This window comes from Bradyrhizobium sp. BTAi1 (assembly GCF_000015165.1).
Taxonomy (GTDB): Bacteria; Pseudomonadota; Alphaproteobacteria; order Rhizobiales; family Xanthobacteraceae; genus Bradyrhizobium; species Bradyrhizobium denitrificans.
Genome location: NC_009485.1, coordinates 6,152,210 through 6,265,357, shown reverse-complemented (window position 1 = coordinate 6,265,357; position 113,148 = coordinate 6,152,210). Strand labels below are relative to the sequence as shown.

Genomic DNA, 113,148 nt, shown 5'->3' with positions numbered 1-113,148 from the left:
CATCGCCGGCACCCGCGGCCCGCAGCGCGCCACCATGAAGCTCGATGTCGACGGCGTGACCAAGATCGAGGAGAGCGAGGGCAACGGTCCGGTCGATGCCGTGTTCAACTGCATCAAGTCGCTGGTGCCGCACGAGGCCAAGCTGGAGCTGTATCAGGTCCATGCCGTGACCGAGGGCACCGACGCGCAGGCTGAGGTCTCGGTGCGCCTGTCGCAGGACGGCCGCTCGATGACGGCGCGCGCGGCCGATCCGGATACGCTGGTGGCGTCCGCCAAGGCCTATCTCGGCGCGCTGAACAAGCTGGTGATGAAGCGCCAGCGCGATGTGGCGCAGGGCGCGGCGGCCGCGGCTGCAAGCTGATGTGACCAGGTCATTCGGGGCACCGCAAAGCGGCTGCCCCGAAATGGCGAAGCGGCCGGGACGAAGAAGCGGGGGACAATCATTGTTGCGCTGCAGCGTGGGGAATCCCGTGTCTGCGGCTAACGGTCAATGGTAATCCGTCCCGCGAGCCGCTAACAATGCCCGTGGCATACAAAGCGGGGGCGTCATTGCAATGCCCCCCGAAACGTCGGGAGGACACCTTGCAGCAGTTCAAATTCCGCCAGCTCAGCTTGAGCCATGTGATCGCAACCGCCGCCTCGCTGGCGGTGCTCGCGCTGACCGGTCCGGCCATGGCGGCCGACAATCCGATCGTGATCAAGTTCAGCCATGTGGTGGCGGCGAACACGCCGAAGGGGCTCGCGGCCGACAAGTTCAAGGAACTGGCCGAGAAGTACACCGACGGCAAGGTCAAGGTCGAAGTCTATCCGAATTCCCAGCTCTACAAGGACAAGGAAGAGCTCGAGGCGCTGCAGCTCGGCGCGGTGCAGATGCTGGCGCCGTCGAACTCCAAGTTCGGTCCGATCGGCATCAAGGAATTCGAGGTGTTCGATCTGCCCTACATCCTGCCGGACCTCGCCACCTTGCGGAAGGTGACCGACGGGCCGCTCGGCGCCAAGCTCTTGAAGCTGCTCGAGCCGAAGGGGATGATCGGGCTGGCCTATTGGGACAACGGCTTCAAGCAGATGACCGCCAACAAGAAGCTCGTCGATCCCGCTGACTACAAGGGCATGAAGTTCCGCATCCAGTCCTCGAAGGTGCTGGACGCCCAGTTCCGCACCCTCGGTGCGATTCCGCAGGTGATGGCGTTCTCGGAAGTGTACCAGGCGCTGCAGACCGGCGTCGTCGACGGCCAGGAAAACACGCCCTCGAACATATACACGCAGAAGATGCACGAGGTGCAGAAATACATCACGCTCACCAATCACGGCTATATCGGCTACGTCGTGGTCGTGAACAAGAAGTTCTGGGACAGCCTGCCGCCGGACATCCGCGCCGCCTGCGACAAGGCGATGAAGGAGGCGACCGAATACGGTAACGGCCAGTCAGCCAAGGAGAATGACGACGCGCTGGAAGAGATCCGCAAGTCCGGCAAGTCCGAGTTCGTCAAGCTGACCCCCGCGCAGGACGAGGCGATGCGCAAGGCGATGATGCCGGTCTACAAGGACGTCGCCGGACGCGTCGGCCAGCCGCTGATCGACGAGTTCCTGAAGGAGACGCGCGGCACGACGAACTGATGGTGTGAGGCGCGGATGCGCGGGCGGGTGGCCCGCGCATCGTGAGGTGGCGGCGTCTGGCTGAGACGCCGAGATCACCCGACGGCGCGCAAAGCGCGCGGGCGTCGGATGGCTTTGGGGGTAGGGGACTTGGGTCTGCTGTTGCGCATCCTCGATCGGCTCGAGGAGATTCTGATCGCATTCCTGATCGCGGCCGCGACCTCGATCATTTTCGTAGCCGTGCTGCACCGCTACCTCGTCGGTGTGCCCTTCCTCTATCCCCTGCTGTTCCCGATCGATTTGTCCTGGGCGCAGGAGCTGTGCATCTACATGTTCGTGTGGATGGCGAAGTTCGGCGCCGCCTATGGCGTGCGCACCGGCATCCATGTCGGCGTGGACGTCGTGGTGAACATGCTCCGGCCCTCGCTGCGCAAGGTGACGATCCTGTTCGGCTTGATGTGCGGGGCGCTGTTCACCGCGATCATCGGCACCATGGGCGCCAAGTTCGTCTATGGTCTGTCGCAGACCGACCAGGTCACGCCGGACATGGAGCTGCCGAGCTGGCTGGTCTATCTCTGCATCCCGCTCGGCTCCTACCTGATGTGCTTCCGCTTCCTGCAGGTCGCCTGGCACTATCTCCGCCATGACGAACTGCCGCACCACGATCACGCCTATGTCGAAGGCGTCGAGGCGACCGGCACGGAGGCCGTGCGATGAGCAGCCTCCTGATCTTCAGCCTGCTCATCTTCCTGATGCTGACGGGCATGCCGATCTCGATCGCGCTCGGCCTCACCGTGCTGTCCTTCGTCTTCTTCATGACGAACGTGCCGACCGAGTCGGTCGCGTTGAAGCTGTTCACGGGCATCGACAATTTCGAGATCATGGCGATCCCGTTCTTCATTCTCGCCGGCAATTTCCTGACCCATGGCGGCGTCGCCCGGCGCATGATCAATTTCGCGACCTCGATGGTCGGGCATTGGTATGGCGGCCTGGGGCTGGCCGGCGTCATGGCCTGCGCGTTGTTCGCCGCCGTGTCGGGCTCGTCGCCCGCGACCGTGATCGCGATCGGCTCGATCATGCTGCCGGCGATGGTCAAGCAGGGCTTCCCGAAGCGCTTCGGCGCCGGCGTGATCACCACCTCCGGCGCGCTCGGTATTCTGATCCCGCCTTCGATCGTGATGGTCGTCTATGCGGTCGCGACCGGCGGCAGCATCGCGCTCGATCCGGCCGGCCATCGCGTGTCCTCGGCCTCGGTCGGCCAGCTGTTCATCGCCGGCGTCATTCCCGGAATCATGCTGGCGACCCTGCTCGGCTTCACCACCTTCTATCGCGCCTGGAAGAACGACTACCCGCGGCTGCCGCGCGCCAGCTGGGCGGAGCGCTTCATTGCGTTCCGAAAGTGCATCTGGGGTCTTTTGCTGATCGTCATCGTGCTCGGCGGCATCTACACCGGCAAGTTCACGCCGACCGAGGCGGCTGCCGTCAGCGCCGTCTACGCCTTCATCATCGCCGTGTTCGTCTATCGCGACATGTCGCTGAAGGACGTGCCGAAGGTGCTGCTCGGCTCGGCCAATATGAGTGCGATGATCCTCTACATCATCACCAATGCGGTGCTGTTCTCGTTCCTGATGGCCAATGAGAACATCCCGCAGCAGATCGCCAATTGGATGGCGGCGGCCGGCGTCAACTGGGCGGTGTTCCTGCTGGTCGTCAACATCCTGCTGCTGCTCGCCGGCAATGTGATGGAGGCGACCTCGATCGTGCTGATCATGGCGCCGATCCTGTTTCCGGTGGCGGTCAAGCTCGGCATCCATCCGGTGCATCTCGGCATCCTGATGGTGGTCAACATGGAGGTCGGCATGTGCCATCCGCCGGTCGGCCTCAACCTCTATGTCGCCTCCGGCATCGCCAAGATGGGCATCACCGAACTGACCATCGCCGTGATGCCGTGGCTGCTGACCATGCTCGGCTTCCTGGCCCTCGTGACCTACGTGCCGGAAATCTCGCTCTGGTTGCCGCGCATGCTCGGGATGCTTTGAGGCGCAGCAACGAAATGAAACCGAATTGCAAAAACAGAAAGGTATTTGAAGCAATTACATCTTCGTAACGTCGTACACTCTGTCCAAACTGTAAGTTGAAGGCCCGACACGGCAGGCTCATGTTGGTCCGGCTTTCCAAGGAGGTTGGCATGAGAAAGTTTACTATCGCTGCCGTCGCCGTGCTGGCCATCGCCGGTTCGACCGCGGTCTACGCCCAGCGCGGCTGGCTTCATGATCACATGCACCACGCGCGGATGAATCCGGAAGACCGCGCCGCGATGCTCGATGCACGCATTGCTTCGGTCCATGCCGGCCTGAAGCTGTCGGCCGACCAGGAGAAGCTGTGGCCGCCGGTCGAGAGCGCGGTGCGCGATCTCGTGAAGCTGCGCTTCGACCGCGCCAATGCGCGGATGAAGGCGGCCGATGACGCGCCGGACAAGGACGTCGATCCCGTGGCGCGGCTGCGTGAGCATGCCGACACCATGGCGGCGACGGCCGACGCCATGAAGAAGGTCGCCGATGCCGCCGACCCGCTCTACAAGACGCTCGATGACGGCCAGAAGCGCCGGCTGTCGATGTTGACCCGGCCGATGGGGCGGATGATGGGACCGGACGGTCCGCGTCACCACCGCTGGATGGAGCGCGGCGAGGGCGGCCCGGACGGGCCGCGCTTCGGCGAGAATCGCTTCGGCCCCGGACCGATGGGCCACCCGCCGATGGATCGCATGGGCTGGTCCGACGAGGGACCCGACTCCGGACGGCTCTGAGGGCTGGTTAACGCCCCTCTGAATCCGCTCAAGATCTCACCTGGGGAAAACCGCCGCAAGCCGGCGGTTTTTCTGCATCGAAACTGCCGAAAAATCGTCAGTGATCGCTGGACATCCCGGAATCGCTTTGCTAAACGACCGGCTCTTGCAAAGGCTTACTCCGGATGCAAGATCCGGGCGCATAGCTCAGTTGGTAGAGCAGCTGACTCTTAATCAGCGGGTCCTAGGTTCGAGCCCTAGTGCGCCCACCAAGCCTTTCAAGGATTTTTGGCAGATTGTACGAAGCCATTCCGTGAAGCGATTAGCGGCTATTCCGACAAACCGGCTGCTTTTGTTCGCTCCTCCCGGCGCTTTTCTGACCCCGAGAACAACTGTTTTCGGGTCCGCTTCGCATAGGTCGGCAGTTGTCGACTTGACCTGTGGCGGCCTGCGGCACGCAGCTCAGCGTCTGTCAGGTCGCTGTCTGCCCCTTCCGCGAAGCCGCCGTGGCGAAGTGAAGTGAAGGACAATTCGCTTCGCAAAGACGCGGTTCTTATGACCTTTTTGACCGCGGCCCGGAGATACCGCAGATCTCGCCGCTGGGTGATCCAGGGCACGAGCGCGCTCCCTCGGCGACTTTGGTGATCGCGCCAAAACATCACGCCCGCCACCATTCGCGATTTGATCTCATCGAGCTCGGCCATCAACGCGGGGAACAGCGTCTCGCTTGCGTCGTGGAACAGAGGCCACCAAGCCTCCTCCCCATTCTCGGGGTGGACGACCTTGACACTGTTCGGATGCTCCTTTGGCCGGTAGTGGGAAATCTCGAACGCGCCGAAGACGTGCTCCTCGCGTTGCAGTCACTCCCAGCTGAGGAGAGCGGCGGTCGCAACCGAACGATAACCCATCTCGTTCGCCTTTCGACAGAAGGCGACGAGTTCCACCCATGTGGCGGTTGGCGTCTCTCGTGCTGCTCGGTTTGGCGCACGAGCTTTCAAGCCCATGCGAGAGAACGGATTGATGGCTGGGACATTCTTCTCCCTAGCGCGGTGGCCGACGAACCAGGCTCGCCGACAGGCGACCACGGCGGCGTTCGCAAAACGTGGACGTTCGCGATGAATGATATTGCCGTTCTTGTCTCTTTCTTCAACAATGAGCAGCTTTGCATAGACGGCGTCGACGAAGCCTTTCGTGAATTGACCGATTTGCCTTGAGCCCGCGCGAGTCCCGTTCCCTGAGACAAGGGCAGGCGGACCAAGATCGGTCAGTCCTCGCGAGCGCCAGCTGTCGAATCCTGGAAGGAGGACCGTTTCGGCTCGCTCTACTGCAGCCGTGTCATCCTCGCCTAAGGCCTCAGCGTTGATCTCGCAGCCCTGTTTGCGTGACCAGGTCGGTGGCTCGAAAAAGTAAGCCCATCGTTGAAGTCGCCGCGCGACTGCCGGTGCAAGCCGTTGAAGAATGGGCGCCGGGACTGTCAAAAGCGGATGACGTTCGCGACAGGCGAGTTCATCCGCTGCTTCCTCATCCACGTGCTGCCGAAGGGCCTCCACCGCATCCGCCATTACGGCCTGCTGGCGCGGGGCGCCTGCGCCGACAACGTCGCACGCGCGCGCGAGCTGCTCGCCGTCAGGGAGCGTGAGGATGAACCGACAGCAACCAGCGTCGACACCGCCAAGCTGCCATGTCCATGTTGCGGCGGCGCATGATCGAAGACATGACGATCCGCAAGTTCGCGCCCAAGACCCAACATGACGATGTGCAGAGGATCAAGGACTTCGCTGCCTTCCTCGGACGATCGCCGGATACGGCCGGCTTCGAGGATGTACGTCGCTATCAGCTCCATCTGGTATTGCGCGGCGTCGGTGTGCCGACCATCAATCAGATGGTCTCGACCTTGCGGTTCTTCTTCAAGGTCACGCTGCGACGTCACGAGATCGTCGAGCGCACCCACTTCATCCACGAGCCGCGCAAGCTGCCGGTGGTGCTGAGCGTGGAGGAAGTGGCGCGGCTGCTCGATGCGGCACCCGGGATCAAATACAAGGCGGCGCTCTGCGTGGCCTACGGCGCCGGCCTGCGAGCCAACGAGGTCGTCTCGCTCAAGATTTCCGATATCGACAGCAAGCGCATGGCTGAATCTGAGGATCGCGAGTGGACCGCAGCGACGTAGCCCGGCGAGACTTCCGCTGTTGCTCAAGTGAGTCTGTGTGCTCGCAGACGTGTCTGTCGTTGTCGCATGGCGATCTGCAAGCTCACGTCGCGCTCAAACCAAGGGCAATCATTGCTAAGGGAATTAGCAATGCGCCGGTCGCGTAGGCAGAAACTGTGTTCAGCCGAACGCTGATCTGTTTTTCGCGGCCGCAACGCATGTCGGTGTTTGACAATTTTGATCAACTGGTCAAATCTTCCAGGGCAAGATCGTTCTCGGACGGGTCGCTTAGCGACCGAGACTGCAGGAGGACCAGGTTGAGCAACGAACTGGCTGCCGGCCTCGCGGGCCACAGAATCTCTGCCGAGCTATGCCGCGAGAATTTCAAGGATCTGGTCGCGCCACTCCATCCCAACGAGGCGCGGGTCGCTGCTGAGCGCTGCCTGTTCTGCTACGATGCGCCCTGCGTCGCGGCGTGTCCGACCGAAATCGACATTCCGCTGTTCATCCGCCAGATCGCGAACGGGCTGCCGGTCGCGGCCGCCAAGACCATCCTTGATGCCAACATCATGGGCGCGATGTGCGCGCGCGTGTGTCCGACGGAAAACCTCTGCGAGGGGGCATGCGTGCGCGAGTCCTCGGAGGCGCGGGCGGTGGAGATCGGACGGTTGCAGCGCCATGCGACCGACGCGCTTCTCGCGAGCGGACGCCAGCTCTATCGCGCCGGTTCACCGACAGGCAAGCGCATCGCCGTGGTCGGCGCCGGTCCGGCCGGGCTGAGCTGCGCCCACGCGCTGGCGCGGGCTGGCCATCAGGTGACGATCTACGAGGCGCGTCCCAAAGGTGGCGGCCTCAACGAATACGGCATCGCCGCCTACAAAGTCACCGGCGACATTGCGCAGGCGGAACTCGCCTATATTCTGGCCGTCGGCGGCATCACGATCGAATATGGCAAGGCGCTCGGCCGCGACATCAGCCTGGCCGGCCTGAGAGCCGATTATGACGCGGTGTTTCTCGGCCTCGGCCTCGGCGGCACCAATGGTCTCGGTCTCGGCGATGTGCCGGCGGGCGTCAGTGATGCGGTGGCATTCATCGCCGCGTTGCGTCAGGCGCCGGACAAGACCGTGCTGCCGATCGGGCGCAACGTCATCGTCATCGGCGGCGGCATGACGGCGATCGATGCGGCGACCCAGGTCAAGCTGCTCGGCGCCGAATGCGTCACCATCGCCTACCGCCGCTCGAAATCGGAGATGCCGGCCTCGCTTTATGAGCAGGAGGTCGCGCAGGTGCGCGGCGTGCTGATCCGCGAGCATCTCGTGCCGGTCGCATTTGAGCAGGCCGGTGGGGTCGTCAGCGGCGTCACTTTCGCACGTACGCGCCGCGAGGAGGGGCGACTGATCCCGACTGGCGAGCGCATGACGCTCGCGGCCGACCAGGTGCTGATCGCGATCGGTCAGACGCTGCTCGCGAGTGACCTCGCCGACGGCGGCCTCAGCTTCGAGAGCGGCCGCATCGCGGTCGATGCCGCGTGCCGCACCAGCCTTCCCGGCGTGTGGGCCGGAGGCGATTGCGTCGCCGGAGGCAGCGATCTCACCGTGGCCGCCGTCGCCGATGGCAAGGCGGCTGCGGCCTCCATCATCGCGGCGCTGCAAGGCGCTGCTGTGCCCCATCACGCAGGAGCTTGAGTCGTGGCCGACCTCCGCACCAGCTTCGCCGGCATCACATCGCCCAATCCATTCTGGCTCGCCTCGGCGCCGCCGACCGACAAGGCCTACAACGTCGTCCGCGCCTTCAAGGCGGGCTGGGGCGGCGTGGTCTGGAAGACGCTCGGCGAGGATCCGCCCATCGTCAATGTCAGCGGCCCGCGCTATGGCGCCATCCATGGCAGCGACCGGCGCGTCATCGGCTTCAACAACATCGAGCTGATCACCGACCGTCCGCTCGAGGTCAACCTGCAGGAAATCACGCAGGTCAAGCGCGACTGGCCGGACCGCGCCGTCGTGGTCTCACTGATGGTGCCCTGCCAAGAGCCGAACTGGACCGCGATCATCAAGCGGGTCGAGCAGACCGGCGCCGACGGCGTCGAGCTGAATTTCGGCTGTCCGCACGGCATGAGCGAGCGTGGCATGGGCGCTGCGGTCGGCCAGGTGCCCGAATACATCGAGATGGTCACGCGCTGGTGCAAGGCGGCGACGCGGATGCCGGTCATCGTCAAGCTGACGCCGAACGTCGCCAGCATCCTGCCGCCGGCGGAAGCAGCGAAACGCGGCGGTGCGGACGCGGTGTCGCTGATCAACACCGTGAACGCGCTGATGGGCGTCGACATCGACCAGATGGCGCCGTGGCCGCATATCGACGGCTACGGCACCCATGGCGGCATGTGCGGTTCGGTCGTCAAGCCGATCGCACTCAACATGGTTTCCGCGATCGCGCGCCACCCGGCGACGCAGGGACTGCCGATCTCGGGCATCGGCGGCATCGAGAAATGGCGCGACGCCGCTGAGTTCATGGCGCTGGGCGCGGTGAACGTCCAGGTCTGCACGGCGGCCATGGTCTACGGCTTCAAGATCGTCGAGGAGATGATCGCCGGCCTGTCGGAGTGGATGGACCAGAAGGGCTATGCGCGACCGGAGGATTTCGTCGGCCGCGCCGTGCCGCGCAAGACCGAGTGGCAGCATCTCAATCTCGATTATGTGGTGAAGGCCCACATCGACCAGGACCTCTGCATCAAATGCGGCCGCTGCCATATCGGCTGCGAGGATACCTCGCATCAGGCGATCAGCAGCCTCAAGGACGGCCAGCGCCATTTCGAGGTGATCGAGGAGGAATGCGTCGGCTGCAATCTGTGCGCCGTGGTCTGCCCGATCGAGAACTGCATCACCATGGTGCCGCTGAGGGAAGGCGAGGTCGATCGCCGCACCGGCCTGAGGGTCGGCGGGCACCGCACCTGGCTGGAGCATCCGAACAATCCGATGGCGACCAACCCGAGGCCCGCCAAACATGCCGCGGAGTAGTTCGCCTCAGTCCTGCTCCGGCCCGAGCACGGCGTCGAGGATCGACTGCCGTGCCGCGGTGAAGAAGGCGGGATGCTGAAGTGTGCGGCCGGTGATGGCCTCGACCTGCGTGGAGAAATCGGCGTAATGCTGCGTCGTCGCCCAGATCATGAAGATGAGATGATGCGGATCCCGGCGCGGCAGCTTGCCCTGGGTCATCCAGCGCCGCAGCAAGGTGACCTTGCCGTCGACCTGCTGCTTCAGGTCGTCCTGCAGCACCTTGCCGAGCACCGGCGCGCCGCGCATCACCTCGATCGCGAACAGCCGCGATGCCTTGGGATGGTCGCGGGCGTATTCCAGCTTCGTGGTGATGTAGTCGGTCAGCGCCGTGCGCGGATCGCTCTGCGGCTCGATCCTGGCCAGCGGCACCAGCCACATGTCCAGCGTCCGCTTGAGCACGGCGAGGTAGAGATCCTGCTTGGTGCGGAAGTAATACAACAGGTTCGGCTTCGACAAGCCCGCCAGATCGGCGATCGCGTCGATGCGAGCGCCGGCGAAGCCGTCCATGGCGAACACCGAGAGCGCGGCGTCGAGGATGCGCTCCACATTGGCCTCGCCGCCGCGCGTCTTGGCCCGGGTCTCCGTATCAGGCGTCGCCGCCTTGCGAGCCTTGCGTTTCGTGGTCGTGCGCGCCGCCATCAGACAGTCCGTTGCAGATCGATGAGATCAGGTCGATTGGTCCGCCGGCACAATGCAATGAATCTGATCAAATGGTCAAATCTTACGCAGGCGGCTTGGAAGCCTTCTCGATTAAGGCCTGTAACTTCAGGGAGCAGTGCATGGCATACCGCTTGCTTCGATGCGACCCGACGAACCGCGCCGGGGAAGGGTGATCTGTGAGGGCGCCGACGGCCATCGACATTCGCAATCTGTCGCTGACGTTCCAGACCGGCGACGGTCCGGTCTACGCGCTCGCCGATGCCAATCTGACCATCGCCAAAGGCGAGTTCGTGTCCTTCATCGGCCCGTCGGGGTGCGGCAAGACCACGCTCTTGCGCGTGATCGCCGATCTCGAGCAGCCGACATCCGGCAGCATCACCGTCAATGGCCTCGCGCCTCGCGACGCGCGTCTGAAGCGCCAATATGGCTACGTGTTCCAGGCGCCGGCGCTGTATCCGTGGCGTACGGTGGAAGCCAATGTGATGCTGCCGCTCGAAGTGTTCGGCCTGCCGAAAGCCGAGCGCCGCGAGAGGGCGCGCAAGCATCTCGACTTGGTCAGGCTGTCGGGTTTTGCCAACAAATATCCGTGGCAGCTGTCCGGCGGCATGCAGCAGCGCGTCTCGATCGCGCGTGCGCTGTCGTTCGAGCCTGAGCTGTTGCTGATGGACGAGCCGTTCGGCGCGCTGGACGAGATCGTGCGCGACCAGCTTAACGAGCAGCTTGTGAAGCTCTGGAGCCAGACGCGCAAGACGATCGTGTTCGTCACGCATTCGATTCCCGAAGCCGTGTTCCTGTCGTCGCGCATTGTGGTGATGTCGCCGCGGCCGGGGCGCATCATCGACGTGATCGACTGCGACTTCGGAGCCGAACGCACGCTCGACATCCGCGAGAGCCCGGAGTTTCTGAAAGTCGCCCACCGCGTCAGGGAGGGGCTGCGCGCCGGCCATAGCTACGATGAGTAGCGTCGCACTGGGGGCACCGCGCGAAGCTTCGGCGTCCCACCGGATGTGGGACCGCCTGCGGCGCGGTGGATTGGTCCCGGTGCTGACGCTGACGGCGATCATCCTGGCGATGTGGTATCTCGCCTGTCTGCCGATGAACCGCGACCTGCCGCAGCTCGCACGTGTCGAGGGACTCGCCAATCGCTACGAGGTGGCCTGGGGCCTGGAGCGGCCGGTGCTGCCGGCGCCGCATCAGATCATCGGCGAGCTCTATGCCTCGACCATCGGGACGCGGCTGTTGCGGGAATCCGCCGATGGGCTCGTGCTCAACCCGCGCAATCTGCTCACCCATGCCTGGGTGACAATCTCGGCGACGCTCGCGGGCTTCGTCATCGGTGTGCTGCTCGGAATCGCGCTGGCGGTCGCGATCGTGCACGTCAATGCGCTACGCCGCAGCCTGATGCCGTGGATCGTGGCGAGCCAGAGCATTCCGATCCTGGCGATCGCGCCGATCATCATCGTCGCGCTCGGCTCGGTCGGCATCGTCGGCCTGCTGCCGAAGGCGGTGATCTCGGCCTATCTCTCGTTCTTCCCGGTCACCATCGGCATGGTCAAGGGCCTGACCTCGCCGGACGCGATGCTGCTCGACCTGATGCGCACCTACAACGCATCGAGAACGCAGACCTTCGCCAAGCTGCGCTGGCCGGCCGCGGTGCCGCTGCTGTTCGCCAGCCTGAAAGTGTCGATCTCGATCAGCCTGGTCGGCGCCATCGTCGGCGAGCTGCCGACCGGCGCGCAGGCCGGCATCGGCGCGCGGCTGCTGTCGGGCTCCTATTACGGCCAGACCGTGCAGATCTGGTCGGCGCTGGTGATGGTGGCGCTGCTCGCTGCGCTGCTCGTGGCGCTGATCACGCTCGCCGAGAAGCTGACTCTGAAGGCGATGGGAGCGCGGCCATGAGCGTCATCGCTTCCTCCCCAACCGAGCGCAAGGCGACGCTGTCTCTAACGGGATCTCTCGCGGCTGGAGTCGGGTTCGCGATCCTGGCGCTAATGCTGGCCCATCGCGGCGCATCGACTCCGATCGTGATCACGCTCGCACTCGCGGCCTGGGCCATTGCGTGGTTTGCCAACGTCATCTGGAGTCGCGCGGAAGGCCTGCCGCCGGTGCTGACGCGGTTGGCGCCGGCCGCCGTGCCGCTGCTGTTCGGATTGACGCTGGTGTTCCTGTGGGAAGTGATCTGCGTTGGCTTGAAGGTGCCGACCGTGCTTTTGCCCGCGCCGTCGCTGATCATGGCGCGGCTGTTCGCGTCGCTGCCTGTACTCGGCGCCGACTTCGCGCAGACTTTCGTACGCGCGGCTGTGCCGGGCTGGCTGATCGGATCGGCGGCCGGCTTCCTGGTCGCGCTCGCCTGCGACCGCTCGGACTTTCTGCGCCGCGGGCTGATCCCGATCGGCAACTTCATCTCGGCGCTACCGATCATCGGCATCGCGCCAATCCTGGTGATGTGGTTCGGCTTCGACTGGCAGTCGAAGGCCGCCATGGTCGTCGTCATGACCTTCTTCCCGATGCTGGTGAACGCGGTCGCGGGCCTTGCGGCGGCCGGCCGGCTCGAGCGCGACCTCATGTATAGTTACGGCGCCTCCTGGCTGCAGACCCTGCTGGCGCTCCGGCTGCCGGCCGCAATGCCGTTCCTGTTCAATGCGCTGAAGATCAACGCGTCGCTGGCGCTGATCGGCGCGATCGTCGCCGAGTTCTTCGGCACGCCGACGCTCGGCATGGGGTTTCGCATCTCGACCGAGGTCGGCCGCATGTCGCTCGACATGGTGTGGGCGACGATTGTGATCGCCGCCATCGCCGGCTCCGCCTGCTTCGGCGCGCTGGTGCTGCTCGAGAAGCGGGTGACGTTCTGGCACCCGTCGAACCGGAGTTGAGACGAGATTTGTTGTTGGTGGTGTTGAACAGGGGAGACGACGGATGCTGAAGAGATTGATGCTCGGCGCGGCGCTGCTGGTGGGAATCGCGACTCCTGGCTCGGCCGATGACAAGGTGACCTTGCAGCTGAAATGGGTGACGCAGGCCCAGTTCGCCGGCTACTACGTCGCCAAGGACAAGGGCTTCTACAAGGCGGAAGGCCTCGACGTCACCATCAAGCCGGGCGGCCCGGACATCGCTCCGCCGCAGGTGATCGCAGGCGGCGGTGCCGACGTGATCATCGACTGGATGCCGGCTGCGCTCGCCGCGCGCGAGAAAGGCGTGCCGCTGGTCAACATCGCCCAGCCTTTCAAGCGCTCCGGCATGATGCTGACCTGCCGCAAGGATTCCGGCGTCGCGACCCCGGCAGACTTCAAGGACAAGACGCTCGGCGTTTGGTTCTTCGGCAACGAATATCCGTTCATGGCCTGGATGGCCAAGCTCGGCTACAAGACCGACGGCTCGGCCGGCGGCGTCAAGGTCATCAAGCAGGGCTTCAACGTCGATCCGCTGATCCAGAAGCAGGCCGCCTGCGTCTCGACCATGACCTACAACGAATATTGGCAGGTCATCGACGCCGGGCTGAAGCCCGACGAGCTCGTGGTGTTCAACTACACCGACCAGGGCGTCTCCACCATGGAGGACGGGCTCTACGTGCTCGAGAGCAAGCTGTCGGACGCCGCCTTCACCGCGAAGATGGCGAAGTTCGTCAAGGCCACGATGAAAGGCTGGGAGTTCGCGCGCAGCAATCCGGACGAGGCGGTCAAGATCGTGCTCGACAACGACGCGACCGGCGCTCAGAAGGAGGCGCACCAGAAGCGCATGATGGGCGAGATCAACAAGCTCACCGCGGGCTCCACCGGCAAGCTCGATCCGGCCGATTTCGACCGTACCGTGACCACGCTGCTCGGTGCCGGCGGCGACCAGCCGGTCATCACCAAGAAGCCCGAGGGCGCCTGGACTCACGCGGTGATCGATGCGGCCCTGAAGTAGGCGCTCCATCGTCTGCACATTCTGCTGCAGCGCATTGTAGCGCTGCAGCCTTTCTCTAGATGTCGACCTGAACGACGAGCTCGAAGACACTATGCCATCCAGCCGGAGGAGCGCTCATGACCATTCTCATTCGCGGCGGCACCGTCATCAACCATGACCATTCCCGCCGCGCCGACGTCCTGATCGAGGACGGCACGATCGTCGCTGTGACGGAGGGGTTATCGGCGCCGGCCGGAGCCCAGGTGATCGACGCCGGCGGCTGCGACATCCTGCCGGGCGGCATCGACCCGCACACCCACATGGAGCTCATGTTCATGGGCACGGTGTCGGCGGACGATTTCGAATGGGGCACGAAGGCGGCGCTGTGCGGCGGCACCACGATGATCGTCGACTTCTGCATCCCGGCGCCCGGCGAGTCGATGCTCAAGGCGTATCAGGACTGGCGTCACAAGAGCGAGAAAGCGGCCTGCGACTACTCCTTCCACATGGCGGTGACATCGTGGACGAAGGAGACCCATGACGACATGGAAGCCGTGGTGAAGACCTACGGCATCAACACCTTCAAGCATTTCATGGCCTACAAGGGCGCGCTGATGGTGAATGACGACGAGCTGTTCAACTCGTTCTCGCGCTGCGCCGCGCTCGGCGCGCTGCCGATGGTGCATGCCGAGAATGGCGACGTCGTGTTCCGCCTGCAGGAGACCTTGATGGGCAAGGGCGCGACCGGGCCTGAAAATCACGCTTATTCGCGGCCGCCCGAGGTCGAGGGCGAGGCCACCAACCGGGCCATCATGATCGCCGACATGGCGGGCTCGCCGCTCTATGTCGTCCACACCTCCTGCCGCGAAGCGCATGAGGCGATCGCGCGCGCGCGCGCCGCCGGCAAGCGCGTCTATGGCGAGCCGTTGATCCAGCATCTCGTGCTGGATGAGGACGAATATCTCAATCCGGACTGGGACTATGCGGCGGCGCGCGTGATGTCACCGCCGTTCCGGCCGCGGAAGCATCAGGACTCGCTGTGGGCGGGCCTGCAGTCCGGCTCGCTGCAGGTGGTCGCGACCGACCACTGCTCGTTCACGCGCGAGCAGAAGCGGCTCGGCCTGAACGATTTCCGCATGATCCCGAACGGCACTGGCGGCGTCGAGGACCGGCTGCTGGTGCTGTGGACCAAGGGCGTCAACACTGGGCGGCTGACGAAGGAGGAGTTTGTCGCCGTCACCTCGGCCAACATCGCGCGCATTCTCAACATCTATCCGCGCAAGGGCGCCGTCGCGGTCGGCTCCGACGCGGATCTCGTGATCTGGGATCCGGCCAGGACCAAGACCATCTCGGCCAAGGCCCAGACCAGCCGCATCGACTACAACGTGTTCGAAGGCATCGCCTGCACCGGCGCGCCGCGCATCACGCTGTCCGGCGGCCGCATCGCCTGGCAGGATGGCGAACTGCGCGCCGAGAAGGGCGACGGACAGTTCATTGCCCGGCCGCCATTCCCGGCGAGCCACGTCGCCAACAGCACCTGGAAGGAATTTTCCGCGCCCAGGCCGGTGTCGCGCAGCATGCCGGTGGTGCCATGAGCGAGACCGTGACACCTCCGGCCAAGTCCGATCGCACCAATCTGTCGATCGATCCGCAACGGCTGTGGGACAGCCTGATGGACACGGCGCGCTTCGGCGGCACCGCGAAGGGCGGCATCTGCCGGCTCACGCTGTCCGACGACGACCGCAGGGTGCGCGATTGGTTCAAGCGTGCCTGCGAGGCGATCGGCTGCACCGTCACCGTCGATGATTGCGGCAACATGTTCGCGCGCCGTCCGGGCAAGCGCGCTGACCTGCCGCCGATCTGCATGGGCTCGCATCTCGATACGCAACCGACCGGCGGCAAGTTCGATGGCGTGCTGGGCGTGCTCGGCGCGTTGGAAGTGATGCGCACCTTGCACGCGACCGGCTACGAGACCAACGCGCCGCTCGAGATCATCAACTGGACCAACGAGGAGGGCTCGCGCTTCGCGCCGGCGATGCTGGCCTCCGGCGTGTTCGCCGGCGCCTTCACCCGCGAGTTCGCCTATTCGCGCCGCGACCGCGACGGCAAGGAGTTTCAGTCCGAGCTGGCCCGCATCGGCTACAGGGGCAGCGAGCCGGTGGGACAGCGCAAGATCGGCGCGATGTTCGAGCTGCACATCGAGCAGGGGCCCATCCTGGAAGCGGAAGGCAAGATGATCGGCGTCGTCACCGGCGTGCAGGGCATGCGCTGGTACGAGGTGACGGTGCAAGGCCAGGCCGCGCATACGGGGGCCACGCCGATGCATCTGCGCAAGAACGCGCTGCTCGGCGCTGCGCGCATGGTCGAGCAGATCGACGCGATCGCGATGAAGCACGCGCCCGATGCGGTCGGCACCGTCGGGCTGATGGAGGTCCGGCCGAACTCGCGCAACGTCGTGCCGGGCGAGGTGTTCTTCTGCGTCGACTTCCGGCATCCGGACGAGGCCGTGCTGGAGACGATGGAGCAGGAGTTCCGTGCCGCGCTGAAGGCAACAATCGAACCGCTGGGCTTGAGCTATGACGAGAAGCGCATCTGGGACAGCCCGGCCGTGCGCTTCGATGCCGAGATGATCGATTGCGTGCGCGGCGGCGCCGAGAAGGCCGGCTATGCCACCCGCGACATGGTGTCCGGCGCAGGCCACGACGCGGCCTACATCGCGCGCGTCGCGCCGACCACCATGATCTTCGTCCCCTGCGCCGGCGGCGTCAGCCACAACGAATCGGAATCGACCTCGTTCGAGGAGTGCGGTGCCGGCGCTCAGGTGCTGCTTGAGGCCGTGCTCGCCTATGACCAGCGCTTCGGCTGAGATGGTGGAACGGGCCGAAGAGTCCTGGAAAATAAAGAGTCTTGGAAAATAAAGAGCCTTGGAAAATGAAGAGTCTCGGAGAATAGAGGCGGGTGCTACTTCAGCAGCCAGCTCCTTCACCCGCTCCGACAGTAGCCCACCAGTCAGTCCTGCACCATCGTCAGTTGGCTTTGCTCGGTTCTCTGGGGGACGGCGACCAACGAGCTCGCGAGCTCAATGATCGGCTCACGCTTGCTCGATTCAGTATTGGACCGGTGCTGTAACGACAATTGGGGCGCAATCCTTCTGTCGACGATCTCAAATGCGCAACGGTACTCTTGCCACCTCACAGATTGCCTCAACGAGCACGCGAACTGCTCGTCCTTCCCAGCCTGTCTGATCGATCGGACCTTTTGAGTATTCGGAAAGAACGCGGGGCAAGTCACGCGCTTTCACGCTCAAGCCGGTAATAGTCTGTGCGGGGCTCCCCATAATCGCTCGCTCTATCGGATCGAGACGCGCGAGCAGCGCCTCCTCTGTCATCGTTACGAAATGATCGGTGGGAGCGGGCTCGCCGACTTGGCCATCCAGCTCGGCTATTAGCGCAATAAATTGGCTCTCAAGTTTCAACAGATGAGCGTCTCGTCTCGGAGACCTGTCTAACCTGAAATCCCTTGCGAAATCCGCGCCCAAAAAAATCGAACTCCGGTCAGCGGAAACCGTGTATCGTTCACGCTTATCGTTGATAATCGCGCCAGAATCGGGCCGTTGACCGCACGCAATCCCGGAGGAGTCGTCGCGCCGGCCTGCCGGTCGGTCATGAGCGAGATGTTCGCCCCGAGTTCAAATCCGCCCGCTGGGATCAGCCCGCGTTCGCTCTCGTCTTGGTCCCGGTCAGGACGTCCAACTCGCCGGGCCCAACAAGGTCGGAGGAATGACCGCGCCACTCGTTCCGTCAATGAAATGGAATTTCATGCAGGCCGGGCAGCTGACGGTCTCGAAGCGCGACAGACCCGTCGGCTGTTCGACGAAGGCGTCCACGTCTGTCCCCGTTTGGGGGCACCGAAACGTGATTGGATAATCCATCATCCATCTCCGGTTCAGGCTCAAAAAGCGGAAGTCGCGCACATCGTGAGCATTATTGTCGGGCAAAACTGAGCAATATTGACCAGTCGGGCACCTCGGCCTCTGGCAGTTTGACCTTACGTCTGACATTCGAGGTCAGTTAAGAGCGCCTCCGCGCGATACGCCGCGCAAAGATGCCGATCGAGATCTATCTCCGGGGGCTGGACGGCTCACTGTCCGTGGACGCCGTCTGCAAGGCAGCTCGCAAATGTTCGACTCCAGTTCGTCGAATTTGAAGTTCTGAGCACGAACGTGCCTGGAGCTGATCGTAACCTCGATTGCGCCATACGACGCCCGCCTTTCTATTCAAGCAAGGAGAGACAGATGCTGATCGATGTCAGGACCGACGGAAACATCAATGGCGGTGAGCAACTGTCAAACGACGTGAAATCGTCTGTCCATGTGGTACTCCGGCGTTACGAGGATCGAGTGAGGCGGATCGATGTGCATCTTAGCGACCAGGTCGGTCACAAAGCCAGTCACGACGACAAAAGTTGCACGATCGAGGTCCATCGCGACGGCAGCGAACTCATCGTCGTTGCGCACCAGGACAGCTTCATGGAGCAGGCTGTTCGTGGCGCAGTTCATAAGTTGAAGAGGGCCCTTGATCATGCCTTCGCCAAAGAGGCGGAGCCGGATCATCGCCGGGATCACCATTAAAGAACGGCAGGTCTATCGGTAACGATTGTCGCGCGTGAGGCACTGCTCGTCAGTCATTAATGGTGCGTTTAGGGCGAGTGGCGCCCGACGAATCTGCAAAGGCGCTGATCCAGGCAGCGGATCATGGAAAGCGCTAGCGAATGAAACGGCCCCAACCGGGGTAGTTGGGGCCGCCATTCATCGGATGCTATGGGGGATTCGCATCCGGTCGTTCTGGTCAAGCGTCCAGAGCCGCATTGGTTCCAGGAATTCATTCGGATCGATTGAAACGGAATTGATTTCGTAAAACATCGGTAGCGGCGCGTGGGGCGTTGCAATCGTGTCTGGCGGGGCTTCAATCGCGCTCAGAAGCCCCCACATAAGGGTCTATGGCAAACTGGCAACCATCCATCACGCGCGATCCTCCCAAAACGAAGGCTGAGCTACGGGAGATCCTGGCGGAGGCAGTTCGCAATACAGGAACGAACGCCGGCAGTCGCGCATCGAGCGCCATGACCACCCAGCCGGAGACGGCCGGGGGACGACCACTCAGATGATGGGTCAACCCTGCAAATCCGCCGTACGGCAGACATAGACGTTCGTTGGCGCGCAGCGGCCGCCTGAACGCTCGGAAGGATAGGGCGGTCCCTTGGCCGCCTCTGAGTCGTTTCCGAGGCTACTCAACGCGATCGATCGTCTCTACCTGTGTCGTCATGAGGTGCTGGCCGTGACTGCGGCGACAGATGACGGAAAGGCGGACCCCAAATGCTCATGATGGATGCGCTCGTCGAGCGAGCTCCGGGGCGATGGGCCCGCCGTACAATGAGGCTCGAGCGATGACCTATCAGAGCGTCAATCCCGCTACCCGCAAGCTCCACAGGACGTTCGAGACGCCGCGGTCGCGCTCGCGAACGATCCCGATTTTGGCCTGGGTGGCGCAGTCTTCACCAAGGATCTCGCGCGGAAAGCGCGTCGCGAGCCGCTTGGAGACCGGCATGGTGTTCATCAACAACCTCAGCTGGTCCGATGTCGAACTTTCGTTCGGCGGCATCAAGAACTCCGGCTATGGACGCGAACTGGGCTCCATGGGAATCCAGGAGTTCGTCAACAAGAAGCTGGTTCGCTATGTCGCGGCCGGCGCGCCGGAGTGAGTTGTGAGCACGGATTTGTTCGGCGTCTGCGATCCCTCGCCGGAGATGAGTGGCAGTTCGAGGAGAAAGCGCGTGCCGGTCGGTGTATTGGATATGATGGTCAGACGGCCGCGGAGCTGGCGCACCAGCCCCCTGATGACCCGGAATCCCAGGCTCGGGCGCGCCTGATCGATGTCGAAGCCTTTTGGAAGGCCGATGCCGTGATCGGACACTTCGACGTGCAGGCATCCAGTCATTTCACGCGCCGACACGTCGATAGCGCCGTGACCGCCGGGATAGGCATGTTTGACCGCATTGGTGACGAGTTCGTTGATCAGAAGGCCGAGGGGAAGCGCATGATCGGCCGACAGCTGTATCGCGTCGGCATGGCAGCACAGGGCATTCGTTCCTGCTGTGCCATGCAATCGGCCGCAGAGGTCGGTCATGAAAACGGCAAGGTCGATGAAGCTGACATGTGTGCCGCGAGAAAGACGGTCATGGACCTGGGCGATGGCCGCGACACGTGATCCGGCGCTCTTCGAGCGCGCACCTGACGTCATCTGAATGCGTGCTGCGCGATTGAATGTGGAGCATCGCGACGACCGAGGTGAGGCTGTTCTTGACGCGGTCGCTCATTTCGCGCGTCAGCATGGCCTGATAATCCAGAGCTTCCTGTAGCCGCGCATCTGCGTTGTGACGCTCGACCGCGATTCCAACGAGACCAGCGAAGCCGGCGTCTCATCTTCCGTGCCGGAGTAACTGCGCTATCGGCTCAAGCAGCAGTCGCTGCTCGCCGAATTCAGTCGTGTCGCGCTTCTTGTGCATCCGAACCCAACCTGAGGTAACTCCAATTAGGAGTCTGAGCAAAACAGGACGTTGTGCGTTGCCCGCACTGGGGCGATCCGTCGCGGGTCGGCGGCCGAATGGGCTGATCTTGGGGGGGCGGCGTCGGAGGGCATGTCTGGCCCCTTTGGGTGTGGCGGCTTTTTGTTCCGCTCCGTGGCCTGGACCACCAACAGCAACCCTGCGCGCTGTGTGACAGATGTATCCAGTCGAGAGGATACGTCGTGTCGAACCCCGCCAGCGACCTCGAATACAGCCGCGATTGTCTTCGATTGGCGGCGGATTTCGCGCAGCTCTCCCGAGAGCCCCCTGATCCGGACGTCCAGGCGCATAGCGTAAGGATGGCGACCTTCTGGACCGAGCGGGCCACTCTGGGTCCGGAGACCCCGCGGACCAGTTCAGATTGCGTCGATGAGTAACATCGCCTTTCAAGCCGGGAGCGCATGTGAGCAACTCTGCTCAGTCTCGCGCACGAGTCATGAGCTAACCTTGTTAGGAGCTGGGCGTCGCGAACATGCCACCCCTGGTAAGCGTCAGATGGATGGAAAAGTGAGGCGTCGGGATGCGAGCAGGTAAAGAAGGTCGATCGGAGCTCGGCGCTGTTCCCCTTGTGTCTGCCTTGGCCGCCTCTCTCGATGATGTCGATGCACGTCGAGCGCTGACCGCGCGTGATCTGCAGGACGTGCTGTCCGGCATCCGGATTCCGATCGTTCTGCTCGATTCCGACCTGACCATCCGCTTCTTCACGCCGGAAATGAGCCGGTGCTTCAATTTGGTCGAGACCGACATAGGCATGCCCCTATGGGATCGGATAGGGCTCGCGTCGGACCAGATGCTTGGGACGGATGCAGGTCATGTCATGCAGTCGCTCACGCCGGTCGAGCGCGAGATCGAATCTCTGGGCGGCGTCTGCTATATCCGGCGGATATTTCCGTATTTCTCAAGCCGGCGCGAAATGGTGGGTACTGTCATCGCATTTGTCGATCTATCGGACCAGAAGCGGACCGCCGAGGTGCTCGAATGCGCGCGAGCACAAGCGGAGGCCAGCAACGTTGCGAAATCTCGCTCTCTGGCCGCCGCATGCCACGACCTTCGACAGCCGCTACAGAACCTCGTGCTGCTCCAGGAGCTTCTTGCGAAAGAGGTCGTCGGTGACAAGGCTGAAGACCTGGTGGAGCGCCTCGATCAGGCACTGGGCAACATGTCGGGTATGCTGAACGGCTTGCTGGACCTCAATCGTATTGAGACCGGGAGCATTCGAGCGGAATACGAAGTGTTCCCGATTTGCGCCTTGCTCCACCGGATCATATCGGATCTGGTCGATCAGGCCGAAGCGCGGCAGATCGCGCTTGAGGTGTCGCCGTGCAGCATGTTCGTTCGCAGCGATCCACAGCTCTTGGAGCAGATGATACGCAATCTGCTTTCGAACGCGATTAAATTCACGAAGCGGGGCAGGGTGCTGCTCGGCTGCCGGCGCCGCAAGGGGACGTTGAGTATCGAGATCTGGGATACCGGCATCGGTATCCCCGAAGACCAACTTCGGAATATTTTCGAAGAGTATCATCAGCTCGATGGCTCGGCTCGAAATCGGGGGAACGGGCGTGGACTGGGGCTCTCCATCGTGAAGCGGCTTGGACGTCTCCTCCATCACCCGGTAAGGGTCCGTTCAAAATTTGGAAAGGGGTCGGTGTTCTCGATCGATATCGAGCCGTCCTATCGCGAACTGCCGGCACGGCACGACATCTCCTCCAGCTCGCCGATCGTTTATCTGGTCAATCACGACCGCGAATTACGCCGGTCGATCCGCAATACGCTCGACCATGACGGATGGGTGGTCGAGGATCACGAGAATGGAGCGTCGTTTCTGCAGGCGTACAAGCCTGGTTGCGATGCATGCCTGCTGATTGATACCGATGGCCCCGGAATGAGCGGATCGACCGTGCTGAGCCGGCTCCAGGACCTCGGGCATTCGATCCCGGTCATCATGATGGCCAGGCATGGGGACGTTGCAACGACAGTCGCAGCGATGAAGGCCGGCGCGGTGGACGTCATCGAGAAGCCAATTCACAGCTCTGAACTTCTGGACGGCGTTGCGCGGGTCATGAGGCTGGTGCGCATGTCCGACAGCACTGCTGGGCGGAGCGATGGCTCCGCCGATCGCATTCCGTGCTTTACGCGACGGCAGCAGGAAGTCATGCAGAGAGTGCTGGCAGGGCACCCGAGCAAGAATATCGCCGTGGACCTCGGAATCAGTCGCCGCACCGTCGAGAGCCACCGCGCGTCGATCATGAAGAAGGCGGGCGTGCGGTCGCTTCCCGCGCTGGCACGGCTGGCGATCGCCGGCGGATGGTAGCCTAACGTGTTCGACGCATGCGGATGCGTCGGACCCGTCGCAGGGGCAGGCCGGACTGGGGCGTCTCAGCCTCCGTAGAGAGATCGATCAGTTGATGAAGAATAATCTGAATGAGGCCGGCGATCCTGCCGCTGGTATCATTGCAGATCACCTCAACACCGCATTTGGAGACCAGGCGGCGTGCAGTAGCGCCGAACGTCGGTACGAAAGGGCTTAGCAACTGTGCGAAACGATCCGGTTGCATGGATAGCAGCGAAAGACGCGGATCGAGGCTTTTCCCATGCGGCCGGGCAGGTCGCCAAGGTGGGTCATCCCTAGGCCGCAGAGTTCACATCGCAGTATCGGAATGCCGTCACCATTGAGGCCGTTGGAGCCAGGCTGAAAAGGAAGATCTGAAGGAGCCGACATTTTCAAACTCCGCGTTGCCTGACGGCGCGGCCCCATTGAGCAGAACAGTGATCTATTCCCATGCATGATGGCTTCGGTGTCCGGGAGCATCGTCATTTGGCAAGTATAGACCGGCACAGGGAGCAGATCTGGTCCGAACTGCTCACGTCAGACTACCAAATCCGGCGAGCGTCCTGCAGGGAACGGGCTGCGATTTCCGGCAGCGTCGCAGTAATGCGGGCAATAGGTGTGGGAGGGATCGAAGTCGAATGCAAGAGGCCAGAGACTACGACTACTCCACTCAGCAGTTGGAGCGTCAAACAGTCAACCGCCGGCTGGTCGAGAGCAGCTGTGTCGGGGGCAAATGACGGTATTCTCTCCACATCGGGCCTGATCATCGGTGTCGCCAGCGCGAACGGCAGCCGCGAGAGCATCCTGATTGCAGGTATCTCAGGGCTCGTTGCCGGGGCGATGTCGATGGCGTCAGGAGACTACGTCTCGGTCAGTACGCAGTCGGATGCCGAAACCGCTGACGTCGGCCGCGAGAGACGAGAGCTGGCCTCGGATGGCGCAGGAGAGACGAAGAAGTTGGCGGCCATCTACGTCCAGAGGGGGCTGGATCCGGCGTTGGCCTCGACCGTAGCTGGGCAGTTGATGGCTTATGATGCGCTCGGTACTCTTAGCCGCGATGAACTTGGGCTGTCGGACATGACCGCGGCACGTCCGATCCAGGCGGCGCTGTCGTTCGTAGCCGGTGGCATTCCTCCAGTGCTGATCGCCCTCACTGCCCCAGTCGGCTGGGAGGCCGTAGCGGTCTCCATTGTGTCGCTGGTCTTTCTGGTCGTCCTGGGCGCAATCGGCGCCAAAGCTGGGGGAGCCGGAATGGTCAGCGCTGCCGTCCGCGTCGTGTTCTGGGGAGCTTAGTGATGGCACTGACGGCAGGGATCGGCGCTGCATTTGGAGAGCGGCTCTGATATCGACCGATTGCTCTTGTGGACCTCCCATGAGGGCCGGTGACGCTCACGAGAAGAACAGCGCCCGGGACAGAATGCCACGTGCGTCGATCGTCCGAGCCCTCCTGCCTAGCCGAAGCCGGCGATAGTCAATATCATTGAAGAAATAATTTCCGGCAGTGTCAGATCGAATTCGCAGCTGGCTCAAAACTGAAGTCACGCGCGGCTTGCCGCGCGGTGTGGCTGTCGTCGCCAAGCTGTCGCGGCTGGTAAGGAGTGCTATGAGTCACGCCCGTTCGGCTGCCAACTCATTGCTGCCGTTTGCCAAGCCCCGAGTATATTGCGAGCGGCGCTCGGCTTCGACTTTGGTTGACGATGGCGTTGGAAATGGCTGGAGGCACCCATGAAAGGGCAAGACATGTTCAAGTCCAGACAATATCGCGCCGAAGCAGCCGAATACGGCAAACGGGCCAAGGAGGCGATCGATCCGGACGAAGGTCGAAAGCTTCAAGACGCGCAGGATCGTCTGGTCTCGCTCGCCGACAAAGAGCAGGGACTGGCGGACGGCTACCGCGATGCAGTTCACGCCGCCCGATCGGATCAACGTCACGGCGCAGAATTAGCAAGCGAAGAAGAACACGTCTTGCGGTGTCTTGGCGCGGCTATCATCATGCAATGGAATGCTCTGCCGACTGGGTTGCAGCGGGAGATCTTCGACACGGCGGGATCTGTCGGCAAGCTGCTGGAGACGGCGGAGCTCCGCGGTCAAATCGCCCGGTTTTTGCATAAGCACAAGGATGGCACGAATGCCGCAAAGTAGCTGCAGATCAGCTCCGCCTGGTCGATGAAGCTAAGGGGGCGCTCAGATGAAAGGAGAGGTTCCGACCGGAACAAGTCTTGGATTGCGGCAGATCATCGCTCTCCTGGGCAAACCGTAACCCAGAGGCGAACTCGCATTGGCGGGACAATAGTGGTCCGTGGATCACACAACGGTCTGCGAACTCGTTGACGGTTTCATCTCGACGATGTCGCCGGCTTCGACGTGGTCATTGATGGCGTTGAACTCTGCCGAATTGATCTCAAGAAGCCAGTGGCTCCATTCTCTTGGATGTCCTTCTGGAGCGACGGACTCACCGTCCGCCGTGTATCTGTACTTCGCTAGCGCTCCCATCGCTCGTTCCATTGCGACGCTGTCCCTGAGAGTGATCAAGCACCTCATCATTAACCTCCCCTGTCCGAGTTAAGGTGGCGCCCAATCGCAAAGTTCGTCGAAAGCTCGCCCGGGGCGGATGCCAAGGAGCACCCGATAGTCGAACGGCTCGGGGATACACCGCGGTTAGATTTATTGTCCTTGGCTGTTTCCTCGTCTAGCAATTTCAGCAAGGTCTTATGCCGGTCGTCATCGCGCTTCGGGTCACATTCGCTCTCGGCGATCAGACGCCGATACAGATCGATGTTTGCGTTGTGGATGTAATCGTGCATTGGCATGCTCTGCATCGAAACTGCATGCTGACACGACACAGAGGGCTAAGTTGGTCAATATGGAACAGCTGCCAATTGTTTCCGATCTAGGAATAGTGCGCCCAGGCAAGCCTTCAATGGACCAGCCGGAATCCGGGTTTCGGTTCTGAGCATCCGTCGTCCGTCCAATCCGGCGAGTATCTCGCGCGCGAAAGAAGCTTGCGGCGAACCGGTCCGCCGCTGCTCCTCCATCTCGGTGCAGCGGCGAAGCAGGGCGGCTTCCGTGATCCGGCGCCGTGAGCGCTCGATCGCTATCCCTTGAGCAGGCCGCCGATCATCTTGCGATATTTCGGTCCGTAGGGCGGTCTGAACATCGCAATGATCTCGCTTCCGGTCTGGTGATACACGGCCTTCTCGTGGGAGAATTCGACGAAGCCGCGATGTCCATGATACGCGCCCATCCCGGAGGGCCCGATTCCCCCGAACGGCAGATCGGGCATCGCGATATGCCAGAAGATGTCGTTGATGGTCACGCCTCCCGCGTGGGTCCGCTCGAGCAGCTTTTCACTCTCGGCCTTGTCCGAGCCGAAATAATAGAGCGAGAGCGGCCGCGGCCTCGCATTGATCATGTCGATCGAGTCGTCAAACGTCCCGTAGCGCCTGATCGGCAGGACGGGGCCGAAAATCTCCTCCTGCATCACTGCCATGTCATCCGTCGCGTCGACAATCAGGGTCGGCGGCATGCGCCGGAATTGCTGTTGCGAGAAGTTTTCCTTTGCCGGATTGATCTCGACGATGCGGGCCCCCTTGGCTCGTGCATCATCGATCAGCATCTGCAATCTCTCATAGTGCCGCTGCGTGATGATGGACGTGTAGTCCGGGTTGTCCTTAAGGGTCGGAAACATCTTCGCCACCGCCGTCGTTGCGGCCGTGATGAATGGCTCTACCCGGTCGTCAGGCGCCAGGACATAATCCGGCGCGACGCAGACCTGCCCGGCGTTGATCATCTTGCCCATCATGATGCGCGCCGCCGTCTTGCCGATGTCCGCGCTCCGGCCGACGACGACCGGACTCTTGCCGCCGAGCTCGAGCGTGACCGGCGTGAGATTATCCGCCGCAGCGCGCATCACATGGCGTCCGACATTGGTCGAGCCGGTGAAGATCAGATGATCGAAAGGCAGGCTTGTGAATGCGCTGGCGACATCCGGACCACCGAGAAAGGTCGAAATTTCGTCTTCGTCGAAATGGCTGTCGAACAGCTGCGCGACCAGGCCTCCGGTCGCCGGCGTGAATTCGGACGGCTTGAGCATCACCCTGTTGCCGGCGGCGAACGCGGCTGCGGCTGCGTCCATCATGAGCTGTAGCGGGAAGTTCCACGAGGTGACGATGCCGATCACGCCCTTGGGCTGGTATCTCACGGTGGAGCGCGCACCGAGCAGCGACAGGATGGGGGGCGATACCTTGCGCCGCTGCGGCCGCATCCACTTCGCGACATTCTTGTGCGCCTCTCGAAGCGGCTGCACCGAGCCCACGATATCGTAGAGCATCCCCATGTCGCGCGAGCGGGCTCCGAAATCGGTGTTCATGGCATCGAGCAACTCGTTCTTGTGCGTCAACACCATCGAGATCGCGCGCGCGATCCGGTCGCGGCGAAGCGATAATGACGGAGGACCAAGGCGCGTCTGCTCGGCCTTCTGCCGGTGGAGCGTGGCTTGCATTCGGGCCTTCGTCGCTTCGGTCGATGGGATCGCGGTCATGTTCATCGTCGTGGCCTCTTGTTCAAATCTGTTGGTCTACGAATGTCAGAGATCTGGAGGGGATACATCGCGCAAGTTCGCGATTGCGCTAATTGAACGCCACCGCGGTGCCCGACGCGAAGCGCTGGACCTGCACGCGGTGGGAGATTGCGACGTCCTCGGCAATCGGTGCTTCTTCGCGCGACAATGGTGGGCGCCCCCGCACCATATCGGCAGCCTTTTCAGCGATCATGATCGTCGCCGCGTTCGTGTTGCCGCCGACCAATGTCGGCATGACGGAGGCGTCAACGACGCGCAGCCGCCTCACCCCGCGCAGCGCCAAGTCCGGCCCGACCGGCGCGTTGGCGTCTGCGCCCATGCGGACGGTGCCGACAGGATGAAAGATGGATTGTCCCGTCTGGCGCGTCCACGCGTCGATCTCGGAGTCGGTCTGCACATCAAGGCCCGGATGCACTTCCGGCCCGCGATACATTCTCAAGGCGTCTTGCTGAACGATCTCGCGAACCATCCTCACACCGTCGCGGATCGTGCGCCGATCGGTCTCGGAGGAGAGATATCGCGGATCGATGATCGGCGCAGCGAAGGGATCAGGGGACGCCAGCCGCATCTCGCCGCGGCTCTCAGGGCGTAGCTGACAGACGTGAAGACCGAAGCCATGAGAATGGGTTTTCAGCGGCTGATGATTGAGGAGCATGACATTGGCGAAGTGCAACTGGATGTCAGGCCGATCCAGTTCTGTGCGGGACTTGAGAAACGCGCCGGCCTGAACGTGGTTGGTGCGTCCCTGACCGGTCCGGAACAGCAGATATTCCAGGCCCAGCAGAATCTTGCGATATCCCGTGATGAACGAATGAGCGGTGATGGGCTTGGTGCATCGATAGCTCATCACCACATCGAAATGGTCCTGCAGGTTCTGTCCTATCTCGGGGGCGTCGTGGACGACCGAAATGCCATGCCGCCGCAGCGCGTCGGCAGGACCGATGCCCGACAGCATCAGCAGTTGCGGACTCTGGAAGACCCCGGCCGAGAGGATCACTTCACGTCGGGCGCGCACGGTCTTCACGACCTTCATGCGACCGGACGCGTATTGCACGCCTCTGGCTTCGCCGTTCTCGATGATGATCTTCATCGCGTGGGCATGGGACAACACGGCGAGATTTCGCCGGTCCCGGATCGCCGGTTCCAGATAGGCCGATGCTGCGCTGCAGCGTTCGCCGTCTTTGATCGTGAGGTGGAACGGCCCGAGCCCCTCCTGCTGATATCCGTTGAAATCGCGCGTGACGGGATGGCCGGCCTGCCGTCCGGCGTTGATGAACGCGCGGTAGAGCGGATTGCCGTTCGGGCCAACCGAGACCCAGAGAGGGCCGCGGTCGCCCCGCCACGTGTCGCCGCCATTCTCGTTATGCTCGGCTCGCTTGAAATACGGCAACACATCGGCATAACCCCAGCCGGTCAGGCCGGTTTGCCGCCATTGGTCGTAGTCGCGCGCGTGGCCGCGTACGTAGAGCATGCCGTTGATGGCGGAGGATCCTCCCCAACCTCGTCCGCGCGGCTGATACAGACGCCGCGCGTCCAACGTGCCTTGAGGGACGGTCTGGAACATCCAATTCGCCGGTCCCTTCTGCATGAAGATGTCGCCTATGGCCGCCGGCATTCTCAGCATGAGGGATTTGTTTCGGCCCCCCGCCTCGAGGATCGCAACCTTGACGTTCGGATCTTCCGTCAAACGGTTCGCCAGAACGCATCCCGCACTCCCGGCACCGACGATGACATAGTCGAACTCTGCCTCGTGTTTCGGCATTTTCTCGTCTCCGCCCATTTTGTCTTTGTTGGTCTGCTAGACCAGGTCGCGACGTTGCGCGTTAGTCTTGATGTCAAGAGTGACCAGGAAAGTGCAACCGTACATAGCGAACATTCGCTATTGGCCGGCCGGCGGATGTTCGACATCCGAAGTTGTGCGAGATCGCGCGCCCATGATCGCGGGCGGCGGTGGGCTTGCCATCACCTCCGGCTGCGAATAGGCTGTACGATCATGCGAGGTAACCAGCTGACGCTGGTCGGTAGATCATCCGGGGAGCGATGCCGCTGCAGTGGTTCTGAGCGGTCGCATGGTCATCCGGCCCGATCGCGCGAGAGACCAGCATCGGCAGCGTCGGGTGGTACCTCTTCATTGCCGACGAAGGAGCGCGGTCGTGAATCGAGATGCGGCCTGTTTTCGCCAGCAGCAAACGTTGCGGGCGTCCTTGCTCGATGCTCGCGGCGCCATCTCTTTCGCGCCAGCGCGTGACCTGGCTGCACATATGTTGTTGGCGATCGATGATGTGACCTTGGCGGGCAATATTGCCGCGCAATGGTTGCTGGAGCGCGTGCAGGGCGAGCGCGTCGACGGCAATATCGGCAGTCCGTCCGATGCAGTCTATGTCTGCGGACGCTGGGAAAGCGCCTTGCTGGGCTGCGACGCTCGGAGCGCAAAGGGGACGACGCTCGATAATTCCGATCCCGGGATGCGGCAGCTTTGGAACGCCGACGCTCCTGTCGTGTTGGAGGTGGTCGCGAGCGCGGCGGGAATGAGTCGGTCCGCGCGTGCCGCACTCCTGGCCACCGGCACCAAGACGAAGATGATCATGCCCATGAGGGGCGACGACGGGCGGCCGTTCGGCCTCATGTCCGTTGACCGGCTCACGCGCGCCAGCCGTGGATGGGAGATCGCCTTGGTCGATCTGTTCAGGTCGGTGCTGCACGAGGTCGTTTCGCCGATTCTTGCGGCGTCGAAGTCGCTGCAGGACGACGCCGCCCCGCAGCTGATCGCTTTGACCAGCATCTCCGGGCAATTGACGGAAGCGGAGATCCGGGTTGCGCGTCTCGCCGCGAAGGGAATGGGCTACAAGGAAATCGCGCGCGACCTCCGGCGCTCGGTTCACACCGTCGATCATCAGTTGCGCAGCATCAGAACGAAGCTGGGCGTTCCGAGCCACGCCAAGCTGGTCCAACTCCTGTCTCGTGAGCTGCGCTTGCCGGCATTGGCTCCAACAGTATCATCATAGCCGCAGCTTGATGTCAGGGCGCCGGCGAGAAGGCGCCAGAGACCGCGCGGCTGGGCGGCTTCGATCCGTATCGCTCTGTTGCTCGATTCTGCACGGCCGGTCGCCGACCTCGCGCACGGATGGACTTGCTGCCGCGCGCCACGACGGCGGTCAGGCGATGAGATCGACGGCCACACCGTTCGCGTCGATCAGATGAACGCGATCGATCCCGGCGCGCGGCATGACCGCGCGGATGTCGGTTTCCGGCATGATGCTGAATGCGGTGGATAGCGCATCTGCGGCGGTGGCATCGGCGGCCACGGTTGCCACGCTGCGATAGGAATGTGCGCAGCCGCCGCTCTGCGGATCGAACAGATGGTTGAAGCGGCCCTGAGGATCGAAACGGAAGCCATAGGCGCCGGATGTCGATACGGCCCGGTCGATGACGGCCAGCATCTCGGCCGTGCGACCGGCGACGTCCGGATCCTCGATCGCGACGTCCCAGGGGTGTCCGTCCGGCCGTGTCCCGATGGCCCGCGCCTCGCCCATGTCGACGAGGCTCTGCCGCACCCCCTGGCTGCGCAGGAGATCAACGATCCTGTCGGTGACATAGCCTTGTGCGACGCCGTTCAGGGTAATCGCAGTGCCTTGCGGCATGACGATCCGATCCCGGCTCACGGTGAGCCTGTGATAGCCGACCCGTGCCAGCGCCTCGCGGATCGCCGCCCGCTTGGGGCCGTCGGGATCCGCATCGGGGCGCGCGAAGTGATCGGCATAGAGCGTCCACAACGGCTGAACCGTGGGATCGAAGCGGCCCTCGGTTAGGACAGCATAGCGCTGCGACAGCGTGAGAATGTCGACGAGCTCGGGCGCCGGCTCGACGAGCACGCCGGTGCGGTTCAGCGTGACCAGCGCGGAGTCCGGGAGATAGAGGCTGAACAGCCGTTCCAGCCGGCGTGCTTCGGCGACCGATCGCGCGATCAGCCGTTCGGCTTCCGCGCGATCCGGGTGGTGCAGCTTCATGGTGGCGACGGCGCCGAGGAGGGTGCCACGCCATTCGACCAGACCGCTCATGTCCTGGGCGGCATCGGTGGCGCGCGGAGCCAGTGCAAGTCCGGCCATCGCGGCACTGATACGGATGAAGCGTCGTCGCGAGAGGTGATGGGTCATCAGCGTCTGCTCAATTGCTGTCTTTGGGGTCCGGCTTGGTTGCGCCGTCGCGATCATCCGCCGAGCTCAGCACATAGTCGCGCGGCACCTCGGCAAAGCCGACGATGCGGCCGCCATGCTCGGCGACGAAGCGCTCGGCGGCGCTCCGAGCGGAGAACGGCACCGCCTCGTCGCTCCCCATGCCGCTCTTGAGCCGGCTGCCGATCACGAACACCGCTTTGCGCGCTTCGACCCAATTGTCGGCGCCGGGATTGTCCCAGCTCACCGCCTTCGCCATGTCGGAGACGTAGATGGCCTGGATGTCCTTGGGCTCGTCCGGCAGCATCGTGAAGGCGATGGCGTCGCGCGCGGAGGAGAACCACACCGGCTCGATCAGGCTGGCGGCGAAGATCTGTCCCTTGGGCCCGGAATGCTCGAGCAGGTTCATGCCGCAATAGTGGCCGATTGCCTCCGCGCTCAGCTTGATCGGCGGCGGCGGGGCGGCGGCCTGTTTGTCGTTGCAGCCGGCGAGCACGAGGGCGACGCCAACGGCGCAGGCGCGAGCAAGACGCTTCATAGCTCCCTCCGGGAAAAGGCCAGCGCAGCGCCGGCGAGCGGGACCAGAATCCAGAGGACGAGCGCGGTGAGCAGCGCCTGCACCGACAGCGTGCTGCTGCCCGCGAGCCCGGCCATTCCGGAGAACAGGCTGACATTGGCGAAGCCGGTCAGGTTGAACAGCCGGTAGGCGTCGGTCGGGTTGAGCAGCAGCAGCGCGTTGAGCATGCCGCCGGAGATGTTGCGGCCCTGGTCGAGCACCAGCAGGCCAAGCAGCGCCATGTCGTAAATCAGCACCAGCGCCAGCCACAGCCCGATGCACAGCCCCGCGGCGGTGCCGCGGTCGCGCACCACGGCGCTGACGAGATAGCCGATCGCGACAAACACCGCACCGAGCAGGATGGATGAGCCGATCATCGCGGCGAAGGCGGCAAGCCCCTCGCTGTCGAAGCTGCTGCCTATGATCGGCAGCGCCGCAGCTGCTGCGCCGTAGCCGAGGCAGGTTGCGAAAGCGAGCACGGCGAGATGGCCGAGGAACTTGCCGAGCAGCACCTGCCACCGCGCCACCGGATAGCTCAGCAGCAGCAGCATGGTGCCGCGCTCCATGTCGCCGACGATGGCGTCATGCGCGATCAGCAGCGCGATCAGCGGGATCAGGAAGATCGTCAGGCTCGACAGGCTGACGATGACCACATCCAGCGCACGGGCGCCGACCGTGCCGGTCGGGGCGCTGCCGAGGAAGGTCAGCGATAGCGCGAGCCCGGCCAGCAGCAGGGTCGCCGCCAGCACCCAGCGATTGCGAATTGCCTGCTGGATTTCCTTGGCGGCGATGGTGATCACGCTGTTCATTGCGGGCGCTCGGCGTGGCGCAGGAAATGCGCGTAGAGTTCGTCGAGATTGGGCGGAATGAGCTCGAGATCCTGCACGGCGGTGCCGTCGGCGGTCGCGCGGCGCAGGAGCTCGATCTTCTCGTTTGGCGCCGCGTCGATCTCGACGATGTGGCCATTGATCCGGCGATACGAGGCGGTCGCGGGCAGCCAGGCTGGCCGGCCCGCTGGCGGCAGGTTGGCGACTTTGACCCGGATGCGCGTCGGCAATCGCGCCAGCCTGCGCAGCTCCTCCAGCGTTCCATCGGCGACCTTGAGGCCGCGGTTCATGATGATGACGCGGCCGGCGCGCTCCTCGAGTTCGGTCAGCGCGTGCGACGACAACAGCACGGTGGTGCCTTCGGCGGCGAGCTTCTGGATCACGTCGTAGAAGGTCTGGCGCAGCTCCGGGTCGAGGCCGGTGGTCGGCTCGTCGAGCAGCAGCACCCGCGGGCGGCCGATCAGCGCCTGCGCCAGGCCGAGACGTTGGCGCATGCCCTTGGAGTAGGTGTTGACGCGGCGCTTCGCCGCGTCGCCGAGACCGACGATGTCGAGCAGCGCCAGCGCCTCCTGCACCGGCTCACGCTTGAGGCGGGCGTAGAAGGCCTGCGTCTCCCGGCCGCTGAGAGCGGCGTCGAAGGCGACGTTCTCCGGCAGATAGCCGAGCTGCCGACGGGAGGAGAATTCGCCGGCGGCTGGATTCTCCCCGAGCACGGCGATGGTGCCGCGGGTGGGGCGGATCAGGCCGAGCATCATCTTCATCAGCGTCGTCTTGCCGGCGCCGTTGTGGCCGATCAGAGCGACCATCTCGCCCGCGGCGAGGTCGAACGACACGCCCCTCACGGCCTCGACCTTGTTGTAATGCTTGATCACGTCGGCGATATGGATTGTCGCGGTCATCGGGCCTGGCTCTCCGGAGCGGTGCGGCGCGCCGGCGGCGCCATCAGAGGATGGCTGTCGACGACGCCACCGGGCAGGATCGCGGGAAACTGCGCCTGTGCCCAGCGGATCACCTGCACCGCGGGGCTATTGATCAGGACCTTGGCGGCCGGCGCCGTCCACAACACGCGGTCGATGAGATCGTTCGGACGATAGGCGGTGTCGGCGACGCCGTCGCCATTGAGATCGAAGCCGGGATTGTCGCTCCAATAATTGCCGCGGCCGTTCTTCGACCAGTCGAGATGACGGCTGCCGACATATTTGATCTGGCTGGCATTGCCGACGAAGGCGTTGCCGCGGATGTCGTTGCCCTCGGAGCCGGCGGTGAAATGGACGCCGATCTCGCAGCCTTCCAGCCAATTGTCGAAGATCCGGTTGTTGTTGGTATTGTAGATGAACACGCATTTCTCTGGACCCGGCCGGACGCCGGAGCCCGCGCCGACCGCGCTCTTCTCGGTCTGCGGCATGCCTTCATCGGAGCCGCGGTTCTCCGCGGTGGCCCAGCGCTCCGCTGGCTGCAGGCCGCCGATCACGCTGTTGCCGGAGATCTGCGAGCCGTTGGTTGCGTTGAACAGCAGGCCGCGATCGCGATCATGATCGGAGACGTTGCCCTTCACCACCAGGTTCTTCGAGAACATCATCGCATAGCCGATGATGTTGCGGGTCGAGATGTTGTCGGAGATCTCGCTGTCATTGGCGTACATGTCGTGGACCGCGAAGCGCAGGTCGCTGAAGCGATTTCGGCTGAAGAGGTTGTTGCGGCTGGTGATCACGAACACGCCGTCGCGGCCGTAGCGGATGTCATTGTCGACCACCTGGGCGCCGGGCGCGTTCCACACCGACACGCCATTGCCGACGCCGCCCGGCTGCGTGCCGCGCCGTCCGATGATGCTGTTGTGGCGCACCATGGCGTTGGCCGCGCCGTGCAGATAGACGCCGAACAGATTGTCCTCGAGCCTGTTATGCTCGATCAGCGTGTCGTGCGCGGACTGCTCGACGAAGATGCCGGAGTCCATCTGCTCGAGCGAGCGGCCGGAGCCGCCGATGGCGAGGCCACGTATCACGGTGCCCGGCGCGGTGACGGTGATGACGCTGCCCTGGCCCTCACCGGTGATCACCGAACCGGCCACGCCGCTCAGCGTCAGGCGGTGGGTGAGCCGCAGGGGCCCGCGATAGGTGCCGGGCGCCAGCATGATCTCGTCGCAGTCAGCGGCGCTATCGAGAACTGCCTGAAGGTCAGGGGTGCCGGCTGCGACCCGCAGCGTCGCTGCGGTCGCGCGGCAGGGAAGGCCGGCGGCGATGAGCGCCGCCAGCCCCAATGTCAGGATATGGCGCATGCGCCGCATCGCCTCACGCGTTCCGCGGCGAGACCAGCATGCGTCCGCGCATTTCCATGTGCATGGCGTGGCAGAACCATGTGCAGAAATACCAATAGACGCCGGGCTTGTCGGCGATGAAGGTCACCGACGAGGTCTGCTGCGGGTCGATCTCCATGTTGACGCCGTAGTTGACGATGCAGAAGCCGTGCACGAGGTCCTCGACGTCGTCGATATTGGTGACATAGACCGTCACCTCGTCGCCCTGCTTGACCTCGAACTTCTCGAGCGCATAGGCGGGCGCGCTGGACCACATGTAGACGCGCACCTTGTTGCCGTCGCGGATCACCTTGGCGTCGCTCTCCAGGGTGACGCCGTCGGCGGCGGCCTGCTTGCGCGCATCGGCGAAGAACGGGTCGTCACGCTTCCAGATCGAGGTCACGCGGCCCTCAAGCTTGGAGCGGTGCACGATCACTGCGTCGTGCGGCTCGGCGAAGCTCGGGCCGTCATGCACCAGTTCCATCTTGTCACCGGAAATGTCGATCAGCTGGTCGTTCTCCGGCTTCAGCGGACCGACATTCAGGAAGCGATCCTTGGAGAACTTGTTCAAGGACAGCAGCCATTTGCCGTCGGCCTCCCGCGTTTCGCCCATCGAGGCGTGGTTGTGGCCGGGCTGATAATGGACGTCGAGCTTCTGGATGATCGGGTTCACTTTCTCGCCCTTGAACGCGCGCTTGGCGAGATCGAGGCTCCATTTGCAGACCTGGCTGTCCAGGAACAACGTCGTGTAGGCGTTGCCACGGCCGTCGAAGGCGGTGTGCAGCGGCCCGAGGCCGAGCTCGGGCTCGGCCACGATGATGTCGCGCGGCTTGATCTTGTCGTCGAACAGGCTGTCGATCAGGCGAACGTCCATCACCGTGACCGTCGGCGCCAGCTTGCCATTGGCGACGACGTGGATGCCGTCCGGCGCGGTGTTGAGACCATGTGGGCTGTTCGACACCGGCACGTAACGGGTATAGGGCGAGCCCTTGCGGCCGTCGATGACGGGAACGCCGTTCATCTCCTTGATGTCGCCCTTCTTGACGGCGTCCTCGATGCGCTTGATGTTGAAAATCGTCACCCAGTCCTGCTCGCTGGCCGTCATTTCGGCCAGGGTCACGCCTTTCTCGGAATTGTAGCAGGTCGCGAAGGCGTATTTGCCCTGGTAGTCGCAATCGGTGTTGTCGAGATTGCCGTCGACGATCACCTGCCAGGCGACCTTCATGGTGTCGCCGTCGACGGCCGAGAAGATCGACCAGTATTTCGACTTGTCGTCGAGCACCTTGCCGTCGTTCGGCAGCGGCACCTCATATTCGCCGTTGCAGAACAGATAGCCGGTGCGCGGAAACTTCTGCGGCCGCATGCCGTGGATCGTGTACTGGTTCGGCAGCTCGATGATCTTGTCGCACTTCATGACGTCGGTGCGAATGCGGGCGAGGCGGGTGTTGGCCTTGTCATTGATGAAGACGTAACGCCCGTCATAGGTGCCGTTGGTGAACGACATGTGTGGATGGTGGCAGTCACCATTCATCCAGATGCCGAGCCTGTCCTTGAGCCGCTCGCGCGTCTCCGGCAGCAGCCCCTCGGTCATGATCTTGCGGCTCTCATTGGTCTGGCCCCAGCCGGTGGCGCTGCAGCGGTTGAAGACGGGGACGCGCATCAGTTCGCGCATCGAGGGCATGCCGACGATGCGGAGCTCGCCGGTCTGGCCTGAGGAGAAGAACACGTAGTAATCGTCAAGCTGGCCCGGCGCGACTTCCGCCTTGCCTGGGGCTGGCCGCGGCTGCGCTGCGGCCGGCGTGGTCTCGATCGTCTTGGTCAGGCCGATGCTGCCGGCCACGCCGGCCGCACCGAGTGCGGCCGTGCCGACGATCTGCCGGCGGCTGAGTTTGGTCTGGTCGTCGTCGTGCGCCATCGTGGTCTCCTTATGATGGACGGGTGAGATCGGGGGGCTGGACCGGGGCCGTCAGCGGCCGGCCGGCATGCGTGACCAGCGTCTTCTGGCCGGACTTGCGCATCGACGGCGATGACATCGCCTCGAATTTCTCCCGCTTGAGCCGGACCTGGATCATGTGCGGGCAGCGCTGGTCGTCGTAATAGAGCTCCTGGCAATGCATGCAGTAGATGCACTCATTGACGTTGATGTGCCCCTCGGGATGGATCGACTGCACCGGGCATTCCTTGGCGCAGCGCTGGCAGGGCGAGCCGCATTCCTTCCAGCGGCGCAGCCATTCGAAGGTGCGGATACGTCCGGGAATGGCGAGTGCGGCGCCGAGTGGGCACAGGTAGCGGCAGAAGAACCGTTCGATGAACAAGCCGATGCCGAGCAGCGCCGCCGCATACAGCACGAACGGCCAGCTGCGCGCGAATTTCAGGATGATCGCGGTCTTGAACGGCTCGACCTCGGCGAACTGCTCGGCGAGCGCGACCGAGTACAAGGACAAACCGAACAGGCCGAGGAAGATGATGTATTTGATCGGCCAGAGGCGCTCATGCAGGCCCCAGGGCACCGTGATCTGCGGCACCTTGAGCCATTTCGCCGCCGTGTTTGTCAGCTCCTGGAGCGCGCCAAACGGACATAGCCAGCCGCAGAACGGTCCGCGGCCCCAGAACAGCAGGCCCGCGGCGGTCGCGGCCCACAGGATGAAGATCAGGGGAGCGGCGAGAAAGAACTCCCAATGGAAGCCGCTCAGCAGCGCATTGGTGAAGGTGAGGATGTTGACCACTGAAAGCTGGGCATTGGCGTACCAGCCGAGCCAGACCAGCACGAACAGCAGGTAGCTCCGCCGTACCCAGGTGAAGAGCAGGGGCCGGCGCACCAGCACGTTCTGGAAGAAGAAGATGCCGGTGAGCACGGCCAGTGCCAGTGCAGTGATGCCGACCGACACGGTTTGCGAGCGCCAGATGCGCATCCACAGCGGCTCTTCAGCGTCCTCGGCCGACTGTTGCGCCCTACTCGTGGCAGGCAGCGGCGCAGGCGCATTCGCGGCCGGCGGAGCAAGCGGCGCCTGTCGCTTCAGATAGGCGTCGGGCAGCGTGTAATTGACGTCGAACGAGAGGAACGCCTTGTCACGGCTGCCGGTGGTCCGCTGGACCAGGAGTTGAAGCTGCCATGGCTCGGCCGGGTCGAGCGTGAATTCGGACGGCGTGACGAACAGTCCGATCTCGCGCAATGCCGGCGCACCGTTGGCTTCCAGCGCGCCCAGCCGCATATGATTCTTGTCGCGGAATCGCGTGCTGGCGCCGTCCTGCAGCACTTCGATGCGATCGAAGATGCCGCCGCGGACATAGGCCGAGCCCTTGAACGAGTAGACGCCGTCTCCTGCGACGAGGATGGCCTGCTGGCCCGGCTGCAGCCGGTCTTTCAGCCGCTGATAGCCCTCCTCGCCGAGCAGGCTGCGGCCGATCGACGGCACGCTGGCCAGCGCGACATAGAGGTCGATGAACGTGTCGTCCGAATTGCCGGGCTCCGGATTTTGCGCGGCTACCGTATTGCCCGATTTTGCGAACGCGTCGTTGACGTCGCCGATGCTGAGATGCAGCCGCCGCACCGAGCCGTCGCCAAGCAGGCTCGTCCAGTCGCGGATCTCGCTCTTGTCGGGATCGACCGTCTTGACCACGCTCGGCGGTGTAGTGACCGCGCCTGCCGGGTTGCTCCCGCCGATCCGGCCGCTGCGGATCAGGCGCATGGCGGCGCGGACGATGCTGTCGTGCATCACCAGCACGGTCACAGTGGCGCCGGAGATGATGTCGGCTTGCGGCGCATGCTCCGCGCCTTGCGCGATCGGCGTCATGTCCTTGCCGAGCAGGCCGTTGAGCGCGGCAATGATGCGCGGCTCGGGAATGCCGATCAGCACGATCGGCTCCTTGTGGTCGACCAGCTTCAGCCCGGTGATAACGCCCTTGGGCGCGATGCCGACGAGAATATTGATCGGCTTGCCGGAATAGCCGACGGCATTGGCGAAATCGGAATTGAGGTAGACATGGCCTTGGAGCTGATCGCCGCGATAGACGGGCACGATCGGCGGCTCGCCTTGCGGTGCGCCGAAACGATCCGCGCCGGGAAAGAACTCGCTTGGCGTGATCTTTGAGAGATAGTTGGCGAGATCTCCGACCGCATGCGCTGGCCACGGCGCTGCCAGCGTGCAGAGCGCGATCAGGACCGCCAGGATCATTGCAGCCATAGGTCCTCGATTGGTGGCGACATCACTCGCAACCATGATCACCTCAAGCGGAACCCTCGCCCCGCGAAGGACGCGCATTCCAATCAGTTGTCGTGTTGGGAAGGGAGGATCGTCGTCGTTGACATCCTCGGCGCAAATCGAGCCAACCTAAATTGACTCCTGATCGTGCGCCCTGTCTAGTGGGTTGCAATCTCACGAACGTTGCGCTGGATCAAACACGCCGCGGCATTCGGACGTCGTCGTCTCAAACAGCGGCGTCTCAGAGCCCGTCTTGGGCAAGGTCGTCAAAGCAGGCTGACGTCATGTTGTTGTCACGAACCCTCTTGCTGAAGTCGGAACCCGCCGGGAACCTTGCCTCGCTTGACGAGCTTTTTGCGCTCGCGAATGCGATGGAGCGGGAGGCGGCTGATCGCTACACGGCGTTGAGCGAAGAGATGCAGCGCCAGGGACGTCGCGATCTGGCCGAGGTCTTTGCCCGCTTGGCTGCGGCCGAACGTGAGCACGTCGACAGCGTGGCGCGGTGGTCGACGGCGCGCACGGGACACGCTCCCGATGCCGCGCTGGTGCGATGGCGCGCGCCCGAGACGTTCGAGCCGGAGGCGGCGAGCGAAATTCACGGCTCGCGCCTGATGACGCCGTATCGTGCGCTGGCCATGGCGGTGCGCAATGAGGAGCGCGCCTTCGCGTTCTGGTCCTACGTCGCCGCGTTCACTGACAATGCGGACGTCAAGACAGCGTCCGAGGCCATGGCGCGCGAGGAGCTTGGCCACGTCGCGACGCTGCGCAAGGAGCGGCGGCGCGCTTATCACACGGAGAACGAAGGCGGGGGAACGACATCCGACGGAGAGCCCGTCGATGCGCGTCAGCTGGAGGCGCGGCTTGCGGAGTTGCTCGAGGCCATGGCCGCTCGCTCGGCGAGCCGCCCGGCCGAGCGTCTCCATGAGCTTGCGCAGGAGGCCTCCAGAATGTCGGCGGAGATCGCCGGTCTGGTGCAATTGCCGGCCGCTCTCGTTCAGGCAGAGTCGACGGTGATCGCGGAGGCGCTGGTGGACGCCTATCTGGACCATGCCGAGCGCGCGACCGATCCCGAGCAGCTCGATCGGTTGCAGCGACTTGCGTCGCGGGCGATCGCGCGACTGGCGTGGCTGCGATCTCTCGGCTGAGCTCCGCGGCCTATGCCGCATGTGCACGTTACTTGACCCTCACGCGCAATCCGGAAGCCTGGCCTGCGTCGTCGTGAGCCGCGATCGGTATGTCAATCCGCTTCCGCATCTGATGTCCGGAGCCGCGTGGGGCTGGCCGGTCTCGACCCGCGTCGAGATGGCGCACGGCCGTCGCTCCCGGGCGCAGCTGCGCTGGTATAATGAATGCGTAGCGGTAGTTCGGCGGCCCGTATGATTGATGGGGCGTGAATGTCTGCGACCAACTGATCCAATTGCTCCTCCCGAACGTTTATGGCAGTTGAAATTTTGTGGTCGCAGTCGATCGATAGGATAGCAATGCGCGCGATGGGTTGATTGTTCGGATCGCGCTGCTTAGTTGCGTGTCCGGCGGACATGCGGTTGGCGATGGACGCCTTTCCTTGGGGGATCGTTGCGATGGCCTTGAACTTGAGCTTACGCCTATCGGGTTGTGTGTCGAAGCACGCGACGCGGTGTATGCTTCTCCTGGTTGCGACGATTAGTGTCGTGGGTTGCAAGGAGCAGGAGGGGGCGTCGGCAGCCAAGGCGGCGGATGCGCCGGCCGTCGGGTTCATCACGGTCCAGGCGTCGCCGGTGACGCTCACGAAGATTCTGCCGGGGCGAATTACGCCGATGAGGATCGCGGAGGTGCGGCCTCGCATCAGTGGCATCGTGACAGAGCGGGGCTTCCAGCAGGGCAGCGTCGTCGAGGCGGGGACGGTACTCTATCGGATTGATCCAGCCCCGTTCCAGGTCGAGCTGGATAAGGCCCGGGCCGCACTGGCAAAGGCTGAAGCCGTGCTTTATCAGGCCGAACGACAGGAAGATCGGCTCAAGTCGCTATTGACGAGCCAGTCGACGTCGCAGGCTCAATATGAGCTTGCGCTGGCAGCCGAGCGCCAGGCGGAGGCTGAAGTGGCGGCACAGAAAGCCGTCGTGGAACAAGCTCAGCTCAATCTTGAATGGGCGACGGTCAGAGCCCCGATCAAGGGGCGTATCGGACGTGCATTGGTGACCGAAGGGGCGCTTGTCAGTCCAACGGATGCGGCGCATCTGGCAACGGTTCAGCAGCTCGATCCGATCTATGCGGACTTCACGCAGTCGGCCGGCGAGCTTGCTCAGCTCAAGCGCGACCTTGCTAATGGCAGATTGAAAAAGGTGTCGTCCGAAGCCGCGCGCGTGCGGCTCGTTCTTGATGATGGATCGGTCTACAAGCATAGCGGGCGCCTGTTGTTTTCCGACGTGAGCGTCGATCCCAGCACGTCGAAGGTCAATTTGCGCGGGGAATTCCCGAATCCGGACGCGGATCTGCTGCCCGGAATGTATGTGCGTGTTCAGATCGAGGAGGCGATCGACGCCGACGGCATCGTCGTTCCGTCGCAGGCGATCCAGCGGACTCCAGCCGGTGGGAGCGCGGTGTTCGTGATCAACGATCAGCAGAGGGCGACACTTCAGCCGGTGCGGGTTGGCCGCTCTGTCGATGCCGGCGTCATGATCGAGGACGGTCTGAAGCCTGGATGGCGCATCGTGGTCGATGGCTTTCAGAAGTTCTCTCCAGGTGAAATGGTGAAGCCGGTCGCCTGGCGGATCGCCGCTCCGAACTCATCCAATTGACGGCCGCAACAGGCTCCGGAGACCGTATCCGATGTCGCGTTTCTTTATTGCCCGCCCGATTTTCGCGTGGGTCGTGGCGATCTTCATTTGCCTTGGCGGTGTGCTCGCAATCCCGTTCCTACCGGTTGCGCAATACCCGATCATCGCCCCACCATCGATCTCGATCTCCACGACCTATCCCGGCGCGTCGACCGAAAACCTCTACTACAGCGTGACCCGGCTGATCGAAGAAGAGCTGAATGGAGCGGCGGGGATCCTGAATTACGAGTCAACCAGTGACACCACGGGGGATGTCGAGATCTTTGCATCATTCAAGCCGGGCACAGATATCGAGCAGGCGTCGGTCGACGTCCAGAATCGGATCAAGCGGGTCGAGCCACGCCTGCCCGAGGCGGTTCGAAAGCAAGGCATCGCCATTCTCGAAGCGAGCAGCGCCATCCTCCAGTTCGTCACCCTGACCTCGAGCGACGGTAGCCTCGATGAGATCGGCCTGGGCGACATCGCCACCCGCTATGTGCTGCCAGAGCTGCGCCGACTGCCCGGCGTCGGCCGCGCGCGTCTGTTCGCAACCGAGCGCGCGATGCGGATATGGCTCGATCCGGACAAGCTGCTCGGGCTCGGTCTGACGCCCGCGGACGTCGATGCCGCGATCGCCGCACAGAACGCGCAGGTTGCGTCCGGAGCCCTCGGAGCCCCGCCGGCGCCGACACAGCAGCGCCTGCAGAATATGGTGCTCGTGAAAGGGCAGCTCGAATCCCCCGAGGAATTCGGTGAGATTGTGCTGCGGGCCAATCTGAACGGCTCGACCGTGCGCCTGTCCGATGTGGCCCGGATCGAGGTCGCTGGTCTGTCCTATGCGTTCTCATCCTGGCTCAATGGACGTCCGGCGGCTGCCGTCGCGGTTCAACTGGCGCCGTCGGGCAACGCGCTCGCGACCGCGGCGGCCGTCAAGGCCCGTATGGAGGAACTCGCTGCGTTCTTCCCGCCGGGTGTGAAATACGAAGTGTCCTACGACGTGACGCCGGTGATCGCCGCCTCAGTGAAGAAGGTGCTGCTCACTCTGGCTGAGGCCGTGGCGCTGGTCTTTCTGGTGATGTTCCTGTTTCTGCAGAACATTCGCTACACGCTGATCCCGACGATCGTGGTCCCGATCGCGTTGCTCGGAACCTGCGCCGTGTTGCTCGGGCTCGGCTTCTCGATCAACGTGCTGACCATGTTCGGCATGGTGCTGGCCATCGGCATTCTCGTCGACGATGCCATCGTCGTGGTCGAAAACGTCGAACGCATCATGGCCGAGGAGGGGCTGCACCCGCGGGCCGCGACGGACAAGGCGATGGAGCAGATTACCGGTGCGGTCATCGGCATCACGCTTGTGCTGATGGCGGTGTTCGTGCCGATGGCCTTCTTTCCCGGATCTGTCGGCATCATGTACCAGCAGTTCTCGGCGGCGATGGTCATATCGATCGGCTTCTCGTCATTCCTGGCGCTGTCGTTGACGCCAGCGCTGTGTGCGACCCTGCTCAAGCCCATCGAGAAGGGACATGGACACGCGACCCGTGGCTTCTTCGGTTGGTTCAATCGGTGGTTTGCGCGGGTAACCAGCCAATATTCCACTGCGACGCGCTGGGTCGTCGTCCGCGGCGGCCGGTTCATGCTGTTGTATCTGCTGTTGTTGGCCGGCCTGGGTTATGCGTTCTGGCGCTTGCCGGGCGGATTCCTCCCGGTCGATGACCAGGGCTTCGTGATGGTCGACGTCTTGACGCCGGCAGACGCCAGCGCGAACCGCACGCTGGATGCGGTCCACGCCGCCAGCGAGAAGCTCACGGCGACTCCTGGGATCGACAAGGTCTCCTTTATCACCGGCTTCAGCTTCTTTGGTCAGGGCGCCAACACCGCGCAGGCCTTCGTGACGCTCAAGGACTGGTCCGAGCGCGGCCGAAACGAGAGCGCAGATGCGCTGATCGCCCGTTTGAATCCCGAGCTTGCGAAAATCCGCGATGCCCAGGTGTCGGTGCTCGCGCCGCCACCTGTCGACAATCTCGGCAACACCAGCGGCTTCAGCTTCCGCCTGCAGGACCGATCGCAGCGTGGCTACGACGCCCTGATGGCGGCCAAGGACACGCTGTTCAAGGCGGCTGCCTCATCACCCGTGCTCGGCCCGCTGAGCGTCGAGGGTCTGCCGCCGGCACCGCTGGTCCGTCTCGAGATCGATCGCGTCAAGGCCGCGGCGTTGGGGGTCACTTTTGCCTCGATGAATGCGACCTTGTCGACCAGCCTCGGCTCGAACTACATCAACGACTTCCTGAACCGCGGCCGAATGCAGCGGGTCATCGTGCAGGTCGACGACGGCAAGCGTCTGAAGCCTGAGGATCTGCTGACCTATAGCGTTCGGAACTCCGCAGGCGAGATGGTCCCGTTCTCGTCTTTCGCGAAAGTGGTCTGGGACGTGGGGCCGACACAGGTCGTGGGCTTCGACGGCTATCCTTCGGTGCGAATTACCGGAAATCCGGCACCGGGCTATACGTCGGGCGATGCGATCGCCGAAATGGAGCGGCTGATGCAGACGCTGCCAAAGGGCTTCGGCCATGCCTGGACCGGGCAGTCGCTGCAGGAGAAGCTGGCTGGGTCTCAGGCCGTGTTCCTGCTCGGCCTGTCGATCCTGTTCGTGTTTCTCTGTCTTGCCGCGCTGTACGAAAGCTGGTCGATCCCATTCGCCGTGATGTTGGCGGTGCCGCTCGGACTGATCGGCTCGGTGGCTGCGGCCTGGTCGCGCGGGCTGCCGAACGACGTATACTTTACGGTCGGCATCATCACCATCATTGGTCTGTCCGCAAAGAACGCCATTCTCATCATCGAGTTCGCCAAGGATCTGCTGGCGCGCGGGGTGCCTCTGATCGAAGCCACCATCACCGCCTGCGAGCTGCGCTTCAGGCCCATCGTCATGACGTCGCTCGCTTTCATCCTCGGCGTGGTGCCGCTGGTCATCGCCAGTGGGGCGAGCGCGGCCAGTCAGCAGGCGCTTGGCACCGGGGTGCTCGGGGGCATGATCACCGCGACCGTCTTGGCGGTGTTCTGGGTGCCGGTGTTCTTCGTCGTCGTGCTGCGCCTGGTCTCGCCCAAGACAGCGACGTCTGACGCCGCAGATGCGCGGCTCGCCGCCAAATCCACGCAGTCCGGCGGCGTCTGATCGGCGCGCGCGCCGGAGAGGCGGGCGCAGGTGATCGCAGGGAAGATCAGCCTTTCGTGATGGCCTGATGGGCCATCACGATCGGTTTGCGCGCGACCGCCCCCAGCGGCGAGGCCCGCTGGCGGACCTTGCTTCGGCCGTCTTCGAGGCCAGCAGCGCGGTCAGGCGTTTGCTGTTATCATCCGCATCTGCATTCACCGGGAGAACGCGCCATGCCGCTCGCGGAGACCGCCGCTGGCCCTGGCCCTGTGCCGCCGCCGTTTGCCGCATTCAACGCTGATCTTCGCACCCCGAGCGAGCTGCGGGCTGCGATCAGTTCGGCCCATCGCCGGAACGAGCCGGAGTGCGTGCGGCCGCTGCTCGATCTCGCGGCGTTGTCCGGAGCGGCGTCGGAGCGGGCGGCCGCCGTGGCGCGGGATCTCGTCGTTCGCTTGCGAAGCAAGGCGCCATCGGGCGGGGTCGAGGGCCTGATCCATGAATATGCGCTCTCCAGCCAGGAGGGCGTCGCGCTGATGTGTCTGGCCGAGGCGCTGCTGCGGGTTCCGGATACGGCGACGCGCGATGCGCTGATCCGCGACAAGATCGCGACCGGCGATTGGCGCGCTCACATCGGACATAGTCCGTCTCTGCTCGTGAACGCCGCGACCTGGGGCTTGATCGTCACCGGCAAGCTCACGGCTGCCGCCAGCGAGGACAGCCTTGCCTCGGCGCTCACGCGGCTGATCGCGCGGGGCGGTGAGCCGATCATCCGCCAGGGCGTCACGCTTGCGATGCGGCTGTTGGGCGAGCAGTTCGTGGCGGGGGAAACCATTGAGGATGCGCTCTCGAACGGCCAGCGCTGGGAGGCGCGAGGGTTCCGCTACTCCTACGATATGCTTGGAGAGGCTGCGACCACCGCGGCCGACGCGACCCGCTACGTCGCCGCTTACCAGGCCGCGATCCAGGCCATCGGACGCCATTCGGCCGGCCGCGGCATCTATGAGGGGCCGGGGATCTCGATCAAGCTGTCGGCGCTTCACCCGCGCTACAGCCGGATGAAGCGGGGCCGCGTGCTCGGCGAGCTGCTGCCGCGCCTCAAACAGCTGGTGTTGCTGGCCCGGCAGCACGACATCGGACTCAACATCGACGCCGAGGAGGCCGATCGTCTCGATCTGTCGCTCGACCTGCTCGAGGCACTCTGCTGCGACGCGGATCTCGCCGGCTGGAACGGCATCGGCTTCGTCGTCCAGGCCTATCAGAAGCGCTGCGCCTTCGTGATCGATTGGATCATCGATCTGGCGCGCCGCTCGCAGCGGCGGTTGATGGTGCGGCTGGTCAAGGGCGCCTATTGGGACAGCGAGATCAAGCGCGCCCAGGTCGATGGCCTCGAGGACTTTCCGGTGTTCACGCGCAAGGCCCATACTGACGTGTCCTACTTGGCCTGCGCCCGGAAGCTGCTGCGCGCGCCCGACGCGGTGTTTCCGCAATTCGCTACCCACAACGCGCGCACATTGGCCTCGGTCATCGAAATGGCCGGACCAAACTTCTATCAGGGCCAGTATGAGTTCCAGTGCCTTCACGGCATGGGCGAGCCGCTTTACGAGGAAATCGTCGGCCCCGGAAGGCTGGCGCGGCCCTGCCGGATCTATGCTCCGGTTGGCTCGCATGAGACATTGCTGGCCTATCTCGTTCGCCGGCTGCTCGAGAACGGTGCGAACACCTCCTTCGTCAACCGCATCGCCGATCCCGCGGTGGTGATCGAGGACTTGATCGCGGATCCCGTGCAGCTGGTGCGATCCGCGTCGCGTCCGGGCGCTGCCCATGAGAGGATTCGCACGCCGCGGGATGTGTTCGGCTCGCAGCGGCCGAACTCCGCCGGGCTCGATCTCGCCGACGAAAGCGAGCTCGCGCGGCTTGGCACGGACCTGACGCGCAGCGCCGGCGTGTCATGGCGTGCGCTGCCGTCGACAGCAGCAGGCGGGGAATGCGCACGCATCATCCGCAATCCCGCGGATCGTCGTGACGTCGTCGGCCATGTCCGGGATGCGACGGCGCGCGAGATCGAGGCGGCCCTGTCCAATGCGGTGGCGGCGGCGCCGGGATGGGCTGCGACCAGCGTGCGCGAGCGCGCCATCTCTTTGCGCGCAGCCGCGACCGTGATGGAGGCGCAGCGGCGCATTCTGATCGGTCTGATCGTGCGCGAAGCCGGCAAATCCTATGCAAATGCCGTTGCGGAGGTGCGCGAGGCGGTCGATTTCCTGCGCTATTATGCGGACGAGATCGCAACGCCTGACGATGCGGGGGTGCGTCCGGCGCTCGGGCCCGTGGTCTGCATCAGCCCGTGGAACTTTCCGCTCGCGATCTTCACCGGCCAGGTCGCGGCTGCGCTCGCGGCCGGCAATCCGGTGCTGGCGAAGCCGGCCGAGGAGACGCCGCTGATCGCCGCCGAAGCCGTGCGCATCCTGTGCGAGGCCGGCTTGCCGCCGGGCGTCCTGCAATTGCTGCCCGGTGACGGACAGGTCGGCGCGGCGCTGGTCGCGGACCCGCGCGTGCAGGGCGTCATCTTCACCGGATCGACCGCCGTCGCACGTCTGATCCAGACCCAATTGGCCACACGCGTCACCGTTGACGGACGGCCCGTTCCGCTGATCGCCGAGACCGGCGGGCAGAACGCGCTGATCGTGGACTCCTCCGCGCTTGCGGAGCAGGTCGTCGGCGACGTCATCGCATCCGCTTTTGATTCGGCCGGCCAACGCTGCTCCGCCTTGCGCATCCTCTGTCTGCAGGAGGAGGTCGCAGATCGCATCCTCGTCATGCTGCGCGGCGCCATGCGCGAGCTCGAGGTCGGCAATCCGGCGTTGCTGTCGACCGATATCGGGCCGGTCATCAGCGCAGAGGCGCGGGACAATATTGCCGCCCACGTGGCGATGATGCGCGATCGTGGTCATGCGGTGGATGAACTGATCTTGCCGCCGGGCACGGCGACTGGGACGTTCGTCGCGCCAACCCTCATCGAGATCGACGAGATTGCCGAGGTCGAGCGCGAAGTGTTCGGTCCCGTTCTCCACGTGCTGCGCTATCGGCGCGAGGAGCTTGCCGATCTCGTCGGCGCGATCAACGCCACCGGCTATGGTCTGACATTCGGCATCCATTCGCGCATCGCGGAGACGATCGCGCAATTGTCCGCTGACATCCGTGCCGGTAACATCTACGTCAATCGCAACATCATCGGTGCGGTGGTCGGCGTTCAGCCATTCGGCGGCGCCGGCCTGTCGGGCACCGGCCCGAAAGCCGGAGGTCCCCTGTATCTGCGGCGGCTGTCGGCCGCACCGTCCGATGCGGTCCGCGGCATGGCCGGCCGTCCCGACCCGGCAGCGCAGGCCTATGTTGCATGGCTGCGCGGCCAGGGGCAGGCCGAACTGGCGGCCCGCTGCGAGGCCTATCTGTCGCGCTCGCTCGCTGGCGCGGCGATCGAACTGCCGGGACCGGTGGGCGAACAGAACATGTATCGCCTCGTGCCGCGCGGGGCCGTGCTTGCGCTGGCGCAGAGCGAGGAAGCGCTGCTGCTTCAATGCGGTGCCATTCTGGCGACGGGCAATCAGGTCGTCGCCGAGGCGTCAACATGTGCGCGCGCGATGGTCGGCGGGCTCGGGCCGTCGCACCTTGCGCGGGTTCGGCTTGTCGACTCCTGGCGCGATGTCGACGACATCCAGGCGGTCCTGTTCGACGGTGCGATCCCACAACTGCTCGCGCTGACCAGAGAGCTGGCCGAGCGGCCCGGGCCCATCATTCCCGTGATCATCAAGCGTGCGGTGGACGGAGACGATGAGCTCGACAGACTCGTCAGAGAAGTCTGCGTGTCGACCAACACGGCGGCTGCTGGCGGCAATGCCAGCTTGATGTCGATCGGATGAGATCGGAGCAGGGCGTTGCGCTTCGCCTGACTGAACCGGGTTCGTGAGAGGCATGAGTGGCGAGCAGGCAAGCACGTCGCAGACACGGTCTGGTGATCGCAGCGCGTCGTCATCAGGCAGCCACGAAGCGATGGCATGGAGCCGCATGCTCTGCTGCGGCGCGGTCGAATCGGTTAAGCGCGGCGACATCGCGCATGGATTAACGCAGTTGATATCGCCTAATCTGCCGAGAGGATTAGTAACGTCGCTTCAGGGCTCGGAGCTGCCAGATGCACGACCCCGTTGACAAGCTGAACGATCATACCGGTTCCCTTGGCGCGCGCGCCGCGGGCGGTGAGCCGAACGGGGGCGGGCGTATCGCCGGACCTGCCGTGATCCGGCTCGACAAAGCCCCCACGATCGAACCCGAAGCCGGCGCGGAGCTTGCCGCCGACGCTGCCGACCGCCGCGATGCGATCCAGAAACGACATCTCGTCACGCCGACGATGTGGCGTTGATCTGATATCGCGTTGACCTTGGCTGCGGCGGTCGTGTTTGGCGACGGCGAGGAGGTCCCATCCTTTGGCGCCGCGACGGGATCGGCGATGCGCCGCGATGTCCTCTGCTCCAGCTGCTTGCCTCTCGATCGTCTCGCGCGATCCCTCGGGACATGCGATGTCGGGCGACGAGTCCTGAAGAACACCTTTGCCAACAATGCGTTCGAGAATTTCGAGATCGCCGCCTACAAGTCGCTGCTGGCGCTGTGTGGTGCGGCCGGCGCCAGCGAAGCCCGCGGGCTGCTCGAACAATCGCTGCAGGAGGAGGAGCGCATGGCCGAGTGGGTCGACGCCAATGTCGAGAAGGTCACGCTGCAATTCGTTCAGCACGAGGAGCGCCAGGCGGCCTGATGGCAGTCCGGTACCGGCCGGAAGGGTGAGAATCGGTCGCGGCAACCTCCGGTAACATCCGGATACCCACGACTCGCAAAATCGGATAAACAAGATTTAGCCCTTCTTGGGGCGTTTCCTCCCTGGACTTGGGCCGCCTGTACGTCCTGTGCAGGCGGCTTCTTTCTTTGTCAGTTCGGCATTTGTCGGTTGGTGTCAGGCGCGCCGGGTTCCGAGAGCGGCCCAGGGCCGTTGATGGGCGTCGCGCGCTTCGAAGCCGGTGATACCGTCAGCCAGGGAGACCGTGAGATCAAGGTCGTCCCAGCCGTTCAGCAGCTTGGTACGCCAGATCGGATCGACGCTGAATGAGAACGTGCGATTGCCCAGTCGGATGAGACCATCTCTCAGATCGATCGTGATCGCCGCTCCCGTCGATGGCAGCAGGGACAGGATCTCTTCCGCGTCGGCCTCGCTGACCGTCGCCGGCAACAGGCCGTTGTTGACCGCGTTCGACGCGAAGATGTCGCCGAAGCTCGGCGCGATCACGCAGCGGAAGCCGAAATCGACCAGCGCATAGACCGCCGCTTCGCGCGACGAGCCGGCGCCGAAATTGCGCCGTGTCACCAGCACCTCGGCCCCGGCAGCGCTGGCGGCGTTGAGCGGGAAATCGGGCCTGGCCTGACCCGTCTCGTCGAAGCGCATGTCGTGCAGCAAGTATTGACCGTAACCGTCGGCGCGCGAGCGTTTCATGAAACGCGCCGGGATCAACTGATCGGTGTCGATGCTGGCAAGCGGCAGCGCGCAGGCGGTCGTCGTGATGATGTCGAACGGTCTCATCGATCGCCCCTCAGAAAGTTCCGCACGTCGGTCAGCTGGCCGGTCACGGCTGCGGCCGCCACCATCGCCGGCGACATCAGATGCGTGCGCGCGCCTTGACCTTGCCGGCCCTTGAAGTTGCGGTTGGTGGTCGACGCGCAGCGCTCGCCGGCCGGCACGAGGTCGCCATTCATGCCGACGCACATCGAGCAGCCGGAGCCGACCCAGTCGAGGCCCGCGCCGCGGAAGATCTGGTCGAGGCCTTCCTGCTCGGCCTGCTGCTTGACGAGGTGCGAGCCCGGCGACACCAGCCCTGGCACCCGGGCGGTGCGGCCGGCGAGGATGGCGGCGGCCGCCCGCAGATCCTCGATGCGGCTGTTGGTGCAGGAGCCGATGAAGACGCGGTCGATCTTGATGCTGTCGAGCGCCTGGCCGGCCTGAAGCCCCATATAGTCGAGCGCCTCGCGCACATGGCTCGCTTGCGCGGGGTCGTCGAAGATAGCGGGATCAGGCACGGCCGCGCTGATCGGCAGCGCGTCCTCCGGACTGATGCCCCAGGTGACCGTCGGCGCGATCTCCTGGCCATTGAGGCGGATCTCGCGATCGAACGCGGCCTCGGCGTCGGTCGCGAGCTCGCGCCAATTCGCGATGGCGCGATCGAGGAGATCGCCCTTGGGCGCGAACGGCCGCCCCGTCACATAGGCGAAGGTTGTCTCGTCGGGCGCGATCATCCCGCAACGCGCGCCGCTCTCGATCGCGAGATTGCACAGCGTCAGCCGTCCCTCCATCGACAGCGCATCGATGGCGGTTCCGGCATATTCGATGGCATGGCCGCGGGCGCCATCGGCGCCGATCCTGGCGATGATCGCGAGCGCGACATCCTTGGCGGTGATCCCTGATGCAAGGGCGCCGTCGATCGTGATGCGCATCTGCTTCGGTCTCTTCTGCCACAGGCATTGCGTCAGCAGCACATGCGCAACCTCCGAAGCGCCGATGCCGAAGGCGAGCGCGCCGAACGCCCCATGCGTCGAGGTGTGACTGTCGCCGCAGACCATCGTGAGACCAGGCAGAGTGAGGCCCTGTTCGGGCCCGATCACATGGACGATGCCCTGCCGCGGATCGTCGAAGCCGAAGAGACGGATATCATTGGCGCGGCAATTGTCGTCGAGCTGGCGGATCATGCCCGCGATCTCCGGCGCGATCTCGCTGAGCACGCGGGTCCGCGTCGGCACGTAGTGATCGGCGACGCCGATCGTGAGATCAGGCCGGCGCACCTGCGCGCGCCTCTCCTTCAGCTTGTTGAAGGCGTGGAAGGATCCCTCATGCACGAGGTGGCGATCGATGAACAAGAGCTCCGCGCCATCCTCGCGGCGCGTCACCACATGTGCATCCCAGACCTTGTCGAACAGCGTTCGCTGCCGCCGCGCTACATCCATCATCCCTGAACGTCCTCAGTCGATGTCAACGCTCTATCCTCATGTCGTGAGTCCCGAGGCTGCAGGGAAGGGGGCCCGCGCCGCCATGTGGCCCTGATACGTCGCCTCCAGCGCCGTGCGCGGCGCATTGTTGTCGCCGGCCTGCATCACCGGAAGCCCGGCCCGGCGCAGCGCGAGATAGAGCGTCTGGTCGGCGCTGTTGTGATCGACCGCCACCAGCGCAGAGAAGCCGGACAGTCGCGCGACCTCGCCGGTCGAGAGATCCTCGACCTCCAGCGTGCCGCCGTCGAACGCGCGGACCGCGCGCAGGGTCGCGATCCTCACCTTGCGCTCGCGCAGGCGGCGGCTGTTGGCGAGCGTCGAATAGATCGTGGTGCGCCAGGCGTAGCTCGCGGCCGGAACGAACAAGGTCACGGCTTTGCCGAGGTCGGCGAAATGCTCCAGCGCCGCCAGCGTGCCCCATTCGCCGGTGCGGTCGAACACGGCCACCGCTGCGCCGAGCCTGTCCGGCGCACGCAGCGCGTCGGGCAGGGTGAAGACCGGCCCGCTGCCGGGGACCGGCATCGGCGTCGTTGTCGAGCCCGTCGCCAGGATGATGCGATCGGCGCCAAACGCCGCGATCTCGGCTGCGCTGGCCTCCTTGTTGAAGATCGTGGTGACGCCGAGCCGGGCGAGTGCCGCGATCTGGAACGCGACGAACGTCTCGAAATTGGCGCGCTTCGGCATCAGCCAAGCCGTGCGCAACTGGCCGCCGAGCTGATCGCTGCGCTCCCACAGCGTGACATCATGCCCGAGCGCCGCCGCGACGCGCGCGGCTTCGAGGCCCGCCGGGCCGCCGCCGACGACCAGGACCTTCTTGCGCGCGCCGCGCGGCAGTGCTTCGGGCTCGTCAAATTGCGCCTCGAGCCCGGCGATCGGATTGATCAGGCAGCGGATCGGCAGGTTCCGCTCCAGCATGCCGGCGCAGCCCTGGTTACAGCCGATGCAGCGGCGGATCTCGTCGAGGCGGCCCTCGACGGACTTCCGCACGATCGCCGGTTCGGCGAGATGCGCGCGCGCCATGCCGACCGCGTCCGCGTGGCCGGCCGCGATCATGGCATCGGCCTCGTCGAGTCCCGTAAATCGGCACACGGCAAAGACTGGCGTGTCAAACCCCTCCGTCCGCAGCTCGGCGCGGATGCGCGCGGGCAGGCTGCGGAACGGCGCCGGATCGAACGCCATGTCGGCCATCTGCGTCGCCAGCGAATAGCTCGCGACATAGGCCGAGTGTGAGACGTTGATGAAGTCGATCCGCGTCTGCCGCGCCAGCATCGGCACGATCCGCTCGGCCTCGTCAATGCCGAGCCCGCCCTCGGCATATTCCTCGCCGCTGATGCGGATGCCGAGGCAGAAGCCGGCTCCGAGCTCGGCGCGCAGCGCCGCCAGCACGCGGGCGGGAAAACGCAGCCGGTTCTCCAGCGCGCCGCCATACTCATCATTTCGCTTGTTGGAGAGCGGCGACATGAACTGCTGCAGCAGATGGCCATGCGCCATCTGCAGTTCGATGCCGTCGAAGCCGGCGGCGACCAGATTGCGCGCCGTGACGAGGTGTCCCTCGATCACCTCTTCCATGTCGAATTCGTCCATCGGTCGCGGCGGCAGCGCCGAGATCGACCACGGCACGGCTGAGGCGCCCCATGCCACCGTGCGCTCGAAATCGCCTTCGACCTGCCGTCCGAGATGGATGATCTGGCCGAGCATCACCGCGCCCTCCGCCTTCACCGCATCGGTGATGCGGCGGAACGGATCGATGCAGGCCGGGTCGAAGCCGCACACCGCCTGCGGCCGGCCGAGCGAATTGGCGTGCACGCGGATGGATTCGAAGATGATGGCGCCGACGCCGCCGCGCGCGCGGGCGCGGTGATAGGCGAGATGCTGCGCGCTCGGCAGATGGTGCTCACCGAAATTCGTCGTGTGTGCGGGAACGAAGATGCGGTTGCGGAAGCGCAGGGGGCCGACGTCGAGCGGGCTTAGCGCCTGTGCAAATGGCTGATGCTGCGACAAATCGCGTGATCCTCCCCGCGCTCGATCCATGGCTCGATGGATGGCTCGATCCTTGCTTAGATCGCGCCGGCCGAGCCAGTTGACCTAAGCTGTCATATTTTCTATACACCTCATGTATTGAAAGCAAGATAGCTCGAAATCACTGGGGCCCCTGCCTTGCGCGCCGCGTCCGAGCCACTGAAGGCACGACGGATCTACCTGCTGCTGAAGGACAAGATCGCATCCGGCGAGCTTGCGGACGGCGAGCGGCTGCCCGGCGAGTTTGCGCTGGCCGAGGAGCACAATGTCTCCCGTGTCACCATCCGCCAGGCGCTCGATTTGCTCGCGTCAGAGGACCTGATCCAGAAGAAGAGCGGGCTCGGCACCTTCGTGCATCGTCCGGCCTCGAAGGTGCGCACGGTGCTCGCCGACGTCGCCAACATATTCGCGCATCTGATCGAGATGGGCCGCACGACCGATGTGCGGCTGCTGTCGTTCGACTATGTCACGCCGCCCGACCAGATCCGCGAGGCGCTGCAGCTCGCACCCGACGAGCGGTCGCAGCGCTCGGTGCGCGTCCGCCTCGTCGATGGCGTGCCGTTCTCCTATCTCATCGCGCATGTCCCGGAGCGCATCGGCAGAAGCTATTCGCGCGAGGATCTTGCGCGCGTGCCGCTGCTGGAGCTGATCGAGCGTTCGGGATTGACCAGCGATTCCGCGCGGCAGGAGATCAGCGCGGTGTTGTCGAGTCCCGACGTGGCCAAGGCGCTCGACATCGATGTCGGCATGCCGCTCGTGGCCTTGCGTCGCACGGTTTACGGCAAGGACGGCCAGCCGATGGAGCATTTGCAGGCGCTCTATCGGCCGGATCGCTACACATTGCAGATGAACCTCGAACGGACGGGCGACGAAGGGCACCGGCACTGGAGCCCGACCGCCGAGGTGTACCGCAGGGAGCGCCCGCGCCGGCGGCCGCCAGTCAGGAAAGTGGGGAAGTCATGACGCGCATATCGAAGTCCATGTCACGGCGCACCGTGCTCAAGAGCGGCGTCGCGCTCACCTCGATGCTGGCGGCGCCCGGTCTGCTCCGCGCCGAGCCGGCGCCGGTGAAGGTCGGGCTGCTGCAGCCGATCTCCGGCGCCTTCGCGCTCGACGGCGATCTCGCCAAGATCGGCGCCGAATTCGCGATCAAGGAGATCAACGACGCCGGCGGCATCAAGGCGCTGGGCGGCGCCAAGCTCGAACTGGTCGTCGGCGACAGCCGCTCCAATGCCGAGGCCGGCGCGCAGGCCACCGAGGAGCTGCAATCGGCCGGCGTCGCTGCCGTGCTCGGCGGCTTTGCCTCAGGCATCGCGCTGACCGCGACGCAGACCGCCGCGCGCTACGATCTGCCGTTCGTGGTCGATTGCGCGGTGGCCGATACGATCACCGAGCGCGGCCTCAAGAACACCTTCCGCTTCAATCCGAACTTCAGCATGGCCACCGCGGTCGCGCTGAAGAACCTCGTCAAGCTCAATGACGACGCCGGCAAGCCGATCAAGACGGTGGCGATCGTGCATGAGGACGGCCTGTTCGGCTCGGGCCTTGCCAAGATCATGCAGGAGAAGCTGCCGCCGCTCGGCTTCCAGATCGTCGAGACCATCGCCCATCCGACGCCGGCGCGCGACATGACCAACGTTGTGCTGCGGCTGCGCGCGCTCAATCCCGATCTGATCGTGCCGTCGCATTACTTCAACGAGTTTGTGCTGATGGCCCGCACCCTGCAACAGCAGCGTGTGCGTCCGAAGGGGATCTACGCGGTGTTCGGCGGCGCTGCCTCCAGCTATCGCTTCGTCAACGAGTTCCCCGAGGCCGCCCAGGGCGTGATGGACTGCAACCATTGGGGTGATCCGAAGAGCCCCATCACCGCGAAGCTGCGCGAGACCGTGACCGCGGCCGGCAAGTTCTACGCCTACAACACGCCGATCAACTACTCGTTGGTGAAGGTGTTTGCCCAGGCCGTCGAGAAGGCCGGCAGCGCCGATCGCGCCAAGATCATCGAGGCCCTGGCAGCGAACGAGTTCGACAGCGGCATCATGCCCTACGGCAAGACCAAGTTCGACGCCAAGGGCCAGAATGCGAGTGCGTTGCCGCTGAACACGCAGGTGCAGGGCAAGGATATCAAGGTGATCTACCCGGCCGAGTACGCTGAGGCCAAGCCGGTGTTCCCGATCAACGGGTGATCGGGCAGGGCAGGTGAGGTCGGGCTAAGGTCGACCGACTGCAATCCGGCGTGACCGAACATTGGAATCGAGCGCTCGCACCACGAGCGGTGCGCTCCCTCGCCCCGCTTGCGGGGAGAGGGGGGGAGGGGGACTCTCCGCGAGTTCGGTGCATGTGGAGAGTCCCCCTCACCCGGATTGCATCTTCGGTGCAATCCGGCCTCTCCCCGCAGGCGAGGAGAGGCGAGCATTGAGCAAGCGCGAATGGGTCGCGTACCAAGCGGATCGCTCTCAGCGTCTGCTGAAACAGAGGATGTGATGTACTCGCCCCAGATCGTCGTGGAGGCGCTGTTGAACGGGCTGATGCTGGGCGCGATCTATGCCTTGATCGCGCTTGGCCTCACCTTGATCTACGGCGTGCTGCATATCGTGAATTTTGCCCACGGCGCGCTGCTGACGGTGGCGATGTTCATGGTGTGGCTCGTCTGCGCGCGCTACGGGCTCGATCCCTATCTTGCCATCCTCGTCGTCGCGCCGCTCATGTTCGCGCTCGGCTATGGCCTACAGCGCTTCATCATCGGCCCCGCCAGCCATGGCAAGGACAATGGCATCCTGCTGGTGACGCTCGGCCTCTCCATTATCATCGAGAACGCGCTGCTCGCCGCGTTCCAATCGGACACCCGCACCATCACCACCGACTATTCGTTCCGCGTCGTCGAGCTCGGGCCGTTGCTCTTGTCGTTCCCGCGTGTGGTCGGCTTCGGCGTCACCATCGCCACCACGATTCTACTCTGGCTGGTGCTACACCAGACCGACATCGGCAAGGCGATCCGCGCCGTCGCCAAGGAGAAGCTCGGCGCCAGCCTGGTCGGCATCAGCGTGCCGCATGTCTATGCGATGACCTTTGCGATCGGCTGCGCCTGCCTCGCCGTCGCCGCGGGCCTGCTGATGCCGTCCTTCTATGTGAGCCCGAAGACCGGCGCGGCCTTCGTGCTGGTGGCCTTCACCATCGTCGTGCTCGGCGGCATGGGCTCGATCCCCGGCGCGCTGATCGGCGGCCTCCTGATCGGTGTCGTCGAAGCCGCCTCGAGTCTCTTTCTCGGCGACAGCCTCGGCCAGATCGGCATCTTCCTGATCTTCATCGTCACCCTGCTGGTGCGCCCGACCGGCCTGTTCGGAGCGCGCGCATGACCAAGCCTCGCCTGGCGACGCTCGCGATCATCGTGGCCGCGCTGGCCGTGATCGCTTTTGCCGGCCTGTCCGGAGCGCTGTTGAACCTGATGATCTTCATGATGATCATTGCACTGGCAGCGCAGGGCTGGAACATCCTCGGCGGCTATGCCGGGCTGTCGTCGTTCGGCCACGCCGCGTTCTTCGGCGCCGGCGCCTATGCGATGGCGGTGCTGCAGACCCGTTTCGGCGTCAACGCTTGGATCGCGCTGGTGATCGGCATCGCGCTTGGTGCGCTGGTCGGGGCGTTCATCGGCTTCCTCAGCTTCCGCTCCGGCCTGAAAGGCTCGTACTTCGCGCTGATCACGCTGGCCTTTGCCGAGGTCGCGCGCATCCTCGCCAACAGCTGGAACTTCACCGGCGGCGCCGCCGGCATCCTGCTGAAGCTGCAGACGGGCCTGCCTTACCTGCAATTCGCCGATCGCCGCTACTTCCTGCTGATCACCATCGGCTGCGTTGCGATCGGCCTCGTCGTCAGCTGGTGGCTGGAACATTCGCGCTTCGGCGCCTATCTCGTGGCGCTGCGCGAGAACGAGCAGGCGGCGCAGGCGCTCGGCGTCGACGTGTTCGCGGTCAAGATGAAGGCGATCGCGATCTCCGGTGCGCTCACCGCAGCGGCCGGCTGCCTCTACGCGCAAAACTATCTGTTCATCGATGCCAATGTCGCCTTCGGGTCGTGGATCTCGATCGAGGCGTTGTTCGCGGCCATCGTCGGCGGCTCCGGCACCGTGCTCGGCCCCTTGATCGGCGCGATCGTGCTGCTTGGGCTCGGCGAACTGACCAAGGGACTCTCAGGCGGCATTCCTGGCATGGATCTCCTGGTGTTCGGAATCATCCTCGTGCTGTCGGTGGCGTTCTCGCCGAATGGTCTGGTCATGCTGATGAAGAGCCTCGGCCTGCGCGCGCCGGCGAAGGCGAAGGAGGCGTGATGCTCGAGGTCAAGTCTCTCACCAAGCGCTTCTCGGGTCTCGTCGCCGTCGACCAGGCGTCGCTGTCGGTCGCCAAGGGCTCGATCACCGGCCTGATCGGGCCGAACGGCGCCGGCAAGACGACGCTGTTTGCGATGATCGCGGGCTTCCTGCAGCCCGACGGCGGCTCCGTCAGCTATGAAGGACGCGACATCACCGCGCTCGCGCCGCACGTGCGCGCGCGCGCGGGCATCGCGCGCACCTTCCAGATCGTGCAGCCGTTCGAAGGCCTGAACGTGCAGGAGAACATCGCGGTTGGCGCCTATCTGCACACGCCTGACGCCAGCGAGGCGATGCGGCAGGCTGCTGATATCGCCAAGCGCGTCGGCCTTGGCGCTGATCTCACCAAGGGCTCGTCCGATCTCACCGTCGCCGGCCGCAAGCGGCTGGAGGTGGCGCGCGCGCTGGCGACGCAGCCGAAGCTGCTGCTGCTCGACGAGGTGCTGGCCGGCCTCAACCCCTCGGAGATTCGTGACGTGCTGCCGCTGGTGCGCGACATCCGCGACCAGGGCGTCACCATCCTGATGATCGAGCACATCATGCAGGCGGTGATGAATCTCTGCGATACCGTGTATGTGCTGTCGCAAGGACGGATGATCGCGCAGGGCGAGCCCAAGACGGTGTGCGAGGATCCGCAGGTGATCGAAGCCTATCTCGGCCATGGCGCCGCCGAGCGGCTGCGCGCGGAGCAGGCCCATGCTTGAGGTCCGCGATCTCCGCGCCGGCTATGGCGGAACGGAAGTGCTGCGTGGCGTCAGTCTCGACGTCAACGCGGGCGAGGTCGTCGCCGTGCTCGGCTCCAACGGCGTCGGCAAGACGACGTTGAACAAGGTGCTGTCGGGCGTGGTGCCGGCGACATCAGGCACGATCCGTTTCAACGGCGCGGCACTGGAGCACGCCGCCGCGCCCGAGATCGTCACCGCCGGACTGATCCATGTGCCTGAGGGGCGCAAGATCTTCCCGAATCTGTCGGTGCGCGAAAATCTCGAGCTCGGTGCCTATTGCCGGCCGCGGCGCGGCCGCGCTGCAAAGGTCGATCAGGTCTATGAGATCTTTCCGAAGCTGAAGCAGCGGGCGCGGCAATATGCCGGCACGCTGTCCGGCGGCGAGCAGCAGATGCTGGCGATCGGCCGCGGCCTGATGGGCGAGCCGAAGCTCTTGATCCTCGACGAGCCGTCGCTCGGCCTGTCTCCGCTGATGGTGGAGGAGATGTTCGCGCTGATCGCGCGGCTCGCCGCATCGGGCCTTGCCATCATGCTGGTCGAGCAGAACGTCGTGCAGTCGCTCGAATTGGCCGGCCGGGCCTACATCATGGAGAACGGGTTCATCACGCTCTCCGGCCAGGCCTCCGAACTGAAATCGAATGCCGAGCTGAAGCGCGCTTATCTCGGTCTGTGACCGGCGCGTCAGTCAACTTGAGAAGAGCAAGGAAACCACAATGAGCCTGAGATCCACTCTGGCATCAGCCGAGACGACGATCGCGCCCGGCGTCTATGACGCGCTGACCGCGAGCATCGCCGCCGAGGCCGGCTTCAAGGCGCTGTATTTGACCGGCGCCGGCATCGCCTATACCAAGCTCGGCCGTCCCGATATCGGGCTGGTGTCGATGATGGAGGTCGCCGACACCATCGCCATGATCCGCGACCGGGTCGATCTGCCTGTTGTCGTCGACGCCGATACCGGCTTCGGCAATGCGCTGAACGTGCAGCGTACGATCAGGCTGTTCGAGCGCATGGGCGCGTCAGCAATCCAGCTCGAGGACCAGACCACGCCGAAGCGCTGTGGTCATCTCACAGACAAGACGGTCATCAGCACCGGCGAGATGGTCGGCAAGATCAAGGCGGCGCTCGACGCGCGGCAGTCTGCAGACACCTTGATCGTCGCGCGTACCGACGCGCTGGCGATCGAGGGCATGGAGGCGGCGATCGCGCGCGCCGAGCGTTATGCCGAGGCGGGGGCCGACGTGCTGTTCGTCGAGGCGCCGAAGAGCAGCGAGCAATTGTCGGCGATCGCCGGCCGGTTAGCCTCGAAGCGGCCGCTGCTCGCCAACATGGTCGAAGGCGGTTCGACGCCGATCCATGCGGCGTCCGAACTCGGCGCGCTCGGCTTCAAGCTCGTGATCTTCCCCGGCGGCATCGTCCGCGCGCTCGCTTTCGCCGCGCGCGCCTACTACCAGTCGCTGGCGCAGGCCGGCTCGACCAAGCCGTTCGCCGACCGCATGCTCGACTTCGCCGGGCTCAACGCGATGCTCGGCACCGCCGACATCCTGGCCAACGGCGCGCGCTACGCGGCCAGCGACGAGGAGGCGCGGGCATGACGACCCTGGATCCGATCACGCTCGCCGTGCTCAAGGGCCGGCTGGAGCAGATTGCCGACGAGATGGACGCGACGCTCTATCGCTCGGCCTTCAACCCGACGATCGCTGAAGCGCGCGACGCCTGCCACGGCATCTACCATGCCACGACCGGCGATACCTTGGTGCAGGGGCAGGGCGGCCTGCCGATCTTCGTCGGCGCGATGGCCTTCGCCGTGCGCGCGGTCATCGCCAAGGTCGCCGCGGACGGCGGCCTCGAAGAGGGCGACACCTTCATCTTCAACGATCCCTATGACGGCGGCACGCATCTCAACGACTTCCGTCTGGTGCGTCCGGTGTTCCGCAACGGCAAGGTCTTTTGCTGGATCGCCTCGGTCGGCCACTGGCTCGACATCGGCGGCAATGTCGCCGGCGGCTACAATCCGAAGGCGGTCGAGAGTTTTCAGGAAGGCATGCGCATTCCACCGGTGAAGCTGATCGCGGCGGGGCGGATGAACCACGACATTCTCGGCATCATCGAAGCCAATTCACGGGTGCCGATGTCGAACTGGGGCGACCTCAACGGCCAGCTCAACGCGCTCGATCTCGGCGAGGGGCGCCTGCGCGCGCTGCTCGACGACTACGGCGATAGGACGGTGGCCGACGCCTTCGAGGCGTTCTCCGATCGCGCCGAGACATTGATGCGCGCAGCCATCGCCTCGCTGCCCGACGGCGCCTATTCGTTCGAGGACGTGCTCGACAATGACGGCATCGTCGACGAACCGCTGACGGTGGCGCTCGACGTCACCATTGCCGGCGACACGATGACGCTCGACTTCACCCGCTCGTCCGGCGCCTGCAAGGGCCCGATCAACATCTCGCGCTCGACCACGATCGCCGCCTGCTATGTCGCGCTGAAGCATGTGTTCACCGAGGTGCCCGCCAATGCCGGCTGCCTCCGGCCGATCGCGTTCGAGATTACCGACGGCTCGCTGCTGGCGGCGGGGCCGCCGAAGCCGGTCGCGGGCTATACCGAGACCATCCTGCGCCTGATCGGCGTCGTGCTCGGCGCGCTCGCCAAGGCCGATCCGTCGCGCGCCACGGCCGCGCCGTTCGGCACCATCAATGCGCTGTCGATCGCCGGCCATCGCAAGGATAACAGCCGTTTTGTGATGTTCTCGTTCTTCGGCGGCGGCCTCGGCGGCAATCCGGCGACCGACGGCCTCAACCACGCCAACAATCCGATCTCCACGGCGACCATTCCTCCAGTCGAAATTCTGGAAGCGGCCTATCCTGTGATGTTTACGCAATGGGCGCTGCGCCCGGACTCCGCCGGCGCCGGCACCCATCGCGGCGGCGTTGGCGCGATCTACGAGGTCGAGCTGCTGGCCGATGCCGATGTGGCGCTGCTCGGCGAGCGCGGCAAGGCGGCGCCGTTCGGCGTTGCCGGTGGCGGCAGCGCCGCGCTCAATCGCTTCACCTGGCAAACGGATGATGGCGAGGCGAACCCGCCGATGGTCTCCAAGATCACGGATCTGCATCTGAAGGCGGGCAAGCGCGTGCGGCTGGAAACGCCCGGAGGTGGCGGTTGGGGACCGCCAGAGGCACGGCCCGTCGCGGCGGTCGCCCATGACGTCGCGCTCGGCTTCGTCTCGCCGGCGCAGGCGCGCGAGGTCTACAAGGTCGCGGTAGCAGTGGATGGCGTGGTCGATGAAGCTGCCACGCGCATGCTGCGCGCGGGAGGTGCGGCATGAGCAGGCTCGGCACCATCGTCGGCGTCGATGTCGGCGGCACGTTCACGGATCTGTTCTATTTCGACGAGGCAAAGCGGACCTTCCGCACCAACAAGGTGCCGTCGAACCGCGGCGACGAGGCGACAGGCTTCCTCGAGGGACTGCAAGGGTTCGGCGCGGTCTCGCATCTCACCTCGATCGTGCATGGCACGACCGTCGGCACCAATGCGCTCTTGGAGCGCAAGGGCGCGCGCATCGGCCTGATCACCACGCGTGGCTTCCGCGACGTGCTCGAGATGCGCCGGCGCGACCGCCGCAACACCTGGGGCCTGTGGGGCGATTTCATTCCGGTCGTCGAGCGCGACATGCGCGCCGAGGTCGACGAGCGCGTGCTGTCCGACGGCACCATTCGCACCGCTGTCGATGTGGCGCAGGTGGCGGCGACCGCGCGCGAACTGCTGGCCAAAGGCGCGCAGGCGCTCGCGATCGTGTTCATCAACGCCTTCGCCAATCCCGAGAATGAGCGCCGCGCGCTCGAGGCCGTGCAGGCGATCTGGCCGAACGACAATGTCGCCTGCTCGAGCCAGATCCTGCCCGAAATTCGCGAGTTCGAGCGGACCTCGACGACCGCGCTCAACGCCTATCTGCAGCCGGTGGTCGGCTCTTACTTGCAGAAGCTGCAGAATGCGCTGGCAGGCGAGGCCTTCGACGGCCGCTTCCACATCGTGCAATCCAATGGCGGGGTGATGTCGACGGACGCCGCGCGGCGCTTCCCGATCCGCACTGCGCTGTCGGGCCCGGCGGCCGGCGTGATCGCCGCGGCCGAAATCGCGAAAGCCGCCGGCTTCCCCAACGTCATCACCGGCGATCTCGGCGGCACCTCGTTCGACGTGTCGCTGGTCGTGGATGGCGCGACCTCGCTGGCGGCGCAGACCACGATCGATTTCGGCCTGGTCGTGCGCACGCCGATGATCGAGATCACCACGATCGGCGCCGGCGGCGGCTCGATCGCCCATGTCGATGCCGGCGGCCTTTTGCAGGTTGGCCCGGAGAGCGCAGGCTCGCGGCCCGGCCCGGTGTGTTATGGCGGCGGCAATGAGCGGCCGACGCTGACCGATGCCAATGTCGTGCTCGGCCGCATCAATGCGGAGAGGCCGATCGGCGGCAAGCTGAAGGCGCTCGACGTCGAGGCTTCCAAGCGTGCCATCGCGCGCCATGTCGGCGAGCCTTTGGGCCTCGGCGTGATGGAGGCGGCGGAGGCGATCGTGCGGATCGCCGACAGCAAGATGGCGGGTGCGATCCGGCTGATGTCGATCGAGCGCGGCCATGATCCGGCGCGCTTCGCGGCGGTGCCGTTCGGCGGCGGCGGCGCGCTGCACGTCTCGGCGCTGATCAAGGATGTCGGGCTGAAAGCGGCTTTGGTGCCGCGCTATCCCGGCGTCACCTCGGCGCTCGGCTGCGTCATCGCCGACATCCGCCACGATCAGGTGCAGACGCTCAACATGTTCGTCGACGGTCTCGACATCGCGGCGTTGACGGGCTGGATGCTGTCCGAGGCCGAGCATGCGCAGGCCGTGGTGAAGGATGCGCGGCTCGCGGTCGAGCGCATCGACACGCTGTTCGAACTCGACATGCATTATGTCGGACAGACCCACACCATTCGCGCCACCCTGCCGGCGGAGATCCACGACGGTGCCATCGCGCTGACGGTCGAGGACGTGCGCAAGGCGTTCGAAACCGCCTATCAGAAGAGCTTCAGCCGGCTGTTGCCGGGCGTGCCGATCAAGATCGTCAACCTGCGCACCGCCGCGATCGGCGTGCGGCCGCGCTTCGACCTCTCGGCGCTGGCGCCGGATGACAACGCCGATCTCGGCAAGGCGCGGCGCGGCAGCCGCGAGGTCTGGTTCGACGGCAAATGGTGGGCTACCGCGATCTATGCGCGGCTCGATCTGCCGGTCGGCAGCGACATCGCAGGACCCGCGATCCTGGAGCAGCCGGATGCGACGACGGTGATCGCGCCCGGCTTCCAGGCGCGGGTGGATGCGTTCGGCAACGTCATCGTGGAGCTGATATGAGCGATCACCCCATCCCGGCCGCGCAGAGCGCGCTCTTGATCGTCGATCTGCAGAACGACTTCCTCGATCCCAAAGGCGCCTATGGCCGCGCCGGACAGACGGCGGCTGATATCGCGGCGCTGCCGCCACGGATCAAGCCGTTCGCCGATCTGATGCGGAGCAAAGGCGGCTTCGTCATCTCGACGCAGTTCACCCTGGTGCCGGGCAAGGGCGGCGAACCCCTGATCTCGCCGCATCTGAAGCAGCTGCGGCCGTTCCTCGCCAAGGGCGATTTCCTGCCCGGCGCGTGGGGCCATCAACTGGTCGACCTGCTGCAGCCGGCCGACCTCACGATCGAGAAGATCGCCTATTCGGCGTTCTACATGACCCGGCTGGAATGGGTGCTGCGCAAGTGCCGCATTGAAAAGCTCTACGTCGCCGGTATCGTCACCAATGGCGGCGTCGCCTCGACGGTGCGTGATGCGCATATCCGTGACGTCGAGACGGTGGTGCTGGAGGACGGCTGCGCGGCGTTCACTGCGGAGACGCATGCGACCGCGATCGCGGCGTTGAGGCCTGTGTGCCGGGTGGCTTCGATCGCGGAGGCCATGACGGAGCTCGCGGCGTCATGAGAACACGCGCAGCCTGTTGGGGCCTCATGGTTCGAGACGCACCTAAGAAGGCGCTCATCACCATGGGGGTCAAAAGCCGAGGCGGCACTGCACACCGAACCATGAACACGTCAAGAGGCGTGTTCATGGAGAGGGGTGACAGCGACAGTCTTGCCGCCACCATGGTCCTCGTCCTGAGGAGCTCGCCGCAGGCGAGCGTCTCGAAGGACGGCCGCGGGCGTGGTGAGGGGCGCACATGAGCGCGATCGACACCATCGATCGCAGGCAAGAACTCGCGGTCGACTGCCTGATCATCGGTGCCGGCGCCGCGGGGCTCGTTGCGGCGTTGTCGGCGATCGAGCAGGGCGAGAGCGTGCTGGTGTTGGAGCGCGATGCCGTGCCGCAGGGGTCGACGGCGCTGTCGGCCGGCTTGATACCAGCAGCCGGTACGCGCTGGCAGGCGGCGCTTGGCATCGACGACAGTCCGGCGCGCTTCGCGGCCGACATCCTGCACAAGGCGCATGATGAGCCGGACCCTGCGCTGGTGCAGCTCGTCACCACCACCATCGGCCCGACGCTCGAATGGCTCGCCGACCGGCATCAGCTGCCATTCTCGCTGGTCGACAATTTCTACTATCCCGGACATTCGCGCTATCGCATGCACGGCCTGCCGAGCCGCGCCGGGCGCGAGCTGATCGACAGGCTGCGCACGGCCGCCGAAGCGGCCGGCATCGATATTCTCTGCGCGGCGCATGCGACGACCTTGCTGGTCGATCCCACGCAGCGGATCATCGGGGTGCGTTTCGTCCGGCCCGACGGCACGACGGACGAGATCGGCTGCGGCCGCCTGATCCTCGCCTGCAGCGGCTATGGCGGCAATCCGGAGCTGGTCGCGCGGCACATCCCGGACATGGCCTCGGCCACCTATTTCGGCCATGTCGGCAACCAGGGCGATGCGCTGGTCTGGGGCGAGCAACTCGGCGCGGCGACGCGCCATCTCGGCGGCCATCAGGGCCACGGCTCCGTGGCGCATCCCGCCGGCATCCTCATCAGTTGGGCGACCATCACCGAAGGCGGCTTCCAGGTGAATGCGAGGGGAGAGCGCTTCTCCAACGAGGCCTCCGGCTATTCGGAGCAGGCGGCGAACGTGCTGGCGCAGCCGGACGGCGTCGCCTGGACCATTTTCGATGCGCGCATCGCCGGCATCGCCGCGCAGTTCGAGGATTTCCGCAACGCGCTCGCGCATGGCGCAGTGCTCGAAGCCGATAATGTCGCGAGCCTTGCAGCGGCGATGCGCGTGCCGGCCGATGTGCTGATGGCGACATGCGATGAGGTGCGTGAAGCCAAGGCGCGGCAGCGCGTCGATCGCTTCGGCCGTAGCTTCGCCGGCGTGCCGCAGCTCGCGCCCTCCTATCGCGCGGTCAAGGTCACCGGCGCGCTGTTCCATACCCAAGGCGGCCTCGTCATCGACGATCGCGCGCGCGTCGTGCGCAGGGACGGCGGCGTCATCGACAATCTGTTCGCCGCCGGCGGCGCCGCCTGTGGCGTCTCGGGCGCGGATGCCTCGGGCTATCTCTCCGGCAACGGCCTGCTCACCGCTGTCGCGCTTGGCCGTGTCGCCGGCCTGTCGCGCTGAGCTCAGTCACCGCCGTGCGGCCTGCCAGCGCAACAGCCGGCTCTCCGCGGCCCCCATCGCGAGCGCGGTGATATAGCCGATGATGCCGAGCAGCATCACCCCGGCGAACAGGTCGGCCGAGCGGAACGCGCGGGCCGACAGCAGCACCCATTGGCCGAGGCCGTCGAGGCCGGCGAGCATCTCGCAGACGACGGCGAGGATCAGCGCGACCGTCAGGCTGAGCCGCATGCCGGCGAGAATGTCGGGGGCCGCCGACGGCAGCGCGATCTTGAAGATCACGGCGAGCCGCGACATGTGCAGCACCCGCGCGACCTCATAGAGCCGTGGCTCGACCGCGGCGAAGCCGTGGATGGTTCCGAGCAGCATCGGCCACAGCGAGCCGAACGCGATCACGAACAGCGCCATGCTTTGGTTCAGGCCGAACGCCGCGATCGCGACCGGAATGATCGCCGACACCGGCAGCGGCCGCAGCAGCTCGAGCGTCGGCGCGACATAGATGCGCATCGCCTTCGACGAGCCGATCATCGCGCCGAGCGCGATGCCGGCGACCGACGCGAGCAGCCAGCCATAGGCCATGTGCGTCAGTGTGCCCGTGAGCTTGGTCAGGAGATCGCCGCTCGTGAAACCGCGCAGCAGCGACGCCCAGGCGCGGTCGGGACCGGGCAGGAACACCGGCGATATCAGGCGTCGGTCGGCCGCGAGCTGCCACAGCGCGATGACGCCGGCGGCGACCACGAAGCTGGCGCAACGCCAGGCGATCACGGACCATCTCATGCGTTGTCATCCGTCAATGCGGCGCGGCCGAAGAGCGTCTGCTGCGCAGCCGTCAAAGCGGCGTTGAGCGCGAATCCGGTCACGCCGATCCACACCAGATAGGCCAGCATCAGGTCCGGCCGCAGCGCCTGCTGCGCCGTCATGATGCCGGCGCCGAGGCCGAGCGGGTTGATCGCGATCTCCACCGTGACCGCGACGATCAGCGCGATGCCGGCGGCGAGCCGAAACGCCAGGACGATTCGGGGCAGGGCGGCGGGAAGCACGATTTTCCTGATGCGATCGAGCTGCGTCAGCCGCAGCACGCGCGCCACCTCGATCAGCCGCGGCTCGATGCCGCCGACCGCGGCACGCGTCACGATCAGCACGGGCCAGACGCAGGCGAAGGCCACGATCGCGATCTCCATGCGATAGCCGAAGCCGAGTGCGATCAGGGCGATCGGCAGCAGCGCCACCGACGGGATCGGCCGGATGGCTTCGATCGTCACTTCCATCAGCCGGCTGAGAACGTGCGAGAGTCCCAGCGCGACGCCCAGCACAAGGCCGATGGCGCCCCCGATCGCGAGCCCGGCGAAGGCCGAGGCCAGCGTGTCACGCGTCGCCGCGAGCAGCGAGCCGTCGGCCAGCGCGTCCGCCAGCGCGAGCGCGATCGCGCTCGGTGGCGCCAGCGAGTCGCTTTGCACGGCGGCGAGCCGCATCCAGGCCTCGAAGACCAGCAGCGCCGCGATCGGCAACAGCAGGGGCTTGATGCGCTCCCGCATGCTCATTCGCTCGCCTTGATGAAGTCGAACAGCGCACGCCGCAGCCGCAGGAATTCCGGATGCTCCCGCGTCGCCAATTGATCGCGCGGCCGCGGCAGGTCGATTGTCAGCTCCAGGCCGACGCGGCCAGGATGCGGCAACAGCCCCACGACCCGGTCGCCGAGATAGATCGCCTCTTCGAGATCATGCGTCACGAACACGACCGTGGCGCCGGTCGACGCGACCAGCGCCAGCATTTCGTCCTGCAGTCCTTGCCGTGTCATCGCATCCAGCGCGCCGAACGGCTCGTCCATCAGCAGCACCTTGGGGTCTTGCGCGAGGCAGCGCGCGATCTGCAGCCGCTGCTGCATGCCGCCGGACATCTCCGTCGGATACTTCGCCGCATGGCCGGCGAGCCCCACCTTGGCCAGCAACTCGGCGATGCGCGCCGCGCGCTGCGCCGAGGGCATGCCGATCGTCTCCAGCGCCAGCGAGACGTTGCCGGCCGCCGTGCGCCACGGCAGCAGCGCCTTGCCGTAATCCTGGAACACGACGGCGATCTCGCGCCGGGGAGCGCGCATGACCTCGCCCTCGAAGCGCACTGCGCCGCCGGTCGGCTGATAGAGGCCGGCGGCGAGCCGCAGGGCCGTCGTCTTGCCGCAGCCGGAAGCGCCGACCACGCACAGGATCTCGCCGGCCGCGACCTCGAGGCTGATGGTGTCGATGATGGCCTTGCCGCCGAGCACCAGCGCGACCTTGTCGAACGCGATCTGCGCGTGCGCAGGCGCGGGAGACGATTGCACCAAAGCGAGAGCAGGCTCTGCCATCTTAGTCTCCCTTCGGTCGGTGGAATGATCGCATGCGACTGGCGGTGGGGTACGCAGTGCGGCCGCCAGCGTCTTTCGAGACGCCCGCCTCCGGTGGGCTCCTCAGGACGAGGACTGACTGTACTGCGAGAACTGAGCCCCTCATGGTGAGGAGCGCCGCTTGCGGCGCGTTCCGACAATGCTCTCGCATCGCCTTGAGAACCATGAGGCCCCGAGCTGAGCGCTGTGTCATTTGCGGCGGCCCTGCTTTGGATCAGGATAGACGATAGCGACAGTGGAGCGCAGGTGGGCCTCGAGCCGCGCCTGCGCGGCGGCGGCATCGCGCGCGAGCACGAGGTCGGCGAGCGCCTCGTGCTCCCGGATGAAGCCGCGGCCATCGTCGAAGCTGCGCATCATGACGCGACGGTAGCGGTAGGCCTGGTCGTAGAGATCGGAATGCGCCGCGAGCAGGCGGCGCGAGCCGCAGGCGGACAGCAGCGCGGTGTGAAATGCCTTATGCAACCGGTCGAACTCCGGCGCACCTTCGCGAAACACGCTCTGCGTGCGCTGGATGTAGCGGCGCATCTGATGCAGCGCGGCGACGATGCTGGCCTCCCATGGGTCGCCACCATTCAGCATCGCCAGCCGCAGCGCCTCCTTCTCGACCACCGTGCGCATCCGTGTGATGTCGACGAGATCGTCACGGCTGACCTCGGCGACGCGAAAGCCGCGCTGCCCGATGCCGACGATCAGGCCGCGCGACACCAGCCGCGACAGTCCCTCGCGCAGCGGCGTCGGCCCGATCTCGTAGCGCTTGGCAAGCTCGACGATCCCAAGCCGCGAGCCGGGGGCGAGGACGCCGGCGACGATATCGCGCTCGATCAGCGCGGCGGCGCGCTCGCTGAGCGTGTCGCCGCTCGGCGGCTCGGTCTGGAGGATCGGGCTTTGTGCCGTCATCAGTCGAGGATCAGCTTCTTGAGGTCGAGCTTGGTCTGCAGCATCTTCTGCGCCGACATCACGTCGATCCACCAGGCGAGCTGTTCGGGCTTCAGCATCGGCTCGGACTGATTGGGCGCCGTCAGCTTGACCAGATCGAGCGGCTGCTTGGTGAACTTGGCAATTGCGGCCGAGGCTTTGTCACGATCATTGTTGACGATCGGCGCCGCCTCGGCGATGGCCGCGCGGAATTTCTTCACCGTCGCCGGGTTCTTCTCGGCCCATTCGCGCGACGCTGCGTAGAAGATGATCGGCTCGGTGCGGGCAAGCTCGGCCGCGTAACGCGCGCCGACGGTGCCGAGATTGGCGTTGCTCATGCGCATCACGAACGGTTCGGCGGTCAGCACGGCGTCGACACCGCCCGACTTGATCGTGTCGGCCATGGTCGGGAATGTGACCTCGACGAAGTTGACGCTCTTGGGGTCGACGCCTTTCTCCACCAGCCATTTCACGAACAGCACGTGCAGGAAGGCGCCGATGCCGGGCGCGCCGACTTTCCTGCCCTTGAAGTCCTGCGGGCTGTTGATGGTGATGCCGTTGCGCACGAAGGCGGCGATGGCGTCGTTGGAGGTCTTATTCATGATCGACGCGCCGGACACCGCGACGAGGTCGAGCCCGCCATCGGCGGCCTGCAGGAAGACCGTGGAGGTCGGCCCGCCGATCTGGATCGAGTTGGACAGGATGGCAGCGGGGATGTTCGAATTGATCCCGATCAGCACCATCTCGGCGTCGAGCCCATGCTTCTTGAAGATGCCCTCGTCGACCGCGATCATCGCCGATGCGCAGTCCGAAGTGGCCGTGCAGCCGATCTGGATCTTCTGGGCAAGTGCCGCTGATGTCAGTGCGAACGCGGTCAACACCGAGCCGACAACAGCACCCGTGAGCCGATGACGCATTGTTGACTCCTCCCCGGGCGTCCATTCGAACGCCTCTTGTTTATCGATATTTTATATGTTTGTATATTTTAAGATAGAACACAAGGGGAGGCCGGCGTGAAACTTGCGACATTTCGAACCGAGGGCGGGGAGCGGATCGGCGTGGTCCATGCCGGCGATACCAAGCTCTTTGATCTCGCCGCGGCCGCCGGGCGGACCGGAACGGCCAATCCGGCCTTCGCTTCGATGCTGTCGCTGATCGATGCCGGTGAGGGCGGGCTCGATGCCGCACGCGCGCTGGTCGAGCGGTATGGCAATGATGAGAGCCTGTCGCGCGACGTCGCCAGCACCGAGCTTCTCGCGCCGGTGCCGGAGCCGCGGCAGATGCGCGACGGCATGTCGTTCCCGCTGCACATCCTGCAGGCGCCGCGCGGCCAGTTGAAGCTTGCGGCGCGCCAGCGCGGCGATGCGGACGAACTCGCGCGCATCGATGCGGAGCCGCTAGGAGAGTTGCCGGACGTCTATCGAAAGGTGCCGATCTTCTACATCACCAACCGCTTCAGCGTGCGCGGCCCCAACACGACCGTGACATGGCCGCGCTACAGCAAGGTGATGGACTATGAGCTGGAGTTCGGCATCATCACCAGGGGCCGGGGCAAGGACATTCCGGCGGCGAAGGCGCGCGACCACATTTTCGGCTTCACCATCTTCAACGATTTTTCCGCACGCGACACCCAGCGGGTCGAAATGGAGGGGCGGCTCGGCCCTTCCAAGGGCAAAAGCTTCGATGGCGGCAACGTCATGGGACCGTGGATCGTGACGCCGGACGAGATCGGTGATCCCTACCGCCTCAAGATGGAGGCGCGCGTCAATGGCGAGGTGCGCTCGCGCGGCGTCAGCGAGGGCATGCTGTTCTCGTTCGAGGAGCTGATCGCCTATATCAGCAAGGACGAGACGTTGATGCCGGGCGAGTTCATCGGCTCGGGCACTGTCGGCAATGGTTGTGGCCTCGAGCTCGGCTGGTATCTCGAGCATGGCGACGTGATCGAGCTGGAGGTCGAGAAAATAGGTGTACTGAAGAACAGGGTCGAGCGGCAGGACGTCTGACCTGCCATCACGATGCATCGTGCCGACCACGACAACAACAACGGGAGAGGACCGCCCATGGCCCGCAAGCTGATCGACATTTCCGTGCCGCTGCAGAACGATGTCCCGGCCGATCCGCCGGGAACGCATCCGACAATCACCTATATCGACCACCAGCAGGGCCTGCCGCGCATGCTGCAATTCTTCGACGGGTTGAAGGCCGAGGATCTGCCGGACGGGCAGGGATGGGCGGTCGAGCAGGTCAACCTCTCAACCCATAACGGCACGCATCTCGATGCCCCCTGGCACTTTCATCCGACGATGAATCGCGGCGAGCGCGCCTGGACCATCGACGAGGTGCCGCTGGAATGGTGCCTGCAGCCCGGCGTGAAGCTCGACTTCCGGCACTTCCCCGACGGCTATGTGGTGACCGCAAAGGATGTCGAGGAGGAGTTGAAGCGGATCGGGCACACGCTGTCGCCGCTTGAAATCGTCGTCGTCAACACCGCCGCCGGCGCGCGCTACGGTCAGGCCAATTACGTCAATTCAGGCTGCGGCATGGGCTATGAGGCGACGATGTATCTGCTCGAGCGCGGCGTCCGTCTCACCGGCACCGACGGCTGGAGCTGGGATGCGCCATTCGTCTTCACGGCCAAGACCTATGCCGAGACCCACGACGCCAGCATCATCTGGGAAGGCCACAAAGCCGGCCGTCACATCGGCTATTGCCACCTTGAGAAACTGCACAATCTGGAGCAGCTGCCACCGACCGGCTTCACCGTGTCGTGCTTCCCGGTGAAGATCGAGCGGGCGTCCGCCGGCTGGACGCGGGCGGTGGCGATCATTGATGCGTGAGGTGCGTTGGCGCTGAGTGAGTGCGCGCCGCAGGTTACTGAATGAGTTGATCACAGATCGAACGGCGATGGTGGCGCACCTCGTCCCGCCTGCGGGCAGGGGTCGGATTGCATCGATAGATGCGATCCGGGTGAGGGGGACTCTCAGCTCAGTCGGTGCGCGTGGTCGCCCCTCACCCCGACCCTCTCCCAGTAAGAACGGGGAGAGGGAGTGCAGCTTCGCCTGGGTCAAAGTCCGGCTAACAACTACACGCCAGCATCACCTCGTTCCGGCGCAGCATCGGCAGGGTCCAGGGCGGGTTGTAGAATGCGAGCAATGGGGATCCGGTGACGGTCAGGCCTTTGCGCTGCGCGTAGTCGCGCAGTTCGCGGGTCTTTTCGGCGATGATGCCGTCGGAATAGGAGCCGGAGAAGGTGATTGCGACCATGCGCTGGGCCGGCAGCGAGTTCAGCTTGATGCGCGTGTCGGCGGGCGGCGGCAGGGTGTCGAGCGACCAGCTCGACGGCATCACGAAGCTGACCTTCCAGCGATCGCTGCCGGTCTCGTCCCCCGGTGCCGGCAATGCCGCTGCCTGTTGCTGCACCGGCGCGGTCATCGCGATCTTCATCCTGCCCTGATTGGCACCGAAGATATAGCCGCCGATGATGCGAAAGCCCTCCTCGATGGCCGGCTTGCGTGCGCCCTGCACCTCGGCCTCCGCAATGATCATCGGCGCATAGGCGCGGATCTCGAAATCGCCATCGCGACTGACGGTGTCGTATTTGGGATGTTCGACTCGGCTCATCAGCGGCCCCGCGGCAATGGCGGCGCCGGCGATCACGAGCATGGCAAGGCTGGCCAGCCAGATCAGCATGCGGCGTCTCCTGGGTGGTGTCGGCTCGGTCATGGCATTGCGCCGTTCGGTTGGGTGTCAACAAAGGAACGAGGCGAGAGGTCCCGCGGATCAGGTGGTGAGTGCATCGCCCACGTCACCCTTCCAGACGGCCGCCTGCGGCGGGGTCCTCAGCATGAGGTCCGATTCTGTTGCGGCGGGACGAACGTGATCGCGCCACGCTCCTCCTTCACCTGCTCTTCATGGTGAGGAGCGCCGTGCAACTGGTCAAGCTCATCCAGCGGTCGATATGGCCGCGCGTCTCGAACCATGAGGCCAGGGTATCGCGGCAAAGGCCGCAATTCGCGCGCAACACATCCATGGGGTCCGTGTTCGTTGGCTGCTTGCGGTGACCGACCCGACGGGCGACTCAGTCGAGCCGCGAAGACCAACTGCACTGCCGAGCCGCCGTCGCAGGTTCTTGGAAGCGCGCATCCGCGGATGCGCCGAAAGCGATAATTCCGCAGCGTGCTCAGCACGATCACCCCTGTCCAGATGCCAGCGCGAAAATTTCTTTCTTTCGTATTTGCAGAAATGATGCTCTCCTCGCCTTATCCCGCCTCATGCAGAGGGACGTGCGCGTCGTCACGATACGGAGAGGCGGGGAGCGGTGGCCGCGGGTCTGTCAGGCGCTGTTGCGCAAGACGACTGTCAGCTCGCGGACGTTCAAGCCGTGTGGTCCTGGCGTCCCGATGCTGGCGCCAAGCCTGAGTGACATGACGTGTCGCTGAGGTGACGGGGGCAAGAAAGCCGGTCCCCGGGGAGAGCTCGGAGCAGACGTTCACCCATCGCGCAGGGAAGGCCGGGTCTGTCCGGCTGAACCTGTGGTTCCTGCCGCCTGTATTTTTTTCCGCAGGCGGGCCACGGGCCTCAGTCGAGGTCCGGCCTTCCCTGCGCCCTCGCGTTTCCGGCGAGGGTCTCGAGCATCGCTTCGGGCGCGTGTTGCGCTGCGAGGGCGACGGCGCGTGCGCGCATGGTGGCGCTGGCATACTGGATATGCTTATCAGTTGAGCGGGGCGCCGATGCTGGCGCGCCACCACCAACAAATCAGCCGGCCGCAACGGGCTGATCCCAGGAGGAAACCCATGGCAGACACCTCACGCCGCGATCTTCTCGTCGCCGGCAGCGCCGCCGCAGCGGCTGCGATTATGACGGACACCTACCCTGCCGCGGCACAGGCCGGGCCGAAGCCGATCTTCGCCGTGCCGGCGACCACCATTCCGATCGTCGGCGAGCAGGGTGTGTTCCCGGTCCGCCGCATCTACTGCATCGGCCGCAACTATGCGGCGCATGCGATCGAGCGTGGCTCCGATCCGAACCGCGAGCCACCGTTCTTCTTCCAGAAGCCGACCGATGCGATCCAGAATGTCGCGATCGGCGAGGTCGCCGATCACCCTTATCCGTCGCTGACCAAGAACTATCACCACGAGGTCGAGCTGGTTGCGGCGCTGAAATCCGGCGGCACCAACATCCCGGTCGAGGCTGCGCTCGACCATGTCTATGGCTACGCGCTCGGCCTCGACATGACCCGGCGCGACCTGCAGAACGGCATGGCCGCGGAGAAGAAGCCCTGGGAGATCGGCAAGAGTTTCGACCATGCCGCGGTGATCGGCCCGATCCATCCGGTAACCAAGGTCGGCCATTTCACCAAGGGCGCGATCTCGCTCGCGGTCAACGGCACCGTCCGGCAGAATTCCGATCTCATCAAGATGATCTGGAGTGTCGCCGAGCAGATCGCGAAGCTCTCCGAGGCGTTCGAGCTCAAGGCCGGCGACATCATCTATTCGGGCACGCCGGAGAATGTCGGCCCGGTCGTCAAGGGCGACGTGCTCTTGTGCAAGCTGGAGGGCTTGCCCGACATGTCGATCAAGATCGTGTGAATAGCGGCATGACTCGGACGATGCGGATGCAATCCGATGCGTTCCAATCTTGGCCTCATGGTTCGAGACGCGCCGCGAGCGGCGCTCCTCACCATGAGTCGCGTGCGCCAACTGGCGCTGCATACAAACCATGAGAACGCTGCCGGTTACGGCAGCGTTCTCATGGAGAGGGTCCTGCATCCCTCCGCGCATTCGAACCTCATCCTGAGGAGCGCGCCGAAGGCGCGCGTCTCGAAGGATGGCCACAAGCTACGGCACGCCGAACACTACCGCAATTTTGCCAGCAGAAGGGCGGCAGACGCATTCATCCCATCGGATGGCGCGCCTGCCGCCGCGGCACTCGCGGTGCCGCCTCCCTCGTCGCCTGCTAGACGCCGAGCCTCGTTGTTCCCGCGCAAACAGCCGCTGCCACCTGTTCGCAAGTTTGTGGCCCGACAAAGAGCGCTCTCGTCGCGCCCCGTACCGTCGTCTGCAACAGGCAAGCGAACGAGGGCAGACGTGGCCATCACCATCGAGATCGATCACGCCAGGACGCGCCGCGCGGCGCAGGGCCAGAGCCAGTCCCCGGCTCGCGGCCAAGCGCCTGTCCGCAAGCCGGCACGATCCCCATGCCAGCTCGGCGGTCCCGTGGTTCCGCAAGGCGTCAAGGGGCCGATCCGCCGGCTCAAATGGCTGATCCTGATGCTCACCCTCTCGGTCTACTACGTCACGCCCTTCATCCGCTGGAACCGCGGCTCGAATGCGCCTGGGCAGGCCGTGCTGCTCGATTTCGCCCATGGAAAACTCTATCTCGGCCCGGCCGAGATCTGGCCGCAGGACCTCTATCTCATCACCGCGGCGATGCTGCTGGCGACACTGATACTCGTCCTGGTGAATGCACTGGCCGGGCGCTTGTGGTGCGGCTTCGCCTGCCCGCAGACGGTGTGGACCGATCTGTTCCTGCTGGTCGAGCGGCTGGTCGAAGGCGATCGCCGGCAGCGGCTGAAGAATATCGGTGCGCCGCTGACGACGAAGCGGGTGGCGCAGATCGCGACCAAGCACGCGCTGTGGATGATGATCGCGCTTCTCACCGGCGGCACCTTGATCTTCTACTTCACCGACGCGCCGGAACTGGTGCGCGACGTCATTCATGGCGAGATGTCGCCGACCGCGCTGACCTGGACGCTGGTGTTCGCCGGCACGACCTATGGCCTGGCCGGCTTCGCGCGCGAGCAGGTCTGCACCTTCATGTGCCCGTGGCCGCGGCTGCAGGGCGCGATCTGGGACGCCGAAGCCTTCACCGTGAATTACCGCGACTATCGCGGCGAGGTCAGGATGTCGGCGAAGAAGGCCGCCGAGGCCCGCTCGCAGGGGCTGCCGGCCGGCGATTGCGTCGATTGCGGCGCCTGCGTCGCGGTCTGCCCGATCGGCATCGACATCCGCCAGGGGCCGAATTTTGCCTGCATCAATTGCGGCCTCTGCGTCGACGCCTGCGATGGTGTGATGGCCAGGCTCGACCGTCCGCGCGGCCTGATCGACTACGAAAGCTGGGACAATATCGAGCGCGGCCGCGCGGGCCAGCCGCGTGTGTCGCGGCTGCTGCGGCCGAAGACGGTCGGGCTCGCGCTCGCCTGTGTCGCGCTGGCCGGCATCATCGCGGTGTCGTTTGTGACCAAGACCACCGCCGTACTCTCGGTGCAGCACGATCGCGATCCGATGTCGGTGCGGCTGTCGGATGGTTCGGTCCGCAACGCCTATACGGTCAAGCTGCTCAACAAGTCGGCGGCCGTGCAGAGCTTCACGCTCGGCATCAGCGGCGTCGACGCGGCGCTCGCGATTGTCGGTCACGCGACGGCGGATGCGATCACGGTCGAGCCGGACGGCTCCGAGACCCTGCGCGTGACGCTGACCATGCCCGAGCCGCGCGACGCCGATGTCACCTTCCAGGCCATCGGGGCCGGCGGTCAGGTCGTTTTGACCGCGCACGATCGCTTCATCGACCGGTAGAGGAGGGACTACAGATAGGCCTTCGGCAGCAGCATGTGGATGCCCTTGTTGCCGTCGACCAGCTGGGTCACGCGCAGATTGCCGGCCAGCGAGCACAGCATGTAGGCCTGATTGCGCGACAGGTTGGTGCGGGCGCAGACATGCTTGACCATCTCGCGCACCGCCTGCTTGGCGGCGTCGTCGAGATCCTCGTCGAGGCCGATCGACATCAGATGGGTGGCGTTCTCGGCGAAGGGCCAGGTGATGTCCATGTCCTTGCGCACCGTGAGCCGGAAGGTGCCGGTGACGCCGGTCTCGAGCGCGGTGATGCAGACCTCGCCGTCGCCCTGCACGCCATGGCCGTCGCCGGCGAAGAACAATGCGCCCTCGTTGAACACCGGCAGATACAGCGTCGTGCCCGGCCGCAGCTCCTTGTTGTCCATGTTGCCGCCGAAGCTGCGCGGTACCGGCGACCCGCAGCGCCCCCAGGCGGGCGGCGGCGCGGTCGCGATGATGCCGAAGAACGGATCGAGCGCGATCTCGGTGCCCCAGGGCATGATGCAGACCTGGCGCGCGTGATCGACCTTCGGGTGGATCGTCTCGTAGTCGGTGAACTCGTCGGGCAGGGTGCCGAGCAAAGGCAGGATCGAGACGAAGCCCCAGTCCTGGCTGACCTTGACGTCGAGGATGTCGACCTGGAGCGTATCACCGGGCTGCGCGCCCTTCACATGGACGGGACCAGTGATGAAATGCGGGCCCGGCCCCTGGATCAGGGTGTCGAGCGCGGTGAGATAGCCGGGTGGAACGATGCTGCGGTCCTCGGGAAGGGTCTCCTTGCCGCCGGCCGGGAAGGAATGCAGCGTCACGGTGTCGCCGGAGGCGACTTCGAGCACTGGTGGCGTGGTGCTGTCGAGATAGCCCCACACCATGCTCTCATGCGTGGCGGGAATTTCGTGGCGTTTGGACATGGGCTGCCTCCGTGGGGCGCGAGTCTTCGACGCGATTTCAGGGTAGGATGTCGCGGCGGGCAATGCCAAAAACTGTTCAGCCTTGCTCAGCGTCCCGGCAGATCAGCTCGGTTCCCTGCGCTCGTGTCAATTTTGCCAATGGTCGGCGAGCCGCCGTTCTGGCGCGACGGTCTCATGACCTCGCGCCACGTCGCCGTCGCGCCGCGCGGGCACGACGGGCGGTCGCGCGGGGCGCCTATCAAGCTCATGGAATCCATGCGAGAATGCCGCCAAGGGCAGCGCAGGGGGGCTTGAGCATGCGACGTTGTCAGCACACCGCGCACGAGATTCTGGTTCTGCTGGGCGAGGCGGAATCGGGCGTGCCGATTGCCGAAATTTGCAGCACGGCGGGCGTCTCGCTGCGCACCTTCTATCGCTGGCGCCAGCGCTATGGCGGGCTCAGCAGTCCTGCCCTGCGTCGTTTGAAGGAGCTGGAGATCGAGAACCAGCGACTGCGCACGCTGGTGACCAAGCTCGTCGGCGTCCGGCCGACTTCGGCGCGCGCCGACAAGCCTGCTCCGCGGCCGCTGCGCCAGGATTGCGGCAGCACGCCTCACGGCGGCGCCGGCACGCCGGGACAGGCGCGCGGCGCCGTCATCGGCCGCTATGCCTCGGTGCGCTACGGGCGCTGATCTTTCGTTGCTCTGCTGGGGGGATCATCGGCCGGATCGCTCCGGCCGATGATGATGTGAGGTCGATCAGCTCACGTCGCGAGCTGATTGCCGATCGGCAGCGCGCGCAGACGCTTGCCGGTGGCGGCAAAGATCGCGTTGGCGAGCGCCGGCGCAAATGGCGGCACGCCCGGCTCGCCGACGCCGCTCGGCGGCGTGTCGGCATCGGCGGGCACGATGTGCACGTTGGTGACCAGCGGCGCCTCGTCGATCCGGACCACCGGATGGTCGTCGAAATTGCGCTGCTGCACCCGGCCGTTCTTGAAGCTGACCTCGCCATATTTGGCGAGGCTCAGCCCCATGATTGCCGCCCCCTCGAGCTGCGACTGGATGCGCTCGGGGTTGACGAAGACACCGCAATCAATCGCGCTGTCGACCTGGTGTACCAAGAGCTTGCCCTTGTCGTCGACCGACACCTCCACGATGGTGGCGATGTAGCTGACGAAGCTGCGATGCGCGGCGATGCCGAGGCCATGGCCTTTGGGAAGCGAGCGGCCCCAATTGCCCTTCTCGGCGACGAACTCGACGACGCGGCGCAGCCGCCCGGTATCGATCGGGTAGCTCTCATAGGGCTCGCCGTAGTTCCAGAGGTCCTTCACCGAAGCGAGCTTGACGACGCGCGGCGTGCCGATCAGCTCCAGCAGCATGTCCTTCTGGTCGCGGCCGGTGGCGTGCGCGAGCTCGCCGACCATCGACTGCACGGCGAAGGCGCGCGGAATGTTCGAGACCGAGCGGAACCAGCCGATCCGGGTCATCGCCTTGGCGGCCGGGTTCTCGCATTGAATGTTGGCGATCTCGAACGGCATGTCGACAAGGCCCATGCCGAGCTCGAACGGCGCGGCGTGGTCGGCCCCGGCGGCGAAGGTCGACAGGATCGTCGGCGCGACGCTGCGATGACGCCAGGCGACGACCTTGCCGCTCTTGTCGAGCCCGGCCTCGATCCGCTCGACCGAGACCGTGTGCAGGAAGTCGTGCTGGATGTCGTCGTCACGCGTCCACTGCACCTTGACCGGCGCGCCCAGGGTCTTGGAGAGCAGGGCGGCTTCGAGCGCGAAGTCGCATTTCGATTTACGCCCGAACCCGCCGCCGAGCAGGGTGACGTTGACGGTCACGTTCTCCGGCGGGAGCTGCAGCGTCTTGGCGACGTCCTCGCGGGTGCCGCCGGGACTCTGCACCGGCGCCCAGATCTCGGCCTTGTCGCCCTTCACGTCGGCGACCGCGACCGGCGGCTCCATACTGGCATGAGCGAAGTGCGGCAAGTAGTACTCGCCGGTGACGATCTTGTCGGCCGACTTCAGCGCGGCCTCGACATCACCCTCCTGGCGCACGACCAGACCCGGCTGGCGCGCGGCGGCTTCGAGCTCGGCGCGATAGGCGACCGAGTCGTAGGCCGCGTTGGGCCCGTCGTCCCACTCGACCTTGAGCGCGTCGCGGCCCTTGATCGCAGCCCCGGTGTTGCGTGCGACGACGGCGACGCCGCCGAGCGGCTGGAACTTCGACGGCCACGGCCAGCCCTTGACCTCGAGAACCTGTTCGACGCCGGGGACCTTCAGGGCTTCGGCCGAGTCAAACGACTTCACCTTGCCGCCTGTCACCGGCGGCCGGGCGATGACGGCGTATTTCATGCCGGGCAGACGGACATCGGCGCCGTAACGCGCCTTGCCGACGGTGATGTCGTGCAGATCGACGACGCTGACCTGACCCTTGCCCAGATAACGGAAGTCCTTGGGCGACTTCAGTTGCACGCTGTCGACGGCGGGGACCGGCTGATTGGCCGCGTCGGCCGCAAGCTCTCCGAAGCCGAGGCGCTTGCCGCTGGCGCTGTGCACGACCTCGTGGTTGACGGCCTTCACCTCGTTTGCGGGCACACCAAGCCGCTTGGCTGCGGCGGCTTCGAGCATCGCGCGCGCCATGGCGCCGATCTGGCGCATCGGCAGCAGGTAATGCCGCGTGCTGCGCGAACCGTCGGTGTCCTGGTTGCCGAACTTCACTTCGTCGCCGGGCGCCTGCACCACGCGCACTTTCGTCCAGTCGGCCTCCATCTCCTCCGCCACGATCAGCGGCAGGCTGGTGCGCACGCCGGTGCCCATCTCGGAACGATGGGCGAGGATGGAGACGATGCCGTCGGGCGCGATCGACACGAAAATCTTGGGATCGACCACCGTGCCATGCGGCATCTTGCCGGCGCCGGTCTCATAGGCGGCGAAGGCCGGCCGCGACAGCAGGGGGGCGGCGAGCACGAAGCCGCCGGCCAGGCCGAGCGTCTGCAGGATGGCGCGGCGGGAGACGTTCTCGACCTTGAGATGCCGCTCGAAGCCGCGCCGCGAGGCGGATGTTGCGCTGTCGGGATTTGCGATGATGGTCATGATCACACTCCCGTCGAGGCCAGATGAACCGCGTTTTCGATGCGCTGATAGCAGCCGCAGCGACAGATGTTGCCGGACATCGCGTCCCTGATCTGGTCATGCGACGGCTTCGGATTCTGGTTGAGCAGCGCGGCCGCCTGCATGATCTGGCCGGCCTGGCAGAAGCCGCATTGCGGCACGTTGACCTGTCGCCACGCCTTCTGCACCGGATGGTCGCCGGTCGGATGCAGGCCTTCAATGGTCGTGACCTCGCGCCCCGCCACATCCGAGATCGCAGTGATGCAGGCTCGCGCAGCTTCCTTGTCGACCATCACGGTGCAGGCACCGCACAGCGCCTGGCCGCAGCCATATTTGCTGCCGGTCAGGCCGAGCTCATCGCGCAGATACCACAGCAGCGGCAGGCTCGGATCACCATCCCAGCTCTGCTCCTGCCCGTTGATTTTCACCTTGATCATGTTCGCCCTCACTCTGTCGGACCAATGGTCGTCAGTTTTGATCTTTGGTGGACGCGCGCGAGACCACATGTCCCTGCTGCGCGCGCCGGCTTGATTGAGAATTGTCGGAGAACGACTCATGATAGCAGACCGGGATGGGCATCGGTCTACACAGGCGCGTGTGCTGTCAGGGCAGGCGAGGGCAGAGCGTGCAGCCAGCTGCAATGCAAACGCGGAACATCAAGCGATGCGTCGCTACGAAGCGCGGTCGCAGGTTCAAAACGACGGCAGAAAAAGAATGCCTCGCCGGCGTGGGGCAGGCGAGGCACCAAGTCTTCAGGAAGGAACGCTTCAGTTCATACGCTTGGTCTGCTGCGGCCGTCAGGCCGCCTTTGCTTTCGCCACATGGGTGGCAATCGCATCCATGAGAGCCGGCGACAGGCAGTCATAGGGCTCCAGCCCCAGTTCCTTCAGCCGAGCCCGAATCTCACCCATCTGCTCCGGCTTTACGCCCGACTCGATCACCGAGGAGACGAAGGCGGCAAACGCGGGGGCCGCCGAGCCCTGCTCCTGGAACAGCTCGGGATGGATGAAGTCGAGGCCGTAGAACGGGTGACCCGTGTTCTCGATCCGGCCGTACATGTGGGTGCCGCAGCCAGTGCAGGCGTAGCGTTGAATGACCGCCGAGGGATCGACGATCTTGAGCTTGTCGCCGTTCTCCAGAACCGTGACGTTCTGCCGCGGAACCACGGCGATGACCGAGAAGGTCGCGCCGGAAGGCTTCCAGCACTTGGTGCAGCCGCAGGCGTGGTTGTGGGCGACGTCGCCCTTGACGGCGACCTTCACCGGCCGGTCATGACACTTGCAGACCAGGGTGCCGCCGGCAAAGTGGCCGCTTCCCTGTTTGACGCCGTTGTCGACGTACGGGTGGATGTGGACAGTCATGGCGCAGTCCTCCTCATGGTTGCGTGCTTGGGGTCAGAACACGACGACGGAACGGATCGATTTGCCCTCATGCATCAGGTCGAAGCCTTTGTTGATCTCTTCGAGCTTGAGCGTGTGGGTGATCATCGGGTCGATTTCGATCTTCCCGTTCATGTACCAGTCGACGATCTTGGGGACGTCGGTGCGCCCACGCGCGCCGCCGAACGCAGTGCCCTTCCAGACGCGCCCGGTGACGAGCTGGAATGGGCGGGTGGAGATCTCCTTGCCTGCCTCGGCGACGCCGATGATGATCGATTCGCCCCAGCCGCGGTGGCAGGCTTCGAGCGCTTGGCGCATCACGGTGGTGTTGCCGGTACAGTCGAAGGTGTAGTCGGCGCCGCCATCGGTGAGCGCGACCAGATGCTGAACAATGTCGCCGGTGACCTTCTTCGGGTTGACGAAGTGGGTCATGCCGAAGCGACGGCCCCATTCCTCCTTGCCGTCATTGAGGTCGACGCCGATGATCTTGTCGGCCCCCGCCATCTTGGCGCCCTGGATGACGTTGAGGCCGATGCCGCCGAGACCGAACACGATCACGTTCGAGCCCGGCTCCACCTTCGCCGTGTTGACGACCGCACCGACGCCGGTGGTGACGCCGCAGCCGATGTAGCAGCTCTTGTCGAACGGCGCGTCCTCTCGGATCTTCGCCACCGCGATCTCCGGCAGCACGGTGAAGTTGGAGAAGGTCGAGCAGCCCATGTAATGGTAGATGGTCTGACCCTTATAGCTGAAGCGCGAGGTGCCGTCCGGCATCAAGCCCTTGCCCTGCGTCGCGCGGATTGCGGTGCAGAGATTGGTCTTGCGGCTGAGGCAGCTCTTGCACTGGCGGCACTCCGGTGTGTACAGCGGAATGACATGATCGCCGGGCTTGACCGAGGTCACGCCGGGACCGACCTCGCGCACGATGCCGGCGCCCTCATGGCCGAGGATCGACGGGAAGATGCCTTCGCTGTCGAAACCATCCAGCGTATAGGCATCCGTGTGGCAGATGCCGGTCGCCTTGATCTCGACCAGCACTTCACCGGCCTTCGGTCCTTCGAGGTCAACCTCGACGATCTCCAGCGGCTTCTTGGCTTCGAAAGCGACCGCGGCGCGCGTCTTCATGTCTTAAACTCCTGTTTCATTCTCTTGAGCCCGCGATGCTGCCCGGGTCGCGGACCCCGTCGTCAGTCATTTCTTGCCCATGCAGGAGTTTTCCGCTTCCGTATAGGCTGGCGGCTTGTCCTCGTGCTTGGCCGGGCGAACGCGACCCACCGCGTCATTGCTGCGGGCGCGCAGGTAGATGTAGAGATCGTCCATGTAGCAGGCTACGTTCGGGTTGTCGCCGAACGCGGGCATGACGTTCTCCTGGGCCGTGCTGATGTTCTTACGGCCGCTCGCGACGACGCCGAGGAAATCGCCATAACTCATGTTCTTGACCGAATCCTTCAGCGCGGGCGCATAAGTCGATCCCATGCCGTCGGGCCCATGACAGACGTGGCATTCGGAGTGGTAGCGGCGGTATCCGGAGTAGGTGTACCAATCGACCGATCCGTCGGCGGTCACCTTGTAGGTCGGATTCCCATCCTTATCGAAATACTTCCCATCTTCGGATTTCACGGCCGTCGCGTCGCCTGGGGCTTCCGCCCAGGCTTTTTCGACGACAGTCATTCCGCCGGCTGCCAGGCTCAGAGCCGTGGCGGCCGCAAAACAGATCTTACGCAAGGGCGTCTTCCCTTAAGTTTGGGGGTAGCGAACCGGCGCATGGACATGTCCATGCGCCGGAAGCAGACCGTCAGCTCACTGTTGCGGGAGCGAGAACACGGTGAGCGTGCCGCCGAGAGCGGTGTAGTTGCTCAGCGCTGCGTAGCCACCGACCGCACCGAGACCGGCGGTCGGATCCGTCAGGCCCGCCGCAAGACCGATGCCGGCCCAGCCACCGACACCCGAGAGCACGGCGACATACTGCTTGCCACCGTTCTCATAGGTCGTGACGTTGCCGATGATGCCGGACGGAGTCTTGAACTTGTAGAGCTCCTTGCCCGTCTTGGCATCGACAGCCTTGAGGTAGCCTTCCAGCGTTCCGTAGAACACCACGCCGCCAGCGGTTGCGAGCGCACCCGACCAGACCGAGAACGGCTCCTTGTTCGACCAGGCGATCTTGCCGGTCTTGCCGTCCCAGGCGATGAAGTTGCCCATATGGCTCTCACCCGGAGGCGGATACATCGACAGCGTCGCACCGACATAGGGCTGACCTGCAGTGTAGCTCACCTTGAAGGGTTCGTAGTCCATGCAGACATGGTTGGTCGGCACATAGAACAGCTGCGTGTCCGGAGAATAGGCGGCGGGCTGTTCGTCCTTGGTGCCGAGCGCGGCGGGGCAGATGCCCTTGGTGTTGACGTCTTCGCCCTGCTTGTCGGTCGAGTATTGATCGACCACCTTCGGACGTCCGTAGGTCGCAGAGTTCTTGTCCATGTCGACGCCGGTGGTCCAGTTCACCTTCGGGTCGTACTTCTCGGCGACCAGCAACTCGCCATTGGTGCGATCGAGGGTGTAGGCGAGACCGTTACGATCGAAGTGGGTCAGGAGCTTGCGCGGCTGGCCGTTGATCGCCTGGTCCGACAGGATCATCTCGTTGACGCCGTCATAGTCCCACTCGTCGTGGGGCGTCATCTGATAGACCCACTTCGCCACGCCGGTATCGGCCGCACGCGCGAAGATCGTCATCGACCATTTGTTGTCGCCTGGACGCTGCTTCGGATTCCAGGTCGAGGGGTTGCCCGAGCCGTAATACACCATGTCGAGCTGCGGATCATAGGAGATCCAGCCCCAGGTGCAGCCGCCGCCGGTCTTCCACTGATCGCCCTGCCAGGTCTTCAGGCTCGAGTCCTTGCCCACCGGCTTGCCGAGCGAGGTGGTGTTGGCATCGAACAGGATCTGGTCATCCGGACCTTCGGAGTAGGCCTTCCAGACCTGCTTGCCGCTCTTGATGTCGTAAGCGGTCATGCTGCACTGGACGCCGAACTCACCGCCGGAGGTGCCGACCAGGACCTTGTCCTTGACGACGAGCGGCGCGGAGGTGCCGGTCTGGCCCTTGCTCGGATCGCCGTTGACGGCGGTCCAGACGTGCTGGCCGGTCTTGGCGTCGATCGCCACCAGCTTGTCGTCGGCCTGGTGCAGGAAGATCTTGCCGTCGCCATAGGCGACGCCGCGATTGACCGTATCGCAGCACATCACCGGAATGACGTTCGGATCCTGTTTCGGCTCGTACCGCCAGACGATCTTGTTGTCCTGCGCCAGATCGATGGCATACACCTTGTTCGGGAACGGCGTATGCACATACATCATGTTGCCCACGATGAGCGGGCCGCCTTCGTGGCCGCGCAGCACGCCGGTGGAGAAGGTCCACGCGACCTGCAGCTTGCCGACGTTCTGGGCGGTGATCTGGTTGAGCTTGGAGTAACGCGTATTGGCGTAATCTCCTGCCGGCATCACCCAGTCCTTCGGGTTGGCCGACATCTTGACCAGCTCTTCGCTGGCCCATGCGCCACCCGCGGCAAGCGCCGCGACTGACGTCAGACAAGTTGCGAGTAGTACCTTTCGCATCGTCTTTCCTCCCGGGTTCAACTGAGGTTCCGCATTGCGCGGCCCAGTATTCGTTTTCGGCATCATTGATTATCCCCTTCCGGATCGGGAAACTTGCCCAATAGAGAAAAGCGCTTGCTCAAGAGTGAAGCCAACAGAAGATTTTGAAGGAGATTTTGCTTTGCTGGCCCGCAACATGAGGCCCATTCTTGTTGCGTAGCATCAATTTGCAGCACCGTGGTTCCACCGGGGGTTGATGTTTCCCTTGACCTTGCAGACATGAAGGCGGAGGATCACCGGGGACATCTTTGGAACCGATTTGCCGCGCACGCTCGCGCGGCCTTAAAATGGGAGTAATCCGGCTGCAATCTCGTCCGCCGTCCTGCGGCGGACCCGTTGCGTTTCGCTCATGAATCGGTGGATGAATATGTCCGATACGATCCGCTCGCTTAGTACTTCGGGGTTCTCGCCGAAGAGCCAGATTCAACGTTGGTCAGATGCACTGACCGATCTTTGCGGACGTTTCGATATCGACCCGTTGGAAGGGGCGTCATTCGAAGGCCGCATCAATTTCACCACCGTCTCGCGCCTGAAACTCTGCCAGATCGAGGCCAGCCAGCACCGCATCGCACATACCTATGCGCGAGCGCGAGATACGGAACATCCCTACATCAAGATCCTGTTCCAGACCTATGGCGTCTCCTATTTCGAGCAGGATGGCCGGCAGATCGAGATCGGACCGGGCGACTGTCTTGCCTATGATGTCTCGTCGCCGCACACGATCGTCAGCCCCGCGCTGACGCGCCACGATGTCGTTATCGTGCCGAAGGAGTTGCTGCAGGAGCGCGGCTTCCGGTCCGAAAAAATGCCCGCGTACAAATTGTCGGCGCGCAGCGGAACGGGCCGGATCGCGCATGACGTGACGCATGCCGCTTTTGACGAGGCGACTCGGCTGTCGCCCAACTCGGCGGCCAGCGTCGCTGAATCGCTCATCGATCTGTTGTTGTTGCCATTGCGGGAAGCCGATCGGATGTTGGACCGTGCGGGGCCCGAGGCCGTTTACATCCGGGCGCAAGCCTTCATTCGCGAGCATCTGCGCGATCCGGATCTTTGCATCGATCAGATTTCGGCAGCTCTTGGTTGTACCAAGCGTTACCTTCACATGGTCTTCAGCGATCGCGGCATGACGGTCAGCGACTACATCTGGCGAGCCCGGCTGCAACATTGCCGGCAAGAGCTGGAAACGCAGAGCGGCAAGACCATCACCGATGTTGCGTTCTCATGGGGCTTTTCGAGTTCGTCCCATTTCAGCCGCGTGTTCCGCAAATATTTTGGCGTCGTGCCGTCATCGGTTCACAAGACGGCAGCACGCTGAGCGTCCAGGCGCGACGCGCTTCAGCGCGCGCCGCTCCGGATGATCTGCTGGAAGGCATCGCCGAGCACGATCGGCTCGCGCGCAGGCAGGTAGGTCAGTCCCGCCGACCGACCAAGATCGGCCAGAGTTCCGGCAGCTTCCAGGTCCGACAATACTTTGTTGACAGCTGTCAGCAGGTCTGACGAACTGGACAGCGCGACATAGCCACGGTTCACGCCGATTGGATAGCTATAGCCGGATCCGGCGAGCTTCGTCTCAGGGTGAGCGGCCCGATAGGCATCGAAGCGCCGGCTGTCGAGCAGCGTTGCGTCGAACTTGCCTCGTTCAAGCGCCCCCAACAAATCATCCCGCGTCGGAATCAGATGGGTGATGTCCTCGATCAACCGTCCGTTGTCGAACGTCATCAGGATCGCGTCAGCCAATGTGCCGCTCTCGATTCCGAGGCGCAGCCCAGCGAGATCTCCAATGTCTTTGATTCGGCGCTGTGCTGCCGCAGGTCCGAGAACGACCGTTAGTGTCGAGAACAGATAGGGCTTGCTCGGTATCAAGGCGCCCAGCGGGATGCGGCGCCGGCGATCGTCACGCGTCGCACCATCGAAATCCGGCAGCTTGGCCGTCTTGACGCCGGGTTGGACCAGTCCATCCTGGGTGAAAGCATAGCTGCCGAGCAGCGCGCATCTGCTGTCCGAAAGCAGTGCATTGGCTTCCAGCGCCGGACTGGAATCCTCGTCGAGCTTGCTTTCGAACCATTGGATTTCGAGCTTCTTGCCGAGACGTTCAGCGATCGCCTGTCCGAGGAGAATATCGAAACCGCTGCCTGGCTGACCGCGATGATGCGCCGAGAGCGGTGGAAGATTTTCGTCCAGACAGATGCGCAGCACGTCGTCAGCGGCCGAAGCCGCTGTCGACATTGTTGAAATCATGCAGGCGGCCACCCAGCAAGCGAGACGGCGCGTCATTGCGCTCTCCGGCTCGAAACATAGGCCCACAGAGCGGTGATCTCATCATCGCTGAGAATGTCACCCCATGGCGGCATGCGGCCGTTCTTGCCTTGCTTCACGGTGGTCACGAAGCGTGGCTGGTCGTCAGGAAACCGGCGCAAGTCCGGTGTGACCGTGCCGGAGTTCACCATGTTCGGGCCATGGCAATGCGAACATTTCTGCGCGAATGTCGTCTTGCCGAGATCCACTTGGCCGTGTGCAGCAGTCTCATCCTGTTGGGCGAAGGCGGCGGTCGAGAGGATGCTCGAGGTCGCCACGACGGCGGCGAAGGCCGCCGCCGTTCTCATGAACATGTTCTGTCTCACGGGCGTCCAAACTCAGTTCTTGACCGCGAAAACCCACAGCGAGCCGCCCGCCGGCACATTGGCCAGTCGCTCGTCGCCGGAGAACAGGGAATAGACACCGCCATAGCCGGAGGTGACGGCGACGTACTGAACGCCATCCTGCTGCCAGGTGACAGGCTGCCCCTCGATGCCCGAGCCGGTTTGGAACTGCCACAGCTTCTTGCCGCTGTCGGCATCAAAGGCCTCGAACTCGCCCGTCAGCTTGCCCGAGAACACGACGCCGCCGGCCGTCGACAGCACGCCCGAGAAGCGCGGAATGTCGCTCGGCTGCTCCCATTTGGTCTTGCCGGTCATGGGATCGATGGCCTTGAGCTGGCCACGCGGACCTTCCGGCCAATCCCACAGATCGGTCAGATCCATGCCGAGATACCACTCGCCGGCCTTGTAGGTGGCAGGCTCGGTCTTGTAGTGGCCGCCGAAGACGAGGGTGTTGGCGTAAGCCAGTCCGGTCTGCGGATTGAACGACATCGGCTGCCAGTTCTTGCCGCCAAGGATCGACGGATAGACCGTGACCTTCTTGCCCTCGCGCGCATCACGCGTGACATCGGTCTCGACCGGCTTGCCGGTCTTCAGATCGATGCTGGAGGCCCAGTTGACTTTCACATAGGGGTTGGCAGCCAGCAGCTTGCCGTTGGAGCGATCAAGCACGTAGAAGAAGCCGTTGCGGTTGGCGTTCATCAGCACCTTGGTCGGCTTGCCCTCGACGTTCATGTCGGCGAGCACCATCTCCGCGACCGCGTCATAATCGAACGGATTGTTCGGCGAGAACTGGAAGTGCCACTTCATCTTCCCGGTCTTGGGGTCGAGCGCGAGCACCGAGCAGGTGTAGAGATTGTCGCCGGGCCGCACCGCCGCGTTGAACGGACCGGGGTTGCCGACGCCCCAGAACACGGTGTTCTGCTCGGGATCGTATGAGCCGGTGATCCAGGTCGAGCCACCGCCCAGTTTCCAGGTGTCGCCCTTCCAGGTGTCGCCGCCGGGCTCGTCCGGAGTGGGAACGGTGTGGGTACGCCACAAATGCTTGCCCGTGGCCGGATCCCAGCCATCGATGAAGCCGCGGGTCCCGAACTCGGCACCGGAGATACCCGTGATCACGACGCCATCCGCCACCAGCGGCGCCACGGTCATCGAATAGCCTTCCTTGATGTCGGCGGCCTTCTGACGCCACAGCTCCTTGCCGGTCTTGGCATCGAGCGCGATCACATTGGCATCGAGCGTTGTGCGGAAGACCTTGCCGTCGAACAGGGCGGCACCGCGGTTGATGATGCCGCAGCACACGACGCGCGGCGTCTCGGCGGGATAGTCGATCTTGCTCTTCCAGATCTGCTTGCCGGTCTTGGCGTCGACCGCCATCGTGGCGTTGTGAGTCGTGACGTAGAGCACGCCCTGATAAACGAGCGGCTGCGACTCCTCGCTGCGGTCATCGGCGAAGCTGTAATTCCACACCGGAACCAGGTTCTTCGCGTTGTCTTTGTTGATCTGCGTGAGCGGGCTGAACCGCTGCAGATTGTAGCCCATCCCGTAGTTCAGGACGTTTGCCGTATCAGTGGCACCCTTGACCAACTGATCGGCACTCTGCGCGCTTGCACCATGTGATGCAAAGATGGCGAGGCCTGCGGCCAGCGCGATCCGCTTCATTCATTTCCTCCAAGATTTTTGATGCGCGCCTATTCTGACGCTGCGGGAACAACACTCCCCTCGAAATCGGGAAGCGTCAATATGAAAAGGTGGGCAGTAGCCATCGAGCGATCGGGAAACGCTCCTCATCCTCTCCGGAACACGTAGGTAACCCGCTGTTTGTTCAGCCAAATATGTTGCTGCATCTTGGTACCTCTCTGATGTTGCGTTGCGGCATGAACATTGCTTATTGACCTCTGCCGGGGCAACAGAGGAGTAGGCGGATGAAACGAACCATCCTTTGGCTCGGAATGCTTTGCTGCCTTTGGGTGAGTGCGAGTGCACGTGATCTCGGCCAATGGGGAGCCGTCGATCCCGCGTTACGTCAGTGGTACGAGGCTTTGATGCAACCGGATGTACCGACAGCCTCGTGTTGTGGCGAAGCCGATGCCTACTTCGCCGACGAGATTCATGTGCGTGACGGCAAGACCTACGTGACCATCACGGATGACCGTCCGGATGAGCCGCGTGGTCGACCGCACATCGATACCGGGACCGAAATCGAAGTCCCTGCCCATAAATTGAAGTGGGACAAGGGCAATCCGACGGGTCACGGCATCATCTTCCTCAGTCGCAATCGTTACGTGTTCTGTTACGTGCAGCCAGGAGGGGCCTGAGAGGAGGAGAGGGGCCCGCCGCCTGCGGCAGGTGAAGCAAGCGTGGGATCGGCGCCTTGACCGGGGCGCCGCTCGGTCGCTGAGCTCATATCGCGCGCCGGCGGTAGAAATCCGGATTGGCTGTGCGTGACTGCGATGTTTGACGTGTACGACCACGTTTCGGCCCACAATCCGGCACGATACCGGCTGTTCGGCGATGTCGAAACAACTAAGAGGCGAGTAAGCTTCTTGTCGACTTATATGCTCGGGACTTGTGATGGCAGGCGTCTTGCGTTCCGACAGGCCCGACCCTAGCTTAATCGCCGGCGCGAGCAAGGCGCCAGTCAATGACAGTCTGAACTTGGGAGTTTGAAATGGCCTGGAAGACCCCGAAGATCGTCGAAGTGCCCGTTGGCATGGAAATCAACATGTATGCTTGCGCGGCGCGCAAGTAACGATTAGCGACCCGCCAAGCCACCGGACGTGGTATCCGCTTCGGACTGGCTTGGCGGAACTGTGATTGCCTTGGTCTGTTATTAGCTTGGTTTGTTATTGCTTTAATTTGTGAAGACCTCGACCTGTTCTTGCTCAGGCTTGTAGCTCTTTCAGCGGTCGGGGACTGTTCATGAGACCGGCCCAGCAGTTTTGAACGCCTCCTCCGGTCCGCTGGCACGGGCAACCGGACCGAAGAACAATCAACGGCCCAGCGCCCAGACGATCTCCGTTCGCCCAAATCTGCTGTTCGGTTCGCCTAAACGTCTTGGGTGTCGAAGATGTAAAGGTCGACGCCGCCATCAGCAAAATTAGGCAGATCTCCCGCGGCAGCCTTTCCCTCGGCGGAGCCCATGCCCGCCTGCAACGCCTGCATCGAATCGAATGTCAGCGTCGCCACGAGGTGAATGTTGGTGGCTCCCGCCGGTCCATTCACCGGGCCGCGGCTGATGTCGTAGGTCTTGAGGCCAGGGATCTTTTTCGCCAGCGGTACGTGGACATTCATGTAGTGCTTGTCGAATGCTTCGGCGCTCTTCGGGGTCTTGTAGAGCACGAGAACCTTGGGCATCTGCTTCCTCCAAAATCGTTTCTTGAGGTCGATCGACCGCCGCTATTGCAGCCGATCCGCACGCCCGGATCAAGCGCCAGGACCGGATCCGCCGCTTGAACGTGCTTCTGCCGCGGTTCCCTCGACAAATTGTGGCGTAAAGAGAAACCGATGCGGCCGGATGTCGTATTTTGAGGTAGTGTGCATCAGGCTTATCGAAGGACCGAGCCATGAGCCCGATAGATCTCGTGATTACCGTCTGTGCGGTGCTCTCGCCGACGACATGCGAAGAGCAACATCTCCATTTCGCCGATGGCGGCGCATCCCTGCAGCAATGTGCGATGAAGGCGCCGCCCTATATCGCGCAATGGATCGGCGAACACCCGAAATGGACCGCGGTGCGCTGGCGCTGCGAGTACCCGCACAGCAACGACAAGGCCTGACGCCGGCCCGGCGCCTGCCTACTTCGTGCACTCCTTCAAGTCCTTGTCGGCCACCGAGATCACGGCTTCGGCCTTGATGTCGAGGCCGCGGACGATGCATTGGCGGTCGCCGGCATAGCTGACCTTGGCATCATAGCGGCCCGGCTCGATCCCGGTCAGCTTCAGCCGTTCGTCGTGATCGAGTTCCTTGTCCTTGTCGTTCAGCGTCTGATTCGGCCCCCACTTGTTCTCGCCAGCAGGAGAGAGCTGGAAGCCGGTCATCGTCGCCGTCGTCAGATTCCACAACCGGATGCCCTTGCTCTGCGCGTGCACCGCGACCGGCAGGCTCGACAGAATGGTGATTGCCGTGACGGCAGTTGCGGCTCTCATGGCGTTTTCCCTGGTCGATCGCGATCATTGCCATGACTATGACACGGAAAAATCCAATCGCGCCAGATCGGCCTTGATCGCGGCAATGAGCTCGTTGCTGCGCTGCGCACGTGGCACGGCGATCGGGACCGTGTGGAGCAGCCGGGCCGGTCGTGAGGACAGCAGGAAGATACGATCCCCGAGCCGGACCGCATCATCCATACTGTGCGTGACCAGCAGCGTGATCATCGGCCGCGAGGCCACCAATGTCGCAATTTCCTCGCGCAGCCGCGCGGCGAGAGCATCGTCAAGCGAGGCCAGCGGCTCATCGAGAATCAGGAAGTCCGGTTCGACCGCGAATGCCCGTGCCAGCGCTGCCCGACGTGCGAGGCCGAGGGACAGCTCGCCCGGAAAATGGCTGCGATGCCCCTCGAGCTCGAGCACGGCGAAGATGGCAGACAGCCTGTCCTCCGCAACGTCAGGCGCCGCCAGCCGGACATTGTCCTCCACCGATCGCCACGGCAGCAGCCGGGGCTCCTGGAACACCATCGCGAGCCGCGCACCGGCGGGTTGCGACACCTTGCCTTGATAATCGGAATCGAGGCCCGCGAGGATCCGCAGCATCGTGCTCTTGCCGCAGCCGGATGGGCCGACCACGACCCCGACCTCGCCGCGTCGGAGCGTGAACGTCATCCCGGCGATCACCTGCTGCCGCTTGCCATTGGCGCTGGTGTAGCTCTTCGAGCTGATATCGACATCAAGCTGCACGGAGCCGCCACCTTGATGCGCGCCGCTCAAACGGCTGGACAATGACAGCTTCGATCACCAGCACCACGGCGGCGAAGCTCAGGGAGTAGGCGAGCAGCAGCGGAATGTCGAACAGCTGAAACGCGACGCCGATCTCGAAGCCGATGCCATTGGGCCGTCCGAGCAGCTCGGCGACCAGCACGATCTTCCACACCAGCGACAGGCCGGAGCGCGCCGCCGCCGCGATGTAAGGTGCGAGCTGCGGCAGCAGGACGTGGCGGAGGATGCGGCCGCGCGGAAAGGCGAAGACCTTGGCCATTTCATCGAGCGCTGGATCGAGTGCGCGGGCGCCCTCGCGCAAGGTCACCACGGCGGTCGGCAGCTTGTTGATCGCGATCGCTGCGATGGCGGCGACCTCGGTCAGCCCCGCCCAGATGTAAGCGAGCACGATCACCACCAGGGCAGGCAGGTTGAGCAGCAGGATCAGCCAGGGATCGCCAAGGCGATTGGCGAGCCGGCTGCGCCCCATCCAGTAGCCGAGCGCCGATCCGATCGCCATCGACAGCGTGAAGGCGAGGGTGACGCGGGCCAGCGTGGCGCCGAGATGCAGAAACAACGCGCCGGATTGCGCTTCCGCGATCGCGACCGCCAGCACCGCCGATGGCGGCGGCAGCTTGACGCTGCCGGCGACGGCGGCGGCGATCCACCAGGTGGCCAGCAGAAGCGCAAAGGATAACAGTCGCAGCACTAATCCCTCGCATCCGCCCTGTAGTAGGTGCCGGGACTGAGCTCGGGCGAAGGGCCGACCAGATCGCGTCCGCCGATCGCGGCGAGCACCCCATAGAGGATGCGGGCGTCGGCCTCTTCCTCGGCCACGGGGCGGCGTGGAATGCCTTCGCGGTAGCGGTCGCGATAGACCCGCAAGGTGGCGTCGTCAGGCGCGCCGGTCAACGGTGCGATCGTCTGCCACTCGGCATCGGACGCCGCCAGGATCTCCTTGGCCTTGGCGGTGACAGAGAGGAAGCGGGCCACGAGATCGCGATGCTTGCCGGCCCAGTCCTCGTCAAAAACGTAGCCGATCATGGCCGTGCGGCCCTTGGCGCCGAACGGAGCCAGGAGATCCTCGACGCCGGTCAGACGGCGGAAGCCCTTGGCTTCCAGCGCCGCGCAGAAATTCCAGTAGTTCAAGCCCGCATCCATCTCGCCGTCCGCCAGTTTGGCGGCCAGCAGCGGCGGCGCGCCATAGCTGATCGTGGCCTGCGACTTCAGATCGATCCCATCACGCTTGAGTGAGGCCTGCAGCAACAGCCAGCTCTTGTCGAGCGGACCGCCGGCCACCGCCAGCTTGCGCCCCTTGAGATCGGACAACGTCTTGATCGGCGAGTTTGCCGGGACCATCACGGCGCCGAGCGCACTCGAATAGGGCGTGAAGGTCAGCTTCGCGCCGAGCGCACGCTCGCGTGACACCCATAACCAGTCCGATACCATGATATCGGCATTGCCGGCGCGTAGCGCGATCTTGCCGGCTTCGGGACTTGCGAGCTCGACGGCATCGATCGAAATGTCGGCCTGCTTGTCCAGTTGATGGGCTCGGATGACGGCCAGTTCCCAGGCAAAGGTTCCGGTCTTTTGCACTGCAACCTTGACGGTCTCAGTGGCGCAGCCCGCGGAGACCGGCAGCCCGACGCAGGCAAGTAATGCGATCAACAAATGACTGATCTGGAAATGACTGATCCGCCTCATGAGCCCGTCTGCATTTCCTCGAGATGTGTTCTTTTCAGCCTCGTTTCCTTAGCATAGCTTTGGCTGCGATGCTGCGGAGGACTGTGATGCGCTGTGTTGTTCAGGTAGGACCGATTGTCGCCGTTTGTCTTGCGTTGATTGGCGTGGGCGGGGCGGCTCGCGCCGACGAGCTCAACGACTATCCGACCTCCGCGCGCGCCGAATATGTGTTCGGCTGCATGAAGGCCAATGGCGAATCCCGTCAATCGATCACGCAGTGCTCCTGTTCGATCGACGTGATCGCGTCGATCATTCCCTATGAGCGTTACGTCACTGCGGAAACCGTTCTCAGCATGTCCCAGGTGCGCAGCAATCTCGGCACCCAGTTCCGCACTTCCGAGCAGGCCGCCAGCGCGCTCAACGATCTCCGCCGTGCCCAGGCCGAAGCCGAGGTGAGGTGTTTCTGACGCCTTGCGGCCATGCGATGCCATCAGGTGCCTGAGCCCTCCGCCGGCCATTCATGCTCGAACACATGGCCTTGCGTGTCCCTGGCCTCGGCGCGGAAGTGCTTGGCGCCGTTCGACACATAGGTGAAGCGGATGTTGGGATCCTCCGAGATCGAGATGCCGCCCTCCACCGACAGCACCAGGCTGCCGTCCTGTGACAGGGTCAGCTGATCGACGAAGAAGGCGGGGATGTAGAGCTGCGTCAGCTGATCCATCTGCAGCCCGGAATTGTTGGGGTGCCCGACCATGACCTGCGCTTCGCGGATGCCGCTCGTGGCGCCGTCGCCAGCTTGCGTGAACTGCCGGTAGCGCATCTGGCCGATACGGGCTTTGGCCTCGTCCGGGTTTTTCGCGGCCGGCGCCGAGCAGCCGCCGGAGGCCTTGACGAACGTCTTGATGACATAGAGCTGGCCGTCGGTCAGCTCGGCCACAGCGTGCACATCTGTGTAGTTGTTGACGCGCACGCGGGTCGATATCGCCGTCACATTGGCGTCCGCGCCGAGGGTGAACTTGGCCGCCATCGGTGCCGGGTTCTGGTCGATCACCAGCGTGATGGTCTTGATGCGGCGCTCATCGGCAGGCGACAGCTTGCTGCGAAGAGTGACCGGTACCACCGACGCATCCTCGGCGCGGGCCGGCATCTCGATCGAGAGGACATTGGCACCGTCCTGCATCGGCTTGTTGTTGAAGACGTCCTGGACCAGCCCCGGCCATGGATCGTACCCCTCAGCGGCCTTCGCAGGTGCGAAGCAGAACGCGAGACTTGCGCCAAGAAGCCCAGCGCTGAGAAACGATAGGGACGGCAGGCGTAGCCCGATCATGGCACAATCCTCCGAGAGTGGTCTGCTGAGCTAACGATCATAACGCGTCCTCGGCCTCATTCCCATTCCATTTCCGAGAACGCCGCGGTGGCATTGCGGGCATTGTAGTCGTCGAACAGCTCCCATTTGCCGCGTTCCGATCCGGCGGCGCCTGCGGCCTCGGCGATCGGCTTGCCCGCCTTGATCAGCCCACGAACGTCATGGGCCAATGTGTCGAGGTAGCGGCGTTCGTCGGTGAGTGCCAGCGGCCATGGGCTGACCGGCCCGTGGCCGGGTACCACGCGCGCGGCGGTGATGGTCGCCAGGGCCGCGATATCCGCGATCCAGCCGCGCAGACTGCCGTCCATCACGGGGATGTGACGCAGGAAAACCAGGTCCCCAGCAAACAACGTCCCGCTCTGGTCGTCGGTGACGGTCAGGTCGCAGTCGCTATGAGCGGTACTCCAGGCCTTCAAGGTCAGAGTCCTCCCGCCCAGATCGAGCGACAGGTGATCCTCGACGACAAGCGATGGCGACACCAGGCGGACCTCGTCGATGAGTTCGGCGCCCATCAAGCGACGAAAGGCCTCGATGTAATGCGGCCCGCGCACGGCGATCGCCCGGGACAGGTTCTTCGCGCCGACGAAGCGGGCGTCGTCCACCTGGAACGCGGCATTGCCGAAGATGTGGTCGGGATGGGCGTGGGTGTTGATGACGTAGCGGATCGGCTTGCTGCTGCGGGCGCGGATCGCCGCCAGCAAAGCGCGTCCCTCGCGGACGCTGCCGCCGGTATCGATCACCGCAACGGCATCGCTGCCGATGACAAATCCGACATTCGCGATGGCACCTTCGTTCTCCGCGGTCATCAACGCGGTCTGTCCGATATGGACGAACACCCCGGACGCGATCTCCTCGACAGGAAGCTCCCGTGTCTCGGCCTGCGCGACGTCGCCGAGCGCAACGGCGCCCCACGCCATGATGATGGCGATGATCCATTGGGTCACTATCGGTTGGCCTTGCTCGCATGAGACATCGTGTTCTCGTTCTTGCAGACGTTGCGGTGCAACACGGGGTCAACTCTTCGCGATGACAGGGGCTGTTGCGTGCGCGAGGCCGGCAGCCTAGCATTTCCAAAAATACCTCGATGCGCTCCATAGGGATGGAAATAACAATGACGAAACGTCGCAAACTCGCGTGCTCGCTGGCTGTGGCCGCGGGGCTCTCGCTGCTCGGACCAGTTGCGTCTCACGCGCAGAGCAATGACGGGCTGGACCTGTCGATCGAGCTGGTCGACCCGAAGGTGCTCCGGGTCTGCGCCGACCCGCGCAACCTGCCGTTCTCGAACGAGAAGGGCGAAGGCTTCGAGAACAAGCTCGCCGAGTTCCTCGCCGTCAAGCTGCAGAAGAAGGTCGATTACACGTTCTTCCCGCAGGCGACGGGTTTCGTGCGCATGACGCTCGGCTCGCATCGCTGCGACGTGATCATGGGCTTCCCGCAAGGGGATGATCTGGTGCAGAGCACGAGCCCCTATTACCGGACGGCCTATGCGATCGTGACCAAGCCGGGCTCCGATCTTGCCGATGTCACCACGCTGGAAGACCCCAAGCTCAAGGGCAAGCATATCGGCATCGTGGCCGGCACGCCGCCAGCGACCAACATGGCGCTCGCCGGGCTGATGCCGACGGCAAAGCCCTATCCGTTGATGATCGATACCCGGGTGGATTCGTCGGCCGAGGCGATGATCAACGACCTGAAATCCGGTGAGATCGATGCCGGCGTGCTGTGGGGCCCGATGGCCGGCTATTACGCCAAGCAGGCAAACCCGCAATTGCACGTGACGCCGCTGGTCAAGGAGACGTCCGGCCCGAAGCTGATCTACCGCATCGCCATGGGCGTGCGCGGCGCCGACCAGAACTGGCGGCGGCAGCTCAACAAGCTGATCCAGGAGAACCAGGGCGAGATCAACAAGATCCTGCTGGATTTCGGCGTGCCGCTGCTCGATGAGAGCAATCATCTGATCACCGCCGAAGCTGCGGCGAAGCCATGATCGTTCGGCTCACCGCGATTGTCCTGGCGGCCGCGCTGCTGCTGATCGCGGTGGCCGCGTGGGCTGACGATCTCGTGGCGGAGCCGCCCGGCTATCGCACCGAGAACTACCGCGCGCCGGTGCCGACGACGCTGAACGGCGCGCGGGTGCTGTCCACGTCGGAGACCGAAGCGATCTGGCGGACGAAATCCGCGGCCTTTATCGATGTCCTGCCGCGGCCGCCGAAGCCGAAAAGCCTCCCCGTCGGCACAGTCTGGCGCGAGCAGCCGCGTCTCGACATTCCCGGCAGCATCTGGCTGCCGGACACCGGCTATGGCGTGCTGGCGGCGGCGACGGAGGACTATTTGAAGCGCGGCCTGGCCCAGGCGTCGGGCGGCGATCTCGGCCGCATGCTCGTATTCTACTGTCTTGAGGACTGCTGGATGTCCTGGAACGCCGCCAAGCGGGCGCTGACCTATGGCTATCGTGCCGTCGCCTGGTATCCCGACGGGACCGACGGCTGGGCCCGCGCCGACCTGCCGTTGCAGCAGACGCAGCCCGAGCCGCGGCCGGAGGAGTGAGCGCCCCGGCTCGTGACCGCGCGTTACATCGTCAGTTGTTTGGCTCGTGATGGCCGGGCTTGTCCCGGCCATCGACGTCGTGCCACGCGGAAAGACGTGGATGCGCGCGTCAGCCCTGCGCATGAGGACGTGGAGGGGGCGGTGCACTCGCTCATGGTCCCTTGTTGTGGCGAGCGACGACACCGCAGCTACTCCATGTCCTGCTGGATCTCGCGGGCGAGCGCGAACAGGCGCTGGTCGATGGCGGTCGGGACCTCGCAGACGAATTTCATCACGCGACGGCGGTCCTCGAAGATGCGCGTCTCCCAGTTGAGCTGATTGCCCAACTCCTCGATCTTGGCCTCGTCGCGCGTCGCGCTGCTTTGCATCTCCTGCAGCGCAATGGTGTCGCCGCGGACCTTCTCGACCGCCTCACGCTGCTTGCGCATCACGCGCTCCAGGCCGTTCATGACCGAGGTCCGTTGTGCGTTCAGCGTATCGAACAGGCCTGCGAACAGCAGCTTGCCCTTGCGGGTCTTCTCTTCCGCTGTGCCGGTGAGGAAATCGGAAATGTCCTTCTGCGCCTGTTCCAGCGGGATGCGGCGCGCGGCGAGCTTGGCGACAAGTTCCGCGATCTTGGCGTCGTCCTTCCAATTCGTGCCGACGTCATCGATCGCTGGGCCCGACCAGACCGCGGCGATCGAGATCTCCGGCACCTTGGCCTGCGGGCAGGGCCAGTCGGGATAGCGCGGATCGGCGCCCAGGGCAGGCGCGGCCGACGCCGCCATGAGCACGATCCCCGCCAACACAGCTCTCGACCTCATGCCTCGCCTCCGGGACCACGCCTGACAAAACCACGCGACGGATCGTAGGCCAGGATCGCGCCGATCATGAACACGGCCGTACAGCCGCCGACCACGGCCAGAGAGACCCAGTTCAACTTGCCGTAGAGGGCGAAGCGAATGAGCTCGACCGCATGGGTGAATGGATTGGCTTCGCAGAGATAAGCGAGCCAGGGGCTGCCTTCCTCGACGCGCCACAGCGGGTAGAGCGCCGAGGAGGCGAAGAACATCGGAAAGATCACGAAGTTCATCACGCCGGCGAAATTCTCCAGCTGCTTGATGCCGGAGGAGATCAGCATGCCCAGCGCGCCGAGCATCAGGCCGGACAGGATCAGGGCGGGCAGCACCGTGAGGTAGCCCATCGGCGGTGGTGTGATGTCCCAGAACCAGGCGATGGCGAGAAACGCATAGACCTGCAGCACGGAGACGGCGGTGCCGGCGAGCAGCTTGCAGAACAGCAGGTAGCCGCGCGGCAGCGGGCTGACGAGCAGCGTGCGCATATTGCCCATCTCGCGGTCGTAGACCATGGACAGCGACGACTGCATGCCGTTGAACAGCTGGATCATCGCCATCAGGCCTGGTGCGATATAGACCTCATAGAGAATGTAGGTCTCATAAGGCGGGATGATCGAGATGCCGAGCACCTGTCGGAAGCCGGCGGCGAAGATGAACAGCCAGACCAGCGGTCGCACCAGCGCCGAGACGAAGCGCTCGCGCTGATGCAGGAAACGCAAGCCCTCGCGCCAGACGATGCCGGTGAGGCAGGTGATATACTCGCCGGCGGAAAAGCCGCTGCGGGTCGGCGTGGCGGGATGAATGGTGGTGAGGGTCATGCGTCCGCACTCCGCGCCGGATTGACACTGACCGGATTGACACTGGACGGACTGGCCTGGGTCGTCAGCCGCGCGAACGCCGCATTGACATCCGCCGCGCCAGCCTCGGCGATCACCTGCGGCACCGGTCCGCGCGCCAGGACGCGGCCCTGATGCAACACGACGAGATCGTCGGTCGCGGCGATCTCGTCGAACAGATGCGTCGCCCAGAGCACGCCGATGCCCTGTTCGGTGACGAGCTGGCGGACATGACCGACGATATCGGCGCGGGCCTTGACGTCGAGCCCGACCGTCGCCTCGTCGAGCAGCAACAGCCGTGGCCGATGCAGCAGGGCGCGGGCGATCTCCAGCCGGCGCATCTGGCCGCCGGAGAGATCGCGCACCTTGTTGCCAGCGCGGTCGGCAAGGCCGATCCGCGCGAGCAGCTCCGCGCTGCGCGCGCGGGCCTCGCGGCGCGCTATGCCATGCAGCGCGGCGTGATAGAGCAGGTTCTGGGTCAGCGACAGATCGAGATCGAGCGTGCGCGGCTGGAACACGACGCCGAGCAGCCGCAGCGCCTCGCCCGGCGTGCGGCCGATGTCATGGCCGAAAATGCCGATATGCCCGGTCTGCACCGCGAACAGGCGGGTGATCAGCGAGAACAGCGTGCTCTTGCCAGCGCCGTTGAGGCCGAGCAGGGCGGTGAAGCTTGCCGGCCGCACCGCGAAGCTGACATCGTTGAGCGCCTTGCGGGCGCCGTAGGAATGATTGACGCCAGCGACCGACAGCGCTGGCACCTGATTGGACGTCGGCTGTGGTGCCGAGGTTGTGGAATCGAGAGCGGGTGCGTTGAGCGTCATGGTTGTGCAATCGTGATGCCCCAGGGCAGTTCGCCGACCTGGATGGTCTTGATCACCTTCTGCGCCGCCACGTCGATCACCGACACGTCGTTGGAGACGCCGTTGGTGACGAGCAGATATTTCTCGTCGGGCGTGAACTCCATGTGCCAGACGCGCTGACCGACCAGGAGATATTTCTTCACCTCATGCGTGGCGCCGTCGACGACAGCGACGCGGTTGGCGGGGCCGAGTGCGACGAAGCCGGTCTTGCCATCCTTCGTCAGGCTGATGCCGACCGGCTGGATCGCCTCGCTGCGCAGGCCCGGCACGGCGAACTTGATCTTGCCGGTGACCTCGCGCTTGGCCGGATCGATGATCGAGACCGTGCCGCCGATTTCGGCCGAGACCCACAGCTCCGATCCGTCGGTCTTGAACTCGGCATAGCGCGGCCGCGCATCGACCAGCACGTTGGCGACGATCTTGCGCGTCGCCGTGTCGATGAAATGCGCCATGTTGGTAGTCTCGGAGGTGCAGATCAGGATCTTGCCGTCCGGACTGAGCATCATGCCTTCCGGCTCGACGCCGACTTGGACGTCGCCGATGCGGACGCGCTTCTCGAGGTCGAGCACCGTGACGGTGTTGTCGTTCTCGTTCGCCACATAGAGCGTCTTGCCGGCCGCATCCTGCGCGAACAGCTCGGGATCGGGGCCGGAGGGCAGGGTGTCCACCACCTCCATCTTCTTGGCATCGATCACCTGGATCGTGTCGTCGTCGCCGACCGCCACCATCACGAACTTGCCGTCACGGGTGAACGCGATGCCGCGCGGCCGCTGGCCGACCTTGATGGTCTTGGTCACGGTCCAGGTGTCGGTGTCGATGACGGAGACCGTGTTGCCCTTCTCGTTGGAGACGAAGGCGACATAGGCGAAGGCGGGGGATGCCTGCGCCAGCAACAGCGCGGCGGTGAGCAGGCCGGCTGCCAGTCGCAGGCCCCTGGCGAACTGCCTGCGGCACAATTCTCTCATTCGGCCCTTCGTAAGATAAATTCGAGATCTCGCGGCACGGACGGTGCGCTCCCTCTCCCCGGTCTTCACGGGAAGAGGGGCCGTCTCCGTGAGCACGGCGTGCGCAGAGCCCCCCTCACCCGGATTGCATCTCCGATGCAATCCGGCCTCTCCCGGCAGGCGGGGAGAGGCTGGCATCGCGCTCGCGTCGTCGTTGGTCATTGCCTGGCGGACGGATCCATACCGGTCACCCTGCCAATGGAAACGCTTCCAGCGTGTCGGACACAACATCTTCATCAGCATGATCAGATCCGACATCATTGCAGCTTGCACTTGGTTTCGGGGCGGTCGACGCCGAGCGTGTCCAGCTCGGAGACCTGGTGCAGGAAACCTTCCTGCGGCGAGACCGAGACGATCATGCGGCCGTCGGCCAAAAGGATCGGTTGGCGCAGTTGCAGGTTCCAGTCGCGCAAGGAGAGCCTCGTGCCCTTGAAGGCGGCGATGGTGAAGTTCGGGCCCTTGAGGTAGTCGGCCATCGCCTTGGCGTCGCCGGAATTGGTGCGCGAGGCCGCCTCGCCGACCATGCGCACGGCCATCCAGGCCTGCATGTCCAGGGCGTCCATGCGGCGCGAGGCCAGCTTCATGAAGCGGTTCTGCAACTGCGTCGCGCCCCATTGGTCCTGCGCCGGGTCCCAGCTGGTGGGCCGCAGTCCCGCGGAGCCGGCGACCGGGCGCGGATCCCAGGTGCGGTAGGGCAGATAGTTGGCGAACACCTCGCTCTCATCGGCGGCGACGAGGACGTCATAGGCCGGCGCCTTCTGCGTGAACACCGGCATCTGGCGCTGGATCAGGGTGACGCCGGAATCGGTGCGGCGGGCGCCGCCCGTGTCCTCGAAGCTGCGCTCCTCGACGATCTTGGCGCCGAAGCGGGTGGCGGCGCGGCGCAGCGCGTCGGCGAACAGTTTGTCATTGTCATGTGAGCCGGTGACGAGCAGCCAGCGCTTCCATTGCTTCCAGACCAGATATTGCGCCAGGCCATCGGCCAGCATCGAGCGCGTCGGCGCGACATGGAGCACGTTGGCGCGGCAATCCTGCTCGCGCAGCCGATCGTCGGTTGAACCGACATTGAGCAGGGTGGTGCCGCGTCCGCGCAAGGCATCAGCAACCTTGAGCAGCGTATCGGCCGGCAGGTCGGCGAGGATGAAGCCGGTCTTGCCGGCCAGCTCATTGGCGGCCTGTGCGGCGTCCTCGTCGTCCTTCACGCGACGATCGATCAGGGTGAAGCGCTGGTTGAGGAATTTGCCGGTGGTGTTGTTGTCCTCAATGGCGAGCCGCGCGCCGGCCACGCCGTCATCGGGCGCCGGCTGGTCGAGCGGCGACAAGGTCTGCGGCGCGCCGGCGCGGCCGAGATAGCCGATCGCAATGTCGACGGGCTCCGCGGCGTGCGCCGCGGTCGCAAAGAGGCCGATCGCGCCGATCAGGCATCGGGCCAGAACTCCCAGGACCACAAGTCCTCCCATTGTTCCCCGTCCTGTCTTGGCGAGGTTTCATGTTGCAAGATGACCGAATTGGCCTAGCTTTCAACCCCGCTTTTGGCCGCTGTGGCATCATTTCGGATCACGACCTTGAAACTCGCCTTCGTCCTCGCGTCGCTGCTCCTCATCTCAGCAGCATCTGTGCATGCCGAGCCGCCCAAGGTGGCCGTCTTCGACTTCGAGCTGATCGACAGCAGCCTGCAGGGCGAGGTGCAGGGCCCGCGCCAGGACGAGCAGCGGCGGTTGGCCCAGGCGGGCGAGCAACTCCGCGCCGCGCTCCGCGACTCCGGACAATTTCGCGTGCTCGACATCGGCCCTGTTAACGATGCGGCGCACCATAGCAATCTGCAGGCCTGCGGCGGCTGTGACGTCAAGCTCGCTGCCGATCTCGGGGCCGATCTCGCGATGACCGGGACGGTGCAGAAAGTGTCCAATCTGATCCTCAACATGAACATCTATTTGCGCGACGCTCACACCGGCCAGCCGGTTGCGGCCATGACCGCCGACATGCGCGGCAATACCGACGAGTCCTGGACGCGCACCATGGCCTGGCTGGTCCGCAATCGCCTCCTGGCGCCGAACTACGGCGCGCCGCAGGCGCAATAGGCGACGAGGGCATCGCCCGGCCGGTGGATGTGGCCATCCTTCGCGACGCCCGCCCAAAGGCGGGCTCCTCAGGATGAGGCGTGAGTGCGCGGCGAAATCCAAGACATTGCTCGCCGAAACTGCTGCCGAGCCCCTCTCCATGAGTACGCGGCTCATGGCCCATGTGCCGCGTCGATTTGGGAGCCCGATCCTCATGGTGAGGAGCGCCGCGCGCTGAAGCCTGCCACACCATCGATGCACGCGACGGCGCGTCTCGAACCATGAGGCCCCGATGTTGCGTCGATCTGATCGACCATGGCATTGACAGGCATGAGGCTGCATCCTCGCGGCGGACGACGCCCGAACTGTGCGTATCGATCGCCCCTCGGAAACCAGAGAGGCGCAGGGAAGGCCGGGAGCCTGCCGCCCCCATGGCCCGCCTGCGAAGACAAAAGCAGGCGGCAGGTACCACAGGTTCGGCTGGGAACATCCCGACCCTCCCTGCGCGATGGTTTTCACGGTTGCTTCGCGTGCTCCCCGGTGCGCCGGGCTTTCTGGTCACCGTGCGCGACAGCACGCTGATCGCGCGCCGCCGCGGGGGCATCGGCTTCGGGATGCCAGGACCGCGCGACTTGGCCGTACGCCGTGACGCGTTCGTCCACATGCTCCTGGACATGTTATGCCCCGACCATGCTGCGCGCCGCCGGCGTCCACCGCATCCCCACCTCCACGTTCGTGACGACCGCGATACGCCCTCTCGACGAGGCGGGATGGGGCTACACAATCATGTTTTTTGAAAAACCGAAAGTTTAATCTTTTTCGTCCGCCAACTGGACAGGGCTGATGGCGTTGCGCGGCCTGCCGAAATTACGGTCTGCGCGCAGCTGAAACGAGACCGGCGGCGACCACAAGCGAGCCCGGCGCGCGCGTCATCGCGCCCGCCGGGCAAATCAGGTGCGCGCTGGTGTCAGCGCCCGAGCCGGGCCGCGTGCCAGCGCAGATGGTCGCCCATGAAGGTGGAGATGAAGTAGTAGCTGTGGTCGTAGCCGTCCTGCTTGCGCAGCAGCAGCGGGATGTTGGCTTTCTCACAGGCGGCCTTGAGGAGCTCGGGCCGCAGCTGCTGCGCCAGGAACTGGTCGGCATCGCCGACATCGACCAGCAGATCGGAGAGGCGGGCGCCGTCCTCGATCAGCGCCACGGCATCGTGCTTGCGCCAGGCCGCCTTGTCCGCGCCGAGATAGCCGCCCAGGGCCTTCTCGCCCCACGGCACCTGGGAGGGCGCGACGATCGGCGCGAACGCGCTGGCCGCCCGGTAGCGGTCCGGGTTGCGCAACGCCACGGTGAGCGCGCCATGGCCGCCCATCGAGTGGCCCATGATCGACTGCCGGCGCGGATCGATCGGGAAACTGGCCGCGACCACGCTCGGCAGTTCCTCGGTGACGTAGCTCCACATGCGATAGTTCTTCGCGAACGGCTCCTGCGTCGCATCGACATAGAAGCCGGCGCCGAGGCCGAAATCATAGGCATTGTTGGGATCGCCGGGCACGCCGTCGCCGCGCGGCGAGGTGTCGGGGGCGACGAAGATCAGGCCGAGCTCGGCGCAGGCGGCGCGGAACTCGCCTTTCTCGGTGACATTGGCATGCGTGCAGGTCAGGCCGGAGAGATACCAGACCACCGGCAGTTTCGCGCCCGCATCATGCGCCGGCACGAACACCGAGAACGTCATCTCAGTCTTGGTCTCCTGGCTGGCGTGCCGGTACACGCCCTGGATGCCACCATGGGCCTTGTTCTGGGAGACCGTCGTGAGCGTCATGGAAGCATCCTGTTGAGCGATGACTGTTGAGCGATGATGTCAGGGCGGCTGGCGCAGCATGTCGCCAACCTTGGTCAATGGTTCAATCGACGCAACTCAGGCCACGCCGTTCTCGATGGCCAGGCGCACCAGCTCGCCGGACGTTCTCACGCCGAGCTTCTGGCGGATGATCGACGAGGTGTTGGCAACGGTCTTGTAGGATGAGTGGATCAGCCAGGCAATCTCGGACAGGCTCTTGCCGGCGCTGAGCAGGCGGAGAATTTCGAGTTCGCGCGGCGTCAGCTTCGCCAGCGGGCTCTGCGCCACCGTCGCGCCTGCAAACGCGATGCTGCGCGCAATCGCCGGTGGCAGATAGCTGCCGCCACGTGCGACCTCACGGATCGCCTCGGCAAGATCGTTCGGATCGCCGCTCTTGGAGACATAGCCCTTGGCGCCGATATCGATGGCGCGGGCCGCGAACACCGGGTCGTCGTTCATGCTGAACATGATGAGCCGGGCGCTGGCCTCATGCGCCAGGATGCGCCGCGCCAGTTCAAAACCCGACACGGTCGGCAGGTTGATGTCGATGACGCTGACATCCGGCCGCCGCGCCACGAAGCTCGCCTCGCCGCTCTCGGCATCCGAAGCTTCGAGCAGCTCAAGATCCGGATCGGTTGACAGCAGGGCACGGCACCCCGACGCAACAATGGGATGATCGTCCACGATCAGTACGCGCATGGCCTTGGGGTCCCGGACTTTCCGCCTCGCGTCATTGTTGCGATGCATCATGGATGCATGCTGCGCGATGTTGCATCATGTTGCAATTAGATCGCCGACGGAATTGTCTGTCAATGTGAGTGCGTATGAACGGGATGGCGGCGGGGCGGAGATAATGTGGCAGAATTGGTCGTTGCGGACCCGTATCAACGTGCTGCTCGCGCTGGTGCTGACCTTGGGGCTCGCCATCAACATCGGCCGTCTCGTGCTGGAGGCGGCGCCGCGCGTCCTGGCGGAGGATCAGAGCGTGATCCGCCTGACCCGCGCCTTCGTCGAGACCATCATGGACGAGGTCAATGAGGCGCCGGACCCGGGCGCCCGGCTTGACCGGATCGTCGGCGATCTCGGTCAGTTGCGCCATGTGAGCGTGCGCCGGCAGGCGATGGCCGGTCAGTCGCCGCCTCCCGGAGAGCCGGCCCGTGCGGCGCCGAGCTGGTTCATCGCGCTCGTGCATCCGGACAAGACCTCGGTCAGCATGCCTGTCCTGGTGGCGGGACGGGCCGAGACGCTGGTGATCACGTCGCATCCGGACGACGAGATCGCCGAGATCTGGGACGGCATCACGACCCAGCTGATCGTCGGCTCGGCGATCGCGGTGGCGATCTTCGGCATCACGATGCTGGTGGTCGGCCGCGCTTTGGCGCCGCTGGCGGATCTGTCGGAGGCGATGAGCCGGATCGAGGCGGGCGCCTATGATGCCCGGGTGCAGCCGGGCGGCGCGCCGGAGCTTGCGGCGCTCTGCGCCAAGCTCAACCATCTCGCCGGCGCGCTCGGCGAAGCCGTCGAGGAGAAACGCCGTCTGGCCGAGCGGACAGTGTCGCTGCAGGATCTTGAGCGCAAGGAGATCGCGCGCGAGTTGCATGACGAGTTCGGGCCGCATCTGTTCGCACTGCGCGCGCATGCCAGCGCTTTGATGCGGCTGCCGGAGAGCGGGACGCTCGACGTCGCCGCCATGCGCCGGCACGGCCAGGCGATCCTCGACCAGGTCAACGCGGTGCAGCAGTTCAACCGCCGCATCCTGGAGCGGCTGCGCCCGGTCGGTCTTGCCGAGCTCGGCCTGCGCGAGGCGCTCGGCGCCCTGGTGCGGCTGTGGCGGGAGTCCCGGCCTGAGGTCGCGATCGAGACCAGATTCACCGATCCCGGCATCCGCAGCAACGAGACCGCCGAGCTGACGGTCTATCGCGTGGTCCAGGAGGCGCTGACCAATGTGTTCCGCCATGCCGAGGCGAGCTCGGTCGATGTCACCATCGAGCCGCAGCAGCAGGTGGCGGCGGGGCAGCGGCGCACCTATACGCGGGTCTGCGTCCGCGATGACGGCCGCGGTCTCGCGCCCGAGCACAAGCTCGGCTTCGGTCTCACCGGCATGCGCGAGCGGCTGCTGGCGCTCGGCGGCACCTTGACGGTGGCCTCGACCGGCACCGGCGTCACCATCGAGGCGATGGTGCCGGCCGACGCGGCGTGAGTTCGGCACGTAGGAACGAACCCGCCGGCGGGGCATTTCAACGGGCGACGTTCGATCCGCGCGATCCACAGTTCTGAGCACGCGCCGGTTGCTTGCGGTGATCCGATGACGAGAACCTTGCTTGCGCTGAACGGCGCAGCCCTGCTGGCTGCGCTGTCCGTCAACCATGCCGTCGCGCGCGATGACGGCCGCTTTGCCAACTCGCCACTCAAGGGCTGGTTCGACAGCCTGAAAAGCGGGCGCGGGCCGTGCTGCTCGGACGCGGATGGATTGGCTCTGTCCGACCCCGATTGGGATCTGCAGGGCACGCATTACCGGGTGCGGCTCGACGGCGAATGGATCGTTGTGCCCGACGACGCCGTCATCACCGAGCCGAACCGCGCGGGACGTACGATGGTGTGGCCGATCAAGGGGACACTCGGTACCTCGATCCGCTGCTTCATGCCCGGCAATCTGAGCTGATTATCTGCGTGACCGACATCAATCACCCTTGAGATCCGCGGGTGCTGCCTGTCGTCGCATGCGCTGCCATGTTGGAACTTCGCTTGCCGCCGGTCATTGCTCCCATCCAGGACTCCGCACATTGCAGGGCGGTCATCCAGCGCGCCGTGGACGAACTCGGCGGCATCGACATCCTGGTCAACAACGCCGCGCATCAGGCGACCTTCAGCGAGATCGGCGATATCTCTGACGACGAATGGGAGATGACATTCCGCACCAATATCCACGCGATGTTCTATCTCACCAAGGCGGCCGTACCGCACATGAAGCCCGGTAGCGCGATCGTCAATACGGCCTCGGTCAATTCCGACATGCCCAACCCCAGCCTGCTGGCTTATGCCACGACCAAGGGCGCGATTCAGAATTTCACCGGCGGCCTTGCTCAGATGCTCGCCGACAAGGGCATCCGCGCCAACGCGGTGGCGCCCGGTCCGATCTGGACGCCGCTGATCCCCTCCACGATGCCGGAGGAGAAGGTGACATCGTTCGGTCAGCAGGTGCCCATGAAGCGCGCCGGCCAGCCGGCCGAGCTCGCCACTGCCTATGTGATGCTGGCCGACCCGCTGTCGAGCTACACGTCGGGCACGACGGTCGCCGTCACCGGCGGTAAGCCGTTCATCTGAGGCGTCGCTCTGCGCCGAGAGCCCGCGAAGGGCTCACTGTCTCGAACGGCGATCGCGGCGGCCGTCCAATTCAATGGATAGCGTTGCGCTCCCGTCGCGCGGCTTGTCCGATTTGTCCGACATCCGACAGCATGCGATCCGACACGTCGCATGCCGTGATCGCCTCACGCCACCGACATCAGCGCGCAGGGCGCAGGCTCGGGATGCACCGGCCAGACTGAAGCGGCGGCGGTTTCGCCCTGCCGCTCGTCCAGAATCCGCTTCACGGAGCGCGAGCAGAGCCCGCATTGAACCGAACAACCGAGACAATCGTAGATTTGCGCCGGTGAGCCGAAGGTGATGTCGGCCGCCGTGACGATGTCGCGGATGGCGGTGTCGCTGATGACGTTGCAGGAACAAATGATCATGGCTGTTGCTCGCTCCTGCGACCGATAAGCAACCGGGATGCCAAGGTTCAGGCCGCGGATGCGGCCGCATCAGAATCGTTCGAAATGGCAGATCAACGCGTGCTGGCGGCGCTCGTGCTGATGCGGTCGGCGGCGTGCAGCCGGATCGCCGCGAGCGTCGCCTGTGCGAGCGCCTGTCCTTGCGCGTCGATGCCGGTCCACTGCGCGTGACGGCCGCGGGGATCGATCTCGGCGAGGGCGACGCCGGCGGCGACGTCGCAGCCGTCGCGGACGATGCCGCGCAGGATGCCGTCATAGGGCGCGGTGACGGGGACGCCGGAGAGGTGACCGACCACGAACCCCTTATAGATGCGCGTGCCGATCTCGACCGGCGTATGCCAGCGCCCGTCATGGGGCGAGTGAACCAGGCGCTCGATTCCGACGCCGCCGAGCGCGCCGCCATCGTCCTGCGCCGATGTCCAGCCCTCGCGCACGATCTGACCAAGGCGGTCCTGGCGGGTCTCGATCGCCACGTCGCAATTCGCCGATGGCGAGAAGCCCGGACCCAGACCGATCGACAGGCGTGTCATACCGCGCAGGTTCGGCGTCACCTCGCGGGTCTGCATCCGGGCATCGATCAGCACGTCGATGCTGCGGACCGGCAGCAGATCCGAGAGGCCGAGCCAGGTGACGAGCACGTGCTGCGGGCAGCCGAGCGCCTTGAACACGTCCATCGTGCTTTCGATGCGCTCGCCAATGACGTTCTCGACGCGCGCGGTGTCGCCGAACAACGCGTCGTGGAACGCCATTTTGCGGCGCATTACCGGCGGATTGGGATCGTGCGAAAGCACGACGCAGAAGCCTTCGCGATGCAGATGCACGCCGATTGCCGATGCAACCTCGTTGGTGCCGAGGACAACGGCGAAGCGCACTGCATTCGTCCCCATGTCTCGGTCCATACGGCGTCGATGCCCTGCGGCCGGCAGTCCTGCGGCCGGCAGTCCCTTGCGACTGGAAAGACGGCTTCCAGTCCAGCCATCAGCCTCGTCAGCAAGAGTTGGACCAGACCCGCGGCATCGGGAAAACGATCGCGGCCTGAAGGTGTTGCCGATCCAGTTCCGCAGCAATGGGAGGGAAGCCGACGCTGGGGATGTCCCGAACCGGCCAAATCTGTCGTGAATGCGACACGGATTGACCGGTTTGCGCATGGTTTCCGTTGGCCCGGAAACTGCAAAACCGCCGCATGACGATACCGCGGGCCGACGCGATCCGCGAACGCCGTTCCCCTATGGCCGATCGGCAGCTGATCAGGATGGTATGAGGTGAGTCTCGATCTCGACCAGGATGTGCGGGACCCGGCCGGCGAAGCGGTCGCGACGGTAGCGTCGTGTCCGTTTCATCAGGACGTCGCTGCAGCCGAGCGTCCTGGTCGGACCGAGCAGAAGACGCTGGTGCTGACCGGCGGGTCGCGAGGGATCGGGCATGCGACGGCCAAGCTGTTTTCC

104 protein-coding genes, 1 tRNA gene and 2 pseudogenes (2 of these 107 only partly in view) are annotated in these 113,148 nt (G+C 64.6%); 57 read left to right on the top strand and 50 right to left on the bottom strand.

The annotated features are described in order from the left end of the window. The 11 genes from BBTA_RS28270 to preA form a co-directional block, all read left to right on the top strand. Nucleotides 1-361, top strand: the final stretch of a protein-coding gene (locus tag BBTA_RS28270) for a 2-isopropylmalate synthase (protein WP_012045924.1). The gene continues 1,211 nt to the left of window position 1, outside the view; the window shows 361 of its 1,572 coding nt (coding positions 1,212-1,572); its start codon lies off the left edge, out of view; its stop codon occupies nt 359-361. A gap of 221 nt (nt 362-582) precedes the next feature. Further along, a complete protein-coding gene (locus tag BBTA_RS28265) occupies nt 583-1,617 on the top strand; it encodes a TRAP transporter substrate-binding protein (RefSeq protein ID WP_012045923.1) in 1,035 nt (344 codons plus the stop codon). A 135-nt stretch (nt 1,618-1,752) separates the two neighbouring features. Continuing rightward, on the top strand, nt 1,753-2,313 hold the full coding sequence (locus tag BBTA_RS28260; RefSeq protein ID WP_041751651.1) for a TRAP transporter small permease: 561 nt from the start codon (nt 1,753-1,755) through the stop codon (nt 2,311-2,313). Then, nucleotides 2,310-3,635, top strand: coding sequence for a TRAP transporter large permease (locus BBTA_RS28255; RefSeq protein ID WP_012045921.1), 1,326 nt, complete (start codon nt 2,310-2,312; stop codon nt 3,633-3,635). The genes BBTA_RS28260 and BBTA_RS28255 overlap by 4 nt, the downstream gene beginning before the upstream one ends. A 149-nt stretch (nt 3,636-3,784) precedes the next feature. Further along, nucleotides 3,785-4,402 carry a Spy/CpxP family protein refolding chaperone gene (locus BBTA_RS28250; RefSeq protein ID WP_012045920.1) on the top strand — a complete coding sequence of 206 codons (618 nt, stop codon included), beginning with the start codon at nt 3,785-3,787 and terminating at the stop codon, nt 4,400-4,402. Between the two features lie 175 nt (nt 4,403-4,577). After that, nucleotides 4,578-4,653: transfer RNA gene (locus BBTA_RS28245), tRNA-Lys, on the top strand. Between the two features lie 369 nt (nt 4,654-5,022). Further along, nucleotides 5,023-5,595 carry a hypothetical protein gene (locus tag BBTA_RS28240; protein WP_148221522.1) on the top strand — a complete coding sequence of 191 codons (573 nt, stop codon included), beginning with the start codon at nt 5,023-5,025 and terminating at the stop codon, nt 5,593-5,595. A gap of 204 nt (nt 5,596-5,799) precedes the next feature. Next, complete coding sequence (locus BBTA_RS41895) at nt 5,800-6,087, top strand: transposase (protein ID WP_371260160.1); 288 nt, start codon at nt 5,800-5,802, stop codon at nt 6,085-6,087. Between the two features lie 8 nt (nt 6,088-6,095). Further along, on the top strand, nt 6,096-6,548 hold the full coding sequence (locus tag BBTA_RS28230; RefSeq protein WP_244424168.1) for a phage integrase N-terminal SAM-like domain-containing protein: 453 nt from the start codon (nt 6,096-6,098) through the stop codon (nt 6,546-6,548). Between the two features lie 296 nt (nt 6,549-6,844). Next, complete coding sequence (locus BBTA_RS28225) at nt 6,845-8,212, top strand: NAD(P)-dependent oxidoreductase (RefSeq protein ID WP_012045918.1); 1,368 nt, start codon at nt 6,845-6,847, stop codon at nt 8,210-8,212. 3 nt (nt 8,213-8,215) lie between these two features. After that, nucleotides 8,216-9,541: an NAD-dependent dihydropyrimidine dehydrogenase subunit PreA gene (gene preA, locus BBTA_RS28220; protein ID WP_012045917.1), complete on the top strand. Its 1,326-nt coding sequence runs from the start codon at nt 8,216-8,218 to the stop codon at nt 9,539-9,541. A 6-nt stretch (nt 9,542-9,547) separates the two neighbouring features. Here the strand turns inward: preA and BBTA_RS28215 are convergent, their stop codons facing one another. After that, on the bottom strand, nt 9,548-10,219 hold the full coding sequence (locus tag BBTA_RS28215) for a TetR family transcriptional regulator C-terminal domain-containing protein (protein ID WP_012045916.1): 672 nt from the start codon (nt 10,217-10,219) through the stop codon (nt 9,548-9,550). 197 nt (nt 10,220-10,416) lie between these two features. Here BBTA_RS28215 and BBTA_RS28210 point away from each other — a divergent pair, with 197 nt between their 5' ends. The 6 genes from BBTA_RS28210 (at nt 10,417) to BBTA_RS28185 (ending at nt 16,991) form a co-directional block, all read left to right on the top strand. Continuing rightward, nucleotides 10,417-11,202: an ABC transporter ATP-binding protein gene (locus BBTA_RS28210; protein ID WP_012045915.1), complete on the top strand. Its 786-nt coding sequence runs from the start codon at nt 10,417-10,419 to the stop codon at nt 11,200-11,202. 43 nt (nt 11,203-11,245) lie between these two features. After that, nucleotides 11,246-12,139, top strand: coding sequence for an ABC transporter permease (locus BBTA_RS28205; protein WP_041750945.1), 894 nt, complete (start codon nt 11,246-11,248; stop codon nt 12,137-12,139). 92 nt (nt 12,140-12,231) lie between these two features. Further along, nucleotides 12,232-13,113, top strand: coding sequence for an ABC transporter permease (locus BBTA_RS28200; protein ID WP_371260214.1), 882 nt, complete (start codon nt 12,232-12,234; stop codon nt 13,111-13,113). 43 nt (nt 13,114-13,156) lie between these two features. After that, nucleotides 13,157-14,146 (top strand): ABC transporter substrate-binding protein, encoded by a 990-nt coding sequence (locus BBTA_RS28195; protein ID WP_012045912.1) that lies wholly within the window; start codon nt 13,157-13,159, stop codon nt 14,144-14,146. Nucleotides 14,147-14,262: 116 nt separating this feature from the next. Next, nucleotides 14,263-15,720 carry a dihydropyrimidinase gene (gene hydA / locus BBTA_RS28190; protein ID WP_012045911.1) on the top strand — a complete coding sequence of 486 codons (1,458 nt, stop codon included), beginning with the start codon at nt 14,263-14,265 and terminating at the stop codon, nt 15,718-15,720. After that, a complete protein-coding gene (locus BBTA_RS28185) occupies nt 15,717-16,991 on the top strand; it encodes a Zn-dependent hydrolase (protein WP_012045910.1) in 1,275 nt (424 codons plus the stop codon). The genes hydA and BBTA_RS28185 overlap by 4 nt, the downstream gene beginning before the upstream one ends. Nucleotides 16,992-17,288: 297 nt before the next feature. Here the strand turns inward: BBTA_RS28185 and BBTA_RS39185 are convergent, their stop codons facing one another. Further along, a complete protein-coding gene (locus BBTA_RS39185) occupies nt 17,289-17,600 on the bottom strand; it encodes a hypothetical protein (RefSeq protein WP_244424164.1) in 312 nt (103 codons plus the stop codon). An 819-nt stretch (nt 17,601-18,419) separates the two neighbouring features. Between BBTA_RS39185 and BBTA_RS39175 the strand changes: the two genes are divergently transcribed. After that, on the top strand, nt 18,420-18,755 hold the full coding sequence (locus BBTA_RS39175) for an HPF/RaiA family ribosome-associated protein (RefSeq protein WP_012045909.1): 336 nt from the start codon (nt 18,420-18,422) through the stop codon (nt 18,753-18,755). Nucleotides 18,756-19,578: 823 nt separating this feature from the next. Here the strand turns inward: BBTA_RS39175 and BBTA_RS41450 are convergent. Continuing rightward, nucleotides 19,579-19,731 carry a hypothetical protein gene (locus BBTA_RS41450; RefSeq protein WP_244424162.1) on the bottom strand — a complete coding sequence of 51 codons (153 nt, stop codon included), beginning with the start codon at nt 19,729-19,731 and terminating at the stop codon, nt 19,579-19,581. On the opposite strand from BBTA_RS41450, the gene BBTA_RS41445 reads away from it, so the two are divergent. After that, a complete protein-coding gene (locus BBTA_RS41445; protein ID WP_244424160.1) occupies nt 19,730-19,885 on the top strand; it encodes an aldehyde dehydrogenase family protein in 156 nt (51 codons plus the stop codon). The genes BBTA_RS41450 and BBTA_RS41445 overlap by 2 nt on opposite strands. Here the strand turns inward: BBTA_RS41445 and BBTA_RS41890 are convergent. Together BBTA_RS41890 and BBTA_RS41885 are read right to left on the bottom strand one after the other, a co-directional pair. Further along, the gene (locus BBTA_RS41890) at nt 19,858-20,310 is read right to left on the bottom strand and encodes a sensor histidine kinase (RefSeq protein ID WP_311992254.1); all 453 of its coding nucleotides are present in this window, start codon (nt 20,308-20,310) and stop codon (nt 19,858-19,860) included. The two genes, BBTA_RS41445 and BBTA_RS41890, sit on opposite strands and share 28 nt — an antisense overlap. A gap of 49 nt (nt 20,311-20,359) precedes the next feature. Then, nucleotides 20,360-20,458, bottom strand: coding sequence for a hypothetical protein (locus tag BBTA_RS41885; RefSeq protein WP_316155617.1), 99 nt, complete (start codon nt 20,456-20,458; stop codon nt 20,360-20,362). Between the two features lie 811 nt (nt 20,459-21,269). On the opposite strand from BBTA_RS41885, the gene BBTA_RS28155 reads away from it, so the two are divergent. From BBTA_RS28155 to BBTA_RS28145, 3 genes and pseudogenes are all read left to right on the top strand, one after another. Beyond that, nucleotides 21,270-23,060, top strand: coding sequence for an ATP-binding protein (locus tag BBTA_RS28155; RefSeq protein ID WP_012045908.1), 1,791 nt, complete (start codon nt 21,270-21,272; stop codon nt 23,058-23,060). Between the two features lie 621 nt (nt 23,061-23,681). Then, nucleotides 23,682-24,421, top strand: a pseudogene (locus BBTA_RS28150) (VIT family protein). Between the two features lie 382 nt (nt 24,422-24,803). Further along, entirely contained in the window at nt 24,804-25,220 is a 417-nt protein-coding gene (locus BBTA_RS28145; RefSeq protein ID WP_012045906.1) for a hypothetical protein, read from the top strand. A gap of 162 nt (nt 25,221-25,382) precedes the next feature. Here BBTA_RS28145 and BBTA_RS28140 read toward each other — a convergent pair whose 3' ends face one another. From BBTA_RS28140 to BBTA_RS28125, 3 genes are all read right to left on the bottom strand, one after another. Further along, nucleotides 25,383-25,583 (bottom strand): hypothetical protein, encoded by a 201-nt coding sequence (locus BBTA_RS28140; RefSeq protein WP_244424158.1) that lies wholly within the window; start codon nt 25,581-25,583, stop codon nt 25,383-25,385. A gap of 589 nt (nt 25,584-26,172) precedes the next feature. Further along, entirely contained in the window at nt 26,173-27,624 is a 1,452-nt protein-coding gene (locus BBTA_RS28130; protein ID WP_012045904.1) for a coniferyl aldehyde dehydrogenase, read from the bottom strand. An 82-nt stretch (nt 27,625-27,706) separates the two neighbouring features. Further along, the gene (locus BBTA_RS28125) at nt 27,707-29,419 is read right to left on the bottom strand and encodes a choline dehydrogenase (RefSeq protein ID WP_012045903.1); all 1,713 of its coding nucleotides are present in this window, start codon (nt 29,417-29,419) and stop codon (nt 27,707-27,709) included. Nucleotides 29,420-29,810: 391 nt separating this feature from the next. On the opposite strand from BBTA_RS28125, the gene BBTA_RS28115 reads away from it, so the two are divergent. Then, nucleotides 29,811-30,662: a helix-turn-helix transcriptional regulator gene (locus BBTA_RS28115; protein ID WP_168167921.1), complete on the top strand. Its 852-nt coding sequence runs from the start codon at nt 29,811-29,813 to the stop codon at nt 30,660-30,662. A gap of 150 nt (nt 30,663-30,812) precedes the next feature. Here the strand turns inward: BBTA_RS28115 and BBTA_RS28110 are convergent, their stop codons facing one another. From BBTA_RS28110 to BBTA_RS28080, 7 genes are read right to left on the bottom strand one after another with little or no spacing between them, the layout of a single operon-like run. Next, a complete protein-coding gene (locus tag BBTA_RS28110; RefSeq protein WP_012045901.1) occupies nt 30,813-31,811 on the bottom strand; it encodes an FAD:protein FMN transferase in 999 nt (332 codons plus the stop codon). A 10-nt stretch (nt 31,812-31,821) separates the two neighbouring features. After that, the gene (locus tag BBTA_RS28105) at nt 31,822-32,367 is read right to left on the bottom strand and encodes a nitrous oxide reductase accessory protein NosL (protein WP_012045900.1); all 546 of its coding nucleotides are present in this window, start codon (nt 32,365-32,367) and stop codon (nt 31,822-31,824) included. Next, on the bottom strand, nt 32,364-33,194 hold the full coding sequence (locus tag BBTA_RS28100) for an ABC transporter permease (RefSeq protein WP_012045899.1): 831 nt from the start codon (nt 33,192-33,194) through the stop codon (nt 32,364-32,366). The genes BBTA_RS28105 and BBTA_RS28100 overlap by 4 nt, the downstream gene beginning before the upstream one ends. Further along, nucleotides 33,191-34,111, bottom strand: coding sequence for an ABC transporter ATP-binding protein (locus BBTA_RS28095; RefSeq protein WP_012045898.1), 921 nt, complete (start codon nt 34,109-34,111; stop codon nt 33,191-33,193). Before BBTA_RS28095 ends, BBTA_RS28100 begins: the two co-directional genes overlap by 4 nt. Continuing rightward, nucleotides 34,108-35,496 carry a nitrous oxide reductase family maturation protein NosD gene (locus BBTA_RS28090; RefSeq protein ID WP_012045897.1) on the bottom strand — a complete coding sequence of 463 codons (1,389 nt, stop codon included), beginning with the start codon at nt 35,494-35,496 and terminating at the stop codon, nt 34,108-34,110. The genes BBTA_RS28095 and BBTA_RS28090 overlap by 4 nt, the downstream gene beginning before the upstream one ends. A 4-nt stretch (nt 35,497-35,500) precedes the next feature. Beyond that, entirely contained in the window at nt 35,501-37,420 is a 1,920-nt protein-coding gene (nosZ, locus tag BBTA_RS28085; RefSeq protein WP_012045896.1) for a TAT-dependent nitrous-oxide reductase, read from the bottom strand. A gap of 10 nt (nt 37,421-37,430) precedes the next feature. Continuing rightward, on the bottom strand, nt 37,431-39,689 hold the full coding sequence (locus tag BBTA_RS28080) for a NosR/NirI family protein (protein ID WP_244424156.1): 2,259 nt from the start codon (nt 39,687-39,689) through the stop codon (nt 37,431-37,433). 302 nt (nt 39,690-39,991) lie between these two features. Here BBTA_RS28080 and BBTA_RS28075 point away from each other — a divergent pair, with 302 nt between their 5' ends. From BBTA_RS28075 to BBTA_RS28050, 6 genes are all read left to right on the top strand, one after another. Next, nucleotides 39,992-40,852, top strand: coding sequence for a ferritin family protein (locus BBTA_RS28075; RefSeq protein WP_012045894.1), 861 nt, complete (start codon nt 39,992-39,994; stop codon nt 40,850-40,852). A 495-nt stretch (nt 40,853-41,347) separates the two neighbouring features. Next, complete coding sequence (locus BBTA_RS28070; RefSeq protein WP_012045893.1) at nt 41,348-42,484, top strand: efflux RND transporter periplasmic adaptor subunit; 1,137 nt, start codon at nt 41,348-41,350, stop codon at nt 42,482-42,484. Nucleotides 42,485-42,515: 31 nt separating this feature from the next. Further along, the gene (locus tag BBTA_RS28065; RefSeq protein WP_012045892.1) at nt 42,516-45,671 is read left to right on the top strand and encodes a multidrug efflux RND transporter permease subunit; all 3,156 of its coding nucleotides are present in this window, start codon (nt 42,516-42,518) and stop codon (nt 45,669-45,671) included. Nucleotides 45,672-45,883: 212 nt separating this feature from the next. Further along, a complete protein-coding gene (gene putA / locus BBTA_RS28060; protein WP_012045891.1) occupies nt 45,884-49,564 on the top strand; it encodes a trifunctional transcriptional regulator/proline dehydrogenase/L-glutamate gamma-semialdehyde dehydrogenase in 3,681 nt (1,226 codons plus the stop codon). A gap of 269 nt (nt 49,565-49,833) precedes the next feature. Continuing rightward, nucleotides 49,834-50,061 (top strand): hypothetical protein, encoded by a 228-nt coding sequence (locus BBTA_RS28055; RefSeq protein WP_041750936.1) that lies wholly within the window; start codon nt 49,834-49,836, stop codon nt 50,059-50,061. A 12-nt stretch (nt 50,062-50,073) separates the two neighbouring features. After that, nucleotides 50,074-50,451: a DUF892 family protein gene (locus BBTA_RS28050; RefSeq protein WP_244424155.1), complete on the top strand. Its 378-nt coding sequence runs from the start codon at nt 50,074-50,076 to the stop codon at nt 50,449-50,451. A gap of 195 nt (nt 50,452-50,646) precedes the next feature. On the opposite strand, the gene leuD is transcribed toward BBTA_RS28050, so the two are convergent. The 3 genes from leuD to BBTA_RS28035 are packed head-to-tail and all read right to left on the bottom strand — an operon-like array spanning nt 50,647 to nt 54,725. Then, on the bottom strand, nt 50,647-51,267 hold the full coding sequence (gene leuD, locus BBTA_RS28045) for a 3-isopropylmalate dehydratase small subunit (protein ID WP_012045889.1): 621 nt from the start codon (nt 51,265-51,267) through the stop codon (nt 50,647-50,649). Beyond that, nucleotides 51,264-52,685, bottom strand: a complete 1,422-nt coding sequence (gene leuC, locus BBTA_RS28040; RefSeq protein ID WP_012045888.1) for a 3-isopropylmalate dehydratase large subunit — start codon at nt 52,683-52,685, stop codon at nt 51,264-51,266. The genes leuD and leuC overlap by 4 nt, the downstream gene beginning before the upstream one ends. A gap of 36 nt (nt 52,686-52,721) precedes the next feature. Further along, nucleotides 52,722-54,725 (bottom strand): FAD-dependent oxidoreductase, encoded by a 2,004-nt coding sequence (locus BBTA_RS28035; RefSeq protein WP_012045887.1) that lies wholly within the window; start codon nt 54,723-54,725, stop codon nt 52,722-52,724. 156 nt (nt 54,726-54,881) lie between these two features. On the opposite strand from BBTA_RS28035, the gene BBTA_RS28030 reads away from it, so the two are divergent. The 11 genes from BBTA_RS28030 to BBTA_RS27975 all read left to right on the top strand — a co-directional run bounded on the left by BBTA_RS28030 (nt 54,882) and on the right by BBTA_RS27975 (nt 67,430). After that, nucleotides 54,882-55,706 (top strand): GntR family transcriptional regulator, encoded by an 825-nt coding sequence (locus tag BBTA_RS28030; protein WP_012045886.1) that lies wholly within the window; start codon nt 54,882-54,884, stop codon nt 55,704-55,706. Beyond that, complete coding sequence (locus BBTA_RS28025; RefSeq protein WP_012045885.1) at nt 55,703-56,926, top strand: ABC transporter substrate-binding protein; 1,224 nt, start codon at nt 55,703-55,705, stop codon at nt 56,924-56,926. The genes BBTA_RS28030 and BBTA_RS28025 overlap by 4 nt, the downstream gene beginning before the upstream one ends. A 297-nt stretch (nt 56,927-57,223) precedes the next feature. Beyond that, the gene (locus BBTA_RS28020) at nt 57,224-58,096 is read left to right on the top strand and encodes a branched-chain amino acid ABC transporter permease (protein ID WP_012045884.1); all 873 of its coding nucleotides are present in this window, start codon (nt 57,224-57,226) and stop codon (nt 58,094-58,096) included. Then, nucleotides 58,093-59,064 (top strand): branched-chain amino acid ABC transporter permease, encoded by a 972-nt coding sequence (locus BBTA_RS28015; RefSeq protein WP_012045883.1) that lies wholly within the window; start codon nt 58,093-58,095, stop codon nt 59,062-59,064. Before BBTA_RS28020 ends, BBTA_RS28015 begins: the two co-directional genes overlap by 4 nt. Further along, nucleotides 59,064-59,807, top strand: coding sequence for an ABC transporter ATP-binding protein (locus BBTA_RS28010; RefSeq protein WP_041750935.1), 744 nt, complete (start codon nt 59,064-59,066; stop codon nt 59,805-59,807). Before BBTA_RS28015 ends, BBTA_RS28010 begins: the two co-directional genes overlap by 1 nt. Then, on the top strand, nt 59,800-60,501 hold the full coding sequence (locus BBTA_RS28005; RefSeq protein ID WP_012045881.1) for an ABC transporter ATP-binding protein: 702 nt from the start codon (nt 59,800-59,802) through the stop codon (nt 60,499-60,501). Before BBTA_RS28010 ends, BBTA_RS28005 begins: the two co-directional genes overlap by 8 nt. A gap of 40 nt (nt 60,502-60,541) precedes the next feature. Then, nucleotides 60,542-61,420: an oxaloacetate decarboxylase gene (locus tag BBTA_RS28000; RefSeq protein ID WP_012045880.1), complete on the top strand. Its 879-nt coding sequence runs from the start codon at nt 60,542-60,544 to the stop codon at nt 61,418-61,420. Next, a complete protein-coding gene (locus BBTA_RS27995) occupies nt 61,417-63,150 on the top strand; it encodes a hydantoinase B/oxoprolinase family protein (RefSeq protein ID WP_012045879.1) in 1,734 nt (577 codons plus the stop codon). Before BBTA_RS28000 ends, BBTA_RS27995 begins: the two co-directional genes overlap by 4 nt. After that, on the top strand, nt 63,147-65,204 hold the full coding sequence (locus BBTA_RS27990; protein WP_012045878.1) for a hydantoinase/oxoprolinase family protein: 2,058 nt from the start codon (nt 63,147-63,149) through the stop codon (nt 65,202-65,204). Before BBTA_RS27995 ends, BBTA_RS27990 begins: the two co-directional genes overlap by 4 nt. Next, on the top strand, nt 65,201-65,815 hold the full coding sequence (locus BBTA_RS27985) for a cysteine hydrolase (RefSeq protein ID WP_012045877.1): 615 nt from the start codon (nt 65,201-65,203) through the stop codon (nt 65,813-65,815). Before BBTA_RS27990 ends, BBTA_RS27985 begins: the two co-directional genes overlap by 4 nt. 235 nt (nt 65,816-66,050) lie before the next feature. Further along, nucleotides 66,051-67,430, top strand: coding sequence for an FAD-dependent oxidoreductase (locus tag BBTA_RS27975; RefSeq protein ID WP_012045876.1), 1,380 nt, complete (start codon nt 66,051-66,053; stop codon nt 67,428-67,430). 6 nt (nt 67,431-67,436) lie between these two features. Here BBTA_RS27975 and BBTA_RS27970 read toward each other — a convergent pair whose 3' ends face one another. From BBTA_RS27970 to BBTA_RS27950, 5 genes are all read right to left on the bottom strand, one after another. Next, nucleotides 67,437-68,204: an ABC transporter permease gene (locus tag BBTA_RS27970; protein ID WP_012045875.1), complete on the bottom strand. Its 768-nt coding sequence runs from the start codon at nt 68,202-68,204 to the stop codon at nt 67,437-67,439. Then, nucleotides 68,201-68,968: an ABC transporter permease gene (locus tag BBTA_RS27965; RefSeq protein ID WP_012045874.1), complete on the bottom strand. Its 768-nt coding sequence runs from the start codon at nt 68,966-68,968 to the stop codon at nt 68,201-68,203. The genes BBTA_RS27970 and BBTA_RS27965 overlap by 4 nt, the downstream gene beginning before the upstream one ends. After that, nucleotides 68,965-69,768 carry an ABC transporter ATP-binding protein gene (locus BBTA_RS27960; RefSeq protein WP_012045873.1) on the bottom strand — a complete coding sequence of 268 codons (804 nt, stop codon included), beginning with the start codon at nt 69,766-69,768 and terminating at the stop codon, nt 68,965-68,967. The genes BBTA_RS27965 and BBTA_RS27960 overlap by 4 nt, the downstream gene beginning before the upstream one ends. A gap of 228 nt (nt 69,769-69,996) precedes the next feature. Then, the gene (locus BBTA_RS27955; protein WP_012045872.1) at nt 69,997-70,704 is read right to left on the bottom strand and encodes a GntR family transcriptional regulator; all 708 of its coding nucleotides are present in this window, start codon (nt 70,702-70,704) and stop codon (nt 69,997-69,999) included. Then, nucleotides 70,704-71,639: an ABC transporter substrate-binding protein gene (locus BBTA_RS27950; protein WP_012045871.1), complete on the bottom strand. Its 936-nt coding sequence runs from the start codon at nt 71,637-71,639 to the stop codon at nt 70,704-70,706. Before BBTA_RS27950 ends, BBTA_RS27955 begins: the two co-directional genes overlap by 1 nt. Before the next feature lie 96 nt (nt 71,640-71,735). On the opposite strand from BBTA_RS27950, the gene BBTA_RS27945 reads away from it, so the two are divergent. Both BBTA_RS27945 and BBTA_RS27940 read left to right on the top strand, forming a co-directional pair. Beyond that, a complete protein-coding gene (locus tag BBTA_RS27945; protein ID WP_012045870.1) occupies nt 71,736-72,725 on the top strand; it encodes a fumarylacetoacetate hydrolase family protein in 990 nt (329 codons plus the stop codon). 57 nt (nt 72,726-72,782) lie between these two features. Beyond that, on the top strand, nt 72,783-73,559 hold the full coding sequence (locus BBTA_RS27940; RefSeq protein ID WP_012045869.1) for a cyclase family protein: 777 nt from the start codon (nt 72,783-72,785) through the stop codon (nt 73,557-73,559). 238 nt (nt 73,560-73,797) lie between these two features. Here BBTA_RS27940 and BBTA_RS27935 read toward each other — a convergent pair whose 3' ends face one another. Then, a complete protein-coding gene (locus BBTA_RS27935) occupies nt 73,798-74,412 on the bottom strand; it encodes a heme-binding protein (RefSeq protein WP_012045868.1) in 615 nt (204 codons plus the stop codon). Between the two features lie 1,103 nt (nt 74,413-75,515). On the opposite strand from BBTA_RS27935, the gene BBTA_RS27925 reads away from it, so the two are divergent. Then, entirely contained in the window at nt 75,516-76,310 is a 795-nt protein-coding gene (locus BBTA_RS27925; protein ID WP_012045867.1) for a fumarylacetoacetate hydrolase family protein, read from the top strand. 498 nt (nt 76,311-76,808) lie between these two features. Next, entirely contained in the window at nt 76,809-78,296 is a 1,488-nt protein-coding gene (gene ccoG, locus BBTA_RS27920; protein WP_012045866.1) for a cytochrome c oxidase accessory protein CcoG, read from the top strand. Between the two features lie 8 nt (nt 78,297-78,304). On the opposite strand, the gene BBTA_RS27915 is transcribed toward ccoG, so the two are convergent. Next, the gene (locus BBTA_RS27915) at nt 78,305-79,243 is read right to left on the bottom strand and encodes an acetamidase/formamidase family protein (RefSeq protein ID WP_012045865.1); all 939 of its coding nucleotides are present in this window, start codon (nt 79,241-79,243) and stop codon (nt 78,305-78,307) included. A 296-nt stretch (nt 79,244-79,539) separates the two neighbouring features. Between BBTA_RS27915 and BBTA_RS40920 the strand changes: the two genes are divergently transcribed. Then, a complete protein-coding gene (locus BBTA_RS40920; protein ID WP_012045864.1) occupies nt 79,540-79,914 on the top strand; it encodes a transposase in 375 nt (124 codons plus the stop codon). Between the two features lie 71 nt (nt 79,915-79,985). Here the strand turns inward: BBTA_RS40920 and BBTA_RS27905 are convergent, their stop codons facing one another. From BBTA_RS27905 to xoxF5, 6 genes are all read right to left on the bottom strand, one after another. After that, complete coding sequence (locus BBTA_RS27905) at nt 79,986-82,319, bottom strand: xanthine dehydrogenase family protein molybdopterin-binding subunit (protein ID WP_012045863.1); 2,334 nt, start codon at nt 82,317-82,319, stop codon at nt 79,986-79,988. 2 nt (nt 82,320-82,321) lie between these two features. Continuing rightward, complete coding sequence (locus tag BBTA_RS27900; protein ID WP_012045862.1) at nt 82,322-82,774, bottom strand: (2Fe-2S)-binding protein; 453 nt, start codon at nt 82,772-82,774, stop codon at nt 82,322-82,324. A 360-nt stretch (nt 82,775-83,134) separates the two neighbouring features. Next, the gene (gene gfa / locus BBTA_RS27895; RefSeq protein WP_012045861.1) at nt 83,135-83,698 is read right to left on the bottom strand and encodes an S-(hydroxymethyl)glutathione synthase; all 564 of its coding nucleotides are present in this window, start codon (nt 83,696-83,698) and stop codon (nt 83,135-83,137) included. Nucleotides 83,699-83,731: 33 nt separating this feature from the next. After that, a complete protein-coding gene (locus BBTA_RS27890) occupies nt 83,732-84,841 on the bottom strand; it encodes an S-(hydroxymethyl)glutathione dehydrogenase/class III alcohol dehydrogenase (RefSeq protein WP_012045860.1) in 1,110 nt (369 codons plus the stop codon). A gap of 66 nt (nt 84,842-84,907) precedes the next feature. Further along, nucleotides 84,908-85,387, bottom strand: coding sequence for a c-type cytochrome, methanol metabolism-related (locus BBTA_RS27885; RefSeq protein ID WP_012045859.1), 480 nt, complete (start codon nt 85,385-85,387; stop codon nt 84,908-84,910). Between the two features lie 129 nt (nt 85,388-85,516). After that, complete coding sequence (xoxF5, locus tag BBTA_RS27880; RefSeq protein WP_012045858.1) at nt 85,517-87,322, bottom strand: lanthanide-dependent methanol dehydrogenase XoxF5; 1,806 nt, start codon at nt 87,320-87,322, stop codon at nt 85,517-85,519. A gap of 406 nt (nt 87,323-87,728) precedes the next feature. Between xoxF5 and BBTA_RS27875 the strand changes: the two genes are divergently transcribed. Further along, on the top strand, nt 87,729-88,676 hold the full coding sequence (locus BBTA_RS27875; protein ID WP_012045857.1) for a helix-turn-helix domain-containing protein: 948 nt from the start codon (nt 87,729-87,731) through the stop codon (nt 88,674-88,676). A gap of 20 nt (nt 88,677-88,696) precedes the next feature. On the opposite strand, the gene BBTA_RS27870 is transcribed toward BBTA_RS27875, so the two are convergent. Genes BBTA_RS27870 through BBTA_RS27860 form a run of 3 tightly spaced genes read right to left on the bottom strand, consistent with a single transcriptional unit; the run spans nt 88,697 to nt 91,659 of the window. Then, nucleotides 88,697-89,635 (bottom strand): ABC transporter substrate-binding protein, encoded by a 939-nt coding sequence (locus BBTA_RS27870; RefSeq protein ID WP_041750932.1) that lies wholly within the window; start codon nt 89,633-89,635, stop codon nt 88,697-88,699. Beyond that, entirely contained in the window at nt 89,632-89,970 is a 339-nt protein-coding gene (locus BBTA_RS27865) for a cytochrome c (RefSeq protein ID WP_012045855.1), read from the bottom strand. Before BBTA_RS27865 ends, BBTA_RS27870 begins: the two co-directional genes overlap by 4 nt. Nucleotides 89,971-89,994: 24 nt before the next feature. Further along, entirely contained in the window at nt 89,995-91,659 is a 1,665-nt protein-coding gene (locus tag BBTA_RS27860) for a methanol/ethanol family PQQ-dependent dehydrogenase (protein ID WP_012045854.1), read from the bottom strand. A gap of 263 nt (nt 91,660-91,922) precedes the next feature. Between BBTA_RS27860 and BBTA_RS27855 the strand changes: the two genes are divergently transcribed. Together BBTA_RS27855 and pqqA are read left to right on the top strand one after the other, a co-directional pair. Then, nucleotides 91,923-92,315 carry a hypothetical protein gene (locus BBTA_RS27855; RefSeq protein ID WP_210263754.1) on the top strand — a complete coding sequence of 131 codons (393 nt, stop codon included), beginning with the start codon at nt 91,923-91,925 and terminating at the stop codon, nt 92,313-92,315. A gap of 353 nt (nt 92,316-92,668) precedes the next feature. Next, nucleotides 92,669-92,749, top strand: a complete 81-nt coding sequence (gene pqqA / locus BBTA_RS27850) for a pyrroloquinoline quinone precursor peptide PqqA (protein WP_009031067.1) — start codon at nt 92,669-92,671, stop codon at nt 92,747-92,749. Between the two features lie 296 nt (nt 92,750-93,045). Here the strand turns inward: pqqA and BBTA_RS27845 are convergent, their stop codons facing one another. After that, nucleotides 93,046-93,354: an EthD family reductase gene (locus BBTA_RS27845; protein WP_012045851.1), complete on the bottom strand. Its 309-nt coding sequence runs from the start codon at nt 93,352-93,354 to the stop codon at nt 93,046-93,048. Between the two features lie 209 nt (nt 93,355-93,563). Between BBTA_RS27845 and BBTA_RS27840 the strand changes: the two genes are divergently transcribed. Continuing rightward, nucleotides 93,564-93,776: a hypothetical protein gene (locus BBTA_RS27840; RefSeq protein WP_012045850.1), complete on the top strand. Its 213-nt coding sequence runs from the start codon at nt 93,564-93,566 to the stop codon at nt 93,774-93,776. 18 nt (nt 93,777-93,794) lie between these two features. On the opposite strand, the gene BBTA_RS27835 is transcribed toward BBTA_RS27840, so the two are convergent. Genes BBTA_RS27835 through BBTA_RS27820 form a run of 4 tightly spaced genes read right to left on the bottom strand, consistent with a single transcriptional unit; the run spans nt 93,795 to nt 96,614 of the window. Further along, nucleotides 93,795-94,145, bottom strand: a complete 351-nt coding sequence (locus tag BBTA_RS27835; RefSeq protein WP_012045849.1) for a hypothetical protein — start codon at nt 94,143-94,145, stop codon at nt 93,795-93,797. A 36-nt stretch (nt 94,146-94,181) separates the two neighbouring features. After that, nucleotides 94,182-94,892, bottom strand: coding sequence for an ABC transporter ATP-binding protein (locus BBTA_RS27830; protein WP_012045848.1), 711 nt, complete (start codon nt 94,890-94,892; stop codon nt 94,182-94,184). Continuing rightward, the gene (locus tag BBTA_RS27825; protein WP_012045847.1) at nt 94,882-95,619 is read right to left on the bottom strand and encodes an ABC transporter permease; all 738 of its coding nucleotides are present in this window, start codon (nt 95,617-95,619) and stop codon (nt 94,882-94,884) included. The genes BBTA_RS27830 and BBTA_RS27825 overlap by 11 nt, the downstream gene beginning before the upstream one ends. Continuing rightward, nucleotides 95,619-96,614 (bottom strand): ABC transporter substrate-binding protein, encoded by a 996-nt coding sequence (locus BBTA_RS27820; RefSeq protein ID WP_012045846.1) that lies wholly within the window; start codon nt 96,612-96,614, stop codon nt 95,619-95,621. Before BBTA_RS27820 ends, BBTA_RS27825 begins: the two co-directional genes overlap by 1 nt. A gap of 86 nt (nt 96,615-96,700) precedes the next feature. On the opposite strand from BBTA_RS27820, the gene BBTA_RS27815 reads away from it, so the two are divergent. Next, a complete protein-coding gene (locus tag BBTA_RS27815) occupies nt 96,701-97,060 on the top strand; it encodes a hypothetical protein (RefSeq protein WP_012045845.1) in 360 nt (119 codons plus the stop codon). 23 nt (nt 97,061-97,083) lie between these two features. On the opposite strand, the gene BBTA_RS27810 is transcribed toward BBTA_RS27815, so the two are convergent. Both BBTA_RS27810 and BBTA_RS27805 read right to left on the bottom strand, forming a co-directional pair. Next, a complete protein-coding gene (locus BBTA_RS27810; protein WP_012045844.1) occupies nt 97,084-97,920 on the bottom strand; it encodes a quinoprotein dehydrogenase-associated SoxYZ-like carrier in 837 nt (278 codons plus the stop codon). Between the two features lie 56 nt (nt 97,921-97,976). Beyond that, nucleotides 97,977-98,876, bottom strand: a complete 900-nt coding sequence (locus tag BBTA_RS27805) for a quinoprotein relay system zinc metallohydrolase 2 (protein WP_041751645.1) — start codon at nt 98,874-98,876, stop codon at nt 97,977-97,979. Nucleotides 98,877-99,070: 194 nt separating this feature from the next. Between BBTA_RS27805 and BBTA_RS27800 the strand changes: the two genes are divergently transcribed. Continuing rightward, nucleotides 99,071-99,946 (top strand): substrate-binding domain-containing protein, encoded by an 876-nt coding sequence (locus tag BBTA_RS27800; protein WP_012045842.1) that lies wholly within the window; start codon nt 99,071-99,073, stop codon nt 99,944-99,946. Then, entirely contained in the window at nt 99,943-100,506 is a 564-nt protein-coding gene (locus BBTA_RS27795) for a PQQ-dependent catabolism-associated CXXCW motif protein (protein WP_012045841.1), read from the top strand. Before BBTA_RS27800 ends, BBTA_RS27795 begins: the two co-directional genes overlap by 4 nt. Before the next feature lie 188 nt (nt 100,507-100,694). Here BBTA_RS27795 and BBTA_RS27790 read toward each other — a convergent pair whose 3' ends face one another. From BBTA_RS27790 to BBTA_RS27770, 5 genes are all read right to left on the bottom strand, one after another. Beyond that, nucleotides 100,695-101,309, bottom strand: coding sequence for a hypothetical protein (locus BBTA_RS27790; RefSeq protein ID WP_012045840.1), 615 nt, complete (start codon nt 101,307-101,309; stop codon nt 100,695-100,697). Beyond that, on the bottom strand, nt 101,306-102,160 hold the full coding sequence (locus BBTA_RS27785) for an ABC transporter permease (protein WP_012045839.1): 855 nt from the start codon (nt 102,158-102,160) through the stop codon (nt 101,306-101,308). Before BBTA_RS27785 ends, BBTA_RS27790 begins: the two co-directional genes overlap by 4 nt. Further along, nucleotides 102,157-102,999: an ABC transporter ATP-binding protein gene (locus BBTA_RS27780; RefSeq protein WP_041750931.1), complete on the bottom strand. Its 843-nt coding sequence runs from the start codon at nt 102,997-102,999 to the stop codon at nt 102,157-102,159. The genes BBTA_RS27785 and BBTA_RS27780 overlap by 4 nt, the downstream gene beginning before the upstream one ends. Next, complete coding sequence (locus BBTA_RS27775) at nt 102,996-104,003, bottom strand: YVTN family beta-propeller repeat protein (RefSeq protein ID WP_012045837.1); 1,008 nt, start codon at nt 104,001-104,003, stop codon at nt 102,996-102,998. Before BBTA_RS27775 ends, BBTA_RS27780 begins: the two co-directional genes overlap by 4 nt. A 296-nt stretch (nt 104,004-104,299) precedes the next feature. Then, nucleotides 104,300-105,502, bottom strand: a complete 1,203-nt coding sequence (locus BBTA_RS27770) for an ABC transporter substrate-binding protein (RefSeq protein WP_012045836.1) — start codon at nt 105,500-105,502, stop codon at nt 104,300-104,302. Between the two features lie 141 nt (nt 105,503-105,643). Between BBTA_RS27770 and BBTA_RS27765 the strand changes: the two genes are divergently transcribed. Continuing rightward, complete coding sequence (locus BBTA_RS27765) at nt 105,644-106,123, top strand: DUF3280 domain-containing protein (protein WP_041751643.1); 480 nt, start codon at nt 105,644-105,646, stop codon at nt 106,121-106,123. Between the two features lie 946 nt (nt 106,124-107,069). On the opposite strand, the gene fghA is transcribed toward BBTA_RS27765, so the two are convergent. Continuing rightward, on the bottom strand, nt 107,070-107,915 hold the full coding sequence (gene fghA, locus BBTA_RS27760; RefSeq protein ID WP_012045834.1) for an S-formylglutathione hydrolase: 846 nt from the start codon (nt 107,913-107,915) through the stop codon (nt 107,070-107,072). Between the two features lie 96 nt (nt 107,916-108,011). Beyond that, the gene (locus tag BBTA_RS27755; RefSeq protein ID WP_012045833.1) at nt 108,012-108,632 is read right to left on the bottom strand and encodes a response regulator transcription factor; all 621 of its coding nucleotides are present in this window, start codon (nt 108,630-108,632) and stop codon (nt 108,012-108,014) included. A gap of 154 nt (nt 108,633-108,786) precedes the next feature. On the opposite strand from BBTA_RS27755, the gene BBTA_RS27750 reads away from it, so the two are divergent. The 3 genes and pseudogenes from BBTA_RS27750 to BBTA_RS27740 all read left to right on the top strand — a co-directional run. Next, nucleotides 108,787-110,133 carry a histidine kinase gene (locus BBTA_RS27750; protein WP_012045832.1) on the top strand — a complete coding sequence of 449 codons (1,347 nt, stop codon included), beginning with the start codon at nt 108,787-108,789 and terminating at the stop codon, nt 110,131-110,133. Between the two features lie 105 nt (nt 110,134-110,238). Beyond that, complete coding sequence (locus BBTA_RS27745) at nt 110,239-110,595, top strand: hypothetical protein (protein ID WP_012045831.1); 357 nt, start codon at nt 110,239-110,241, stop codon at nt 110,593-110,595. A gap of 104 nt (nt 110,596-110,699) precedes the next feature. After that, nucleotides 110,700-111,257 (top strand): annotated as a pseudogene (locus BBTA_RS27740) (SDR family oxidoreductase); the annotation flags it as partial. 164 nt (nt 111,258-111,421) lie between these two features. Here the strand turns inward: BBTA_RS27740 and BBTA_RS27735 are convergent. After that, entirely contained in the window at nt 111,422-111,664 is a 243-nt protein-coding gene (locus tag BBTA_RS27735; protein ID WP_012045829.1) for a bacterioferritin-associated ferredoxin, read from the bottom strand. A 92-nt stretch (nt 111,665-111,756) separates the two neighbouring features. Further along, nucleotides 111,757-112,590, bottom strand: a complete 834-nt coding sequence (locus BBTA_RS27730) for a xanthine dehydrogenase (RefSeq protein WP_148221517.1) — start codon at nt 112,588-112,590, stop codon at nt 111,757-111,759. Nucleotides 112,591-112,965: 375 nt separating this feature from the next. On the opposite strand from BBTA_RS27730, the gene BBTA_RS27725 reads away from it, so the two are divergent. Beyond that, a protein-coding gene (locus BBTA_RS27725; protein WP_012045827.1) for an SDR family NAD(P)-dependent oxidoreductase crosses the window boundary here: on the top strand, nt 112,966-113,148 show its start. 666 nt of this gene lie beyond the right edge of the window; only the first 183 of its 849 coding nucleotides appear in the window; the start codon lies at nt 112,966-112,968; its stop codon lies off the right edge, out of view.

Excerpts from the sequence above, each read along its gene's own strand:
- BBTA_RS28185 (WP_012045910.1), top strand. The coding sequence starts at position 15,717 with ATGAGCGAGACCGTGACACCTCCGGCCAAGTCCGATCGCACCAATCTG.
- BBTA_RS27820 (WP_012045846.1), bottom strand. The coding sequence starts at position 96,614 with ATGAGGCGGATCAGTCATTTCCAGATCAGTCATTTGTTGATCGCATTA.
- BBTA_RS27975 (WP_012045876.1), top strand. The coding sequence starts at position 66,051 with ATGAGCGCGATCGACACCATCGATCGCAGGCAAGAACTCGCGGTCGAC.
- BBTA_RS27905 (WP_012045863.1), bottom strand. The coding sequence starts at position 82,319 with ATGACCATCATCGCAAATCCCGACAGCGCAACATCCGCCTCGCGGCGC.
- BBTA_RS27990 (WP_012045878.1), top strand. The coding sequence starts at position 63,147 with ATGAGCAGGCTCGGCACCATCGTCGGCGTCGATGTCGGCGGCACGTTC.
- BBTA_RS28155 (WP_012045908.1), top strand. The coding sequence starts at position 21,270 with ATGCGAGCAGGTAAAGAAGGTCGATCGGAGCTCGGCGCTGTTCCCCTT.
- BBTA_RS27870 (WP_041750932.1), bottom strand. The coding sequence starts at position 89,635 with ATGACGCGCCGTCTCGCTTGCTGGGTGGCCGCCTGCATGATTTCAACA.
- BBTA_RS28015 (WP_012045883.1), top strand. The coding sequence starts at position 58,093 with ATGACCAAGCCTCGCCTGGCGACGCTCGCGATCATCGTGGCCGCGCTG.
- BBTA_RS27840 (WP_012045850.1), top strand. The coding sequence starts at position 93,564 with ATGAGCCCGATAGATCTCGTGATTACCGTCTGTGCGGTGCTCTCGCCG.
- BBTA_RS27735 (WP_012045829.1), bottom strand. The coding sequence starts at position 111,664 with ATGATCATTTGTTCCTGCAACGTCATCAGCGACACCGCCATCCGCGAC.
- BBTA_RS27965 (WP_012045874.1), bottom strand. The coding sequence starts at position 68,968 with ATGAGCATGCGGGAGCGCATCAAGCCCCTGCTGTTGCCGATCGCGGCG.
- BBTA_RS28075 (WP_012045894.1), top strand. The coding sequence starts at position 39,992 with ATGTTGTTGTCACGAACCCTCTTGCTGAAGTCGGAACCCGCCGGGAAC.
- BBTA_RS28130 (WP_012045904.1), bottom strand. The coding sequence starts at position 27,624 with ATGAACATGACCGCGATCCCATCGACCGAAGCGACGAAGGCCCGAATG.
- BBTA_RS28010 (WP_041750935.1), top strand. The coding sequence starts at position 59,064 with ATGCTCGAGGTCAAGTCTCTCACCAAGCGCTTCTCGGGTCTCGTCGCC.
- BBTA_RS27885 (WP_012045859.1), bottom strand. The coding sequence starts at position 85,387 with ATGACTGTCGTCGAAAAAGCCTGGGCGGAAGCCCCAGGCGACGCGACG.
- BBTA_RS27845 (WP_012045851.1), bottom strand. The coding sequence starts at position 93,354 with ATGCCCAAGGTTCTCGTGCTCTACAAGACCCCGAAGAGCGCCGAAGCA.
- putA (WP_012045891.1), top strand. The coding sequence starts at position 45,884 with ATGCCGCTCGCGGAGACCGCCGCTGGCCCTGGCCCTGTGCCGCCGCCG.
- BBTA_RS28110 (WP_012045901.1), bottom strand. The coding sequence starts at position 31,811 with ATGACCCATCACCTCTCGCGACGACGCTTCATCCGTATCAGTGCCGCG.
- BBTA_RS27890 (WP_012045860.1), bottom strand. The coding sequence starts at position 84,841 with ATGAAGACGCGCGCCGCGGTCGCTTTCGAAGCCAAGAAGCCGCTGGAG.
- BBTA_RS27780 (WP_041750931.1), bottom strand. The coding sequence starts at position 102,999 with ATGACGCTCAACGCACCCGCTCTCGATTCCACAACCTCGGCACCACAG.
- BBTA_RS28140 (WP_244424158.1), bottom strand. The coding sequence starts at position 25,583 with ATGGAACGAGCGATGGGAGCGCTAGCGAAGTACAGATACACGGCGGAC.
- BBTA_RS28145 (WP_012045906.1), top strand. The coding sequence starts at position 24,804 with ATGAAAGGGCAAGACATGTTCAAGTCCAGACAATATCGCGCCGAAGCA.
- BBTA_RS28080 (WP_244424156.1), bottom strand. The coding sequence starts at position 39,689 with ATGGCTGCAATGATCCTGGCGGTCCTGATCGCGCTCTGCACGCTGGCA.
- BBTA_RS27970 (WP_012045875.1), bottom strand. The coding sequence starts at position 68,204 with ATGAGATGGTCCGTGATCGCCTGGCGTTGCGCCAGCTTCGTGGTCGCC.
- BBTA_RS40920 (WP_012045864.1), top strand. The coding sequence starts at position 79,540 with ATGCGACGTTGTCAGCACACCGCGCACGAGATTCTGGTTCTGCTGGGC.
- BBTA_RS27795 (WP_012045841.1), top strand. The coding sequence starts at position 99,943 with ATGATCGTTCGGCTCACCGCGATTGTCCTGGCGGCCGCGCTGCTGCTG.
- BBTA_RS27750 (WP_012045832.1), top strand. The coding sequence starts at position 108,787 with ATGTGGCAGAATTGGTCGTTGCGGACCCGTATCAACGTGCTGCTCGCG.
- BBTA_RS27855 (WP_210263754.1), top strand. The coding sequence starts at position 91,923 with ATGAAACGAACCATCCTTTGGCTCGGAATGCTTTGCTGCCTTTGGGTG.
- BBTA_RS28255 (WP_012045921.1), top strand. The coding sequence starts at position 2,310 with ATGAGCAGCCTCCTGATCTTCAGCCTGCTCATCTTCCTGATGCTGACG.
- BBTA_RS28215 (WP_012045916.1), bottom strand. The coding sequence starts at position 10,219 with ATGGCGGCGCGCACGACCACGAAACGCAAGGCTCGCAAGGCGGCGACG.
- BBTA_RS28105 (WP_012045900.1), bottom strand. The coding sequence starts at position 32,367 with ATGAAGCGTCTTGCTCGCGCCTGCGCCGTTGGCGTCGCCCTCGTGCTC.
- BBTA_RS27800 (WP_012045842.1), top strand. The coding sequence starts at position 99,071 with ATGACGAAACGTCGCAAACTCGCGTGCTCGCTGGCTGTGGCCGCGGGG.
- BBTA_RS27960 (WP_012045873.1), bottom strand. The coding sequence starts at position 69,768 with ATGGCAGAGCCTGCTCTCGCTTTGGTGCAATCGTCTCCCGCGCCTGCG.
- BBTA_RS41890 (WP_311992254.1), bottom strand. The coding sequence starts at position 20,310 with ATGACCGACCTCTGCGGCCGATTGCATGGCACAGCAGGAACGAATGCC.
- BBTA_RS28095 (WP_012045898.1), bottom strand. The coding sequence starts at position 34,111 with ATGACCGCGACAATCCATATCGCCGACGTGATCAAGCATTACAACAAG.
- BBTA_RS28230 (WP_244424168.1), top strand. The coding sequence starts at position 6,096 with ATGACGATCCGCAAGTTCGCGCCCAAGACCCAACATGACGATGTGCAG.
- BBTA_RS27915 (WP_012045865.1), bottom strand. The coding sequence starts at position 79,243 with ATGTCCAAACGCCACGAAATTCCCGCCACGCATGAGAGCATGGTGTGG.
- BBTA_RS27785 (WP_012045839.1), bottom strand. The coding sequence starts at position 102,160 with ATGACCCTCACCACCATTCATCCCGCCACGCCGACCCGCAGCGGCTTT.
- pqqA (WP_009031067.1), top strand. The coding sequence starts at position 92,669 with ATGGCCTGGAAGACCCCGAAGATCGTCGAAGTGCCCGTTGGCATGGAA.
- leuC (WP_012045888.1), bottom strand. The coding sequence starts at position 52,685 with ATGATGGATGTAGCGCGGCGGCAGCGAACGCTGTTCGACAAGGTCTGG.
- BBTA_RS27835 (WP_012045849.1), bottom strand. The coding sequence starts at position 94,145 with ATGAGAGCCGCAACTGCCGTCACGGCAATCACCATTCTGTCGAGCCTG.
- BBTA_RS28055 (WP_041750936.1), top strand. The coding sequence starts at position 49,834 with ATGCACGACCCCGTTGACAAGCTGAACGATCATACCGGTTCCCTTGGC.
- BBTA_RS27770 (WP_012045836.1), bottom strand. The coding sequence starts at position 105,502 with ATGGGAGGACTTGTGGTCCTGGGAGTTCTGGCCCGATGCCTGATCGGC.
- BBTA_RS27995 (WP_012045879.1), top strand. The coding sequence starts at position 61,417 with ATGACGACCCTGGATCCGATCACGCTCGCCGTGCTCAAGGGCCGGCTG.
- BBTA_RS28125 (WP_012045903.1), bottom strand. The coding sequence starts at position 29,419 with ATGCCGAAACACGAGGCAGAGTTCGACTATGTCATCGTCGGTGCCGGG.
- BBTA_RS28205 (WP_041750945.1), top strand. The coding sequence starts at position 11,246 with ATGTGGGACCGCCTGCGGCGCGGTGGATTGGTCCCGGTGCTGACGCTG.
- BBTA_RS27860 (WP_012045854.1), bottom strand. The coding sequence starts at position 91,659 with ATGAAGCGGATCGCGCTGGCCGCAGGCCTCGCCATCTTTGCATCACAT.
- BBTA_RS28000 (WP_012045880.1), top strand. The coding sequence starts at position 60,542 with ATGAGCCTGAGATCCACTCTGGCATCAGCCGAGACGACGATCGCGCCC.
- BBTA_RS27730 (WP_148221517.1), bottom strand. The coding sequence starts at position 112,590 with ATGGGGACGAATGCAGTGCGCTTCGCCGTTGTCCTCGGCACCAACGAG.
- BBTA_RS27790 (WP_012045840.1), bottom strand. The coding sequence starts at position 101,309 with ATGAGGTCGAGAGCTGTGTTGGCGGGGATCGTGCTCATGGCGGCGTCG.
- xoxF5 (WP_012045858.1), bottom strand. The coding sequence starts at position 87,322 with ATGCGAAAGGTACTACTCGCAACTTGTCTGACGTCAGTCGCGGCGCTT.
- BBTA_RS28025 (WP_012045885.1), top strand. The coding sequence starts at position 55,703 with ATGACGCGCATATCGAAGTCCATGTCACGGCGCACCGTGCTCAAGAGC.
- BBTA_RS27985 (WP_012045877.1), top strand. The coding sequence starts at position 65,201 with ATGAGCGATCACCCCATCCCGGCCGCGCAGAGCGCGCTCTTGATCGTC.
- BBTA_RS28065 (WP_012045892.1), top strand. The coding sequence starts at position 42,516 with ATGTCGCGTTTCTTTATTGCCCGCCCGATTTTCGCGTGGGTCGTGGCG.
- fghA (WP_012045834.1), bottom strand. The coding sequence starts at position 107,915 with ATGACGCTCACGACGGTCTCCCAGAACAAGGCCCATGGTGGCATCCAG.
- BBTA_RS28195 (WP_012045912.1), top strand. The coding sequence starts at position 13,157 with ATGCTGAAGAGATTGATGCTCGGCGCGGCGCTGCTGGTGGGAATCGCG.
- BBTA_RS27865 (WP_012045855.1), bottom strand. The coding sequence starts at position 89,970 with ATGTTCATGAGAACGGCGGCGGCCTTCGCCGCCGTCGTGGCGACCTCG.
- BBTA_RS28090 (WP_012045897.1), bottom strand. The coding sequence starts at position 35,496 with ATGCGGCGCATGCGCCATATCCTGACATTGGGGCTGGCGGCGCTCATC.
- nosZ (WP_012045896.1), bottom strand. The coding sequence starts at position 37,420 with ATGGCGCACGACGACGACCAGACCAAACTCAGCCGCCGGCAGATCGTC.
- BBTA_RS28100 (WP_012045899.1), bottom strand. The coding sequence starts at position 33,194 with ATGAACAGCGTGATCACCATCGCCGCCAAGGAAATCCAGCAGGCAATT.
- BBTA_RS27815 (WP_012045845.1), top strand. The coding sequence starts at position 96,701 with ATGCGCTGTGTTGTTCAGGTAGGACCGATTGTCGCCGTTTGTCTTGCG.
- BBTA_RS41445 (WP_244424160.1), top strand. The coding sequence starts at position 19,730 with ATGGTGTTCATCAACAACCTCAGCTGGTCCGATGTCGAACTTTCGTTC.
- BBTA_RS28005 (WP_012045881.1), top strand. The coding sequence starts at position 59,800 with ATGCTTGAGGTCCGCGATCTCCGCGCCGGCTATGGCGGAACGGAAGTG.
- BBTA_RS27925 (WP_012045867.1), top strand. The coding sequence starts at position 75,516 with ATGGCAGACACCTCACGCCGCGATCTTCTCGTCGCCGGCAGCGCCGCC.
- BBTA_RS28020 (WP_012045884.1), top strand. The coding sequence starts at position 57,224 with ATGTACTCGCCCCAGATCGTCGTGGAGGCGCTGTTGAACGGGCTGATG.
- BBTA_RS27900 (WP_012045862.1), bottom strand. The coding sequence starts at position 82,774 with ATGATCAAGGTGAAAATCAACGGGCAGGAGCAGAGCTGGGATGGTGAT.
- hydA (WP_012045911.1), top strand. The coding sequence starts at position 14,263 with ATGACCATTCTCATTCGCGGCGGCACCGTCATCAACCATGACCATTCC.
- BBTA_RS27805 (WP_041751645.1), bottom strand. The coding sequence starts at position 98,876 with ATGGCGTGGGGCGCCGTTGCGCTCGGCGACGTCGCGCAGGCCGAGACA.
- gfa (WP_012045861.1), bottom strand. The coding sequence starts at position 83,698 with ATGACTGTCCACATCCACCCGTACGTCGACAACGGCGTCAAACAGGGA.
- BBTA_RS27745 (WP_012045831.1), top strand. The coding sequence starts at position 110,239 with ATGACGAGAACCTTGCTTGCGCTGAACGGCGCAGCCCTGCTGGCTGCG.
- BBTA_RS27935 (WP_012045868.1), bottom strand. The coding sequence starts at position 74,412 with ATGCTGATCTGGCTGGCCAGCCTTGCCATGCTCGTGATCGCCGGCGCC.
- BBTA_RS27755 (WP_012045833.1), bottom strand. The coding sequence starts at position 108,632 with ATGCGCGTACTGATCGTGGACGATCATCCCATTGTTGCGTCGGGGTGC.
- BBTA_RS27875 (WP_012045857.1), top strand. The coding sequence starts at position 87,729 with ATGTCCGATACGATCCGCTCGCTTAGTACTTCGGGGTTCTCGCCGAAG.
- BBTA_RS27955 (WP_012045872.1), bottom strand. The coding sequence starts at position 70,704 with ATGACGGCACAAAGCCCGATCCTCCAGACCGAGCCGCCGAGCGGCGAC.
- BBTA_RS27775 (WP_012045837.1), bottom strand. The coding sequence starts at position 104,003 with ATGAGAGAATTGTGCCGCAGGCAGTTCGCCAGGGGCCTGCGACTGGCA.
- leuD (WP_012045889.1), bottom strand. The coding sequence starts at position 51,267 with ATGAGACCGTTCGACATCATCACGACGACCGCCTGCGCGCTGCCGCTT.
- BBTA_RS27940 (WP_012045869.1), top strand. The coding sequence starts at position 72,783 with ATGGCCCGCAAGCTGATCGACATTTCCGTGCCGCTGCAGAACGATGTC.
- BBTA_RS28250 (WP_012045920.1), top strand. The coding sequence starts at position 3,785 with ATGAGAAAGTTTACTATCGCTGCCGTCGCCGTGCTGGCCATCGCCGGT.
- BBTA_RS28200 (WP_371260214.1), top strand. The coding sequence starts at position 12,232 with ATGCTGGCCCATCGCGGCGCATCGACTCCGATCGTGATCACGCTCGCA.
- BBTA_RS27950 (WP_012045871.1), bottom strand. The coding sequence starts at position 71,639 with ATGCGTCATCGGCTCACGGGTGCTGTTGTCGGCTCGGTGTTGACCGCG.
- BBTA_RS41885 (WP_316155617.1), bottom strand. The coding sequence starts at position 20,458 with ATGCTCCACATTCAATCGCGCAGCACGCATTCAGATGACGTCAGGTGC.
- BBTA_RS27810 (WP_012045844.1), bottom strand. The coding sequence starts at position 97,920 with ATGATCGGGCTACGCCTGCCGTCCCTATCGTTTCTCAGCGCTGGGCTT.
- BBTA_RS28070 (WP_012045893.1), top strand. The coding sequence starts at position 41,348 with ATGCTTCTCCTGGTTGCGACGATTAGTGTCGTGGGTTGCAAGGAGCAG.
- BBTA_RS41450 (WP_244424162.1), bottom strand. The coding sequence starts at position 19,731 with ATGCCGGTCTCCAAGCGGCTCGCGACGCGCTTTCCGCGCGAGATCCTT.
- BBTA_RS39175 (WP_012045909.1), top strand. The coding sequence starts at position 18,420 with ATGCTGATCGATGTCAGGACCGACGGAAACATCAATGGCGGTGAGCAA.